Consider the following 81373-nt stretch of genomic DNA (forward strand, 5'->3'; position numbering starts at 1 on the left):
CTGCGCCGCTACCGTTGCAAACTGTGTCTGCGCACCAGCACCGTTCTGACCAAGACGCCCTTGGCCAGATTGCGTAAAGCACAGTGCTGGGAAGACTGCGCGCAAGCCCTCATCGAAGGACTGACTGTCCGCCAAGCCGCACGGCGCTGTGGGGTCAGCAAAAACACCGCGTTCCTCTGGCGTCACCGCTTCTTGCGCGCGATGGCAACCCATCAGGCCACCCGGGAAGAGGGCATCGTTGAGGTTGATGAGACCTTCTTCCTTGAATCGTTCAAGGGGCAGCGGGGACTGCCGCGTCCACCACGTCATCGCGGTGGTAAAGGTCGAACTCGTGGAACCGGGCCAGATTACATCCCGGTGATGGTAGTACAAGACCGTGCAGGCCACCATGCGGATTTCCAGTTGGAGAAAATAGATGCCGAGACGGTCATCGCGGTGTTGAAGCCGTTGGTGTCACCGGATGCGGTGCTGTGTAGCGATGGAGCGGGTGTGTATGCCTGTTTCAGCAAAGAGCAGGGTGTAACCCATCAGGTGGTGCGCAATCGTCAAGGCAAACGGGTGGTCGGTGCGTATCACATCCAGCATGTAAATGGATATCACCATCGGTTGAAAGAGTGGATGGAGCGGTTCCATGGCGTGGCGACGCACTACCTGAAGAACTACTTGGGTTGGCGCCGGATGCTGGAGCGTTACGGAAAAGGCGTAAATATCAAAACATGTTTGCATGAGGCGCTGGGGCGCCCCATGCAACACGTAATTGGGACATAGCCATAAAAAAACGCCTCCACAAGGGAGGCGTTGTCGATAGCAGGTTATCAGGCCGCGTGATGGTAAGCGGAGGCTTCAAACAGCTTCTTGTTGGCCACCAGATCGATGGGGTCAAAATCATCGACGTTGATAGTGCGCAGGCGACTTACCTCGGCGCGGCGCAGCAGCTCCGCTTCGCTCTGGGTCAGTACGCCAGCGGCCAGGCCAATGTCGGCCACCTTGTCCAGCGCCATGAAGGGGCGCTTGATGCCATCGCTCTTGCAGACTTTCTCGAACAGCGGCTCGGCGGCCAGCACGTCATCGAGCGCCTGCTCCAGCAGACCGAAGGGGTTGCCCTCTTCGCGAGTCAGGTATTGCCCCTTGGCCAGGCGGCTGCGAGTTTCGCTCGGGGTTTGCAGCAGACGGGCCACTTGCTGGTCCAGCTTGTCGCACGGACGGTTCAGGTCACGACCCAGCGGCAGCACCACGGCGCGCAGGGCAAGCCCAATCCAGCGGTTCGGGAAGTTGCGCAGCAGTTCGTCGATCGCCTCTTGCGCCTTGAACATGGCATCTTGCAGTGCCCAGTGCAGCAGCGGCAGGTCGGCCTGCTGGCGTCCCTCGTCCTGATAGCGCTTGAGGGCGCTGGAGGCCAGATAGAGCTGGCTCAGCACGTCGCCAAGACGGGCGGAGACCCGCTCCTTGCGCTTGAGCTCGCCACCCAGGGTGCCCATCGCCATGTCTGACAGGAACGCCAGGTTGGCCGAGAGGCGGGAGAGTTGCTGGTAGTAGCCCTTGGTCTGATCCTTGTAAGGGGCCGCGGCAAAGCGGGCGCCGGTGATACCGAGCCAGAAGCTGCGTACCAGGTTGTTGATGGCAAAGCCGACGTGGCTGAACACCGCCTTGTCGAAATCTTTCAGCGCCTGCTCCTTGTCGGGATGGCTGGCAGCCAGCATCTCCGGCAGTACATACGGGTGGCAGCGGATAGCGCCCTGACCGTAGATGATCATGCTGCGGGTCAGGATGTTGGCCCCTTCCACCGTAACGGCGATGGGGGCACCCTGATAGCCACGGGCCAGATAGTTGTTGGGGCCCATGCAGATGGCCTTGCCGCCGTGGATGTCCATGGCATCGATGATGCACTTCTGGGCACGGTCGGTGAGATGGTATTTGACGATGGCGGAGATGACCGAGGGCTTCTCGCCAAGGTCGATACCGGTCACGGTCAGGTTGGCTGCGGCGCCCATGATGTAGGCGTTGCCGCCGATGCGGGCCAGCGGCTCTTCAATCCCTTCCATCTTGCCGATGGGCAGCTTGAACTGGCGACGGATACGGCTGTAGGCGCCGCTCGCTAGGGCCAGCATCTTGACGCCGCCAGTGCTGTTGGAGGGCAAGGTGATGCCGCGACCGACCGACAGACACTCGACCAGCATGCGCCAGCCCTGACCGGCCATGGCCGGGCCACCGATGATGAAATCGAGCGGGACGAACACATCCTTGCCCTGGGTCGGGCCGTTCTGGAACGGCACGTTGAGCGGGAAGTGGCGACGGCCGATGCCGACACCCTTGATGTGAGTGGGAATGAGGGCGCAGGTGATACCGAGCTCTTCCTCTTCACCCAGCAGGTGCTCGGGGTCACGCAGTTTGAAGGCCAGACCCAGCACGGTAGCAATAGGGGCGAGCGTGATGTAGCGCTTGTTCCAGGTGAGGCGCATACCGAGCACCTCTTTGCCTTCCCACTCGCCCTTGCAGACGATACCGAAGTCGGGGATGGAACCTGCGTCAGAACCCGCTTCCGGGCTGGTCAGGGCGAAGCAGGGGATCTCTTTACCCACTGCCAGACGGGGCAGGTAGTAATCCTTCTGCTCGTCAGTGCCATAGTGCTGCAGCAGTTCGCCCGGGCCCAGCGAGTTGGGTACGCCGACGGTGGAGGCGAGCACGGCGCTGGCGCCGCACAGTTTTTGCAGGACGCAGGACTGGGCGTAGGCCGAGAACTCCAGACCGCCATATTTCTTCTTGATGATCATGGCGAAGAACTTGTTGTCCTTCAGGTATTGCCACACCTCGGGGGAGAGGTCCGCGCGCTCGTGGGTCACTTCCCAGTCGCTCACCATGCGGCACACCTCCTCGACCGGACCATCCATAAAGGCCTGCTCTTCGGCAGAGAGGGCGCTGACCGGGATGGCGTGCAGTTTTTTCCAGTCCGGGTTGCCCGCGAACAGATCGGCTTCCCACCAGGTGGTGCCCGCTTCAATCGCCTCTTTCTCGGTGCGGGACATCTCCGGCATGATCGATTTGTAGATCTTGAACAGCGGCTTGGTTATTTGATTGCGGCGAAATTCCACCAGATTGAGCGGGATGGCGATCACCGCGAACAGCGCCCATACCAGCAAGGGCACATGACCATAGATGGCGCCAAGCACCAGGGCTGCGCCGGTGACCAGGGTGGAGATGAACAGGGATGCCCGGCGATAGGCCAGGGCTCCGATAACCAGGATCACCCCGAGCAGAGTGAGGGTCGTCGTCATTGCTTGCTCCTTGCGTGGTTAGGTTGCCAACGTGGCGTAACTGATCCAGAGGTCTGACCTGTTGGATATGGCCCCTGTTGTAATTCATACGCACAAAGTTATCAAGCTGTTTACATCTCCTTTACCTTCTCTCTGTGATCCCCATAACGCTCACGCGCCGCCAGCGCTGTGGCTCGCAGGGGGGCGACTGTGCGATTCGCTTGTGCGAGAATAGCCGCGATCTACACGCACACTAAAAACAGTGGAAGAGACATCATGTACCAAGAATTGATCCGCAATGAACTGACCGAAGCTGCCAGCGTGCTGCAGGCCTTCCTGGCTGATGAGCAGAACCTGAAAAACATCGAAGCGGCCGCCAAAATGCTGGCCGACTCTTTCAAGGAAGAGGGCAAGGTGCTCTCCTGTGGCAACGGTGGTTCCCACTGTGACGCCATGCACTTCGCCGAAGAGCTGACCGGTCGTTACCGCGAGAACCGCCCGGGTTATGCCGGTATCGCCATCTCCGATCCGAGCCACCTCTCCTGCGTCTCCAACGACTTTGGCTATGACTATGTCTTCTCCCGCTACGTAGAAGCGGTCGGCCGCCGTGGCGACGTGCTGCTTGGTATCTCCACCAGCGGCAACTCCGGCAATATCTTGAAAGCCATCGAGGCAGCCCGCGCCAAAGGGATGAAAGTGATCGCCCTGACCGGCAAGGATGGCGGCAAGATGGCGGGTCTGGCGGATGTCGAGATCCGCGTGCCGCACTTTGGCTATGCCGACCGTATTCAGGAAGTGCACATCAAGGTGATCCACATCCTGATCCAGCTGGTCGAAAAAGAGATGGCCAAGTAATCAGGCCATAACTACCAGATAAGGGCTGCGCCGGTAGCATGGTTCGCCATCTGCCGGTTGTTGCCAGTCACAGGGGAAGGGATAGCGCCTTCCCCTGTTGTCTGTCGAACCAGCGTGCTGGTCGAACATGACACAAGCCAAATCATGAAAGGAGTCTGCCGGATATGTGCGAACTGCTCGGCATGAGTGCCAATGTGCCGACCGATATCTGCTTCAGCTTTACCGGGTTGATGCTGCGCGGCGGCAAGACCGGGCCCCACAAGGATGGCTGGGGGATCACCTTCTACGAGGGGAAGGGCTTTCGCACCTTCAAGGATCCCGAGCCCAGCGCCCAATCTCCCATCGCCAGACTGGTACAGGCGCTGCCCATCAAGAGCTGCGCCGTGGTCAGCCACATTCGGCAAGCCAACCGTGGCTGCGTGTCGCTGGAAAATACCCACCCCTTTACCCGTGAGCTGTGGGGCCGTTACTGGACCTTCGCTCACAACGGTCAGTTGACCGGCTACAAGAAGCTGCCAACCGGCCGCCACCGGCCGGTGGGGGATACCGACAGCGAGCACGCCTTCTGCTGGCTGCTCGATCGGCTGGAGCAAAAATATCCCAAGCGTCCGGCCAACTTTCCCGCCATGTTTCGCTATCTCGCTACCCTGTGTGACGAGCTCAGAGCATTCGGGGTGTTCAACATGCTGCTCTCGGACGGGGAGTATGTGATGAGCTACTGCAGCAACAACCTGCACTGGCTGACTCGCTGTGCGCCCTTTGGCGAGGCGAGCCTGCTGGATGAGGAGGTGGTGATCGACTTTCAAAGGGAGACCACCCCCAACGATGTGGTCACCCTGATCACCACCCGTCCGCTGACCGGCAATGAGAATTGGGTCAAAATGGCGCCCGGCGAATTCAATCTGTTTCGCATGGGGGAGCGGGTGGCGACCAATCAGGTCGCGCTTGAGCAAGATAAAAAAATACCAGGGTAGATACCTACCCTGGTTCTTCGCAGCAGCCATAAAAGGCAAAAGGGATGAGAGGTGTTGCTGAGCATCATCACTCTGACGGCATTGAGTGTTGATCAATTGTTAATCTGTGGCAATCAAGTTGTTGTATTGAGGGGCGTTTCAGCATCGCTATTTCGATACTGATCACATTTTTTGCCACTTTATTCCCTGAGCCATCCAATCGGGTGCTTCATCACAGCCTGGTCGTGAGCCACGACATCGAAAACTATCTATAGTATGGTCTGTTTGAATACCGTTCTGGAGGAGCCTCACATGGAGTGGGTGGATCGCAAGGTGTTGCAGCAGCTGGCAGAGGATATCGGTCCGGATATGCTGCCCGTGGTCATCGCAGTCTTTATTGAAGAGGTGGGCGAGCAGCTGAGTCAGCTCAGACCCCTCTATGAACAGGGAGAGTGGGAGGCGCTGGCTCGGGTGGCGCACAGCATGAAATCATCCTGTGGCAGCTACGGCGCCATGCCGAGCTATCAGCAGGTGATGGCGCTGGAGATGGCCAGCAAGCAGGCCAATGTGGCCGAGGCAGAGCGCCAATTGCAACTGCTGGAGGCCTCCTTGCCCCAGGTGCTCGCGTTTCTTGCCGATTATCAGTAACGGCGCCATGCAGGGATGCCGGGGCGCCGTGACCGTTGCCTAACGTTGGTTGAGCAGTTGCTGGATGATTCGGTCCAGCGCCAGTTTCAGCTTCAACCGATCGTGCCGATGGGGCAGCTCAAGCTCGCCCACCTCGGCTTCGATCACTCGCCCTTGCCAGTCCCCCGCATCACCCGCGCCTTGTGGGGCCAGGATGGCATCCAGCCGACCCTGACCGACCCGGGACTCCAGCCAGCGACACTGACTCATCAGATCCAGCTGGCTGGCAGGGCCGTTTTCCGCCACCAGATTGCAAACAAAAACCAGCATGGCGCTGCTCTCGTTGATGGCCTGGGCGATCTCGGCCAGCAGCAGTGGCGGCATGATGGAGGTGAGAAAACTGCCCGGCCCCAGAATGATCATGTCTGCCTGCTGCAGTGCCAGCACCGCTTCGCGGGTCGCTTGCACCTCCGGCATCAGGCCGAGGGAGAGGGGTGGTGTTGCCAGTTGATCGATGGATACCTCTCCCAGGATCTGGGTGCCACACTCCATATGGGCGCAGAGATCGGTGGGAAATTCAGACATGGGTAGCAATTGTGACTCGATTTTGAGCATGTCACTGATCAGCTTGATAGCATCAAGAGGACGGACACAGAGATTATCGAGCGCCAGCAGCATCAGGTTGCCAAGGTTGTGGCCCGCCAGCTCGCCTTTGCCGGCGAAGCGGTACTCGAACAACAGGCTGCCGATGCTGGGATCGGTCACCAGCTGGTTCAGGCAGTTGCGCAGATCGCCCCAGGCGATGCACTCCTGACTCTTGCGCAGGCGTCCGGTCGAGCCACCATCATCTGTGGTGGCGACGATGCCGGTGAGCCGTTGACCGAGAAACGAGAGGGACGAAAGCACTCGTCCCATGCCATGGCCACCACCGATGGCAACGACCCGATCGAAGTCATTGATGTTTTTTTGCCACATATGGGCGTCCTGTCATTGGTCTCAGTTGACCGCTATGTTAGCAAGCGAAGCGAGATAATTGTTTGATAAAGGTATGATTTTTGCTTGAGGCTGCCATTCGATAAAACAAGGAGATGGTGTTGAAATTTCTGACCGTTCACTCCCTCGCCCAGAATTCATCGCTGGCGGCCCAAGATATCTGCGCGCAGCTGCGTCACCATGCCGATCAGGCCCCCTCCCTGCTGTTACTCTATTTTACCCAAGCCCATGAGGGGGCGATACTGCGCGACGCGCTCAAACGCCAGTTCCCGACGACCCGTCTGTTGGGTTGCAGCTCTTGCGGAGGTGTCATGACCGAGATGGGACACCATGCCCGAGACGGATATGGGCTGGCCGTTGCTGCTCTGTACGATGAGAAAGGGGCATTCGGGGTAGCCGGTGCCAGCGGTGACGGGGTGGATGTGCGGCAGTTGCTGCGCCGAGCCATGAGCAACTGTGGTCGGCCGGGCGAGCTGCCCCAGTTGATCCTGTTTCATGCCAGTCCCGGCAAGGAAGAGGGGCTGCTGGCCGGTATCGAGGCCGAACTCGGTGCCTCGGTGCCGGTGGTCGGTGGATCCGCGGCTGATAGCAGCGTCAGCGGTGACTGGCAGCTCTGCTGGGATGAGGCGGTGAGTCAGGATGGCATCGGTCTGGCGGTGCTCTATCCCGATTGCCAGCTGGCTTTTCAGTTTCACTCCGGTTATGTGCCTGCCGAATTCAGCGGCGAGATCACAGCCTGCAACGGGCGGGAGGTACTCACCATCGATCACCAGCCTGCTGCCGAGGTCTATGCCCGCTGGTGCGGGCGCGAGCAGCCCTGGCCGGTGGGGGCGATTTTGCGCGAGACCACGCTCACCCCGCTGGCTCGTCAGGTGGGAGCACTGGATGGCATTCCTTACTACAAACTCTCCCATCCTGAAGCTGTGACCGAACAGGGCGGGCTGCGGCTCTTTACCGATGTGGTGCAAGGGGAGCGTCTGCTGTTGATGTACAGCAGTCAGGAAGGGTTGCTGCAGCGCAGCCTCAATGCCATGCGTATCGAGCCAGGATATGGGGTCGATGTGGAATTGCAGCCTATCGGCGCGCTCATCATCTTTTGTGCTGGTTGTCGTTTGGCGCTAGGTGATATGTTGTGCCAATTTGTCGAGCAGAGCCAGGCTCGCCTCGGTAAGATCCCTTTTATCACCCCCTTTACCTTCGGCGAGCAGGGGCGGCTGCCCAATGGCGAGCTGGCCCACGGCAACCTGATGGTATCGAGTGTGATTTTCCTGACCCGTTGAGTCGGCAGAACATAACAGAGCAGGCAACAAGATGATTGGCAACAGTGAACTGGAAGCCCTCGGCGACAAATTGCAGACCACGTTGGTCGATCTTATGCGTTGCCGCGAGCGCGAGGCCAAGTATCGTCACGAGTCCCAGACTCTGCTGGGGGGCGTTGCCACCCTCGCCAATGCCAAGACGCTGGAGCAGGTGCTGGAGAGCCTTATCCAGGTGCTTAAACCCTTTATCGGCTTTGAGCACGCGGATGTGGTGGCCTGGGAAGGGGAGCAGGGAAGTACCCACCTCAGTACCGAGCCGATGCTATCAGCCCGCAGCTGGCGCATGACACCGGCATTTGCCCGCGCCATCTCGGGTGAAACCCTGGTGATTTACGATCCCGCCCAGCTGCCTGAGCTGGCGCCGCTGGCAAGCGAGCCGGGCTGGGCCAGCGTGATGCTGACCGGGCTACAGGCCCCCGGTTTTACCGCCACCCTCATCTGCCGCCACGCCCGGGCGGGCACCTTCGATCTCACCAGCAAGGCCGCCATGGAGCGTTGCCGTCCGCTTATCGCCCAGGCGCTGGTCAACATCACCTATCGGGCCCGCTTGCAGGAACAGGTCGCGGTAAAAACCGAGGCGCTACAGGCCAGCGAACGCCGTTTTCGCAGCTTCGCCGCCATGGCCTCTGACTGGTTCTGGGAGACAGATGCCGAGCATCGCCTCAGTTATGCCTCAGAGCCGGGTTATCTGGATGAGATGACCCCGCAGGCGACCCGGCCGACCCTCTATGACTACGTCTGCAACAAGCAGAGCTGCGATGCCCAGAAATACCTGCAGCTTTTGGCGCTGCGCCGGCCGGTGCGAGGGGTGCGGATGCAGGTCGCGCTGCAACACGGCCCCTGCTGGATGGAGGTGAGCGCCGAGCCCTGCTTTGACCATGATGGTCTGTTTATCGGTTATCGCGGCACTGCCCGGGATATCAGCAACCAGATCCGTAGGGAAGAGGAGCTGGCGCGGGCACGGGATGAGGCCGAAGCGGCCAACCGTGCCAAGTCCCAGTTTCTGGCCATGATGACCCACGAGATCCGCTCGCCCATGAATGCGGTGTTGGGGATGCTCGATCTGGTGCAGCATGCCGAGCTGGCGCCGGAGCAACAGAGCCTGCTGCGCCATGCCACCCACTCGGCCAGATTGCTGCAAACCATCATCGACGACGTGCTCGATTTTTCGAAAATCGAGTCGCAAACCCTGGTGTTTCACTGCGAGACTCTGCAACCCGTCCAGCTTTGCCAATCCCTGGTCGAGCCGCTGCAAGCTCGCGCGACCGCCAAGGGGATTGCGCTGGTTTATCGGGTCGATGAGTCTGTGCCCCGGGAGTTACAGGGGGATCCGATGCGTCTGTCGCAGGTGATGGGCAATCTGCTGGACAACGCCCTCAAATTTACCGAGCAGGGGCAGGTGACACTGCACCTGGGTTGGCAGGATGAGAAGCTGCTGATCTCGGTCTCCGACACCGGGATCGGGATCGCTGATGCGGATCAGGCGCTGCTGTTTGAACCCTTCTCCCAGGTCGACAACTCGGCCACCCGGCGTTTTTCCGGTACCGGCCTCGGTCTTGCCATCAGCAAGCGTCTGGTGACGCTTATGGGGGGAGAGATCCACCTGAAGAGCGAGCCGGGCAAGGGAAGCTGTTTCTGGTTCGAACTGCCCGGCATGGCGCTACCCTGCCATAGCCAGCCGCAGCGGGAGGAGGGGGCTTCGGCACTGCTGCCACTGGATGTGCTGGTGGTGGAGGACAGCCCGGTGAACCAGTTGGTGGTGTCGCTGATGCTACAAAAACTGGTGGGCAAGGTTCGGCTGGCTGCCAATGGTCTGGAAGCGCTGGCTCAGGTGGATGAGCAGATCCCGGATCTGATCCTGATGGATATGCGGATGCCCCTGATGGACGGACTGGAAGCGACCCGACGCTTGCGTGAGTTGGGATGCAGTATGCCTATCGTCGCCCTGACAGCCAATGCGATGGCGGAGGACAAGGCATGCTGTCTGGCGCAGGGGATGGATGACTTTCTCGCCAAGCCAATCACCTTGTCACGGCTGAGAGAGTGTTTGCAGCGTCACTTTGGTCAGCGGTTGCCGACGCGCGGATAAAAAAAATGGTCAACTTTGTGGGTTGACCAGTTCTTCAGCAAATACTGAAGAGAGCACGGGATAAATCGGGTTGTATCAATCTATATGAAAAATCTGTGCCAACTTTTTTAGACTCTTTTGTGTTCAATTTTGGCCGTTTAGCGCAGCGGCTCTCTCTAGTTATGGCGTTCTGCGTTCCCACTTACTCGCAAAATGCGAATTTCACATTTTCATTGTTGGAATAATTGCATTTTGCAACGCTGTTTTTGTCATTGTGAAATCAGGCGATGCAGGAATTTACGGGCTGCTTCGCTGTTTTGTTTGGCAATCAGCATCTGCTTTTCATAAATCGGCATCGGCAATATCTCGAGCCAGCGTTGGCAGAGCCAGGCGGCATCTTCAAAGCGCTTGTCCGGATAGAGCTCATCAAGCTCCGGATACTGCTCGAACACTTCCCGCAGGCGATTGACCAGCAGCTTGTCGTTGAAATCTGAGTGGGTGCTCGGCCAGTTGGGCAGCATCTCCACCTTGGCCCGGCGCAGGCCCATCTCGTCTGTTTCCATCTCGTGGATACAGAAGCGTTCCAGTCCCAGCACCGTCACCCCCAGCAGGCCATCATTGAGGGTGTAGAAGTCGGTCACCTTGACCCGGGTGCCCACCGGCAGAATGCGGCCGGATTGTCCCGAGGTGGTCGACTCTTCCATCACGATGCCAAAGCCCTGATCGTTGATGAATGACTCCTTGAGCATCTGCAGGTGGCGTGGCTCGAACAGACGCAGAGGAAGCTTGCCGCCCGGCAGTATGTGGGAAGGCAAGGGGAACAGTGCCAAAGGTTGTAGTTTCATGTTCCATCCTCCATTGAGTAGTTGCTGAATATGACAATGCAGCGACTGTGCCAGAGAATGAAAAAAGCCACCGGAGGGTGGCTTTTCGGGCGGTTGAGGGCGCTTAGTTGCGCTGTTCCAGATACATGACAGCCGCTTCCACGCGGCTTTGCGCCTCGAGTTTCTTCAGCAGGCTCTTCACGTGAACCTTGACCGTTCCCTCGGAGATATGGAGCACCGAGGCGACCTGTTTGTTGGAGAGGCCTTTTGCAATTTCGCGCAGGATTTGCATTTCGCGACGCGTTAAGCTTTCCAGCTTCTGCTGCAGGTGATCCAGCTCGTAGATGTTTTCGAGATAGGGGCGCAGCGGTTCGCTCAGGATCTGCTTGCCGGTCATCACGTCGGCCAGCTGGGCCAGCAGCAGATCAGGCTCGGTATCCTTGAGCAGGTAGCCGTCGGCACCCGCCTTGAGCAAAGCCACCACATCCTGACGGGCATCGGAGACGGTGAGGATCACCACCCGGGAGGTGATCTCTTCGGCCCGCAGCGCCTTGAGGGTATCGAGGCCGGAGAGCCCCTTCATATTGAGGTCGAGCAGGATCAGGTCCGGCTCGGACTCTTTGGCCAGCGCCACGGCATCTGTGCCGTTGGAGGCTTCACCGGTCACCTCCATGTTCTCTTCCAGAGCCAGCAACTGCACAATCCCTTTGCGCATGAGGGGATGGTCATCTACGACCAGAACTGTGTATTTCATCTCGTCCATCAGGCGTCTCTCGCTAGACTGGTGGGAAAGGTCAGATGCACGCAGGTGCCTTGTGGTTGCTGCTCGTTGATGGTCAGCAGACCGTGCAGTTTGCTGGCGCGCTCGTTCATGATGCTCAACCCGTAATGGTTGATCGCCGAGCTGGCGAGTCCGATCCCGACACCGTCATCTGAAATCTGAACCTCAATGTTACCACTGGCGAGGGTCTCACAGCTAACATCAATCACTTGCGCGTTGGCATGTTTGATGGCATTGAGCACTGCCTCACGGATCAACTGCAAAATGTGGATATGCTGGCCCGCCTCCAGGTCGTTGTCGGCCAGTCCGTAATGGAACCGGATTTCGGCCTGGGTCTGAGGTTGCAGTTGATCGAGCATCACCCGGATCGCTTCCCCCAGATTGGCATCGCCAATGGTGAGACGGAAGGTACCGAGCAGTTCGCGCAACTGGGTATAGGCATTGCTAAGCCCCTCGTCGATCTGCTGCATTGCCTCCTGCGCCTTGTCATGTTGCCCCTTGGCGTAAGAGCGCTTGAGCAGGGTGGACTGGATCTTGAGATAGGAGAGCGCCTGCGCCAGCGAGTCGTGCAGCTCCCGGGCGATCACCGCCCGCTCCTCCATCAGCAGCAGTCGCTGCTGTTGCAGCAGGGTCTGGTCTTTGTGCAGCACCTGAGCCAGCAGCATGGTGAAGTTTTTAATCAACCGCTCATCGATGGGGTGTTGGCTGATGATGTCGAGGCGGCCGAACTCCTGCTCATCCATCTGCAGATAGAAGCTGGCGACCGCATCGAGATCGCCGGGCCAGCCGGTGCGCCCCGAGATGTAGACCGGCATGGCGTTGTGCTCGAAGCGGGTCAGCCGGATGTGGTCGATATGCTGGTGGGCGGCGGCGCGGTCCAGCAGTTTGATGAGGGTACGGGTACTGAGCGGGGCGGCGTGCAGCTTCTGGGCGGTCGAATAGAGAAACGAGAGGGTGTCGTTGGCCTGTTGCAGCTTGGCGGTTTTCTCTTCCACCTTGTTCTCCAGCTCCCGATAGAGCTTGCCCAGCTCGTCCGCCATGGTGACGAAGGCACGCGACAGCTCCCCCAGCTCGTTTTCGCCGTGGGCGGGCAGCTGAAGATCGAAATCCTGCCGCTGGATCTGGCGGGCGCAGTAGACCAGCTGGTTGAGGGGGGCGACCACTTGCTGGCGGGTGAAGCGCACCGTGAACCAGGCAATGGTTATGATGGCCAGCAGGCCGAGCCCCTCCGCCAGTGCCAGCATCCGCACCTTGAATTCCACGTGGTACTGCATCTGATTGACGAAATTGTCGATGGCCGCCACAAACTGCTCGGTGTTATCGGTGTACCGTCTGGGGGTACGATCCTCGATGTGCTGGCGCATTACCTGCCACTGGCCGAGCACCTCGCCATAGGTGCGACGCAGGGAGGCTGGAGTGATCCAGCGCTGGGTCTCCTGCAGCTCTTCGGCGTGCAGGGTCTCTTCAAACTGGGAGAGGCGCCCCAGCACGCTGTCGCCCCGCTCGATTTCGTAGGCCATCCGGTAGGCCTGCATCCGCAGCGAACCGGAGAGGTTGATCGCCTTGGCATCGGGTACCGAGTAGAAGAGGGTGACCATGGCGACCAGCGCGATCAGGCTGGCCATGAAGAGGATCAACACCATGGCACGCCCGATTGCACTGCTGACCGAATGGACCCTGAACCGTTTTCCCATACTGATGCGCACCTCTGAATAGTGATAAGGACCCCGCAAGATGCGTGGGAGTGTACTCCAACTTGTGTTAGCATCGAAAAACTAGATGAACTCCGAGCGGTTTTGCCTAAGTCCTAGCGATAGGGGGAAACCAGCCGTCAGCCGACGTTCGAGCTGTAAGGGTCAGGAAAGAAATGCCCTGGCCTCCCGTATTTGGAAAGGTGTTTATGTTGCCACTTGAAGATGGTTTTTCCCGTCGTTTTTACTATTTGCGTCTGTCGGTGACCGATGTGTGCAATTTCCGTTGCACCTATTGTTTGCCTGACGGTTATCGCCCCCCGGAAGGCCACAAAACGGGGCGTCAACCCTTTCTCTCGATTGACGAGATCCGCCGCGTGGTCAGCGGTTTTGCCGCCATGGGCACCCGCAAGGTGCGCATCACGGGGGGCGAGCCCTCCCTGCGCCGCGATTTCACCGAGATCGTCAAGGTGATTGCCACCACCCCGGGTATCGAGAAGGTCGCCATGACCACCAACGGCTATCGCCTCAAGGAGCGGGCCCAGGAGTGGTTTGATGCCGGACTCAACGCGCTGAATGTCAGTGTCGACAGTCTCGACCCGCGCCAGTTTCACCAGATCACCGGCGAGAACAAGCTGGCCGAGGTGATGGAGGGGATCGAAGCAGCACTGGCCGCCGGTTTCAAATCGGTGAAGATCAATGCGGTGCTGCTCAAGGGGCTCAACGACTACCAGCTCGATGCCTTTCTGGGCTGGATCAGGCACAAGCCTATCGAGCTGCGCTTTATCGAGCTGATGCAGACCGGCGAGATGGATACCCTGTTTCGTGACCACCATGTCAGCGGCGAGCAGATCAAACAGCGCTTGCTGGAGAGCGGCTGGGTGCAGCAGTTGCGGGGCACGGATGACGGTCCGGCGCAGGTCTTTATGCACCCCGATTCGCAGGGGGGGGTGGGACTCATCATGCCCTACAGCAAGGATTTCTGTGCCGGTTGCAACCGGCTGCGGGTCTCCTCGCTGGGGAAGCTGCATCTGTGCCTGTTTGGTGACAACGGCATCGACCTGCGGGATCTGCTCGGCGCAGATGCACAATCCGATGAGCTGCAACAGCGCATTCGCGCGGCACTGGCGGGCAAGAGTGCTACCCATCGTCTCCATGAGGGCAATGCCGGTATCACCCCTCATCTCGCCTCGATCGGCGGATAACCGCAAAAAATCGCCAACGATTAAATAGCAATCCTCACATGGAGGTATTTTAACCGATACTTCCATTTTTATTGCGCTGCAAGGCTTTGATCTGGCGCAAAAATCCCCCCTGTTTATCTCCCTGGTGGTATATCCCTTACCTTGTCAGGGCCGCAATATACACCCACTCTTATAATTGGTATCAAGAATGCCAATCATGGACTCGGACTGTCCCCTTTTTCACCAGAACAGGAGTCAACATGCCGGATGAGATCGATCTTGCCCGCCGCGGCCTGTTCCGGGGGCGGCTGAGAACTGCCGAACCGCCGGTGCAGTTGCCCTGGTCAGTCAACTGGTCGGCATTTGTCGCCGACTGCACCCGCTGCGGGGACTGTCTGGCTGCCTGTCCGGAGCAGATCCTGGTGAATGGCGAGGGTGGTTTTCCGGTGGTCGATTTCCAGCGTGGCGAATGCACCTTCTGCACCGAGTGCGTCACGATCTGCAAGGCGCCGCTGTTTCGCCCGACCAGCGAGTCCCCCTGGCACTATAAGGCCCATATCGAAGCCAACTGTCTGGCCAATGGTCAGGTGTTCTGCCAGCGCTGTCAGGACAGCTGTGAGCCCAATGCCATTCGTTTTATTCCGGTGCTGGGGCGTGTGCCCACCCCGACGGTCGAGCCGGACCGCTGTAATGGCTGCGGCGCCTGTGTGCAGGATTGTCCGGTTGGCAGCATCAAGGTCGACGGGCGAGCCGCCCCATCCGGTGGTGCGAGCCAGCCCACCCTCAAGCAGGAGTCAGAATGAGTCAGAAGCCGTGTGACACAGAAGCCACAATGGATCAGGAGTTCCATGTATCGAGTCTGGTGGTGCTGACCCAGCCCCCCTTGCGCTATCAGCTCGCCGAGCAGATTGGTGCCCTTGAAGGGGCCGAGATCCACGCCGTCAGTGACGAGGGGAAGCTGGTCGTGACCCTGGAAGGTCCGAGCCAGCGGCCGATCATGGCGGCCATTGATGCGATACAGGCGATGCCGGGTGTGCTCTCAGCCGCCCTGATTTACCACCAGTTCGATGAACTGGGCGGTCACTGAAAAGAGTGATGGGATGCCGGGCGTGCCCTCTGCCGCTGATGGCTGGCTCCCGTTCGACAGATTCGACAACTATTACGCGATAAGCAATGTGAGGATATGCCATGAAGCTGAGTCGACGCGACTTTATGAAGGCCAACGCGGTGGCAGCTGCCGCTGCCGTGGCCGGTGTCAGTGCCCCCACGCTGGCAGCCAATCTCATCACCAGTACCGACAAGACTGCCATCCATTGGGATAAGGCTCCCTGCCGCTTCTGCGGTACCGGCTGCTCCGTGCTGGTGGGCTCTCAGGATGGTCGGGTCGTGGCGACTCAGGGCGACCCCGATGCACCGGTCAACCGTGGCCTCAACTGCATCAAGGGCTACTTCCTCTCCAAGATCATGTACGGCCAGGATCGCCTGACCCAGCCGATGCTGCGGATGAAGAACGGCCAGTTCGACAAGGATGGCGACTTCGCCCCCATCAGCTGGGATCAGGCGTTCGACATCATGGCCGAGAAGTTCAAGGCGACCCTGAAAGAGAAGGGGCCGACCGCCGTCGGCATGTTCGGCTCCGGCCAGTGGACCGTCTGGGAAGGCTATGCTGCCGCCAAGCTGATGAAGGCCGGTTTCCGCTCCAACAACATCGACCCCAATGCCCGTCACTGCATGGCCTCTGCGGTCGTCGGCTTCATGCGTACCTTCGGCATGGACGAACCGATGGGCTGCTACGACGATATCGAACAGGCCGATGCGTTCGTGCTGTGGGGCTCCAACATGGCCGAGATGCACCCCATCCTCTGGTCGCGGATGTCTGATCGTCGCCTCTCCAACCCGGATGTGCAGGTGCACGTGCTCTCTACCTTCGAGCACCGCAGCTTCGAGCTGGCGGACAACGGCATGGTGTTCACCCCGCAGACCGATCTGGCGATCCTCAACTATGTCGCCAACTACATCATCCAGAACGACAAGGTGAACTGGGACTTCGTCAACAAGCACACAGTGTTCAAGAAGGGGGCCACCGACATCGGTTACGGCCTGCGCCCGACCGATCCGCTGCAGCAGAAAGCGAAGAACCCGGATAGCGGCGATGCCACTCCGATGACCTTCGAGGAGTTTGCCAAGTTCGTGGCGGATTACGATGTGGAGTCGGTCTCCAAGCTCTCCGGCGTCTCCAAAGAGAAGCTGGAAAAGCTGGCCAAGCTCTATGCCGACCCGAGCAAGAAGGTGGTCTCCTACTGGACCATGGGTTTCAACCAGCATACCCGTGGCGTCTGGGCCAACAACCTCTGCTACAACATCCACCTGCTGACCGGCAAGATCTCCGAGCCGGGTAATGGTCCTTTCTCACTGACCGGCCAGCCCTCTGCCTGTGGCACCGCGCGTGAAGTGGGTACCTTTGCCCACCGTCTGCCTGCCGACATGGTGGTGACCGAGCCCAAACACCGCGCCATTGCCGAGCAGATCTGGAAACTGCCGGAGGGGACCATTCCCGACAAGGTGGGTTTCCACGCCGTGCTGCAGGATCGCATGCTCAAAGATGGCAAGCTCAACGCCTACTGGGTGATGTGTAACAACAACATGCAGGCTGGCCCCAACATGAATACCGATCGCCTGCCTGGCTATCGCGATCCGCGCAACTTCATCGTGGTCTCTGACCCTTACCCGACCGTCACTGCCCAGGCCGCTGACCTCATTCTGCCCACCGCCATGTGGGTGGAGAAAGAGGGGGCCTACGGCAACGCCGAGCGCCGCACCCAGTTCTGGCACCAGCAGGTGAAAGCGCCGGAAGGGGCCAAGTCCGACTTGTGGCAGCTGATGGAGTTCTCCAAGCGCTTCAAAGTCGAGGAAGTGTGGCCGGCTGAGCTGGTTGCCAAGATGCCGGAAGTGAAGGGCAAAACCCTGTTCGATGTGCTCTATGCCAACGGTCAGGTCAACCAGTTCCCGAAAGAGCAGAGCAAAGGTCTGCTGAACGACGAGGCCGAGCACTTCGGGTTCTATGTCCAGAAGGGGTTGTTCGAGGAGTACGCCACCTTCGGTCGTGGCCACGGTCACGATCTGGCTCCGTTCGATCAGTACCACGAAGCCCGTGGTCTGCGTTGGCCTGTGGTAGATGGCAAAGAGACCCTGTGGCGCTATCGCGAAGGGTTCGACCCCTATGTGAAAGCGGGCGAGGGGGTGCGCTTCTATGGCAAGCCCGATGGCAAGGCGGTCATCTTCGCCCTGCCGTTCGAGCCCGCTGCCGAGTCGCCGGATAAAGAGTACGATCTGTGGCTCTCCACCGGCCGCGTGCTGGAGCACTGGCACACCGGCACCATGACCCGTCGGGTACCCGAGCTTTATCGCGCCTTCCCGGATGCGGTGCTCTTCATGCACCCGGACGATGCCAAGGCTCGCGGCGTGCGCCGTGGTGAAGAGGTGATCGTCTCCTCCCGCCGTGGCGAGGTGAAGACCCGTGTCGAGACCCGTGGTCGCAACCGTCCGCCGAAAGGACTGGTCTTCATGCCCTTCTTTGATGCCAGCCAGCTGGTCAACAAGCTGACCCTGGATGCCACCGATCCGCTCTCGAAAGAGACCGATTACAAGAAGTGCGCCGTCAAGGTGATGAAGGCTTAAGGCGGGGAGTACGAGATGAGTCGTAGTCGTCGCCAGTTTCTGGCCGACATGGCCAAGGGGGCCTGCGGTGTGGGCCTGCTTGGCGTGTGGCTCGGCGGCATGGCCCGCCAGCAGGCACAAGCTGTGCCTGCCCAGGCGCTGCGTCCGCCCGCCGCCCTCGACGAAGCTGAGTTTCTCGGTGCCTGCGTGCGTTGCGGGCTCTGCGTTGAGGCCTGCCCCTACGACACCCTCAAGCTCGCCCGGCTGTTTGACCCTGTGACCACTGGCACCCCCTATTTCAAGGCGCGTGCCGTGCCCTGCGAGATGTGTGATGACATCCCTTGTGTGGTGGCCTGTCCGAGCGGGGCGCTGGATCAGCAGATGACCGACATCGATCAGGCCCGGATGGGGGTGGCAGTGCTCATCGATCACGAGACCTGCCTCAACTATCTGGGGCTGCGCTGCGATGTCTGTTATCGGGTCTGCCCGCTGATTGACAAGGCGATCACTCTTGAGCTGCAGCATAACCAGCGTACCGGCAAACACGCCATGTTCCTGCCCACGGTACACAGCGATATCTGTACCGGCTGTGGCAAGTGCGAGCATGCCTGCGTGCTGGAGGAAGCGGCCATCAAGGTGGTGCCACGCCAGCTCGCCAAAGGTGAGCTGGGTCATCACTACCGGCTCGGCTGGGAAGAGAAGGCCAAGGCGGGGAACAAGTCGCTCATCGGCGACAGGCTCACCCTGCCCACCCGCAAACCGGAGGGGTTATGAGTCGTTATCCGGGGGAAGATGCTCGCATCAAGCTGGGGTGGTGGCGTTCCCACCGCTTCCTGTTGCTGCGTCGGCTGAGTCAGTTCAGCGTGCTCGGGCTGTTTTTGCTGGGGCCGTTGGCGGGTATCTGGATCCTCAAGGGCAACCTCTCCAGCTCGCTGTTGCTGGAGACGGTGCCGCTGACCGATCCCCTCACGCTGTTGCAGTCGCTGGCGGCGGGTCACTGGCCCATCACCACCCTCTGGCTAGGGGCTGCCATTGTACAGGCCGGCTACTGGCTGGTCGGGGGGCGGGTGTTCTGCTCCTGGGTCTGTCCGGTCAACCTTATCACGGATGCCGCAGCCTGGCTCCGGGGGCGACTTGGATTAAAGGGCAACGGCCAGTTCAGCCGTGCGACCCGCTACTGGTTGCTGGCCATGGTGCTGGTGGTGCCAGCGGTGGTCGGGGTGATGGCGTGGGAGCTGGTCAATCCTGTGTCGCTGGCCATGCGCGGTCTGCTGTTTGGCATGGGGACGGGCTGGGCTCTGCTGGCGGCGCTATTCCTGTTCGATCTCTTCGTGGTTGAGCGGGGCTGGTGCGGTCATCTCTGTCCGGTGGGGGCCTTCTATGCCCTGGTCAACCGGGTCGGATTTATCAAGATTTCTGCCAAGGGGCGCGAGCGGTGCAACAACTGCATGGATTGTTATACGGTCTGCCCGGAGCGTCCCATCCTGCGCGGGCCTGTTCACGGTGCCAAGCGCGGTCACGGGCCCTTGATTGCGGCTCAGGAGTGTACCAACTGTGGCCGCTGCATCGATGTCTGCGCGGAACAAGTTTTTGAAATCACTGTAGGTTTTGCCGTCAAGGCAGAAAAAACGTCGGAGAACAAATAATGAAAAAGCTGATTGGAGCAATGCTGGCCTGCCTGATGGCGGGATCCTTGATGGCAGCGGCCCCCGAGATCACCAACAGTACCGGTGGCCTCAAGTCCGAGCGTGGCGCCACCGATCTGGTGACCGATGCCACCGCCGCGCCCCTGAAAAACTTCCGCAAGGATGGCGCACCCTACGATCGCCAGTACATGCATCAGCCGCCGCTGATCCCCCATGACATTCGCAACTACGAGGTGGATACCAAGGTCAACAAGTGCCTGGCTTGCCACAGCTTCAAGAATGCCAGCGCCATGAAGGCCCCCAAGATCAGCCCGACTCACTTCGAGACCCGCGACGGCCTGACCCTGGGTGAAGTGTCGCCGCGTCGCTACTTCTGCCTGCAGTGCCATGTACCGCAAGCGGATGCCAAGCCGCTGGTGGAAAATACCTTTAAACCGGTTGAAGCGCTGAACTGAGGAATCCATAGATGAAATTACCCGGCTTTATCCAGCGTCTGTGGACCACCTTCAAGTCACCATCGAAGGCGGCTCTCTGGGTCATCCTGCTGATGGGCTTCTTCGGTGGCGTGATTTTCTGGGGTGGCTTCAACACCGCCATGGAAGCATCCAACACCGAGGCCTTCTGCACCAGCTGTCACGAGATGAAGGACAACGTGTTCGAGGAGTATCGCGATACCATCCACTACGCCAACCGCTCCGGCGTGCGGGCCAGCTGCCCGGATTGCCACGTACCCCATGAGTGGACCTACAAGATCATCCGCAAGGTGCAGGCTTCCAAGGAGCTGTGGGGCATGATCACCGGCAAGGTGGATACCCGCGAGAAGTTCGAGTCGCACCGACGCGAGATGGCAGAGCGGGAGTGGCAACGAATGAAAGAGACCGATTCGCGCGAGTGCCGCAACTGCCACAACTTCGAGTACATGGACTTCTCCCTGCAGGGGCAGCGTGCCGCCAAGATGCACTCTACCAATCTGGCCAGTGGTGAAAGTACCTGCATCGACTGTCACAAGGGGATCGCTCACCAGCTGCCCGACATGACCGGGGTGAAAGGGTTCTGATCCTGCGACGACAGGCCGGGTTTACCCGGCCTGCGTTTTGTTCATATATGGGACAAGCATCAGATTTGTGTGTCTTTTAAATCCCATATCTCGTGAAACCTTTGATAGAATCAGCCCGCCGTCACACGCTTGAGCAAGTTGGTCACCTCTGTCTGCGTCAGTTTTTGCGCCCTGACAGCTGGCCTCTCATACCCCTTCTCTTCCTGCCTCGTTGACGGCCCATAGCCACAAGGAGCTGCCCGATGGGACAGAAACACAACGCATTTATTCCCCTCAAGATCGCCGTGCTGACGGTTTCCGACAGCCGCACTGCCGCCGATGACAGCTCGGGCGACTATCTGGTCTCGGCCCTTACCGACGCAGGCCATCAGCTGGCCGATCGGGCGCTCTGCCCGGACAACCTGTTTCGCATTCGAGCCCAGGTGAGCGAGTGGATCGCCGATGAAGGGGTGCAGGTGGTGCTGATCAACGGCGGTACCGGCTTCAATGAACAGAACCGGGTACCGGAAGCGGTCGGTGTGCTGTTTGAGCGCACCGTACAGGGTTTTGGCGAGATGTTCCGTCAGCTCTCTTTTGCCGAGATTAAAGGCTCCGCCATGCAGAGCCGTGCACTGGCGGGACTCGCCAATCGCACCCTGATCTGCTGTCTGCCCGGCTCCACCGGCGCCTGTCAGCTGGGTTGGGAGCAACTGATCCGCGATCAGCTCGATGCCCGCACCAAGCCATGCAACTTTGTCTCCCACCTCTGAGAGCAAGCGATGAACCAGACCGATCCCAAGCAGACCCAGCCCAACCTGACGCATCTGAACCAGAGCGGCGAAGCCCATATGGTGGATGTCACTGACAAGCTGGTGACCGAGCGCGAAGCCCGTGCCGAGGCGTTTGTTGCCATGGCCCCCGAGACCCTGGCGCTGATCCTGAGCGGCCAGCACCACAAGGGGGACGTGTTCGCCACCGCCCGCATCGCCGGTATCATGGCCGCCAAGAAGACCTCTGATCTTATCCCCCTCTGCCATCCGCTGGCCTTGACCAAAGTCGAGGTGGAGATAGTGCCGCTGCCCGAGCAGCACAAGGTGCATATCCGCACCCTCTGCAAGCTCTCCGGCAAGACTGGTGTCGAGATGGAGGCGCTGACCGCCGCGTCGGTAGCGGCGTTGACCATCTACGACATGTGCAAGGCGGTGCAAAAGGACATGGTGATCGAACAGGTGCGGCTGGTAGAGAAAAAGGGCGGCAAGTCCGGCCATTTTCAGCTGGGGTCAAATAGCGGGGAGCAAGCATGATCAAGGTACTGTTTTTTGCGCAAGTAAGAGAGCTGGTTGCGTGTGACGAGCTGAGCCTGCCCTGCGACTACGCCACCGCCGAACAACTGCGCGCGGCGCTCTGTGAACGCGGCGACAAGTGGGCGCTGGCGCTGGAAGCAGGCAAGCTCTTGGTCGCGGTCAATCAGACCTTGGTGCCCCTCGATACCCCCATCAATGATGGCGATGAGGTGGCCTTCTTCCCGCCGGTGACCGGAGGTTAAGGATGAGCGAGGCAACTATGACGGATCGCATTCTGGTCCAGCGGGAGGATTTCTCGCTGGCGGACGAATATGCCCGCCTAGCCACCCGCCCAGACAGTGGCGCCATTGTCACTTTCGTTGGCAAGGTGCGCGACTTCAATCAGGGGGAGGAGGTGAAGGGGCTGGCCCTCGAGCACTACCCCGGTATGACCGAGAAGGCGCTGGCCGATATCGTGCAGGAGGCCCGCCGCCGCTGGCCGCTGCAGGAGTGTACCCTCATTCATCGTATCGGCGAGTTGTGGCTTGGCGATCAAATCGTGCTGGTGGCGGTGAGCAGTGCCCACCGCGACGCCGCTTTTGATGCCTGTCACTTCATCATGGATTTCTTGAAAACCCGGGCGCCGTTCTGGAAAAAAGAGCTGACCGCCGAGGGTGTGCAACGCTGGGTCGAGGCCAAGGAGAGCGACAACGCCGCCGCCGCCCGCTGGCAAGACTGACCTGTTCATCACGAGGGGCGCAGGTTCAACGGGAACCACGGCCCCGCCAAGGGGCGCGGATGTGCGGGCCCCATCAGGAGAAAGGGAATGAAACCGCTGTTATCTGTTGTCATCGTCGGTGTCTGCGCCGCCACCTTGCATACCGGTGTCGTGCAGGCCGATGAAGTGAAAGTGGCCGTGGCGGCCAACTTCAAGGGAACCATCGAGCGTATTGGCAAGGAGTTTACCGCCAAGACCGGCCACACCCTGGCCATCTCGTCTGCCGCCACCGGCGTGCTCTACACCCAGATCAGTCACGGCGCACCGTTCGATCTCTTCCTCTCCGCCGATGCGGCGACCCCCGAGAAGCTGGAAAAAGAGGGCAAGGGGAGCGATCGCTTCACCTACGCCATCGGCCAGCTGGGGCTGTGGAAGAAAGGGGGGCCGGCCCCTGACGAGGCGACCCTGCGCAGCTGGAAAGGCAACCTCGCCATCGCCAATGCCCGCACTGCTCCCTATGGTGCTGCCGCCATGGCGACCCTCACCCATCTCAAGATCGATCCCAAGCAGTACCGGCTGCTGACCGGTGCCAACATCGGCCAGACCTGGCAATTTGTCGACACCGGCAATGCCGAGCTGGGCTTTGTCGCCTGGGCCAATCTGGTGGAAGCGGGCAAGACTGGCGAAGCCTGGGCAGTGCCTGCGAGCTTCTATCCCCCTATCGAGCAGCAGGGGCTGGTATTGAAGAAAGGCGCCGCGGTCGAGGCGCTGGTGGCCTGGCTCAAGGGGCCGGGTCAGGCGCAGATCAAGGCGGCGGGTTATGCCTTGCCCCAATAAGGGGATGGGCCTGATGCGATACCCTGAGTGGTCTGCCTTCGAGTCGGCCACTCTTTGCAATAAGGATGGATACCATGCCGTTGGGGGCATTTATCAACCGGGAGGTCGGTAATGAGTGAAGGGGATCTGCTGGCGGTCTGGCTCACCCTGAAGCTTGCGGCCTGCACCACAGCGATTTTGCTGTTGCTGGCACCGCCGCTGGCCTGGTGGCTGTCGCGCAGTCAGAACCGGCTGCGGCCGCTGGTGGAGGCGCTGGTGGCGCTGCCGCTGGTGCTCCCTCCCACAGTGCTGGGTTTTTATCTGCTGCTCGCTTTCTCCCCCGAATATGGTTTCGGCGCCTGGTGGCGCGACACCTTTGGCGCCCCGCTCGCCTTCAGCTTTCTCGGCCTGCTGTTTGCCTCCATCCTCTATTCGCTGCCGTTCGTGGTGCAGCCGCTCACCTCCGCTTTCGTCAACATGGGCAACAAGGAGCTGGAAGCTGCTGCGACCCTGGGGCTTGGCCCACTGGAGCGCTTCTTCCACATCATCTTGCCGATGACCCTGCCCAGCTTCGTGATGGCGGCGGCCCTTGGCTTTGCCCATACATTGGGGGAGTTTGGCGTGGTGCTGATGATTGGCGGCAATATCCCCGGCGAGACCCAGGTGCTTTCGATTGCCCTGTTTGATCATGTGGAGGCGATGGATTACCGACAAGCCCACTATCTGGCGGGCGGCCTGATGGCCTTCTCGCTGGTGATGCTGGTGCTGGTCTACGGGGTGTTGCAGCGCCGACAGCGGAGAGTGTTTGGATGAACCAGCCCGCCACTATGCCGCCAGTGAACGAGCCGCACCGCCATGCCCTGAACCTCCATGCCCGGCGCGAGTTTGGCCCCTTTACCCTCGATTGTGCACTGACCCTCGAGCTGGGGGGGATCCTCGGCCTGTTCGGCCCCTCGGGCTGTGGCAAGAGCACACTGCTGCGCATCATCGCCGGACTCGATCGCCAAAGCGGGGATCGCTTGCGGTGGCGCGATCGGGAGTATGCTCAACTGCTGCCCGAAGCGTGCCGGATCGGACTGGTATTTCAGGACTCGCGCCTCTTCCCCCATCTGACGGTGCTCGGCAATCTGCAACTGGCGGCCCGCAAGGGGCGAGGGCGCTGGCAGCCCGAGGCGCTGGCGGCGCGGCTCGGTTTTGTTGATCTGCTGGGGCAGCCTGCCCATGCGCTTTCTGGCGGCCAACGCCAGCGGGTAGCATTGGGGCGGGCGCTGCTGGCCGAGCCCGATCTGCTGCTGCTCGATGAGCCTTTCTCGGCGCTCGATCGGCGCAGCCGCATCCATCAGGCCCATGTGCTCAAGGGGTTGCAGCAGGAGAGCGGCATTCCGATGATCTTCGTCAGCCACGCCATGGAGGAGGTGAGCCTGCTCTGCGATCAGCTGGTGCTGCTGGAAGGTGGCAGGGTGGAGGCGCAAGGTCGGCCGAGCGAAATCTTCGCCCGAACGGATCTCTCGCTCGCCAGCCGTGACGATGCCGGGGTGATGCTGGCGGCGACCCTCTCTCACTACGATGAAGAGGAGCAGATGGCGACCTTGCAGCTTGGTGAGCAGCAGCTGCGGGTTACCATGACCCATGTGCCGGATGAGAGCGGCCCCTTGCAGATCAAGGTGGCGGGGCGGGATGTGGTGATCGCCACGGCACCCATCGAGCACTCCAGTCTATCCAACTGTCTCGTCACCCGTCTGCTGGCGGTGCGCGAGGTGCGCCCCGGCCAGACCCTGTTGCAGTTGGCGCTGGGTGAGCAGATACTGCTGGCCCGGATCACCAGCCGCTCCGCCAGGCGGCTGGCGCTGGCGCCTAAGCAGCAGATCTACGCTTATATCAAGGCGGTGAGTCTGGTCAGCGAAGGCTGATTGGGCGCCGTGCTGATAACGTGGCAGGATGGCCACGGGCAACATAACAACGAGAGATGGTTCAGGTGATGAGTCGAGAGGCAATACACTGATGCGCCGCAATCAGGTGATGAAATTCAACGGTCTTGCCCTGCGCAGCGCGGGGGAGGGCCCCTTGCTGTTGCTGCTGCATGGGCTGGGCTCCTCCAGCCTCGACTGGCAGGCGCAGCTCGAACGGTTTTCCGAACACTACCGGGTGGTGGCGCTGGACTTGCGCGGCCACGGCCAGAGCATGCAGGAGGGGCCGTTCGATGTGGCGACCCTGGCAGCCGATGTGGTGAACTGGCTCGACGAGCAGCCAGAACCCGCCTGGGTGGTGGGATTGTCGCTCGGGGCCATGGTCGCGCTGGAGCTGGCGCTGCAACTGCCCCACAAGGTGCAGGGGCTGGTGCTGGTCAACGGTTTTAGCGAGTTTCTGCTGGAGAGCCCCAAAGAGCAGGAGCGTTACGCCCAGCGCCTCAAGTGGCTGCGCTGGTTTGGCATGCGCCCCCTCGCCTGGTGGTTGGGACGCGAGCTCTTCCCGGGCCCGGATCTGGCGCAGGTGCGCCACACCTTCCGGCTGCGTTTCATGCGCAATAAAAAGAAAACCTACAAGGCGCTGCTGGAGGCGTTACCCGGCTGGTCTGTACGCGCCCGGCTCGGCACCATCTGGCAGCCGGTGGCCATCATCTCCACCAGTCACGACTACCTGCCGCTGGCCAAACGGGTAGAGCAGTTTGCTGCCCTGCCCAACGCCACCATCCACACCCCCAACGGCCACCACGCCTGGCCCGCGGAAGATCCTTCCGGATTTAATCATTTGCTTCACCGGATTTTAGAAACCCATTAAACTTGTCGCCCTTTTACCCCGTGTATGTATTGGTTCGATCGCCTTGCCAAAGGCATAAGGCAAGGCAATCGGACCCATTTCTGATCTATTAACAGGTGTTTCCTCATGTCTGAAGTAATGAAAATGGCCATCGATGATGGCTCGACCAACGTCAAGGTGAGCTGGATTGAGAACAAGGTGCTCAAGACCATCATCTCTCCCAACTCCTTTCGCAAGGACTGGAAGAGCGCCGCATTGCGTAAAGACAAGAAGATCTACAACTACGAGATAGGCAACACCAAGTACACCTACGACGCGACTTCCGACAAGTCTCTGGCCACCACTCATGTGGAGTACCAGTATGACGATCTCAACTTGCTCTCCGTGCATCATGCCCTGTTGCAGACCGGTGTGACGCCGTGCGATGTCGCCATTACCGTGACCCTGCCCATCACCGAGTTTTACAACCCGGACGATTGCCAGCGCAACGAAGAGAAGATCGAGAAGAAACGTCGCAACCTGATGCGTCCAATCACCCTTAACAAGGGCGAGCTGTTCAATATCGTCAGTGTCGAAGTGATGCCGGAGAGTCTGCCTGCTGCGCTCTCCCGTCTGATTGGTTCAGGCTGTAACGAGTTCACCAAGACTCTGGTGATCGACTGTGGCGGCACCACTCTGGATATGGGGATCATCGTCGGTGAGTTTGATGATGTCTCCGATGTCTACGGTAACAACGAGATCGGTGTCTCCATGGTCACCGACGCTACCCGCAAGGCGCTGGCCGCAGCAGACAGCGACTCCAGCTATCTGGTGGCCAACGAATTTATCAAGCGTCGTCACGACATGAGCTTTGTACGCGATGTGGTCAACGATGAGAGCCAGATCCCCAAGATCCTCGAGAAAATGCAAAACAAGATCGACGAGCTGGGCACTCAGGTTGCACATGAAGCGAAGAAGTTTGCCAAGAACCCGAACCGTGTCTATCTGGTCGGTGGCGGTGCGTCACTGATTTATGACGCGATCAAGGCGGCCTATCCCACCCTGGGTGACCGTGTCGAGCTGCTGGACGATGCCCAGTCCGCGCTGGCTCGCGAAATCTGCCTCTATACCACGGAAGAGGATGAAGTCTATCGCGAAGCGCCTGTGATGGCCGAGGTTGACGATGAGTAGTCAACTCAAGCGCATGACCTTCTCCATCTATATGGATCCGGGTGCGCTGGAGTCTGATCGCTATGCGGTCGGGGTATTGCAGAACTGGTATCAACGGGCGCGAAAGATCCAGGAGGGCACCGAGGAGTTTGACTTCTCCAAGAGCCGTTTCCACAAGGATATCTACCTCTCCGGCATGTTCATGTACGTGCTGGCGCCCAACCTCTGCAAAGCGATTGCCAATGCGCTGGGGCCGGAGCAGGTGAGCATGACGACCCTGCGTCATGCCTTTGCCAGCTGTGGTTTCAATCTGGGGGAGGTCGCTGGCGAGGCGCAGCCTGCCGCAGATGTGATGATCGACGAGATTGTGGCCAGACTGGCTCCACAGCTGGGACAGAGTGATACCACTTCACTGGTGGACGAGATTGTCAGCCGGCTCGGCGAGCAGCAACCCAGCGAGATGTGGGATGAACTCAGGCAAGGACTGCCTGCCGCACTGGATCATGACCAGCTGGCCGAAGCCATCGCTGGCAAGCTGCCATCAGCAGGGGCCGAGCAGGATCTGGCTCCCCTTGCCAGCAGTATCCAGCTGCTCTCTCGCCAACTGGAAGAGCAATCCCGGCTGATCCGCGAGCAGCACAGATTGATCCAGCGACTGGCCAGTGCCCCCGCTCGACAGAGTGTTGTCGGCACAGAGGCAGAACCTTTGATCGAGGATCTCTCCAGTCAGGTGGCCAGTATGAAAAAGGTCAAAGCCAAAGGGATCTTCTGATCTCAGATGTCGTTGCTACATTGAAATAAAAAGCCGAACCACAGGGGTCGGCTTTTTTGATCCCGTTTGCGTCAAGGATGGGAGCAGACGGGGCAGTCGGGGCGCTTGGGCAGCTTCATCTCGCGGAAAGTGCCGCTTAGGCCGTCGATCATTAGCAGGCGGCCGCTGTAGCTTTTGCCCATGCCTGCCAAGAGTTTGATAGCTTCCAGCGCTTGCAGGCTGCCCACCAATCCCACTACGGGGGCGAGCACTCCCGCCTCGACGCAGGTGAGGGCCTGCTCGCCAAACAGGGCGCTGAGGCAGGCGTAGCAGGGCTCATCTTCCTGCCAGGTGAAGCTGCAGAGCTGACCCTCCAGCCGGATGGCGGCGCCACTGACCAGCGGTATTTTGTGCTGGCGTGCCTTTTGATTCAGCAGGTTGCGAATGGCCAGGTTGTCGGTGCAATCGAGCACCAGCTGATGCCGTGGCAGCAGGGTATCGAGCAGCGCCTCATCGGCCACGGTAGCGTGGGTCTCGACGTTGAGCCAGGGATTGAGGGCACGAAGCGACTGCGCTGCTGAGTCCACCTTGTAGTGACCGATGCGCTCATCGTTGTGTAGCACCTGACGCTGCAGGTTGGAGAGCTCCACCTTGTCGAAATCGACCAGGGTGAGCTGGCCAACCCCGGCCACTGCCAGATACTGGCCAGCAGCACAGCCAAGGCCACCGGCGCCGATCACCAGCACACGGGCCTGCTTGAGCGCCTCCTGTCCCTCGAAGTCGAAGGATTTGAGGATGATCTGGCGGTTGTAGCGCAGCAGTTCGGCGTCGCTCAGGATCTCGCTCACAGCAGCAATCCCCCGAATGGCTCCACGGTCACCGTCTCGCCCGCGGCGACGCGGCCCCGTTCCCGTTCAAGAACGATGTAGCAGTTGGCTCGCGACAGTGAGCTGAACACGGCGGAGTCCTGCGAGCCAGTGCTGCGCACCTCGAGGCCGTTTGGTCCCTGACTCAGAATGCCGCGCTGGAAGTCGAGTCGGCCCGGGCTCTTTTTGAGTGGTTCGGCCGCAATGGCTTGCAGCTGGAGCGTGCGCTCGAACTGCTGGCCCGCCAGCTTGGCCAGCGCCGGTTGCACCAGCTGATCGAAGGTGACCATGGCGGAGACGGGGTTGCCCGGCAGGCCGAAGAACCAGGCGCGGGGCAGACGGCCAAAGGCAAACGGCTTGCCCGGCTTGATGGCCAGCTTCCAGAAGCCAATCTCGCCGAGCTCGTCCAGCAGTTGTTTGGTGAAGTCCGCTTCCCCCACCGAGACGCCGCCGGTGGTGATGAGTACATCGGCCTCTTCGTCGGCGCGGATAAAGGCGGCGCGCAGCTGGGCGGGATCGTCGGGGATGATGCCAAGGTCGAGGCAGTCGCAGCCCATGCGCGCCAGCATGGCCCGCACGCCGTAGCGGTTGGAGTCATAGATATCGCCGTGGGCGAGCGGGGTACCAACCGGTTTGAGCTCGTCGCCGGTGCTGAAGATGGCCACTTTCAGCGGGCGACGCACCGCGACAGTAGCCACGCCGAGGGAGGCCAGCAGTGGCATTTCGCGCGGGGTGAGGCGAGTACCGGCAGGCAGCACGCAGGCGCCCTTGCCGATATCGCTGCCGGCGCGGCGGATATTCTGGCCCGGTTCGGGTTGTGCCAGAAAAGTGATCCGATCGCCGTCGGCCTGCGTTTCTTCCTGCATCACCACCGCATCGGTGCCTGCGGGAACCGGGGCGCCGGTCATGATCCGCACGCAGTGGCCGGCGGGCCACTCGCCCTGATAGGGCTGACCGGCAAACGCCTTGCCCGCCATGATGAGCGGGGTGCCGCTGGCGAGATCCGAAAGGCGCACGGCGTAACCGTCCATAGCGGAGTTGTCGAAGGGGGGCACGGCGAGGGGAGAGGCGATGTCGCTGGCAAGAACCCGGCCAAGGGCCTCTGGCAGGGGCTGCTGCTCGCTGTCGCAGCAGCAGGCGAGTTGTTCCAGCATCCCTTGCAGGGCATCGCTTAAGGGGAGTAGTCCGCTGGTATCAAATCCCATCGTCATGACCTCTTTCTATGATTGAAGGCGGGATTATCACAAAAATCCCCGGGGATGGGCAGGTTATCTCAAGGGAATCTCGGGGTAATCGGCGCTAAAACGGGGGGTGATGGCCATAAAGTATGAGGTGACGCACAAGTTGACTTGAATCTTGGCGGCAATGGCCGTTTACTATGCCGCCATAACAGATGGCTGTCACATCCTGTGTGGCGACCATTACAGCGATACCGTCGGCCCTGTACGCAGCCATAACATAAGGGGTTGCTCCTTGAGCAGCCCTCACAGTCCCTGAGCGTGGGAGAGAAGATAATGACAACCTTAAGTCCGGAAGCCTTGCTGGTCAGGGCTGCCCTCGAAGCCCAGGGACTGGAAACCCCCCTGGTCACCAACGAGCTGAACAGCCAGCAGAAGCGGGAGAAGATCGAAGGCCATATGCGCTCCATCATGGAGACGCTGGGGCTGGATCTGACCGATGACAGTCTGGCCGAGACGCCGCATCGCATCGCCAAGATGTACGTCAACGAGATCTTCTCAGGCCTCGACTATTCCACCTTCCCCAAGGTGACGGTGATCGAGAACAAGATGCAGGTGGACGAGATGATCATGGTGCGGGACATCAGCCTCACCAGCACCTGCGAACACCACTTCGTCACCATCGACGGCATGGCTCATGTGGCCTATATCCCTCGGGGCAAGGTGATTGGCCTGTCGAAGATCAACCGCATCGTGCAGTTCTTCGCTCGCCGTCCCCAGGTGCAGGAGCGGCTCACCCAGCAGATCTTGCTGGCGCTGCAGACCCTGCTCGGCACCAAGGATGTGGCCATCAGCATCAAGGCGACTCACTACTGCGTCAAGGCGCGCGGAGTGATGGACTCCACCTCCTATACCACCACCACCTCCCTCGGCGGGGTGTTCAAGACCCAGCCCGATACCCGGGCCGAGTTTCTCGGTGGCCTGCGCGGATAAGATGGCGGTTGTTTTGTAACCGCCACGCTGAATAAACGAGACGCCAGCAGCCATTGCTGGCGTTTTTATGGACGATAGCCAGAGATGGCGAGCCTGTATCGACCACTTTCTCTATTTTCGTAAGCGAATATTTCATGTTCGTGATCGAACGCTCAAAGTGTGAAAATCCTGACTGGTAGCTCTTCGGAACCAACCTGTCCCCTCTTAAGATGCTTGCCATTACCAGCAGGGCATCATTTACAGGTTGGAGTAGCCGTGTTTCGTTCAATTAAACATCAGGTCATGTTTTTTGGTGGCTGTATTTTACTGGCTACCGTGTTGAGTGTGGTCGGGTATAGCTATCTGTCTCTTGCGACTATGCAAGGTGGTATTCAGGGCGAAATGCGCGAGACAACTCGTCAGGATGCCGGACGATGGCTGGTGGCTCTGGCTGGTCAACAAGCCGGCGAGATCGCAGGCACCTTTGAACAAGCCCTTAATACAGCAGAGACACTTGCCGCCATGCTGGCTGGCAATGTTCATCAACCCAGGCCATTGGACCGGGCTACCGTGACTGCCTTGCTCAAGGATGTTGCTGAACGGAACAGCGACTTTCTCAGTATCTACAGTGGTTGGGAGCCAAATACCTTTGATGGTCAGGACAGTACGTATTTGACTGACGGGGTACATAGCCAGGCCACTGGCAACTTTGCCCCCTACTGGAGTCGTGGTCCAGCCGGGTTCACAATCAAACCGCTGGGCGACTACTACAGCAAGAGTTTGAGCAAGACCGGTATCCGAGCATCGGAATGGTATCTCTGTCCGATGGAGAGCAAGGCAGCCTGTGCTGTCGACCCTTCCGTTTATACCGTGAATGGCCAACCGACGCTCTTGACCTCTTTTGTTGTGCCCGTTCTGGATCAGGGCCGCTATCTGGGGATGGTCGGGGTCGACTATTCCCTCAACTACCTGCAACAGTTGGCCAAGCAGGTAAGTGGCCAGGTGTTCTCTGGCCAGAGCCGGGTCAGGATCATCAGTCCACACGGCATCATCGCCGCGGATTCGGCGCAACCTGATGTGATCGGGGGGCGGCTTGAAGAGTCTGGCTTGATGGATCTGCTCAACAAGGGAGAGGCCAGTAGTCAGCAAGTTTCGGGTCAGTTGCGCGTGCTGGTGCCAATCCATCTTAAAGGGGTCACTAAAGCCTGGGGGATCATCATTGAGGTGGCTGATACGGCGCTGTTTGCAGATGCTGATCAGGCTGAACAGGCGAGAGCCGCTGATTTCAGCGAGAGTTTGTGGATGCAACTGCTGGTTGGGATCGTGGTGGCATGCCTTGGTCTTGTCGGCTTGGCCTGGGCTGCCGGATCCATCTCGCGCCCGGTACAACAGACCGCCAGCATGGTCAGACGTCTTTCTGCCGCTGGAGGGGACTTGACCCAACGCCTCAATGTGATGCGTAAAGATGAGACTGGCGAGTTGGCTGAGGGGATCAACCGGTTTGTCAGCACTATTCATCATATTGTGAGTGATACGGCACGAAGTGGCCGCGACTTGCAGCTAGCTGCCCACCAATCTGCCGAGCTGGCTCAGCAAGGATTGTCCAATAGCCATCGGCAATTGGAAGAGATTGAACTGGTTGCAGCAGCCATCCACGAAATGGCCTCGACGGCGGACTCCGTCTCCAGCAGTGCACAGATTACCGCTGATGCTGTAGATGAGACCCGCAAAGCGGTGCATAGAGGTCAGCATGTGGTGAGTAATTCCGCTAGTGGTATCCGTGAGCTGAGTGTGCAAGTAGATGTGGTGGCACAGCGGATTGCCGAGTTGCAGCAACAGGGTCAACAGATCGGTTCGATTCTCGATGTGATTCGTACCATTTCGGAACAGACCAATTTGTTGGCTCTGAATGCAGCGATTGAGGCCGCTCGTGCCGGGGAACATGGTCGGGGGTTTGCGGTGGTGGCGGATGAGGTCAGGGGATTGGCGTCCAAAACCCAGGCTTCAACCAAAGAGATCCAGGGCATGATCGAGCGCCTTCGTCAGACCACGGCAGAAGCTGTGAGTACCATGGGAGAGGGGAAAAACTTGAGTGAGCTGGCATTGCAGGATGCAGAGCTTGCCGTGACCGAGCTTGCGACGATAGTTATGTCGGCAGACCGGATCCAGGATATGGCGACCCAGATTGCCAGTGCGGCAGAGGAGCAGTCCAAGGTCACCGATGATATCAGTCGAAATGTCAGCAACATTCATGACGCGGCAACCGCATCGACCCGTTTGGCTAACCAGCAGGATGAACAAAGTCAGCAGATGCATAAGTTAGCCAGCGATGTGATGGACAAGATTGGGCGCTTCCACTATTAAGCTTGCACTCCTTTATCGTTGAGCTTTCATCCAAAAGACCCCCGTGTTATGCGGGGGTATCTATATTGGGTGATTATTAATCAAAAGATGCTTCCCGTGCCCCCATAATCCCGCTATTCTAGCGCCCCCTTACGGCTCTCGCTGCCGCTCATGGAATTCAGAGATATTCATCAAGGTTGGATGGTGCGCTACTGAACAGGTGGCCAGATAGTTCATGCCAGGAGGGCGTGAACCGGACGAGTGCTACGAATTTAACGACCACCAGGATATCCCATGAATACCAGTTCCATGACCATAGGTAAAAAGCTTTCGGCCGGCTTCGCTGTGCTCGGTTTGATGGTCGCCTTTATCGGCGGTTTTTCTCTTGTTCAGTTTGGCAATATGAACGCTGATGCCATCCGTTTTACCGACAGCATCTTGCCAGCGGTCAATCGCACCAGCGCGATCGGGGATTCTCTCGGTGAGTTGCGTCGTTATGAGCTGGGTTATTTCGTGGTGGCTGCCGAGCCGCTGAAAAGGGCTGAATATCGGAATATTGCCAGTCAACAGCTTAACGCGATCGCGCAGCAGCTGATTGCCCATGACAAGACGATCTGGCCTGAGGATGTGGCGGAGCGCCGTACCTTCGATACGGTGAAATCGGACTGGGATCGTTACGTCGCCCTGCACCAGCGAGTCAAACAGCTGCAAGACAGCGATCAGCTTGCCGAAGCCCAACGCATCTTCCTTGAGGAGGGGGTTCCCCTTTATACCGCGCTGAGCAAGTCAGTGGCCTCCCTTATCCAGATTAACCATGGTTATGCGTCTGAATCCCGCAGCGACATTGTCGACTCTTATCAATCCGCCAATCTGAGTGTCACCATCGCGCTGGTGCTCGGTCTGATCCTTGTGGTGGTGCTCTCCGTGGTACTGACCCGCCAGATCCGCGACCCGCTGATCATGCTGGCCCGTCAGGCCCAGCGTATTGCCAATGGCGATCTGGGTCAGGGCGAACTGCAGCAGTGGATCCGTGACAGCCGCTTCAACCGCGATGAACTGGGTCAGCTGGGTTCTGCCATCAACCGGATGCAGGGCTCCCTCTCCGATCTGGTGAGCGAGATCGCCGGCTCCGTGAGCCAACTCAGCAGCGCAGTGGAGGAGGTGAGCGCTATCTCCAGCCAGTCAGCCAGCGGCATGGCCATCCAGCAGAACGAAGTCTCCCAGGTGGCGACCGCCATGAACGAGATGCAGTCCACCGTCAACGAAGTGGCCCGCAACACCACGGATGCCATGAGCGCCGCCAAGGATGCCTCCCGCACCTCTGCTGCTGGCAGCGAAGTGGTTCGCAGCTCCATTGCCAGCATCGAAGAGGTGTCGGTCAAGATTGAGCAGGCTGGCACAGTAGTGCAGCAGCTGGAGGCCGACAGCGCCAACATCAGCGTTGTGCTGGATGTGATCCGCGATATTGCCGGTCAGACCAACCTGCTGGCCCTTAACGCCGCCATCGAAGCAGCCCGTGCCGGTGAGCAGGGCCGTGGTTTTGCGGTCGTTGCGGATGAAGTGCGTTCATTGGCCCAGCGTACCCAGGACTCCACCGCCGAGATCAGCAAGATGATCGAGCTGCTGCAGAGCCGCGCCGCCGAGGCGGGCAACGCCATGCAACTGAGCCGTCACCAGATGCAGGAGAGTGTCGGTCTGGCGCGGGATGCCGGTACCAGTATCGAGACCATCAACGGTGCCGTGGTGCGCATCACCGACATGAACACCCTGATCGCCACCGCCACCGAAGAGCAGAATGCGGTGACCGAAGAGCTCAACCGCAGCATCGTCAACATTCACAATGCCGCTGACGAGAATGCCCAGGGCGCTCATCAGATCGCCCAGGCTTGTGGCGAGCTGAGCAAGCTGGCCAACACCCTGCACCATATGACCCAACGCTTCACCCTCTAAGGGTTGATGCATGGATAACAGAAGGCCCCGCCAATTGGCAGGGCCTTGTTGTTTCTGGCGTTGTGGAAGGGCTCAGCTCAGGCCGACTATCTCGCCGTTCTCATCGATATCGATATGGCGATAGGCAGGCAGACTACCCAGCCCCGGCATGGTCATGATGGGGCCCGCCAGCGCATAGACGAACCCGGCACCGGCGCAGAGCTTCACCTCGTCGATGGGCACCTCGAAATCGGTCGGCACCCCTTTGAGTGCTGGGTCGTGGCTGATGGAGAGCGGCGTCTTGGCCACGCAGATGGGCAAGTGATCCCACCCTTCTGCGGAGAGCTGTGCCAGCTGCTGGCGCGCTCTGTCGGAGAGCTGCACTCCGCGGCCACCGTAGCCGCACTCCACCAGGGTCGCCAGTTTGGCGTCGAGGCTCATCTCATCGGGGTAGAGAAGTTTCACCTTGCCGGGTTGCTCGCAGGCGGTGACCACGGCGCGGCCCAGCTCGCTGGCACCGGCACCACCCTGGGGGAAGGCGTTGGAGATGGCTGCGCCACAGGCACCAGCTTGCTGCGCTTCATGGGCCAGCAGCGCCAGTTCGGCCTCGCTGTCGGTGGGGAAGCGGTTGATGGCGACCACCACCGGCACCCCGTAGCGGCGGGCGTTCCGGATATGCCAGGCGAGGTTGGCGCAGCCCTGCTTGAGGGTTGGCAGATCTTCCCCCTGCAGGCTGGCTGGCAGCGGCTGGCCCGGACGGATATCGAGCAGGCCGCTGTTGGCCTTGAGGCCGCGCACCGTGGCCACCAGCACCACGCAGGCGGGGGTAATACCGGATTGGCGGCTCTTGATGTTGAAGAACTTCTCCAGCCCCATGTCGGAGCCAAAACCCGCCTCGGTCACCACATAGTCGGTCAGGCCAAGGGCGATGCGATCGGCGATCACCGAGGAGTTGCCGTGGGCGATGTTGGCAAAGGGGCCGGCGTGCACCAGCACCGGCGTCTGCTCGGTGGTCTGCATCAGGGTTGGTTGCAGCGCATCTTTGAGCAGTACCGTCATAGCGCCCGCTACTTCCAACTGTTCGGCGGTGATGGGCTTGCCGTGGATATCGCGGGCCAGCTGGATGCGGCCAATACGAGCGCGCAGATCCTTGAGATCGCTTGCCAGCGCCAGAATGGCCATCAGCTCGGAGGCGGCGGTGATGACGAAGCGATCGCTGCGCTCCACACCATCGGCAGCGCCCCCCTGTCCAATCGTGAGGTGGCGCAGGGCGCGGTCATTCATGTCGAGGGTGCGCGGCCAGAGGATGTTATCGGCATCGATATCGAGCCGCGGCAGGCCGGTTTTTGCGGTGAACTGGTCGCCGAGTTTGCGCTCATGGAACAGGCGGGCATCGAGGGCTGCCGCCGCCAGATTGTGGGCCGCCGTCAGGGCGTGAAAATCGCCGGTGAGGTGGAGGTTCATCTCCTCCATCGGCACTACCTGGGCGTGGCCGCCACCGGCTGCGCCCCCCTTGACCCCGAATACCGGGCCGAGGCTCGGCTGGCGGATAGTGGCGATGCTGGGCTGGCCGATATGGTTGAGCCCCATGGAGAGGCCAAGGGTGGTCACCGTCTTCCCTTCACCGAGCGGGGTCGGGGTGATGGCGCTCACCAGTACCAGCTTGCCGCTCTGCTTGGGTTGAGACGTGAGCAGGTCGAGGCTGAGTTTGCCTTTGTAGTGGCCATGGGGGCTGAGCAGGTGCTGGGGGATGGCGAGGCGTTCGGCCAGCGCGTGAATGGAGAGACGGGGGGACTGGCGGGAGATCTCGATATCGCTTAGCATCAGCACCTCGTTGGCATATCGGGGTAAAATATGCGGCGCAGTCTAGTGGAATATAACGGGTAATCCAATGACGAAAACGATTTTATTTGGTGAGGGTGAGGTTCGTCAGAATCCTGTTCTGCTGGATCTCAACGCACTTTATCATCCCCCCAAGCAGCCGATGACGGCGCTGGGGATTGTCAGCGCGCTGGTGCCGTTGTTTGGTTTCGGCTGGCAGGCGATGACCCAGGACCCAGAAACCCAGCTGCGCCACGAGATCCGCAAACGGGTCAACAAGCACAAGACCGACGAGGCAAACCTCATTTTGATCCTGCAGCTGGCCGCCATGTTTGACTGCCCCGAGATTGAAGTGGCGCTCCCCTATGCCCTGAGTGAGCAGCAGTTGTCGGTTGTCCGCACCCGTTTGCCACGCTGGCAGTTACACCCCGAGCAGGAGCGTCTGCTAGCCAAGCTCACTCCTGTTGCCGCATCCACCACCACACCCGACCAGCGTTAGGTTTCAAGCCGGGTCAGCAGGCCGGACAGTCAGGCCGTATCCTCTGCTCTGGCAATCAGGTCGGCGCATCCCACTGTTGCGGGGCGAGATAGCGCTCCTGCACGAACTCGATAAAGCAGCGCACCTTGGCCGAGACGAAGCGGCGGTGCGGATAGACCGCATAAAGTCCCACATCTCCCTTGTCCCACTCCGGCAGCAGGCTGACCAGCTGTCCTGACCGCAGCGCCTCCCCCACGATAAAGGTGGGCTGCAATATGATGCCCTGATCATCACAAGCGGCGCGGGTCAGCGCCACCCCGTTGTTGGCCCGCAGTGGCCCCTGTGGCCGGATGCTCTGCTGCTCGTTTCCCCGTTTGAAGTGCCACTCCGGCTGGGTCAGGGTGTAGATCAGACAGTCGTGCTGTTTGAGATCCTCGGGCTTCTCCGGCCACCCCTTGCGTGCCAGATAGCCGGGGCTGGCGCAAAGCTCGACCCGAATGGTGGCAAGCTGGCGCGCCACCAGCGAGGAGTCACTGAGGTGGCCGATGCGCAGCGCCAGATCGAATCCCTCTTCCACCAGCGCTACCCGCCGGTCGCTGTACTCGATATCGAGCTTGAGATCGGGGAAGCGCTCGCGAAACAGCGGCAGGGCGGGGGAGAGGTGAAGGTAGCCAAAATCCATCGGCACCGAGAGCTTGAGGGTGCCGTTGGGCTGCTGGTTGTGGTGGGTCAGCTGGCTGTGGGTCTCTTCCAGCTCCGCCAGCAGGGCGAGGGAGCGCTGGTAGTAGAACTGGCCCGCTTCGGTGGGATTGACCTGACGGGTGGTGCGCGACAGCAGCCGGGTGGCGAGGGACTCCTCCAGCTGCTGCATTAGCTTGGAGGCCATGGCGACCGAGATGCCGAGCTGGTTGGCGGCCTTGGTAAAGCTCTGGCACTCCACCACCTTGATAAAGGTGCGCATGGCGGCGATCTGGTCCATTTTCCATCCTCAGTAAATAATGAATTTAATAAATCACTGATTATTCATCTTCAGAACGAGGTTAGCATTTTAACCACTGATGTGAACCCCAAGATGAAGGAACGAACGGATGAAAATGACCAAGGCTCTGCTGGCCTCCTGCCTGTTTATGGCTACTCCTCTGATGGCGGCGGATTACGATGTGGATGCGGCGCACACCACAGTGCAGTTCAAGGTGGGTCACCTGGGCTTCTCCGAGCTGGTGGGTCGCTTCAACACCTTCAGCGGCACCTTCAGCATGGATGATGCCAACCCGGCGGCCGCCAAGGCGAGCTTTGAAGTGGATGCCGCCAGCGTCGACTCCAATCACGAAGCCCGCGACAAACACCTGCGCAGTCCGGACTTCCTCGACGTGAAGCAGTATCCCAAGATGACCTTCGTCAGCTCCGCTTACGAGGGCACCAAGGATAAAGGCGTGCTGAAAGGGACCCTGACTCTGCACGGTGTCTCCAAGGAAGTGGCCTTCGATCTGGTCAAGATCGGTGAGGGCAAGGATCCCTGGGGCGGCTACCGCAGCGGCTTCAACGCCTCCACCACCATCAAACGCAGTGACTTTGGCGTGAGCTACATGCTGCCCGGCATTCCGGACGAGATGAACATCAACCTGTTTGTTGAAGGCGTGCGCAAGTAATGGGCGCGGAACTTCTGCTGCAAACCCTGGCGGCTCCTCTGGGAGCCGCTTTGCTATCGTGGCGCTGGCCACGACTGGGGTATCTGTGGGGGGCGCTGGCGCTCTGGCTGGTGGGCTCCTTGCTCGGCGGTCTCTATGGTATTCCGGCCAAGGCGTGGCAGTGGCTGCCGCTGACTCTGCTGGTGCCCGCCATTGCGGCTCAGGTGAACGATCTGCGCGGTTCGCTGCTGCTCTTTGCCGTGTTCAGTACGCTGGTGTGGTGGCAGGGATTGGCCTCGGTACTGGCGAGCGAACCCAGGATCTGGCTGGCGCTACTGCCCGCCATCCTCTGGTTTGGCTGGAGCACCTTGCGCTGTGACAGCCGCGAGGGGCTCGGGTTTGCCCTCGGTTTTATCTGGCTGGCGCTGGTGATCGGCATCGATGGCAGTCTGCTGATTGCCCAGCTGGCCGGTGCGCTGGCCGCTTTCGCCGGTTTTCGCGCCCTGCTTGCCACCTTTGTTGGCACCAAGGTAGCACCCGCCGGTCTGGGGCTGGCCCTCGCCTTCGTCCAGATGCTCGCCTGGCAATATGTGGAGGTGCCGCTGGTGGTGTTGCTGCCGGTCTGGTTGCTGCCGCTGCTGGAGTGGGTGTTGCGTGACAAACCCTGGCTAGTGCGTTGGAGTGGGCTGATCTTGCTTGCTGCCGCGGGAACCGGGCTCAGCCTGTGGTGGGTGTGGCCTGCTGCTTCTTTGTACTGATTTTTGCATGAAAAACAGGCAATTACAGTCATTTTTGCATACCCGCTCATACTCTTGGCAGATAATGATTGAGCCACCTATGTGTTTCAGATAAAAAGGTTTTTCATTTTATTTGGACACACACAGAACCCGGCCGCGCCGGGTTCTGTTTGCCTGCTTTGCGGCACATAAGGAGGCCACAGTTGCGCAGTCAAGGATCTGAGCATCTGTTTTTTCGCCATTTCACCGGACAGGGACGTATCGATGGTCTCTGTATTCTGCTGGTCACTCACCTGCTTCCCGATCGCCCCCGCTTTATCGAAGCGCTTTCCCGGATTGGGCGGATTGGTGCCATTTTACCCAAACCGAAATCGGTACACGGCCCGACCCTGGAGTGGGTATCCCAGCACTATCCGGTGCTGCCCCTCAACCGGCGCTGGACCAATGATCCCGACAGTATCATCCAGCAGATTGCGCCGCTGGTGGCCCCTCACGAGCGGTTGCTGATCCTCGATATTGGCGGTTACTTTGCCAAAACCCAGGTGATTTTGAGTGAATACTTCGGCCCCCGTTTCCTCGGGGTGGTGGAGATGACCGAGAACGGCCATCAACGCTATGAGCAGGAGGTGCTGGCGACTCCGGTGGTGTCGGTGGCACGCAGTCCCCTCAAGCAGGCCGAGGATATCCAGATTGGTTTGAGCGTGGTCTACTCCGCGGAGTCGCTGGCCCGCAACCTAAACCGTACTTTCAACGTCTGCGAGGCGGCGCTGTTTGGCTATGGCAAGGTGGGGCGCAGCATCGCTCGCGACCTGCGCTGTCGCAACCTCCATCTCGGGCTGGTGGAAACAGATGTGCTGCGACAGGTCGAAGCGCTCTCTCACGGTTTTCGCTTGATCACCAAGGCCGAGGCGTTGAGCCGCGCCGAGCTGGTGATCTGCTCTACCGGCAACGGCTCGTTGGACTTGGCGGATCTGCAGGCGTTGCGCCCCGGCACCATGGTCGCCTCGGTCACCTCGGCTGACGACGAGTTCGCCTTCTCGCTGGCCCAGTTGCCGTGGCCGAGCGAAGAGGTGTGCCCCCATGTGCTGGCCCTCAACCGGCCGGATGGTACCCAGATCTACCTGCTCAACCGGGGCGAGGCGGTCAACTTCGTCCATGGCGCCGTGATTGGTGAATATGTCTATCTGGTGCTGGCGGAGATCATGGAAGGGATCCGGATGCTGGCGGCAGGCCCTCTTGCTCCCGGCCTGTTCGAGCTGCCAGAATCGGCGATGCGTACCATTGCCCGCCATTGGCTGGCCGATTTTCATGGGGTTGATCAGCACTGATTTGACCAAACCGGGATCGGCCATTGGGCGGCAGTACGCCACTTCCCGCCATTGTCGCTTTTTTATGGAGTCACTCATGACCGAGTCTGAAACCCTGATCAGCAAACCTCGCATCGAAATCCGCTACTGCACCCTCTGTCGCTGGATGCTGCGCGCCGCCTGGCTGGCGCAGGAGCTGCTCTCCACCTTCGACTGCGATCTGGGGGAGGTGGCGCTGGTGCCGGCCAGCAAGGGGGAGTTCCGCATTCTGGTGAGCGGGGTGCAGGTGTGGGATCGGGTGGTCGATGACGGCTTCCCCGAGGCCAAGGAGATCAAGCAGCGGGTGCGTGACGTCATCGCCCCTGAGCGGGATCTCGGCCACTCGGATCGCAAGGCGGCCGAGTAACGCCAGATGGGCCGAGCGCCTCGAAAAGGTGCTGAGCATGAGAGCGAAAGGAGAGGGAGGCGATGGCCTCTCTCTCCTTTTTTGCCTTTGGCTATTTGCCTGGCGCCTGCAGGGCTATGAGCGCGGCTCGGCCAGATGGCTGCCGATATAGCGGGCACGCTTGTGGGACTTGATGCGGCTCACATCGACCCACACCAGCCCGTCGATGCAGTGGTTGAAGTCGGGGTCGATGCCAAAATCCATAAACTGGACGCCGCCCGGCTCGCACAGCTCGGAATACTGCTTGTAGAGGGTAGGGATGGCGCAGCCCAAATTGTCGAGGCGGGCCTTGAGTGCTTGGAGATCGGCACCGTAATCCACCCCCTCGAACAGAGGTTGCGTCTCGGGGTAGGGACGGCGGGAGGGGGCCAGCGCCAGCTCGGGGGCAAAGTGTTGGCGGTAGAAGCTCACCAGCAGATCCTTGGCCGCCGGCGGCAGGCTGCCGGAGAGTGACACCGGGCCAAACAGGTAGCGGTAGCGGGGATAGCGGGCCAGATAGGCACCGATGCCGAACCAGAGATAATCGAGCCCCCGCTTGCCCCAGTAGGCGGGCTGGATAAAGCTGCGGCCAAGCTCGATGGCCTGCTCCAGCCGGGGCAGCAGCTTATCCTCAAAGCCGAACAGGGTGTGGCTGTAGAGGCCATCCTTCCCCTTGCTGGCCAGCAGCTCGGCCACAGGGGCGAACCGGTAGGCACCGATAATATCGAGTCGGGCCGGATCCCAGAGGATCAGGTGGTGATAGTCGTTGTCAAAGCCATCGAGATCCCGCCGCTTGCCGGATCCTTCCCCCACAGCGCGAAAGGCGATCTCCCGCAGTCGCCCCAGCTCGCGCAGGATCACCGAGTGACTCAGTTCATGGCGGCGGTAGAGGTAGATCCCCTGACCATCCGGGGTGGTGCCGAGCTGCTCGCAGCTTTCGATGGCCTGTTTGAGCTGGCGGCGATCCTCCGGCAGGGCGATGGGGGCCTCGGTCTGCAGACGCCCTGTCTTGCCACGGCCAATCCGGTAGAGGTGGTTGCGCACCAGCCGCGCCGCCGTCTTGGCGGGCAGCTCCTGAAAACTGCTGAGCGGAATGCGCGCTCCTATGGTCACCGGCAGGGTCTGCCCCTGCTGGCGAAACAGCTGACGCACCAGCAACAGGGCGGAGGCGGGCTTGTTGAGCCAGGAGGCGAGATAGAACCAGAGGCTGTTGCGCCCCCCCAGATGGATGGGCACCAGCGGGGTGCGGGTGCGCTGGGCCAGCTTGATAAAGCCTGCCTGCCAGGGGCCATCTTTCACCCCCTTGAGGCCAAGCCGGGATACTTCGCCTGCGGGGAAGATCACCAGCGCCCCTTCATGGGCGAGGTGTTCGTTCATGGCGAGGATGGCCTGTCGATCGGTCTTGCCCTCCATATTGTCCACCGGCAATAGCAGAGGGCGCAGCGGCGCGAGCTGGGCCAGCAGCTGGTTGGCGACGATCTTCACATCGGGGCGGATGCGACCGAGCAGTTGCAGCAGCGCCAGTCCATCCAGCGAGCCGATGGGGTGGTTGGCAACAAGAATGACCCGGCCGCTGGCTGGAATATGCTCCAGTTGCGCCTCGCTGACCCGATAGTCGAAATCGAGCTGGGTCAGCGCCTGCTCGACAAAGTCGAGGCCGCGAAGGTGCGGGTAGCGGGCGGCAAAGTCGGCAAAGGCACGTTCGTTGAGCAGCCAGCCCAGCAGCCGCTTGAACAGCGGGGTGAGCAGGGGGTAGCCAAGCAGGCGGGGGAAGTGCTGGGTCAGCAGGGTATCGATAGTGAACATCTGGGGGGCTCCGGCGATCCGTTGCTCCCAGCATGATGTGGCACTGTTCCCGCGACATGTCAGCGGGATGACAGTTTGATGGCAGCGGCAGCCAGTAGCTCCTGAGCGACCCTCCCCCGGTTTCCCTTTCCTGATGGGTGATGGCCAGATAGCAAGGGGGGTGCCGGTAAACCGGCTCCCCCCTTGGTTGTCATGGTAATCGATTAACCGCGCCAGGCTGCGGTGAGGCGCACCAGCTCCACCAGGGTGGCGACCGATTTCTCCATGGATTGCAGCGGGATGAACTCGTGCTTGCCGTGGAAGTTGTGGCCACCGGTGAAGAGGTTGGGGCAGGGCAGGCCCATAAAGGAGAGGCGGGCGCCATCGGTACCGCCGCGAATGGGCTTGATTTTCGGCACCACGTCGGCGGCTTCCATGGCGGCCTTGGCCAGCTCGACGATATGCATGTGCGGCTCAATCTGGCTGCGCATGTTGCGATAGCTGTCGGTCAGGGTCAGCTCGATGCGGGCCTTCGGATACTCGGCCTGCAGGGCGGCCACCCGGCTCTGCATCTCGGCCTTGCGTGCGGCGAAGTGCTCGTCGTCGAAGTCACGGATGATGTAGTGCAGGGTGCTCTCCTCCACGGTGCCGCTCATCTGGGCCAGATGGAAGAAGCCCTCATACCCTTCGGTGCACTCCGGGGTCTGCTCGGTAGGCATGGCGGCGTGGAAGCGGGCGGCCAGGGTCTGGCTGTTGATCATGCTCCCCTTGGCGGTGCCGGGGTGGACGTTATTGCCGATAAAACGCACCGTGGCGCTGGCGGCGTTGAAGTTTTCATACTCCAGCTCGCCCAGTTCGCCGCCATCCACGGTATAGGCCCACTTGGCCGGGAATCTCTCCAGCGGGAACAGGTTGGCGCCACGGCCAATCTCTTCATCCGGGGTAAAGCCGACCCAGATATCGCCGCGGGGGATCTCGGGGTGGGCCTGCAGGTGGTCGATGGCAGTGAGGATCTCGGCGATACCCGCCTTGTCGTCGGCGCCAAGCAAGGTGGTGCCGTCGGTGGTGATGAGATCCTGACCCAGATAGTTTTTCAGGAAGCGGTAGTCACGGATGGCAAGCACCTCGTCACCCTTGCCAAGGCAGATGTCGCCGCCCTGATAGTTTTCGATGATTTGCGGTACTACGTGCTCCGCCTCGTAGTCGGCGGTATCCATGTGGGCAATCAGGCCGATGGCGGGGGCGTCCGGCTGGTTGCCCGGCAGGCAGCCGGTGAGGTAGCCGTGCTCATCCAGGGTGACCTGGCTCAGCCCCAGCGCCTTCATCTCTTCTTGCAGGGCACGGGCAAAGATCAGCTGGCCTTCGCTGCTGGGGCAGGCTGGATTGGTCTCATCGGAGCGGGTATGAAAAGTTACGTAACGCAGAAAACGCTCAAGCAGGGTATCCATTAGTCAGCCTCTAACCGATTGTGAGCGGTCATTGTGGCCAATCCGTGCGGGGCACTCATTGCGTCAGCGCAGGTTTTTCCCATTTTTTGACGCAAGGGAAGAGAGGTGAATGTGCGGCACGCGGGGCAACGCCCAGGAGGGAGGTCGCATAAATGTGGCATTTATTGCGATATTTAGGCGCTGGCGGTGGCGGCCAAATTCCCCTCAGCGACCGCACAGCAAGGCGTCAGCCCAATCATGGCGTTTTCACACACTTTTCAAGGGGAAACCGGGCTGTCGCATAACCTGCGCCATCCCAGAGCCCGCCTGCCCGCCAGCAAGATTTGATCGACTTATTAAAAGGGGATTTTGAACACTATTTTTTATTGTCACTGCCCGCGGTAAGTGTGTACACTCCGCGCCGATCCAAGGGCAACCCTGAAGCAGGCAGAGCCGCCAGAAACCCGACCGATCATACGCCTATAGGGCGAGGCACGCAGAAACGACAGACACTGCTGGGGAATGGTTTCTTTAATACCGGTTAGGCTCCGGTATCAGGGAGAACAACAGACTCTCATCCTTCATTTGACCGAGTGGGCCACCGGCTCATCATCTTCCCTTGTCATGGGCGGTCACTGAGGGTGAGGTGGGCTGTGGTTGTTGTCGTCTATCAACACGCATGCGTGCTGGCGCCTTCGCTTCTCTTCCTTGGAACCCTCTCCTTCTGTCGGGATCGCTGCCGAATGATGAACTGACGGCGTGGCTGATGTCGTCTGTCATCAAAGTACCGCGGCGCTACGGCATAGTGGCACCGCATACCGTTGAGCTTGATGTAAAGCCACCAGCCCCACATCAAGACTCGTTACTTCCCCAAGATCCACCAGGCAGCCTCTGGCTTGCCGCGATGTGCAAAGGGTTGGTTTGGGTGGCTGCGTCTCGTGATGGCAGCGCTCGCCGTACTCTGCACTAGATGGTCTGGATGTGATTGAGGGTAACGAAGGCGACTTTGGGTCGCTCATTTGCGAGGCATAGCCCATGACTAACTGGTCCAGCAAGGACTCCTTGAAGGTCTACAACGTTCCCTACTGGGGTGCGGGTTTTTTCAATATCAATGACGCCGGTCATGTGACCGTCGCCCCCGACAAATCACGCCCTGACGCGCATATCGTGCTCTCTGACGCCATCGAACAGTTGCGTCAGTCCGGGCTGACCACCCCCGTGTTGCTGCGCTTTCCCGACATCCTCAAGAGTCGGGTCGATGCGCTGTTCAACGCCTTTGGTCAGGCCATCGAAAAGTCTGGCTATGAAGGGGACTACCTCTGCGTTTACCCGATCAAGGTAAACCAGCAGCGTCGTGTCATCGAGACCATCAGCCAGTCCTACAGCGACAAGCCCCGGCTTGGCCTGGAAGCTGGTTCCAAACCGGAACTGCTGGCCGTGCTGTCCCATCACCATGAGCAAGGCTCGGTGATCGTCTGCAACGGTTACAAAGACCGCGAATATATCCGCCACGCCCTTTTGGGCAACCTGATGGGCCACAAGGTCTACATCGTGGTGGAGAAGCCCTCCGAGCTGGAGATGGTGCTGGACGAGTCAGCTCGTCTCAACATCAAGCCCAACATCGGGGTGCGTGCCAAGCTCGCTTCCACCGGCTCCGGCATGTGGGAATCGAGCGGTGGCTCCATGTCCAAATTTGGTCTCTCCGCCTCCCAGATCCTGGCGCTGATCGAACGTCTGCGCGGGCTGGGCAAGCTGGATTGCCTGCAACTGCTGCACTTCCATCTGGGCTCCCAGATCGCCAATATCCGCGACATTCAGGGCGGCATCCGCGAGTGCGGCCGTTTCTATGCTGAACTGCGTCGCCTCGGTGCCAACATCGAGGTAGTGGACGTCGGTGGTGGCCTGGGCGTGGACTACGAGGGAACCCGTTCCCAGAGCCACTGCTCCGCCAACTACAGCCTCTCCGAGTACGCCAATAACGTGGTATGGGGCATCGGTGATGTCTGCCGCGAGTTCGATCTGCCGCACCCGACCATCATCAGCGAGTCCGGCCGTGCCCTGACTGCCCACCACGCCGTGCTGGTCACCAATATCATTGGTGCCGAAGGGGTGGAGATGAACGACATCAGCGCGCCGGACGAAGATGCACCGACCATTCTGCAGAACATGTGGAAAGGCTGGCTGGATCTGCGCAGCGAAGATCCCTCCCTGCTGGAGATCTTCCATGACTCGGTGGCAGATCTGGGTGACGTGAATACCCAGTACACCATGGGCCTCTTGAACCTTGAACAGCGTGCCTGGGCCGAGATGCTGCACCAGAACACCTGTCTGGCACTCAAAGAGATGCTCAACCCGGTCAACCGCAACCACCGTGCGCTGGCTGACGAGCTGAGTGAAAAGCTGGCGGACAAGTGCTTTGCCAACTTCTCCCTGTTCCAGTCCCTGCCGGATGCCTGGGGTATCGGTCAGGTATTCCCGGTGATGCCGCTGGCCGGTCTCGATCGTCCGCTTAGCCGTCGCGGTATCCTGATGGATATCACCTGTGACTCCGACGGTCAGGTCGAGCACTATGTCGACGGTCTGGGGGTCGAGAGCACCCTGCCGATGCCGGTCTACGGCGAGCACGAAGAGTGCCACGTCGGCTTCTTCCTGGTCGGTGCCTATCAGGAGATCCTCGGCGATCTGCACAACCTGTTCGGTGACACCCACTGCGCGGAAGTGTGGCTGGACGAAGAGGGCAAGATGGACATTCGCAACGTGGTGCGTGGCGACACCGTCGACCAACTGCTGCGTTACGTCAACATCGACCCGTCCGTGATCCGCGAAAACTACCAGCGGATCGCCGCTCATCCGGCGCTGGACGATGCCACTCGCAAAGCCCTGCTCGACGAGCTGGAGCTGGGCCTGCAAGGCTACGCCTATCTGGAAGACGAATAAGCGCCCGCGCTTGACGTTCGCCGTGAAGGCATAAAAAAGGGAGGCATTTGCCTCCTTTTTTCTATCTGTTCCTCCTGTGGCGGTCAGGTCTGCGAGCTCAGCGCCTTGTGCAGATCCCGCTGCAACTGCTGATTGTCGTCTCTTTGCAGCTCCACAATACCCAATTGAAGCCCCTGCTCGATGGTGAGTGACCCATTCAACATGGCGTTGATGGCGGCTTCACTCAGCAGCATCACCCTGTCTTTGGGGTTTGGGCCGCTGGTGTGCAACTGGAGCAGTAGGGACTCCTTGCCTCGTACTCTGGACCAGAGTCCTGAGTCGATAAGCAGGATGGAGATCCCGCCACCTACCCCTGCCTGCTGGAGTCGACTTTTGAGGGTTTGTAGCCATGCCTGGCTACGGGAGAAGCCGGCTTCGCCTGTCAGGGCTGCCAAGGGGGGCAACTGCTCACGGCTCACCGCAGTCGCCGTCGCCATGGCAATATTGACCGTGCCGGGCCAGCTCTGTTCGAACGGATTGGGATAAAGGGCATCATAACCACAGCTCTGCCCTATCCCAGGGATGAGGCAGAGCAGGACCATGCATGCGCGCAAGGTGCGTTGCATCATGGCGTCACTATGTTGAACCAGAAGTTGAACTTGTCGAGCAGGCTGATGAAGTCACTGAACGTCTGCTGATCACCCTCGATCTTGATCTCGCCGTTGGCGATCTTCTGCTCCATGGTGCCCTGACCGAGCTGGATATCATCCAGCGTCTTCTTGCTCAGGGTAATGGTCACATCAGGCTTGGCGGCATAGCGGGTTGTGTGGTTGAGCACCGAGTTCTCCAGACTCAGGGTATGTTTCTCCTCGATGTCGGTGAACGCCATGTTGATGACCATCTTCTTGCCCGCCGCTTTCTCGGGATTAATGCGCACCGAGAGATAGTCAAACAGCATGCTGGGGCTCATAGCCCGGATGGTATCCGGCGAGGCGGTGACTGTTCCGCCAACATTGGGAACGCCATTGCGCAGCTCATAGGCGCCTTGCAGATAGACGGAGCGCCACGGGCCGGATTCAGCCTGATAGCCCAGCTGCTCCAGTGCATCTGCCAGCAGCAGCTTGCCCTCTGTGTTGTTTGGGTTGGCAAACACCAGATGTTTGAGCACTTCTGCTACCCAGCGATATTCCCCCTTGTCGAACGAGGCCTTGGCCTTTTTCAGTACCTCCTGCTCGCCCCCCATGAACTCGATATATTTGGGGCCGACCATTTCTGGGGGCAGGTTGTCGAGATCGGAGGGGTTGCCGGAGTACCAGCCCATGTAGCGCTGATAGATGGCGCGGCTGTTGTGGCGCAGGGTGCCGTAGTAACCGCGGTTCGGCCAGAAGTCGTTGAGCTCGGGGGGGAGGGTGATCTGCTCGGAGATCTCCTCGCCGGTGTAGCCCATGTTCATCAGGCGCACCGACTGGTCGTGGATGTATTTGTAGAGGTCACGCTGCTTCTTGAAGTAGTCGACTATGTTGGCATTGCCCCAGCGTGGCCAGTGGTGACTCTGGAACTTGACCTCGGCCTGATCACCCCAGGTTTCGATGGTCTCGTTGAGAAAGCTGGCCCACTTCAGCGCATCACGCACCTGGGCGCCGCGCAGGGTGAGGATGTTGTGCATGGTGTTGGTGGTATTTTCGGCCATCCACAATGCTTTGCTGTCCGGGAACCAGGTGTTCATCTCGGCCGGGGCTTCGGTGCCCGGGGTCATCTGGAAGACCATCTTGACGCCATCGACCGTCAGCGTTTCACCGGTTTTGGTGATAAAGCGGGTCGGCAGCAGCAGCGAGGGCACGCCGGTGGAAGTGGTTTGCCCCAGACCGCCGTTGACGCCCCCCTGCTGGTTGCGCGGCAGCAGGGCGCCGTACATGTAGACGGCGCGGCGGGCCATGGCATTGCCGGCGATGACGTTCTCCGACACCGCGTGTTCGGTAAATTCTTCCGGCGCGATGATCTCGACGCCGTTCTTTTTCACCTCGTCCAGCGAGTTGAACAGACCGGCGGCACCGCCGTAGTGATCCACGTGGGAGTGGCTGTAGACCACCGCGGTGACCGGGCGCTCCCCTTGGGTCTTGTTGATGAAGGCCAGCGCCGCCTTGGCGGTTTGCGGGGAGATCAGCGGATCGAACACCACCCAGCCCTTGTTGCCTTCGATAAAGGTGATGTTGGAGAGATCAAAGCCGCGAATTTGGTAAATCTTGTCGGTGACCTTGAACAAGCCGTACTGCATGTTGAGCTGGGCATTGCGCCACAGGCTGGGGTTGACGCTGTCCGGCGCGGCCTTGTCGAGGCCGATGTAGGTCTTGTACTGCTCCAGATCCCACACCACGTTGCCCTTGTCATCCTTGATGGTCAGGGTATCGGGTTTGGCAATGAAACCGCGCTGGGCATCCTCGAAATCCTGCTTGTCATTGAAGGGCAGGGTATTGAGCACCTGCTGGTTTGCCTTGATGGTAAATTCGCTGGCAGGCTTGGGGTCGATGGCGGCCTTGGCCGACTGCACAAGAGCAGGCTGCACAAGCAGTGCGCCACAGAGCAAGAGCGAGAAAATCGTGGGGGTGGAAAGCCTCGGTTTCATCGGTATGACTCCAGATGGTGGTGTGGGTCGACAGGGCTAAGTGTAGTCAGGCTCAAGTCAGGGAAGAGAAGAAAGGGGGACTTGCGCTACACAACGCCATCCGGGTGGAAAACTGCGGGAATTGCGCCTGCAGGAGCACTGCCGTTGCACATCTTGATCTGTATCAAGATAGGTCGCAGCGGGTTGTCTTACGGTCAAGAGTGATGTTGATGGGATGTAACAAAAGGATGTACATATGGAACTGAAAAGGGACCCGAGATGCTATACCGACGTCTGTATCGACGGTAAGTGGTATCACTACGACCACTGCAGCACCAACGTCTACATGCTGATGGGAGGCGCCGCGCCGAGCCTTCAGCTGGCCTATGAGCCGAGCAGCGAAGAGGAGCTGATCGAGATGCTCCAGCAGCTGGGGCGCTTCTGACTTACCGAATTGATGTCTTGCCATATGGCCATCGGGCGCGTTGCCACGATGGCCACCACTCTTCACCGCTGTACCTTATCTCAGCGGTTTTTATTGCCCAATAACCCCTTGCCAATCTCCAGCATGGCGACGGCCGCGGCGTAGCTGCTATCGGACTTGCCTATCTCATCCGCTATATAGAGAAAATTGGATTGGTACTTCTCGACGGCCTCTCGCGGGCTGGTCGCGTCAATAAAGTCCTCCTCCACCTCGAATCCTTGGGTCAGCAGTGCCGCCTTTTCACTCAGAAAAGTCGGAGATGCCATGTCGATAAAGGTGTATTGCTGCCGATTGGATGCCGGAATGGTAAAAAACTGGTATCTGGCCATGGGTAAATCCTAGCTTGAAGCGGGCGATAGATGACGTGACGCTGGTTTTCATCTGTGGTTCGCAGGCGGCTTGGTTTCCCTCGACATCATCGAGAGTGCGTGTCGGGAATGCCGCATTTTGTTTTCGTTCGAGACTACTTTGTTGGCGTTTGCCCGGCAAGTGGGTCGCAGAGATTTTCTGGATGATCCGAGCAACCGAGATGTTGTTGGCAGGGGCGAGACCGGGATAATGCCGGGCTCACGTTGAGCCCGGCTTGTCAGCGCTCTGTTACAGCACGAAGCTCTGTACCATGGCGCGCAGCTGTTCGGTGAGCTGGTGGATCTGGCGGGCGGCATCGCGGGCGGCGTTGGCCACTTGCAGCGCCTCGTCGCTGCCATCGGAGATGCGCACCACGTTGCGTTCGATCTCGTTGACCACGGCGCCCTGCTGCTCGATGGCGCTGGCGATGATGGCGTTGGTATCGACCATTCGATCCACCTTCTCGGTGATGGCGCCGAAAGCCTGTTTCGCCTCCTGCGCCAGCCCGACCCCCTCCTGCGCTTCATGGCTGGCCGCCGACATGGCGGTGACCGAGGCGCGGGCGCCGGATTGCAGCTGTTCAATCATCTGCTGGATCTCGACGGTAGCCCCTTGGGTGCGGTTGGCAAGAGATCGCACCTCGTCGGCCACCACCGCAAAGCCGCGACCCTGCTCACCGGCCCGGGCCGCTTCGATGGCAGCGTTGAGGGCCAGCAGGTTGGTCTGCTCGGCGATGCCACGGATCACGCTGATGACGCCGCCAATCTGGCTGCACTGCTGCTCCAGCTGGCCTATGGTGTCGGCGGTGCGCAACACCTCGCGGTTGATATGGTCGATGGCCTTGATGGTGCGCTCCACCACATCCTCGCCCTGACCGACCACGTTCTGCGCCTCCTGGGTCATGCGGGCGGCTTGCAGGGCGTTGCCCGCCATGTCCTGTGAGGTGGCTGCCAGCTCCTTGATGGCGGTGGCGACCTGATGGGTCTCCCCTTGCTGATCGGCAATCACCTCCTGCGAGCGGCAGGTGCGCGCTTCGATCTCGGTGGCGCTCTCCACCACGGTGACGCCATTTTCACGCACTCGCAGCATCAGGGTACGCAGGGTCTCCAGGGTCACGTTGTAATCCCGGCTGATGGCGGCCAGCTCGTCCTGACCGACGATCTCGATATGCTGGCTGAGATCCTGGGCGTTGACCCGGGCGGCAATATCACGCACCCGCCCCACGGTTTCGCGCAGGGAGAGATAGGCACCGATCATCAGGTAGAGGTAGAGCAGCAAGCTGGCGGTCAGCGGCGCGGTGACCCACCAGAAGTGGCGCTGGTTGGCGGTCAGCCGCTGATGTAAGTCGGCCTCCAGCCGCTGGCGTACCTGGCCTGCCAGTGCGGTGATGGCCTCGTCCATCTTATCCCCCAGTGCCTGCACCTCTTTGGTGGAGAGCTGCACCAGCTGATCCTTCATCATCTTGTTTTCCATGGTCTCGACCCCCTGACGCACCAGCTGTATCAGAGCATCGGTCTGCTGACCCAGCTCGGCGCGGTAGGCCGGTTCGATCTGGTAGAGCAGGGTCAGATCGGCCTCCAGCTCCTGCAGGGTGGCGCTGATCAGGTCAAGACGAAAACGCAGGCCGCTGTAGCCCTCAGCCTGAAACAGGCCGAAGTCGGCGATGGTGGCGGCGCGATCCCGTACCTGGGCCAGCAGGTCGCGCAGTTGCGGCAACCGCTCGCTGGCGAGGATCACCATGTAGTAGGTACCGAGCGCCGGATCCTGGATCAGGCTGCTGCTGGCTGTGATGTGCTTGTAGAGGTGGCGCACCTCGGTCAGCAGCTTGTCGTGGCGCAGGTTGCTCTGCTCCACTTCCAGCTTGCCCGCTTCACTCTGCAGGGCGGCCCAGCCCTGCTGGATCACCTCAAAGGAGGGGTTGTTCTGGCGGGTGTCGGCAAAGGCTTGCAGGCTCTGATCAACGGCTTGTGCGGCTGCCTTGACCTGATCATCACCGACCGGATCCACTTCATAGGCGTGACGGGTTACCAGATTGCGATGGGTGAGCAGGGCTTGCTCGATAGCGGGCACGGGGGTGAGATTGACCACTCCCGCCAGCTCGCGGTTGGCCTGGACGTTGTCATCCTGCAGCCGCCCCAGCAGATTGGTCATGCTGTAGGCCAGTGGCAGCAGCATCAGGCAGGACCAGAGCAGGAATTTGTATTTGAAGGAGAGCTGATTGCCCAGCCGGATGGCGGGGTTGAAAATCCATTTCATGTTAAGCCTCGATACCTGAGTGCGGGCGTGATTCGTGTTGCCTGAATAGTACTCCGAGCGGCCTCCCTTGGGTGATGGCCGGTTGCAAGTTGTGATCCCCTTGGCTTTTTACTTCCGGGCGGGGGCGCCGTCAGCCGCACCAATAGAAAACGGGCCACCCGAAGGTGACCCGTGGTCGATAAGGGGAAACCGATCAGTTGAACGCCAGGAAGGGCGAGACACAGAGCAGTAGGCCAGTGACGATGATGATGTAGAGGGAGGTGCCCTTGTACTTGTGCAGCGCCGGTACCTGATAGACCAGATAAGCCGGGATGAGGCAACCCACCATGCCGAAGATGGGGCTGCAGATGGAGGTGAAGCTCAGTACCGGTGCGTTGAGCACGATGGCCCCCCAGGAGAGCATGACGGTGAACACCATGATCCCTTTGCCCACCAATCCTTTGTTGATGCGGTTTTCCGGCAGCACCCGGCGCAGCAGGTTCATTGCCAGCCCCTGACAGGCTTCACGGAAACCGAGGTAAACGCCGAAGTAGGCGGTCATTACCGCAAAGATGTTGAGGGTGAGGCTCAGGAGCTTGAGGGTCTGGCCGGGCATCCCCTGGGCTACCATCGCCAGCGCGGAGATGTTCTCCTCGGAGGCTTTAACCGCCTGATCGTGGCCCATGGCAAGAGTGAAGGAGACCGCGTAGAAGAACACCACCACGAACAGGATGCCGAAGGCGATATTCATGGCGCGCATCGCCTTGAAGCGGGCCACTTCCAGCGACTTTTCCCGCGAGCGGTAGGAGATCACCATGGGGCTCAGGCTCTGGATAAAGAGGATGGAGGTGAGGGTAAAGGGCAGCATGATGATGGCATCCTTCATCCAGTCACCGGCAGCGGGCATGGCGGTGATGTTGGCCGCATCCCACTTGTCCACCATCATCAGGCCGAGCACGGCCACCACGCTGATCTTGGTCAGCACCATAAAGGTGGAGATCTTGAACAGCAGGTTTTCGCCGCGCGAGGCCAGTGCCACCAGACCGCAAATCAGCACCAGACCGTAGAGCGGGTTTTCGGAGAGCAGGCCGTCGGTGACGCCGAAGCTCTGCAGGAAGGAGGCGCTGTCATTGGTGATGGCGGTGGAGTAGACGAAGACCCAGATCACCAGCATCACGAAGTAGAGTGCGCCGAGCAGCACACCCCAGTTCTTGCCAAGGTAGCCGGTGATGACGCTGGGGTAATCCTTGCACTCCGGCGAAGTGGCCAGGGTGTTGATAAAGAGGCGCTGGAACATGTACATGGCGGGGTAGCCGATCACCGCCGAGAGCAGAAAGACCCACAAGCCCATCAGACCCACCTGTACCGGCAGGAAGACGATCCCTGCGCCGATGGCCATGCCGATGCTCATGATGATCCAGCCCCAGTCGGTGCTGTCGAAGCGAACCGCTTCTTTCCATTCCAGCGTGCCCATCACGGGGCTGGCGAGTGTAGTGCTATGCGCGTCCATTAAAACCTTCTTTTTTGTAGGGATGTGGGAAAGCGGCGCAAATATAGTTGAATGAAACTGTCATAAACAATGCCCATAAGAGTACTTTTGTTCAAATCAGGATGGTGATCACGGTTTATATTGAGGCCGAAAGGTGCCTTCACACGCCATTTTTGTATCTTTTTGTTGAATGGATAAAATAAAAAGCAAATAATGTTGAACAGAATGAGATTCATGATTGCAAAAAAAATTGCACAAACCAGGAGTGGCTATATGAAACGCATCATCACAGCAGCAGCGGCACCTGACGCTATCGGTCCCTACAGCCACGGCACTGCCTATGGCGACCTTATCTTTACCTCCGGTCAGTTGCCGGTCTGCAAGCAGCAGGGTGGTGTGGTGGAAGGGGGGATTGCCGCCCAGACCCGCCAGTCACTGGAAAACCTGAAATCCGTGCTGGAAGCCGCTGGCGGCTCGCTGGATACCGTGCTCAAAACCACCTGCTACCTCGCCGAGATCAGCGATTTTGCCGCGTTCAACGAGGTCTATAAAGCCTATTTCCAGAAAGATTGTCCGGCGCGCAGCTGCTTCGCAGTGAAGGATCTGCCGATGGGCGTCAAGGTTGAAGTGGAAGCGATCGCCCATATCGCTCGTTAATGCTGATAAAAAGGTTCAAGTGATGAAACAAGCGTGGCAGCAGTATCTGCAGATTATTCAACAGGTTGTCAAACCAGCGCTGGGTTGTACCGAGCCAATCGCCGCCGCCTATGCCGCGGCTGTCGCCGCTCGGCAACTGGGGTGTGAGCCCGGTCGCCTCGAGGTTGCGGTGTCGGACAATCTCTATAAAAACTCGATGGGTGTCTATGTGCCGGGCACCGGCAAGATCGGTCTGGCCATTGCGGCCGCGGCCGGTGCCATCGGCGGCAACGCCGATGCCGGGCTGGAGGTGCTGGCCGCGATCCAGCCAGCACAGGTGGATCGTGCCCAGCAGCTGATCGATGCCGGCAAGGTGCAGGTGAGCCGCACCGCCGCCCCCGAGTTTATCTTCTGCCGCGTGACCGTTTATGGCACTGATGACAAGGGTGAAGAGCACAGCGCCGAAGTGACCCTCTGCGGCGGTCATACCCGCATCGTCGAGCAGCGCCGCGATGGCGAGGTGACCTTCACCGCCGATCAGAGCCAGGGCGGCGCCACCGGTTCCATCTGCGATGGCGTCGATATCAGCATCGCCGCCATTTACGAGTTCGCCACCCGGGTGGAGTTCGAGCAGATCAGGTTCATCCTCAAAGCTTCCGAGCTCAACGGCAAGCTCTCCGCCGAGGGGATGAACAACCCCTATGGCCTGGAGATTGGCCGCACCATGCAGCAGAACATCAATGCCGGTCTCATCGGCGAGGATGTGATGAACCGCATCGTGATGATGACGGCGGCTGCCTCCGATGCCCGCATGGGGGGCGCGACCCTGCCAGCCATGAGCAACTTCGGCAGCGGCAACCAGGGCATTGCCGCCACCATTCCGGTGATGGTGATTGCCGAGCGCTTTGCGGCCAGCGAAGAGCAGCTGGCTCGCGCCCTCATCATGAGCCATCTGGGCGCCATCTATATCAAGTCCCACTATCCGCCGCTGTCGGCCTTTTGTGGCAATACCGTGACCAGCGCGGCCGCCTCCATGGCCATGGTCTATCTGGCGGGCGGCAGCTTCGAGCAATCCTGCTTCGCCATCCAGAACGTACTGAGCGACAGTGCCGGTATGGTATGTGACGGGGCGAAAGCCTCCTGCGCCATGAAGGTGAGTACCTCCTCCGGCGCGGCGGTGCGCGGCTTCCTGATGGCCCTCAACAGTCACTCGGTATCGGGGCAGGGGATCGTCGCCGGCGACGTGGATCAGACCATCCGCAACGTCGGCCAGATGGTGAAGGAGGGCATGTCTGCCACAGACAGCACCATTATTGATATCATGTCCGCCTGATGTCCCTGTCGGTTGCTGCCCGGCGTCCATTGTCCGGCAGCAACCCTTGCAAGAAGGTCCCATTGTGAAGCTGCAAGAGTTGAGTCCGAGCGATTTTGAGATCCTCAAGTCGATGGAGAACATTGTGGACGGCATCGCCACCATGTATGGTCAGCACACCGAAGTGCTGCTCCACAGTCTGGATGCGCGCAATCCCTCGATCGTCAAGATTGCCAACGGCCATATCACCGGCCGCAGTGTCGGCGCTCCCATCACCAACCTGGCGATGATGAAGCTCAAGAGCGGGCAGGATATCTCCAGCCCCTACATGACCAAGTGCGCTACCGGCAAGACCCTGCGCTCCATCACGACAGTGATCCGCAACGGGGAGCACAGGGCCATCGGTTTGCTCTGTATCAACAGTGACATGGATGCCCCGCTGCAATCCGTGCTGCGCACCATGATGCCGGAGTGCATGCATCCCCACGAGAGCCATGCCACCCCGGAGGTGTTCGCCCGCAACATCGACGAAGCGCTCAACAGCACCATAGATACCGTCAGTGCCGAGGTACGTGGCAACGAGGCTGTGCCCCCGTCCCAGAAGACTCGGGTTATCGTCAACCAGCTGTACGACATGGGGATCTTCGAACTGAAAGACAGCGCCCAGATTGCGGCGCGCCAGCTCGGGATCTCGGTCCACTCCATCTACCGCTATCTGCGGGAGATCAAGAAGGGCTGAGCCGATACACTCTGGCCAAATTGGCAGCAAACGGGTCAGCCTTGACCCGTTTTTTACGCCTGCGTTTACACGTCTGTTTGGGCCATCCTTCGAGCTCATCTGCTATCATCTTCCCCCCTTTATTTTTCTATCTCTCTGAACGTGCTGGAGAAATCATGTCTCGACTCATCTATCTGCTGCGCCACGGCCAGACCCGCTTCAATGCCGAGCAGCGTCTGCAAGGGCGTTGCAACTCCGATCTGACCGACAAGGGTGAGGCGCAAGCCATCGCCATGGGGCGGCGCCTTGCCGCCGAACTGGCGGATCCCGCCCGCTGGATCGTCTATGCCAGCCCGCTTGGCCGTGCCCGTCAGACTGCACTGCTGGTGTGTGAGCAGTTGGGGCTGTCAGCGGATCGCATCGTCTGGGAAGATCGGTTGATGGAGCTGGGGATGGGGGAGTGGGAGAGCTGCCAGATCCCGGCGCTGCGTCTTGCCCACCCCGAGCTCGATACCGGCAAAGGGGACTGGTATCTGCAGGCACCGGGGGCCGAGAGCTTCGAGAGCATTCAGCTCCGGGCACACCAGTGGTTGCAGGATCCTGCCATCGCCGAGCGGGCCATTGTTATCTCCCACGGTCTGCTCGGTGCCATGTTGCGCGGCGTCTATGCCGATCTCGACTATGAGGCGACCTGGTCACAGGAGTTGCCCCAAGATGCCTTCTATAAGCTGCAGGATGGCCACATCACTCGCATTGCCTGCTAGTTTCGTGGACGTTGCCGCCATCAGTGCATGGACGATGCAGGCTGCAACGCACTACGGATTTTGCTTTGCGAAGATTAGACATCAACGAAATGATGAATAGACTCAAAAAGCGCATTATCAATAAGGGCATTAGCCCTTCTCCTGCGGTGATGTGTTTAAGGTCTGGTTTTGCGAACAGGTTGCAACTTGCATTGCACTATGGTGCACAGACCGCGCTTTTTAATGAGGTAAGCGGGTGATTGTATTGAAATGAGTGGTCGCGTGATGCTTGGTGTATCAATTGCATATTAAACGACCAGTGGCCTGAGTATGAGGACGACACCATGAAAGGGATCTCGGTTCGTAGCAAATTATTGATGCTGGTTGTGGTACCGCTGTTTTGTATGATTTTGCTGTGCACTCTCTCCCTTTGGGGGATGCGCCTGATGAATCAGGCTGCCCATCAGGTGAATGAAGAGGAGGTGCAGCAGTTATCCGAACTGAAGCTGATTTCAGACTTGTATGCGGTCAGTGTCGTTGATGCGATCAATAAAGCGCATGTTGGATTAATCACCCGTGAAGAGGCAAAACGTTCCGTTACTGAAGCGCAGTTAAAAGCAGCAACGGAATGGAAGCGTTACATGGCCCAGAAGATGTCTGCGGAAGAGCGGGCGATTGCGGAGTCTGCCCAAGTATTGATGAACAAAGCCGACATTACACTGGATCGTATTAAGAGTGATCTTTCATTAAAAGCTCCTCTTGATAAGGCAATTCATCAGTTATATAGCACGGTTGATCCTTTTAATGAGGAGCTGGGCAAGCTGGTTGAACTCCAGCTGAGATTTGCAGATGAGCATGTTGGTACCCTGGAAAGTCTGGCCGTTGATTTTTCATTTGCCTTCCTCTCCATCACCGGGATTGCCCTGTTCGCTTTATCCGTGCTGGGGATCTGGATTTTTCGCGGGATCAGTCAACCGCTCACCGCTTTGCGCAGAGCACTTTACAAATTGCAGCATGAGCAGGATTTGACCGTCACCGTCCCCGTCATTCGGGAAGATGAATTGGGGCAAGTCGCACGGGCGCTGAATGATATGGTTAGCCATTTCCGCAGATTGATTGGCGAAATGGATGACGTGGCCGAACAGTTATCGACAGGCGCCGATGCACTGAACGAGCTGGGGCTAACCAGTGCAGAGCAAATGGCCCAGCAGCGTCTGGAGACAGATCAGAGCGCTGCTGCGATGAATGAGATGAGCGCAACGGTTAACGAAATCGCTCAAAATACAAATAGTGCTGCAATTGCCGCCCGTCAGGCTGAAAACAAGGCAGAAGAGGGGCAAGCGGTTGTCAAGGAGACCATTGGGAATATGGCTCTGCTCTCTGGTCAATTGCAAAATACATCCACTGTGCTGCAAAACCTGGCTATCGAAAGCAATAACATTACCCAGGTGATGGGGGTTATTCGCTCGATTGCCGAACAAACCAATTTACTGGCACTGAATGCGGCAATTGAAGCCGCCAGAGCGGGTGAGCAGGGGCGCGGTTTCGCGGTGGTGGCTGATGAAGTCCGGGTACTTGCTCAGCGCACCCAAAACTCTACCGGAGAAATCCAGAACACCGTCAATCGCCTGCAACAGAATGCAACTATGGCTGTTGATAGTATGAATATCGGATTATCTGAAGTGGAGAAGACGAATACCCTGATGCTGACCTGCGGCGTCTCTTTGGAAGAAATTGTGAGTGCGGTGGATGATCTGAATAATCTCAATGTGCAGGTCGCCGCTGCAGCCGAAGAGCAAAGCAAAGTCACCGAAGAGATGACGCGCAGCATGGTCAATATTGCCGATATCGCAGTACATACCTCGGACTCGGCAGCCCATGTATCGGCCAAGTGTCAGCGTCTTGATGAGATGGCCAAGTCAATGAGAACACAGATTAATCATTTTAAATGGCGCTCACATGCCGCTTGATATAGTTCGATGACATTACCCCCAGGCCCCGAGAGTTCGGGGCCTTTTTGTATCATGTTGGTCGTACTGCACCTGTGTTGAAACATGTCATCGGTTTCCATAGATATGGGAAGATTTATTACCGGACTGATGAAGTGAGGCTTTCCGAAAAATTGTGCATTTTTGACGGCAGCCGTCACCCTGAATGGCCATTTTTGCCGCAGTTCAACACATCAGAGCACCTTATCGCGGCAAGATGAGGTATCTTATGCCCCGATTTCATCCATTAAACGGATCCGAGACCCCATATGATCATCAAACCCAAGGTTCGCGGCTTTATCTGCACCACCACTCATCCGGTCGGTTGTGAAGCCAATGTTCGTCGCCAGATCGCTTATACCAAGGCCAAGGGCACCATCGAGAATGGTCCCAAGAAGGTGCTGGTGATCGGCGCTTCTACCGGTTATGGCCTGGCCTCCCGGATTGCGGCTGCCTTCGGTAGCGGCGCCGCCACCCTCGGCGTCTTCTTTGAAAAAGCGGGCACCGAGTCCAAGACCGGTACCGCTGGCTGGTACAACTCTGCCGCCTTCGACAAGGCAGCCAAAGAGGCGGGCCTCTACGCCAAGAGCGTCAACGGCGATGCCTTCTCCAACGAGTGCCGCGCCAAGGTGATCGAGCTTATCAAGCAGGATCTGGGTCAGATCGATCTGGTTGTCTACTCCCTGGCCTCTCCGGTGCGCAAGATGCCGGAAACCGGCGAAGTGGTGCGCTCTGCCCTCAAACCGATCGGTGAGGTCTACACCACCACCGCCATCGATACCAACAAGGATCAGATCATCACCGCCACCGTCGAGCCGGCGAACGAAGAAGAGATCCAGAACACTATCACCGTCATGGGCGGTCAGGATTGGGAGCTGTGGATGGCTGCCCTGCGTGATGCCGGCGTGCTGGCTGACGGCGCCAAGTCCGTGGCCTACTCCTACATCGGTACCGATCTGACCTGGCCAATCTACTGGCATGGCACTCTGGGCCGCGCCAAGGAAGATCTGGACCGCGCCGCTGCCGCCATCCGTGGCGATCTGGCAGCCAAGGGCGGCACCGCTCACGTGGCCGTGCTCAAATCCGTGGTGACTCAAGCTTCTTCCGCCATTCCGGTGATGCCGCTCTATATCTCCATGGCTTTCAAGATCATGAAGGAGAAGGGCATTCACGAGGGTTGCATGGAGCAGGTAGATCGCATGATGCGCACCCGTCTCTACGCGTCCGACATGGCGCTGGACGAGCAGGCTCGCATCCGCATGGATGACTGGGAACTGCGCGAAGATGTGCAGCAGACCTGCCGCGACCTGTGGCCATCTATCACCAGCGAGAATCTTTCCGAGCTGACTGACTACACCGGCTACAAGCAGGAGTTCCTGCGCCTGTTTGGTTTCGGTCTGGATGAGGTCGATTACGATGCGGATGTAAATCCGGACGTGAAATTCGACGTGGTCGAGCTCTGAGTCTGACTCAAGTGAAAACAGGGCCCCGCGGGGCCCTGTTTTTTTGGCAAAAACCCCGCTAATTTGCGGAATTTTATTATCAGCGATCACCTTTTTCCCATATCAAACCCGCTAGTCTTGCGCTGATCGGATTACAGACGGCATTGCCGAGGTACGGAAGCTATGACCACTCCAAACGAGGCGCCCAAGAAGCGCCAACTCCCCACAGTCTATACCCTGCTTTTCATCATCATCGCCCTGATGGCCGCCCTGACCTGGGTGCTGCCAGCGGGCAAATATGACTATGTCACCGCCAAGACCCAGCAGCCGGTGGCGGCTGCGGCCGTGGCCGATTACAGCGGCGATGAGCGGCTGTTGCCGGTGCCCGGCAGCTACACCGAACTCCCCTCCCACCCGCAAGGGGTATTCGAGGTGCTCAAGGCGCCCATCCAGGGCTTTCACAAGGCGGCCGACGTGGCGCTGTTCGTGCTCATCATCGGTGGTTTTCTCGCGGTGACCATGCAGAGCGGTGCGCTCGATGCCGGGGTGGGGGCCATTGTGCGCGGCTTTGCCGGGCGCGAACGGCTGCTTATTCCCGTACTGATCGCCCTGTTTGCCCTCGGCGGCTCCACGTTCGGCATGGCGGAGGAGACGGTAGCCTTCTGGGCACTGATCGTGCCGGTGATGATGGCGGCGGGCTTCGATCGCATGGTGGCGGCGGGGATCATCCTGCTCGGCTCCGGGGTCGGGGTGCTCGCCTCTACCGTCAACCCGTTTGCCACCGGCATCGCCTCCGGTTTTGCCGGTATCCCCATCGGTGAGGGGATTGGCCTGCGGGTCATCCAGTGGCTGCTGCTGGTGATCTTCGCCTCCTGGTTCGTGATGCGCTACGCCAAGCAGGTGCAACAGGACAAATCCCGCTCCGTGCTGGCCGACATCACCTATGACGACGAGTTCTCCCAGATGAAGAGCGGCAACCTCGCCTTCACCGGCAAGCAGAAGCTCACCATGCTGGTATTCTTCGGCACCTTCCTGCTGATGATCTATGCGGTGGTGCCCTGGTCGGATTTGGGGATTGATGTGCTGCCCACCTTTGGCTGGTGGTTTGACGAGCTCTCCACCCTGTTCTTCAGCGCCTCCATCCTGATCGCGCTGATCAACCGGATGCCGGAGTCCAACTATGTGGCGACTTTCCTGAGCGGCGCTCGGGATCTCATCGGGGTGGCGCTGGTGGTAGCGGTGGCGCGCGGCATCTATGTGGTGATGGAGCAGGGCGTCATCATCGACACCATTCTGCATTGGGCTGAAGGGCTGGTGAGCGGACTCTCCTCGTCGGTCTTCATCCTGATGGCCTATCTGGTGCACATCATCCTGAGCTTCTTTATCCCCTCCACCTCGGGGCTGGCGACTGTCTCCATGCCGCTGATGGGGCCGCTGGCGGACTTCTCCGGTATTTCGCGGGATCTGGTGATCACCGCCTATCAGTCCGCCTCCGGCTGGATCAACCTGTTCGCCCCCACCGCCGCCCATCTGGTGGCCGGTCTGGCGCTCGCCAAGATCCCCTACGATCGCTTTGTGCGCTGGGTGCTGCCCTTTATCATCGGCGTAGCCCTCATCACCATGGCGGTGCTGGTAGCCGGTGCCCTGCTGCACGGCTGATGGCACGAATAAAACCACAGATAACAAAAAGGCTCCGTAAGGAGCCTTTTTCATTGGCTTTGTTTACTGCTTGTAGCCTTTGAGGAAGCGGGCGAGGCGGCCGATGGCATCCTCCAGCTCCTCTTCGCGGGGCAGAAACACCAGCCGGAAGTGATCCGGCGCCGGCCAGTTGAAGCCGGTGCCCTGTACCAGCAGCAGCTTCTCCTGTTGCAGCAGGTCGAACACCATCTTCTGATCGTCGCGGATGTCATACACCTTGGGATCCAGGCGCGGGAACATGTAGAGCGCCCCCTTGGGCTTGACGCAGGAGACCCCGGGGATCTCGTTCAAGAGCTCCCATGCCTTGTCCCGCTGCTTGCGCAGGCGGCCGCCCGGCAGGATCAGCTCGTTGATGCTCTGGTAGCCGCCAAGCGCAGTCTGGATGGCGTGCTGCATCGGCACGTTGGCGCACAGTCGCATGGAGGCCAGCATCTCCAGCCCTTCAATGTAACCGCGGGCACGGCCTTTTGGACCGGTGATGACCATCCAGCCCTGACGGAAGCCGCAGGCACGGTAGGCCTTGGAGAGGCCGTTGAAGGTCACCACCATCACATCGTCACACAGGGTGCAGACGCTGGTGTGGGAGATGTCGTCATAGAGGATCTTGTCGTAGATCTCGTCGGCGAAAATGATGAGGTTGTGCTGGCGGGCGATCTCGATCACCTCCAGCAGGAACTCGCTGCCGTAGACGGCGCCGGTCGGGTTGTTGGGGTTGATCAGCACCAGGCCGCGGGTGCGCGGGGTGATGCGGGCACGGATGTCATCGAGATCCGGATACCAGTCAGCCCCTTCGTCGCAACGGTAGTGCACCGCATGGCCACCGGAGAGGGTGACGGCGGCGGTCCAGAGCGGGTAGTCGGGGGAGGGGACCAGCATCTCGTCGCCGTTGTTGAGCAGCGCCTGCATCGCCATCACGATCAGCTCGCTGGCGCCATTGCCGATGTAGATGTCGTCGATATCGACCTTGCGCATCCCTTTTTGCTGGTAGTACTGCATCACCGCCTTGCGGGCAGAAAACAGCCCCTTGGAGTCGCAGTAGCCCTGGCTCAGGGGCATGTTGAGGATCACATCCTTGATGATCTCTTCCGGCGCATCAAAGCCGAACGGGGCCGGGTTGCCGATGTTGAGCTTGAGAATGCGGTGGCCTTCGTCTTCGAGACGGCGAGCCTCTTTATGCACCGGGCCGCGGATGTCATAGCAGACATCGTCGAGCTTGTGCGACTTGTCGATTGTGAACATGGTGACAGTGATTCCTTCCCCACAGGGACGCGTTGGCGAAAAAGGCGATTTTTAGTATCAAATTTCTTTTCCCCTATTCTTCACAGAATTGAATGCTAGAACAATCCTCTTTTTAGAAGAATTCCCTGATTTTTAGCCCTAAAACAGGGTTGCCAGAACGTTAAATTCAGCACGATCTTTGGTGCTAACCAAGGTTAACTAGTGAAACATGGGGAACGAATTAACAAAGCTGCCTGACTGTGTTGCAATATCCGGATCCTGTGGCACGATTGGCTTGTGTAAAAAATCGTCTTCGTCCCCCTTTTCGATGAGTTGACTGGCACTCATGGTGTCATCTTTATGTGGTTCGCTCATCGGTATTACTTCTGCGAGGTTTTCCCATGCAAGCACCCGTTCCAGGCCGCTATCGCCACTTCAAGGGGGGTTACTATCAAGTGCTTGCCCTGGCTTTGCATACCGAAACCCAGGAGCAGCTGGTAATTTATCAATCCGAGCAGGATGGTCAGGTCTATGCCCGTCCCGTCGCCATGTTCATGGAGTGGATTGAGCATCAGGGGCAGGTTGTCAGCCGTTTTGCCCCGGCAGGAGACTGACCACGCCTCCGTTTTTATCGCTCAAGGGATGAGCACTCGAGCTAAATGGTGTCACAAGTTGTCGCATGACGCCCTTGGGCATGAGACGTGCAGCCAGCTGTCTTAATGATAAATCCCTTATCTAATCAACCAATTGTGACGAATATCACATTCAGTGAGCCCCGCCTGCCGGGTTCGCAATCTGGACTCACACTCCCATAATGCTGCGCTTGTTCAAGCATGGGCCCTTCTCGGGTCTTGTTCGGTGTTATCTCAAATGGGAGAAATAATGTGAAACCTGTTGCTGCTGAGTTTATGGGCACTTTCTGGCTGGTATTGGGCGGATGCGGCAGTGCCGTGCTGGCTGCAGCCTTCCCTCACGTCGGGATTGGTCTGCTGGGGGTCTCGCTGGCTTTCGGTCTGACCGTGCTGACCATGGCGTTTGCCATCGGCCATATCTCCGGTTGCCACCTCAATCCGGCCGTGACCGTCGGTTTGTGGGCGGGTGGTCGTTTTCCGGCATCCGGTGTACTGCCTTATATCGTGGCGCAAGTGTTGGGTGGCATTGCCGCCGCTGCCGTGCTTTACGTAATTGCCAGCGGTCAGGCCGGGTTTGATCTCTCTGCCGGTTTTGCTTCCAACGGCTACGGTGAGCACTCTCCGGGTGGTTATAGCCTGACTGCCGCCCTGGTGTGTGAAGTGGTGATGACCGGTTTCTTCCTGTTCGTCATCATGGGCGCCACCGATAGCCGTGCGCCTGCCGGTTTCGCGCCGATCGCCATCGGTCTGTGCCTGACCCTGATCCACCTCGTCAGCATTCCGGTGACCAATACCTCGGTCAACCCGGCCCGCAGTACCGGTGTTGCGCTGTTTGTCGGTGACTGGGCTATCAGCCAGCTGTGGCTGTTCTGGGTTGCCCCGATTGTCGGTGCCATTCTGGGTGCGCTGGCTTATCGCCTGGTGGCGACTGAGCAGAAGTAATCATTTGCGAAACAAAGTGTGGTATCGACACGCCTGCGGGCGTGTTTTTTGTTTCTGGAGGGGCGATAAAAGAGCATTAACCGAGGCTAACCTCAGAGCCCTTTGGCCTGCAGCATCTCTTTGTAGCGCAGGTGGAGGAGCTGGACGCGCTCCACATAGGCACGGGTTTCCGCATAGGGCGGGATACCGCCATGTTTTTGTACGGCGCCCGCGCCGGCGTTGTAGGCCGCGGTCGCCAGCGCCACGTTGCCGTCATACTGCTTGAGCAGTCCCGCCAGGTATTTCACCCCGCCGAAGATATTCTGCTCCGCCAGCAAGGCATTGCCGACCCCCAACTCCCGCGCCGTGGCGGGCATCAGCTGGGTCAGCCCCATCGCTCCCTTGCGGGAGACCGCAAGAGGATTGAAAGCCGATTCCGCATGGATCAGCGCCCGGATCAGCGCAGGCTCAACCTGATAGGTTTTGGCGGCCGCCTTGATGGTGCTGGCATAGTCATAGAGAAACAGCCCTGTGGTTTGCCAGTTGACGCTGGATTTGGGATCGCAGGCGAAGCAGTCATTGAACAGCAGCAGCTCGTAATGGCCTTGTTCGGGCGCCATGTCGGAGTAGCGAACCACCCCGTTCTGCTGCACCGATTTATAGACCTGGATCTGCTTCTTGCCGTTGGTGGCGACTGCCGCTGTTTGAGCGGTGTCGGGTTGTGAGGCGGGAGTGGCATCTTTGCTCGGACGCAAGGGGGAGGGCGCTGCGGTCAGGAAGATCACCTCCGCGGGGGGGGGAGTCTGGCTCCATCCGCTCAGGGGGATCAACAACATATGGCCTGCCAGCATCCATGCTTTCAACCCTGATACTCCTTCTTGTGATGACCATGTTGAGTAAAGCATCATGACGAAGGCAGAACAAGCGGCCAACAGGGGGCAAATGATCCGATTCGGTGACCGGGATCAAAGTATCCGCCGCAATAAAGGATTGTCATCATAAAGCACGGTTTTGACAGTCGGGCGGTGGGTCATGGCCTCTTCCACCGGGTAAGCAAGCTGCCCACGACGTCCGCTTTTTTGTTGACGAAAGGCATGCTATCGTGCTGGCGTCATGTGGTCGGATTAGCGCACCGTATCTGGCACTAATAACTGATTATCAAAGGATTTGTCTGTGACAAGCAAGCTGGCGATGGAACTCACTTTCGAAGAGTACTGCGACGCCGACCTCTCCCTTATCAGGGACTATTACGAGACGACGTTTTCCCATTATGTGCCGGATCTGGCCGAGCGGATCTTTGTCGTGCGTGATGCTCACTGGCTGGTGGGGGCGGTACGGCTGCGGGACGAGGAGGAGTTTTACCATCTGTGCGGCTTTCGCCTGTTGCCCCACTACCAGTCGCTGGGATTGGGGTCACGGCTGCTGCAGCACGCCTGTCACGGCCTGTTGGACAAACCTGTGGTCTGTCAGGCGCTGCCCTTCGAGAAGCCTTTCTATCTCAAGGCCGGGTTTGCCGATATGCCCCTCAATCAATTGAGCGGGTCGCTTTTCTCCCTCTACGAGCGGCAGCAGCAGGGTTATCAGGTGGAGCTGCTGGTAAGGGATACCACCCAGCCCCTCCTGAATTGAGCGGTTTAGCGCGGTTTGGTCAGCAGGTGGATCTTGCCCGGTGACAGCTCCAGCCCCAGCAGATTCTCCTTCAGCCAGGCCTGATCCGGATCCTTGTCATTGAGTTTGTAGACCGGTTTGGTCTCGAGCCGCTTCTCCATACTCTGCAGCAGCATGTTGAGCATCAGTCCGAACTTCTTCTCGGCCGCCTCCGGCTCCAGCTTGTACTCCACCAGCTTCATGTTATCGAGAAACAGCGCGCTCTGGCTCTTGTCATAGCGGGGTCTCGCCTCATAGGTCATCTGCAGGCGGGCGTCATATTCGGTATTGTCTGGCAGGGCGATTTTGAGCTTGCCCTTGCCATAGACCCGGGCGGTATCGGGGCGTTGGCGACCGATCTGGACATCGCTCTGCTCAAGCGTCACATGGGCCTTGATGATGCCCGGCAGCTCCAGCTGTTTGTCGACTTGCACCTGAGATTGCAGGTACTGGTTTATCTGTTGCTCATTGATGTCATATGAGCCTTGGCCTAGCATGGCCAGGCTGAGCAGCATAGATTGCAGGATCATGCGTGCGACCTGATAGAATGGATTTGCCTTACAGCATACCATCCCGGCCGGTTGGGGTCTGCCCACTGCGCTGTTTGTCGATTAGAAGGAGTCCCCGTTGTTTAACGGTCTGGAACACGATCTTCAACTGCTGTTTTCCCGTTTTCTGGGTTGGCTGCTACTGCTTTTTCATACCGTGATTGTCACCGGTGTGTCGTTTCGGGTGGTGATGAAACGCCGTCCCATCGGGGTGTCGCTGGCCTGGCTGGCGCTGATCTATGCCATTCCGTTTGCCGGGGTTGGCTTCTATGTGCTGTTTGGTGAAATAAAGCTGGGGCGCCGCCGTGCCGAGCGCGCCCAGGCCATGTATCGCCCTTATGCCATCTGGATCCGCCAGCTGGCCCGTCTGTTCCCGCAGCACTGCTGCGAAGTGGGCGCCAAGGCACAGCCGCTGCACGATCTCATCCAGGGACGGCTCGCCATGCCGATGCTCTCCGGCAACCGCATGACCTTGCTCAACAAGCCGGACTGGATCTTGCGCGAGATTGCCCAGGATATCCGTCGCTCGACGCTCTCCTGCTATCTGGAGTTCTATATCTGGCATCCGGGCGGCGATGCCGACGAGGTGTGCGAGGCGCTGATTGAAGTGGCGCAACGCGGCGTGGATTGTCGCTTGCTGCTCGATTCGGTGGGCAGCAAGCAGTTCTTCCGCTCCCATTGGCCCAAAAAGCTGCGCAAGGCGGGGGTCAAGCTGGTGGAGGTGCTGCCGGTCGGCGCCTGGCGCATTCTGTTCCAGCGTCAGGATCTGCGGATGCACCGCAAGCTGGTGGTGATCGATGACAGGGTGGGTTACACCGGCTCCATGAACATGGTGGATCCCCGCTTCTTCAAACAGGATGCCGGGGTCGGCCAGTGGGTCGACATCATGATCCGGGTGCAGGGGCCCATGGTGCCGCTGATGTGGTCGATCTTCGTCTGGGATTGGGAGATGGAGACCGGCGAGCGGCTGCTCGACAGTCTGCAGCATGAGCCGGAAGCCTGGCCCCAGACCAACTACCGCGCTCAGCTGATCCCGTCCGGCCCCTTCGTCGGCGGCGACTGCATCCAGCAGAGCCTGCTGCTGGCCATCTATCAGGCACGCAGCCATCTGGTGCTGACGACCCCTTACTTTGTACCCGACGATCCGTTGGCGGCCGCACTCAGTTCGGCGGCGGCGCGCGGGGTGCAGGTGCAGCTGGTGTTGCCGGCACGCAACGACTCCATCATGGCCAATTACGCCTGCAACGCCTTTATGGAGGAGTTGCTGGCGGCCGGGGTGGAGATCTACCGCTACGATGCCGGTCTGCTCCATACCAAGAGCGTGCTGGTGGATGATGACTTCGCGCTGGTGGGGACGGTCAATCTGGATCGGCGCAGCCTCTGGCTCAACTTCGAGGTGACCCTGCTGGTGGACAACCCCTCGTTCGTGGCCCAGATGACCCGGCTGGTACAGGGCTATATGGCGGAAGCCACCCCGATGACCCTGGCCCAATGGCAGGCCCGCCCCTGGTACAAGAAGGCGATGGAGAACATCTTCTATCTCTTCAGCCCCTTGCTGTGATGTTGTGGCGAGCCGCAAGAAAGTGGACTCGCCATCTGATTGGACTTGCCTAGCCCCGAGTCCGCCCCGTAGAGTGCAGTGACAACTCCCTGGAGACACATGGATATATGAAAAAGATAGTGGCCCTCGCCGTGGGTGCGGCACTGGTAGGTGGTGGTCTGGCTGCGTGCTGGTACACGGGCAACAGCTTCGACAACATCATGGCGGAGCAGATCGCCAAGGTAGAGCAAGAGACTGGCATCGACATGCAGTGGCAGCCGGGTAGCAGCAACCTCTTCACCCGTGACGGGATCCTGAAGGTCGTGGTGACGCCGGAGGAGCTGGCTGCCATCGACAGCGAGCTGGAGGGCAGTCAGCCCATCGAGTTGCAACTGGTGGTCAAGAGCCAGATCCTGCCGCTCTACATCAAGAGCCACTTCCTGCTCGATACCCATAATGGCACGCTAGCGCCGGTCTTTACCGCACTGGGCATGGAGCAGTGGGAACTCGGTCTGGAGTCGGTCACCAGTCTCTGGACCCAGGGTAACAGCAGCCGTTTCTGGGCCAATGAATTCAAGATCAAACAGGGGCTGGACGAGTTCAGCTTCCTGCCCCTGAGCGGCGAGTTCCACGGCAATCTGGAGGGGAATGGTCACCTCACCATGACCTGGCAGGGGATGACGGTCCATGAAGAGCAGAGCAAGATGGACTTGGTGCTGGCCGATCTGAAAGGGAGTGCCGACATTGCCGAGATCAGCGGTGTGCTCCTCTCGCCCCAGAGCGAGATGACCCTCTCGGCCCTCACGGTACAACTGCCTGACAGCGTCAAGGTCGCCCTGCAGGGGATGACTACCGAGACTCAGCTGACCGGTGATGATGCCCAGACCCTCTCCAGCAGCTATCAGATGAAAATTGCCAAGCTGGATCTGGAAAACGAGACCGACACCCTGGCGGTGACCGACAGCAAGTTGGCGCTCAACCTCAACGGTCTGGATCTGGAAGGGTATCAGGGGCTGCAGGCCGCCGGTGGCAAGGGAGTTGAAGATGCCGCCATCCAGCAGGCGCTGGACAAGATGCTCAAACGTGGCGCGACCCTTGAACTGGCCGATCTCAGTGCCAAACTCAACGGTGAGGCGGTGACCATGAAGGGGGACGTGAAGCTGGCCTCCACCTCGCTGGAGCAGCTGTTCAACAGCGACGCGGGAATGCAGGCCCTCTCCGGCGTGCTGCATGCCAGCCTCAGCGACAAGCTGGGCAAGGCGGTGCCGCAACTGGCCCCCATGCTCGATCAGCTGACCCTGATGGGTTATCTGAAGGCCGACAAGCAAGCGCTGACCTCCGAGCTGAAGCTGGAGAAGGGCGCGGTGACGGTAAACGATCTGCCGCTCTGACACTCGGCGCAGAAACAACAACGGCTCCCACGGGAGCCGTTGTTGTTTCTGGCGTTTGCATACGAGCCATGTGGGCGGATTACTTGAAGACCACCGTCTTGTTGCCGTAGACGAACACCCGCTCGTTCAGTACCAGCTCCAGCGCGCGGCTCAGCACCGATTTCTCCACATCCCGACCCGCCTTGGCCATGTCGTCCGCACTGAAGGCGTGACCGACGTGGATCACGTCCTGTTCGACAATGGGGCCTTCATCCAGGTCGTCGGTCACGAAGTGGGCGGTGGCACCGATCAGCTTGACGCCGCGATCAAACGCCTGTCGGTAGGGGCGGGCACCGATGAAGGCGGGCAGGAAGGAGTGGTGGATGTTGAGGATCTTGCGCGGATAGGCCTCGACGAAGCTCGGGGTAAGCACCCGCATGTACTTGGCCAGGATCACATAGTCAGGCTCATAGCTGTCGATGATGGCGCGTACCTGCTCTTCATGTTCGGTCCGGCTCAGATCCTCGTGACTGACGGTGTGGAACGGGATATCGAACTTGCCGGTGAGCTCGGCCAGGGTATCGTAGTTGCCGATCACCGCAACGATATCCATATCCAGCGCGCCCGCGTAGTTCTTCATCAGAATATCGCCGAGGCAATGGGTCTCCTTGGTCACCAGGATGACGATGCGCTTCTTGCCCGCCTTGACCAGACGGCGCTGGGCGCCGGTGGGCAGGGCATCATCGAGGTCGGCCAGCAGAGTCTCGTCGTTGAAGCGCCCCTCCAGCTCGGTACGCATAAAGAAGCGGCCATTCTCGTGATCCACAAACTCATCGTTCTTGATGATGTTGAGCTGGTGCTTGTAGCAGATGTTGGTGATCTTGGCGATGAGCCCTTTGGCATCAGGGCAATCCGTGAGCAGTATTTTCTTTTCCATCTCTGTCATTTTCCGTTTGTGGTGTTGGCGCTGCTGTCTGCGCCGGCAGCGTTGTTCAGGCTCTCTTTTCGGGCCCTGTTTTTTGGTTTCGGGAACTATGCCATAAACCGATCCGCGCCATAAAGAAATTCGCCAGTCATAGCCTCTCGCGCTGGCGAGCAGGCCGCAGAGCGGGATTCCGGGCGCAATGTTGAAACGCTTTTCAGCCTGCGGGGGATTTTGGCTGGTATCTGCAACCGTTTTTCTTTAGGCTGTCTGCGCTTATTCTCAGGGCGGGGTGCAACTCCCCACCGGCGGTATCCCGATTGACTCGGGGAGCCCGCGAGCGCCCGACTTGGCTGATTGCCAGGTCGGGGTCAGCAGATCCGGTGAGATGCCGGAGCCGACGGTCATAGTCCGGATGAAAGAGGATAAGACAGACCTTGCCGCGTTGGCCCTTGTGGGCTGGCCGCTGCATGCCCATCTCTGTCTGCCTTTCCATGCCCTGATTCTGGTCCTTGTCTTGTTTAGGAGTTTTACCATGAATCAGTCTCTACTCAGTGAATTCGGTGATCCCGTTGCCCGTGTCGAAGCGGCTCTGTTTGCCTTGCGTGCCGGAGGCGGCGTGCTGGTGGCCGACGATGAAGATCGGGAGAACGAGGGCGACCTCATTTTCGCCGCCGAATCCATGACCAATGAACAGATGGCGATGATGATCCGCGAGTGCTCCGGTATCGTCTGCCTCTGCCTGCCCGACGAGCGGGTTCGCCAGCTCGAACTGCCGATGATGGTGGAGGCCAACTCCAGCCACTACCAGACCGCCTTTACCGTGACCATCGAAGCGGCGCAGGGGGTCACGACCGGTGTCTCGGCTGCTGATCGCATCACCACCATCCGTGCAGCCATCGCAGACGGCGCCAAACCGGGCGATCTGCACCGCCCGGGTCATGTTTTCCCGCTGCGGGCGCGAACCGGTGGGGTGCTTACCCGTCGTGGTCATACCGAAGCGACGGTCGATCTGATGCAGCTGGCTGGCCTCAAACCGTTTGGTGTGTTGTGTGAATTGACCAAAGAAGATGGCTCGATGGCGCGTCTGCCAGACCTGGTTGCGTTCGGTCGCAAGCACCGGATGCCGGTGCTGACCATCGAGGATCTGGTGCAATATCGTCAATTGTTGTCAGAACGTACAGCCTGAGCCTCATACGAAATTGTAATAAGGCAAAAATTTGGTTAACCTTTGTCCGTGCCCCCACCACACGGCACTCATTTTTTAGACGAATCTGGACAAAAACTGTTCATTCAAAAAAAAATGAGGGTTTTAATGCATTTATCTGTGGTGGGGACTATGCAAAGTAGGATTTTTTTGTGCCATAATCACGCCGCTTGCTAAACGTCTGGCGAGTTCAAGGGAGCTTTAAAAATGAAAAAATTGTTGTTGGTAGGTGTTGTTGGTCTGTCCGCTCTGCTGGGCGGTTGTGCAAACACCAGCGAACTGGAAACTTCCGTTCAGAATCTGTCTAACAAAGTTGACCAACTGGCTCAAGATGTTAGCGCAGTTCGTGCTGATCAGTCCAAAATCGCTGCTGATGTTGCCGAAGCCAAGCAAGAAGCTATGCGTGCTAACCAGCGCATCGACAACATGGCTACTTCCTACAAGAAGTAATCCATGCGAAAAAAATGGCGCAGTTTTGCGCCATTTTTTTTTGCCTGAAATTCACCGTATCTTCACTATTCCCACAGCACCTTATTCCCACAGTACCTTCTTCGTACTTGACCCATGAGGTCATGCCGGTCTCCCGACACTCCCCCATCATTACCAGCCAGTTCGATTCCGATCAGTAGAGCAGACTATAGAGTTTGCGACGGTAGCTCTGCGCCGCAGGTGTGCTGCCCATGGTCGCCAGAATATCGAGATAGGTCTTTCTGGCATCGCCGAATGCCAAATCCCGCTTGAGGATCTCCAGCAGCAGTCCCAACGCCTCTTCCTGACGACCAGCCTGGTTGTATTGCACCGCCAGCTCCTGAGCCAGGGCAAAATCATCAGGCTGTTCTGCATGGCGGGCTTCCAGCGCGCGCAGTTCCGGGCTGTCTGCCGCTTGCAGGGCGAGCGCCAGTCGTGAGCTCAGGGTATGGAAGTGACCATCCTGCGCCGCCATCGGGATGGTGCCGAGGCGCTCCTGCGCTTCCTCCAGCAGGTTGAGGTCGAGGGCAGCTTGAATGAGCCACAGGCTGATGTCGTGACGTTCAGGAGCCAGCTGGTGTGCCTTGGTCAGATGGGCATAGGCGATGCTGGGCTGCTCGTCAGCCAGCGCCTGTTGTCCCTTGGCCAGCAACTCTTCCTCTTCTTTGGGGGCGAAGGCGGCGAAATACTGGCGCAGGGTGGCTTCATCCTGCGGCCCTTCGATGATCCCCTGTTCGTCAGGGCGACCCTGATGGAACAGCACCAGCGCCGGTAGGGCGCGCAGGCCGAGCTGACTGGCCAGCGGCTGCAGTTGGGGATCGTTCATATCCACCTTGGCCAGGGTGACCTGCTCATTGGCGGGCCCAACCAGTGATTCGATCAGCGGTGTCATCCCCTGACACTCCGGCATCTGCGGAGCATGGAAATAGATGACGACCGGCTTCTTCATGGACGCATCGATAAGTTCAGCGTGAAAATTCTGGGGAGTAATGTCGACGATCATGAGTTGGACTCTTCAGAAAGGGTGTTGAGTAACATGGGGTTAAGCGAGTGGCAATTCAAGCGCTCATCCAGCCGGTAAAAGGTCACAGGGGCTGCCGCCGCTGCGAGGCTGAGCCAGCCGCTGGCAAAGGGCCAATCCTGTACCTGATAAGAGGTGTCATCGAGCCGGTTGTCGAGTCGCCATCCTTCCTCCGGGAGAAACCGCACCTTCTCCAGCCCCGCCGCTATGCCGCCACCGTGGGCTTTCAGTACCGCCTCCTTGCGTGACCAGAGCCGGTAGAAGGCGCTCTCCTGCTCTTGAGCAGGCTGTGCGCAGAGCCACTCATATTCACTCTGTGCATAAAACCGGCGGGCCAGGGGGAGGGGATGATGCCGCCGTTTGCCCAGTTCGATATCCACCCCCAGCGGCCCCTGCGGGCAGAGCGCCAACACCAGCCAGCGGCCACTGTGGCTCAGATTGAAATGCCAGGCATCATCATGCAGCCGGGGCTTGCCGTGGGGGCCGTTGCAAAATTGCAGGCTGGCGGCGGGTTGCTGCAGCCGCTCGGCCAACAGCTGGCGCAGCAGGGCGCGGCTCACCAGATATTCCTGACGCCGTTCAGGATGGGTCATGGTTTGCCAGATATGCTGCTCATCGGTTGACAGCCCTTCAGGCAATTGAGCAAGCAGTTCCTGGCATACTCTGGCCGGTTTTAACAAAAAAAGATCGGTTTCGATCATGATTTTTCACTTTAAAAAGGTGCTGAAGCAGGGATAAAAGCCAGTTATCTATGAGACCCAAGGCCCTTTTTGCGATTGTATATTGTTTGGGCATGATCACATTAATTATGAAAAATCGTGCATTTACTTGCAAAAATGTGAGCTCGATAGGGATTTTCACTTGCCTCGATAGAATTCTTGGATATAGTCGGGTGCTGTTGCCTTATAAATTGCCCTTTGGGGCCGTATTTTAACAAGATTTACTATTTAGCGGGGATAAAGGATTGCGCCACCTGATGCTACTGCTGGTCGCGCTCGGAATGGTGGGTTGTGCCTCGGCACCCCAACCCGAGGTCGCGAGCAAGATCGAAGTTTCCATGGTTGAACCTGTCATCGAACCGGAAGCTTCCCAGACACCCGATGTGAATGAAATCCTGACAGTATATAAAGAGTGGCGTGGTGTTCCGTACCGGATGGGTGGCAGTAGCCAGCGCGGTATCGACTGTTCCGCCTTTGCCCGTGAAGTGTTCCGCAATGCCGTCGGTGTCGAATTACCCCGTGATACCCGCTCCCAAGTCCACGAAGGGACGCGCGTTTCCAAGCAGGATCTGGTCGAAGGCGATCTGGTCTTCTTCAAAATCAATCGTCGTCTCAACCACGTTGGCATCTATGTCGGCAATGGCGAATTCATCCATGCCTCGACCCGAGCCGGTGTGACACGTTCCAAGCTGGATAGCCAATATTGGCGCAACAAGTTCTGGCAAGCTCGCCGGATCGATATCTGAGTCAGGCTGGACAAACGGCTCGCAGTACGGACTGTTTTTCCAACCTCACTTGAACCGGGCTCGATAGCCCGGTTTTTTATTGCCGTCGTTTAGACTTTCCCGAGTCAAATCACTATAGTGTGGGCCCGTTTTCTTCGGCAGGCTCAGCATGAAACCCCGCATCTCATCAGCCGGTGGCCCCAAGTCGGGCGACCGTAAATCCGGACTTCACTCCCGTAATCGCCATCAGGCGGGTTACGACTTTGAGGCGCTTTGCCTGCGAACTCCCGAATTGGCCGCTCATGTCTTTATCAATGACTACGGCACCCGCACCATCGATTTTGCCAATCCCGATGCAGTGAAGACCCTCAACCGTGCCCTGCTGGCCCATCACTACGGGATTGCCCACTGGGACTTGCCTGCCGGTTACCTCTGTCCGCCCATCCCGGGACGGGTGGACTACCTGCACTGGGCGGCCGACCTGTTGGCCGAGAGCGCAGGCCAGCTCCCTACCGGCAAGGGGGTGAGGGTGCTGGATATCGGGGTGGGGGCAAACTGCATCTATCCGTTGCTGGGGGCCCGCGAATATGGCTGGCGTTTTGTGGGATCGGATATCGATCCGGTCTCGGTCAAGGCGGCCACCCTGCTGGCCAAGAGCAACGGGCTCGGCAACCAGATTGAGTGTCGTCTGCAGGGTAACCCCAACCATGTGTTTCGCGGCATCATAGGGCCGAAGGAGCGCTTCGCCCTGACGCTGTGCAATCCACCGTTCCATGCGTCGCTGGAAGAGGCGAGCAAGGGGACGGAGCGCAAGCTGCGCAATCTGGGCAAGGAGGTGACAGGCGCTCCTGTGCTTAATTTTGGCGGCCAGAAGGCTGAGCTCTGGTGCGAAGGGGGCGAGGCGGCGTTTCTGGCCAACATGATTACCCAGAGCAAGGAGTTTGCCACTCAGTGCCTCTGGTTCAGCTCGCTGGTGTCGAAAAAAGAGAACCTGCCGGGGGCGAAAAAGGCGTTGAGCCGGGTGGGGGTGCGTCAGGTACGGGTGATCGACATGGCACAGGGCAACAAGGTGAGCCGGATCCTTGCCTGGTCCTTTCTGGATGAGGAGGGATTGCGTAGCGGCTGGTCGAGCGCGTGCTGAGTCCCCACCACAAGGCCCGATGAGGGCCTTTTTTCATGATGAGCCCCGCGAATTTCCCCTGCTGGCGGCATCTTTGGCAATCGATTTCCTCATTGGCAGATCGTGCTGGTTTACATGGTGTAAGTAGTTACTTCTGCCTTGGTACAGGTGTACGCCGAGATTTTTTTGCACTTACAGCTGAAACTTTAATAAAATAGGACTGGTTAGACCTCTTTACAGGCATTGAATCAAATAGGGATCGGTAGATGAAAGTTGTCGATTTTCTGAAGCGCAAGCGCGAAATTCTGGCGCAGCACCCCTTTGAGCTCAAGGATTGGCTCTCTCCGGCGATCCGCGACTACTGGCGTGAGTTTCAGCAAAAGGCACATCTTCACCCTTTGCTGGGGCGTGTGCTGGACTTGCAAGCCGAGTCCCAGAGCGAGCAGCAACAGGATGCAGCAACCGTGGCACAAGTAGCCAACGGTCAGCCTGCTGTGGCTCAGGAACCCGCTGTTGAGCTGGGGGCCGAGGCGGCCGAGCTCTATGCCGCCCTGCAGGCCCGCATCGGTGAAGAGACCCACGTCGGCGAGTGGCTGCACGTCAGCCAGCAGATGATCGATCAGTTTGCTGCCGTGACCGGGGATCACCAGTGGATCCACACCGATCCGGAGCGTGCGGCCGCCGAGTCGCCTTTCAAGACCACCATCGCCCACGGATTCCTGACCCTGGCGCTGCTGCCGCAGTTGACCGGCTCGGTCGATGAGGCCACCCCCGAGTTCCCGACCGCCCGCATGGTGGTGAACTTCGGGCTGGATCAGGTACGTTTCCCGTACCCCATCAAGGTGGACAGCAATATCCGCGCCCGCACCAAGCTGGCCCGGGTCACCCCCATCAAGGGGGGGCTGGAGCTGCTCAAAGAGATCAAGGTGGAGATCGAAGGGATCCGCCGCCCGGGTTGCGTCATCGAGTCGGTGACCCGCATCTACTTCTGAGCCCCCTCATCGGCATGAATGGTGAAACGGGCCCGCTGTCCTGTGCAACGAACAGCGGGCCCGTTTTTTTGCCTGTTTGTTGCAAGGGGTGAGGCGTCAGCCATAGCGCGCCGACCCCAGCTTGATATGACTCACAAAACGGTGCGCCGTGCAGTTAGCCAGCTCTCATTTTGGCGAGTTGGCTGCGTGAGGCGATAGCATGTTATGCCACTATTGGCTTCTTACTCCCGATCCTGGAGACAATAGTGCCCATCAATAACAAGATTATTCTGCCACTGCTGCTGAGCCTCACCATCCTGCTGATCCCGACCCACTGGATCCCGCTGGAGGGGATCACCGTCATCGAGCAGCGGGTCGTGGCCATTTTCGTGCTGGCCGCTCTCTGCTGGATCCTGGAGCCCATCCCTATCTTCGCTACCTCGGTGCTGATCATCGTGCTGGAGCTGCTGCTGCTCTCCGACAAGGGGCTCTGGTTCATGACTGCCGACAAGGCTGAACCGGGGTTTGGTGAGCTGCTCAAGTCCACCGAGGTGATGGCGACCTTTGCCTCGCCGGTCATCATGCTGTTTCTCGGTGGTTTTTTCCTCGCCATTGCGGCGACCAAGTACCATCTGGACGTCAATCTGGCGCGGGTGCTGCTGCGCCCGTTCGGTCAGGATCCCCGGATCGTCATGCTGGGGCTGATGTTGATCACCGCCACCTTCTCCATGTTTATGAGCAATACCGCCACCACCGCCATGATGCTGGCCATCCTTACCCCGGTGCTGGCGGCGTTTCCCGACAAGGACCCGGCCAAAATCGGCTTTGTGCTGGCCATTCCGCTGGCGGCCAACCTCGGCGGGATCGGCACTCCCATCGGCACTCCGCCCAACGCAGTGGCCCTCAAATACCTGACCGGCGAGCATGCCATCTCGTTCGGTCAGTGGATGGGATTTGCGGTGCCCTTTGTGGTATTGCTGTTGCTGCTTGGCTGGTTCCTGCTGGGGCGCTTCTTCCCGAGCACCCTCAAGCGGATGGATCTCAAGATTGAGGGGCACTTTATGCAGACCCCTCGCGCCTGGGTGGTCTACCTCACCTTTATCACCACCATAGTGCTCTGGCTACTGGGGGATCTGCACGGCATGAGCTCCTACGTGGTCGCCATGATCCCGGTAGCTGTGTTCCTGACCACCGGCATCATCACCAAGGACGATCTGCACAAGATCTCCCTCGACGTGCTCTGGCTGGTCTCGGGCGGTATCGCGCTGGGGCTGGCGCTGGAGGACTCCGGGTTGGCCGAGCGGCTCATCACCCATATTCCGTTCCACGAATACTCCACGCTGGCGGTGCTGGTCGGCGCCTGTCTGCTGGCAGTGGTGATGGCCAACTTTATGTCCAATACCGCAACCGCCAATCTGCTGCTGCCACTGGTGGCGGCACTGGCGGTCAGCATGCCGGAGCTGGCCGAGTGGGGTGGCAGTCATACCCTGATCCTGGCGGTCACCATTTCGGTTTCGCTCGGGATGTCGCTGCCTATCAGTACCCCGCCCAATGCGCTGGCCCACGCCACCGGTCTGGTGGAGAGTCACCAGATGGTGCGCATCGGCGTCATCATGGGGTTGGTCGGTACCCTGTTGGCGATGGTATGGATCTACCAGATTGCCGCCTGGGGGCTGATCTAGTTGCTAGTCCGTTTGTCCGATAAGAAAGGCTATGTCCCAATTACGTGTTGCATGGGGCGCCCCAGCGCCTCATGCAAACATGTTTTGATATTTACGCCTTTTCCGTAACGCTCCAGCATCCGGCGCCAACCCAAGTAGTTCTTCAGGTAGTGCGTCGCCACGCCATGGAACCGCTCCATCCACTCTTTCAACCGATGGTGATATCCATTTACATGCTGGATGTGATACGCACCGACCACCCGTTTGCCTTGACGATTGCGCACCACCTGATGGGTTACACCCTGCTCTTTGCTGAAACAGGCATACACACCCGCTCCATCGCTACACAGCACCGCATCCGGTGACACCAACGGCTTCAACACCGCGATGACCGTCTCGGCATCTATTTTCTCCAACTGGAAATCCGCATGGTGGCCTGCACGGTCTTGTACTACCATCACCGGGATGTAATCTGGCCCGGTTCCACGAGTTCGACCTTTACCACCGCGATGACGTGGTGGACGCGGCAGTCCCCGCTGCCCCTTGAACGATTCAAGGAAGAAGGTCTCATCAACCTCAACGATGCCCTCTTCCCGGGTGGCCTGATGGGTTGCCATCGCGCGCAAGAAGCGGTGACGCCAGAGGAACGCGGTGTTTTTGCTGACCCCACAGCGCCGTGCGGCTTGGCGGACAGTCAGTCCTTCGATGAGGGCTTGCGCGCAGTCTTCCCAGCACTGTGCTTTACGCAATCTGGCCAAGGGCGTCTTGGTCAGAACGGTGCTGGTGCGCAGACACAGTTTGCAACGGTAGCGGCGCAG

75 protein-coding genes and 2 riboswitches are annotated in these 81373 nt (G+C 59.3%); of the genes, 52 read left to right on the forward strand and 23 right to left on the reverse strand.

What is annotated here, in order from left to right:
* The coding region (locus tag AB5Y76_RS19985) for an IS1595 family transposase (RefSeq protein WP_368177811.1) at positions 1–768 on the forward strand (768 nt) is incomplete at its 5' end.
* 47 nt (positions 769–815) lie between these two features.
* Here AB5Y76_RS19985 and fadE read toward each other — a convergent pair.
* Positions 816–3272, reverse strand: a complete 2457-nt coding sequence (gene fadE, locus AB5Y76_RS19990) for an acyl-CoA dehydrogenase FadE (protein ID WP_236357022.1) — start codon at positions 3270–3272, stop codon at positions 816–818.
* Between the two features lie 255 nt (positions 3273–3527).
* Here fadE and lpcA point away from each other — a divergent pair, with 255 nt between their 5' ends.
* From lpcA to AB5Y76_RS20005, 3 genes are all read left to right on the forward strand, one after another.
* Positions 3528–4106 (forward strand): D-sedoheptulose 7-phosphate isomerase, encoded by a 579-nt coding sequence (gene lpcA / locus AB5Y76_RS19995; RefSeq protein WP_021230835.1) that lies wholly within the window; start codon positions 3528–3530, stop codon positions 4104–4106.
* A 164-nt stretch (positions 4107–4270) separates the two neighbouring features.
* Entirely contained in the window at positions 4271–5080 is an 810-nt protein-coding gene (locus AB5Y76_RS20000) for a class II glutamine amidotransferase (RefSeq protein WP_005353514.1), read from the forward strand.
* Positions 5081–5371: 291 nt separating this feature from the next.
* The gene (locus AB5Y76_RS20005; RefSeq protein WP_236271307.1) at positions 5372–5707 is read left to right on the forward strand and encodes an Hpt domain-containing protein; all 336 of its coding nucleotides are present in this window, start codon (positions 5372–5374) and stop codon (positions 5705–5707) included.
* A 39-nt stretch (positions 5708–5746) separates the two neighbouring features.
* Here the strand turns inward: AB5Y76_RS20005 and yvcK are convergent, their stop codons facing one another.
* Complete coding sequence (gene yvcK, locus AB5Y76_RS20010; RefSeq protein ID WP_263716793.1) at positions 5747–6661, reverse strand: uridine diphosphate-N-acetylglucosamine-binding protein YvcK; 915 nt, start codon at positions 6659–6661, stop codon at positions 5747–5749.
* Positions 6662–6774: 113 nt separating this feature from the next.
* Between yvcK and AB5Y76_RS20015 the strand changes: the two genes are divergently transcribed.
* Positions 6775–7959: an FIST signal transduction protein gene (locus AB5Y76_RS20015; RefSeq protein WP_263716792.1), complete on the forward strand. Its 1185-nt coding sequence runs from the start codon at positions 6775–6777 to the stop codon at positions 7957–7959.
* A gap of 31 nt (positions 7960–7990) precedes the next feature.
* Positions 7991–10087 (forward strand): ATP-binding protein, encoded by a 2097-nt coding sequence (locus tag AB5Y76_RS20020; protein WP_263716791.1) that lies wholly within the window; start codon positions 7991–7993, stop codon positions 10085–10087.
* 248 nt (positions 10088–10335) lie between these two features.
* Here AB5Y76_RS20020 and AB5Y76_RS20025 read toward each other — a convergent pair whose 3' ends face one another.
* From AB5Y76_RS20025 to narQ, 3 genes are all read right to left on the reverse strand, one after another.
* On the reverse strand, positions 10336–10911 hold the full coding sequence (locus tag AB5Y76_RS20025) for an LON peptidase substrate-binding domain-containing protein (RefSeq protein WP_005334473.1): 576 nt from the start codon (positions 10909–10911) through the stop codon (positions 10336–10338).
* A 103-nt stretch (positions 10912–11014) separates the two neighbouring features.
* Entirely contained in the window at positions 11015–11653 is a 639-nt protein-coding gene (gene narL, locus AB5Y76_RS20030; RefSeq protein WP_005334471.1) for a two-component system response regulator NarL, read from the reverse strand.
* Positions 11653–13365 carry a nitrate/nitrite two-component system sensor histidine kinase NarQ gene (narQ, locus tag AB5Y76_RS20035; protein ID WP_100653336.1) on the reverse strand — a complete coding sequence of 571 codons (1713 nt, stop codon included), beginning with the start codon at positions 13363–13365 and terminating at the stop codon, positions 11653–11655. The genes narL and narQ overlap by 1 nt, the downstream gene beginning before the upstream one ends.
* 78 nt (positions 13366–13443) lie before the next feature.
* Positions 13444–13584: riboswitch (molybdenum cofactor riboswitch) on the forward strand.
* Between narQ and moaA the strand changes: the two genes are divergently transcribed.
* The 18 genes from moaA to AB5Y76_RS20125 all read left to right on the forward strand — a co-directional run bounded on the left by moaA (position 13572) and on the right by AB5Y76_RS20125 (position 28380).
* On the forward strand, positions 13572–14567 hold the full coding sequence (gene moaA, locus AB5Y76_RS20040) for a GTP 3',8-cyclase MoaA (protein ID WP_263716790.1): 996 nt from the start codon (positions 13572–13574) through the stop codon (positions 14565–14567). Its footprint overlaps the riboswitch before it by 13 nt.
* A 239-nt stretch (positions 14568–14806) precedes the next feature.
* Positions 14807–15349, forward strand: a complete 543-nt coding sequence (gene napF, locus AB5Y76_RS20045; RefSeq protein ID WP_213386471.1) for a ferredoxin-type protein NapF — start codon at positions 14807–14809, stop codon at positions 15347–15349.
* Positions 15350–15378: 29 nt separating this feature from the next.
* Entirely contained in the window at positions 15379–15633 is a 255-nt protein-coding gene (locus AB5Y76_RS20050) for a chaperone NapD (protein WP_236340688.1), read from the forward strand.
* A gap of 101 nt (positions 15634–15734) precedes the next feature.
* Positions 15735–18224: a nitrate reductase catalytic subunit NapA gene (napA, locus tag AB5Y76_RS20055; protein WP_263716789.1), complete on the forward strand. Its 2490-nt coding sequence runs from the start codon at positions 15735–15737 to the stop codon at positions 18222–18224.
* Between the two features lie 15 nt (positions 18225–18239).
* A complete protein-coding gene (gene napG, locus AB5Y76_RS20060; protein ID WP_263716788.1) occupies positions 18240–18977 on the forward strand; it encodes a ferredoxin-type protein NapG in 738 nt (245 codons plus the stop codon).
* Positions 18974–19849: a quinol dehydrogenase ferredoxin subunit NapH gene (gene napH, locus AB5Y76_RS20065; protein ID WP_179902152.1), complete on the forward strand. Its 876-nt coding sequence runs from the start codon at positions 18974–18976 to the stop codon at positions 19847–19849. Before napG ends, napH begins: the two co-directional genes overlap by 4 nt.
* A complete protein-coding gene (locus AB5Y76_RS20070; RefSeq protein WP_005334452.1) occupies positions 19849–20304 on the forward strand; it encodes a nitrate reductase cytochrome c-type subunit in 456 nt (151 codons plus the stop codon). Before napH ends, AB5Y76_RS20070 begins: the two co-directional genes overlap by 1 nt.
* Positions 20305–20315: 11 nt before the next feature.
* A complete protein-coding gene (locus AB5Y76_RS20075; protein WP_005353459.1) occupies positions 20316–20906 on the forward strand; it encodes a cytochrome c3 family protein in 591 nt (196 codons plus the stop codon).
* A 242-nt stretch (positions 20907–21148) separates the two neighbouring features.
* Entirely contained in the window at positions 21149–21655 is a 507-nt protein-coding gene (gene moaB, locus AB5Y76_RS20080; protein ID WP_064340970.1) for a molybdenum cofactor biosynthesis protein B, read from the forward strand.
* Positions 21656–21664: 9 nt separating this feature from the next.
* Positions 21665–22189: a cyclic pyranopterin monophosphate synthase MoaC gene (gene moaC / locus AB5Y76_RS20085; RefSeq protein WP_064340971.1), complete on the forward strand. Its 525-nt coding sequence runs from the start codon at positions 21665–21667 to the stop codon at positions 22187–22189.
* Positions 22186–22431 carry a molybdopterin synthase sulfur carrier subunit gene (gene moaD, locus AB5Y76_RS20090; protein WP_005353453.1) on the forward strand — a complete coding sequence of 82 codons (246 nt, stop codon included), beginning with the start codon at positions 22186–22188 and terminating at the stop codon, positions 22429–22431. The genes moaC and moaD overlap by 4 nt, the downstream gene beginning before the upstream one ends.
* Positions 22432–22433: 2 nt before the next feature.
* Positions 22434–22907, forward strand: a complete 474-nt coding sequence (moaE, locus tag AB5Y76_RS20095) for a molybdopterin synthase catalytic subunit MoaE (protein WP_236271315.1) — start codon at positions 22434–22436, stop codon at positions 22905–22907.
* A gap of 87 nt (positions 22908–22994) precedes the next feature.
* Positions 22995–23723: a molybdate ABC transporter substrate-binding protein gene (gene modA, locus AB5Y76_RS20100; protein ID WP_236302323.1), complete on the forward strand. Its 729-nt coding sequence runs from the start codon at positions 22995–22997 to the stop codon at positions 23721–23723.
* Between the two features lie 111 nt (positions 23724–23834).
* A complete protein-coding gene (modB, locus tag AB5Y76_RS20105; RefSeq protein WP_005334429.1) occupies positions 23835–24515 on the forward strand; it encodes a molybdate ABC transporter permease subunit in 681 nt (226 codons plus the stop codon).
* Positions 24512–25612 (forward strand): molybdenum ABC transporter ATP-binding protein, encoded by a 1101-nt coding sequence (gene modC, locus AB5Y76_RS20110; RefSeq protein WP_263716787.1) that lies wholly within the window; start codon positions 24512–24514, stop codon positions 25610–25612. The genes modB and modC overlap by 4 nt, the downstream gene beginning before the upstream one ends.
* A gap of 91 nt (positions 25613–25703) precedes the next feature.
* On the forward strand, positions 25704–26480 hold the full coding sequence (locus AB5Y76_RS20115) for an alpha/beta fold hydrolase (RefSeq protein ID WP_263716786.1): 777 nt from the start codon (positions 25704–25706) through the stop codon (positions 26478–26480).
* A 105-nt stretch (positions 26481–26585) separates the two neighbouring features.
* Positions 26586–27629, forward strand: coding sequence for a plasmid segregation protein ParM domain-containing protein (parM, locus tag AB5Y76_RS20120; protein WP_103252105.1), 1044 nt, complete (start codon positions 26586–26588; stop codon positions 27627–27629).
* Positions 27622–28380 (forward strand): hypothetical protein, encoded by a 759-nt coding sequence (locus tag AB5Y76_RS20125; RefSeq protein ID WP_235671844.1) that lies wholly within the window; start codon positions 27622–27624, stop codon positions 28378–28380. Before parM ends, AB5Y76_RS20125 begins: the two co-directional genes overlap by 8 nt.
* A 71-nt stretch (positions 28381–28451) precedes the next feature.
* On the opposite strand, the gene moeB is transcribed toward AB5Y76_RS20125, so the two are convergent.
* Together moeB and moeA are read right to left on the reverse strand one after the other, a co-directional pair.
* Entirely contained in the window at positions 28452–29207 is a 756-nt protein-coding gene (gene moeB / locus AB5Y76_RS20130; RefSeq protein WP_181497171.1) for a molybdopterin-synthase adenylyltransferase MoeB, read from the reverse strand.
* Positions 29204–30430 (reverse strand): molybdopterin molybdotransferase MoeA, encoded by a 1227-nt coding sequence (moeA, locus tag AB5Y76_RS20135; protein WP_318528140.1) that lies wholly within the window; start codon positions 30428–30430, stop codon positions 29204–29206. Before moeA ends, moeB begins: the two co-directional genes overlap by 4 nt.
* 309 nt (positions 30431–30739) lie before the next feature.
* Here moeA and folE point away from each other — a divergent pair, with 309 nt between their 5' ends.
* The 3 genes from folE to AB5Y76_RS20150 all read left to right on the forward strand — a co-directional run bounded on the left by folE (position 30740) and on the right by AB5Y76_RS20150 (position 35668).
* A complete protein-coding gene (gene folE / locus AB5Y76_RS20140; protein ID WP_005334419.1) occupies positions 30740–31396 on the forward strand; it encodes a GTP cyclohydrolase I FolE in 657 nt (218 codons plus the stop codon).
* Positions 31397–31651: 255 nt separating this feature from the next.
* Positions 31652–33739: a methyl-accepting chemotaxis protein gene (locus tag AB5Y76_RS20145; RefSeq protein WP_263716784.1), complete on the forward strand. Its 2088-nt coding sequence runs from the start codon at positions 31652–31654 to the stop codon at positions 33737–33739.
* A gap of 273 nt (positions 33740–34012) precedes the next feature.
* Positions 34013–35668, forward strand: a complete 1656-nt coding sequence (locus AB5Y76_RS20150) for a methyl-accepting chemotaxis protein (protein ID WP_263716783.1) — start codon at positions 34013–34015, stop codon at positions 35666–35668.
* 72 nt (positions 35669–35740) lie between these two features.
* On the opposite strand, the gene AB5Y76_RS20155 is transcribed toward AB5Y76_RS20150, so the two are convergent.
* Positions 35741–37471, reverse strand: a complete 1731-nt coding sequence (locus tag AB5Y76_RS20155; RefSeq protein ID WP_263716782.1) for a formate--tetrahydrofolate ligase — start codon at positions 37469–37471, stop codon at positions 35741–35743.
* Positions 37472–37538: 67 nt separating this feature from the next.
* Between AB5Y76_RS20155 and AB5Y76_RS20160 the strand changes: the two genes are divergently transcribed.
* Positions 37539–37967, forward strand: a complete 429-nt coding sequence (locus tag AB5Y76_RS20160; RefSeq protein ID WP_263716781.1) for a hypothetical protein — start codon at positions 37539–37541, stop codon at positions 37965–37967.
* A 55-nt stretch (positions 37968–38022) separates the two neighbouring features.
* Here AB5Y76_RS20160 and AB5Y76_RS20165 read toward each other — a convergent pair whose 3' ends face one another.
* The gene (locus AB5Y76_RS20165; protein WP_263716779.1) at positions 38023–38925 is read right to left on the reverse strand and encodes a LysR family transcriptional regulator; all 903 of its coding nucleotides are present in this window, start codon (positions 38923–38925) and stop codon (positions 38023–38025) included.
* A gap of 109 nt (positions 38926–39034) precedes the next feature.
* On the opposite strand from AB5Y76_RS20165, the gene AB5Y76_RS20170 reads away from it, so the two are divergent.
* The 4 genes from AB5Y76_RS20170 (at position 39035) to AB5Y76_RS20185 (ending at position 42024) form a co-directional block, all read left to right on the forward strand.
* Positions 39035–39595: a YceI family protein gene (locus AB5Y76_RS20170; RefSeq protein ID WP_005334411.1), complete on the forward strand. Its 561-nt coding sequence runs from the start codon at positions 39035–39037 to the stop codon at positions 39593–39595.
* Complete coding sequence (locus AB5Y76_RS20175; RefSeq protein ID WP_263716778.1) at positions 39595–40332, forward strand: hypothetical protein; 738 nt, start codon at positions 39595–39597, stop codon at positions 40330–40332. Before AB5Y76_RS20170 ends, AB5Y76_RS20175 begins: the two co-directional genes overlap by 1 nt.
* Before the next feature lie 182 nt (positions 40333–40514).
* On the forward strand, positions 40515–41639 hold the full coding sequence (locus tag AB5Y76_RS20180) for an adenosylhomocysteinase (protein ID WP_203117468.1): 1125 nt from the start codon (positions 40515–40517) through the stop codon (positions 41637–41639).
* A gap of 76 nt (positions 41640–41715) precedes the next feature.
* Entirely contained in the window at positions 41716–42024 is a 309-nt protein-coding gene (locus tag AB5Y76_RS20185) for a SelT/SelW/SelH family protein (RefSeq protein ID WP_204420494.1), read from the forward strand.
* A gap of 114 nt (positions 42025–42138) precedes the next feature.
* On the opposite strand, the gene AB5Y76_RS20190 is transcribed toward AB5Y76_RS20185, so the two are convergent.
* Both AB5Y76_RS20190 and pepT read right to left on the reverse strand, forming a co-directional pair.
* Positions 42139–43848 (reverse strand): lysophospholipid acyltransferase family protein, encoded by a 1710-nt coding sequence (locus AB5Y76_RS20190; protein WP_263716777.1) that lies wholly within the window; start codon positions 43846–43848, stop codon positions 42139–42141.
* Positions 43849–44051: 203 nt separating this feature from the next.
* The gene (gene pepT, locus AB5Y76_RS20195; protein ID WP_263716776.1) at positions 44052–45275 is read right to left on the reverse strand and encodes a peptidase T; all 1224 of its coding nucleotides are present in this window, start codon (positions 45273–45275) and stop codon (positions 44052–44054) included.
* Positions 45276–46289: 1014 nt separating this feature from the next.
* Here pepT and speA point away from each other — a divergent pair.
* Positions 46290–48191, forward strand: coding sequence for a biosynthetic arginine decarboxylase (gene speA, locus AB5Y76_RS20200; RefSeq protein WP_110302466.1), 1902 nt, complete (start codon positions 46290–46292; stop codon positions 48189–48191).
* 83 nt (positions 48192–48274) lie between these two features.
* Here the strand turns inward: speA and AB5Y76_RS20205 are convergent, their stop codons facing one another.
* The gene (locus tag AB5Y76_RS20205) at positions 48275–48799 is read right to left on the reverse strand and encodes a hypothetical protein (protein WP_005361774.1); all 525 of its coding nucleotides are present in this window, start codon (positions 48797–48799) and stop codon (positions 48275–48277) included.
* Positions 48796–50793 carry an alkyl/aryl-sulfatase gene (locus tag AB5Y76_RS20210; RefSeq protein WP_263716775.1) on the reverse strand — a complete coding sequence of 666 codons (1998 nt, stop codon included), beginning with the start codon at positions 50791–50793 and terminating at the stop codon, positions 48796–48798. The genes AB5Y76_RS20205 and AB5Y76_RS20210 overlap by 4 nt, the downstream gene beginning before the upstream one ends.
* 235 nt (positions 50794–51028) lie before the next feature.
* Between AB5Y76_RS20210 and AB5Y76_RS20215 the strand changes: the two genes are divergently transcribed.
* On the forward strand, positions 51029–51217 hold the full coding sequence (locus tag AB5Y76_RS20215; protein WP_005334402.1) for a hypothetical protein: 189 nt from the start codon (positions 51029–51031) through the stop codon (positions 51215–51217).
* Positions 51218–51297: 80 nt separating this feature from the next.
* On the opposite strand, the gene AB5Y76_RS20220 is transcribed toward AB5Y76_RS20215, so the two are convergent.
* The 3 genes from AB5Y76_RS20220 to AB5Y76_RS20230 all read right to left on the reverse strand — a co-directional run bounded on the left by AB5Y76_RS20220 (position 51298) and on the right by AB5Y76_RS20230 (position 55349).
* Positions 51298–51585 (reverse strand): hypothetical protein, encoded by a 288-nt coding sequence (locus AB5Y76_RS20220; RefSeq protein ID WP_107685105.1) that lies wholly within the window; start codon positions 51583–51585, stop codon positions 51298–51300.
* Between the two features lie 268 nt (positions 51586–51853).
* Positions 51854–53860, reverse strand: a complete 2007-nt coding sequence (locus AB5Y76_RS20225) for a methyl-accepting chemotaxis protein (protein WP_263716773.1) — start codon at positions 53858–53860, stop codon at positions 51854–51856.
* Positions 53861–54053: 193 nt separating this feature from the next.
* On the reverse strand, positions 54054–55349 hold the full coding sequence (locus tag AB5Y76_RS20230) for an amino acid permease (protein ID WP_021229327.1): 1296 nt from the start codon (positions 55347–55349) through the stop codon (positions 54054–54056).
* 252 nt (positions 55350–55601) lie between these two features.
* Here AB5Y76_RS20230 and AB5Y76_RS20235 point away from each other — a divergent pair, with 252 nt between their 5' ends.
* The 7 genes from AB5Y76_RS20235 (at position 55602) to AB5Y76_RS20265 (ending at position 63826) form a co-directional block, all read left to right on the forward strand.
* The gene (locus AB5Y76_RS20235; RefSeq protein WP_005344164.1) at positions 55602–55985 is read left to right on the forward strand and encodes a Rid family detoxifying hydrolase; all 384 of its coding nucleotides are present in this window, start codon (positions 55602–55604) and stop codon (positions 55983–55985) included.
* Positions 55986–56007: 22 nt separating this feature from the next.
* Positions 56008–57297, forward strand: a complete 1290-nt coding sequence (locus tag AB5Y76_RS20240; protein ID WP_263716772.1) for a serine dehydratase subunit alpha family protein — start codon at positions 56008–56010, stop codon at positions 57295–57297.
* A 64-nt stretch (positions 57298–57361) separates the two neighbouring features.
* Positions 57362–58015: a transcriptional regulator gene (locus AB5Y76_RS20245; protein WP_236340598.1), complete on the forward strand. Its 654-nt coding sequence runs from the start codon at positions 57362–57364 to the stop codon at positions 58013–58015.
* Positions 58016–58170: 155 nt separating this feature from the next.
* Positions 58171–58758 carry a histidine phosphatase family protein gene (locus AB5Y76_RS20250; RefSeq protein WP_263716771.1) on the forward strand — a complete coding sequence of 196 codons (588 nt, stop codon included), beginning with the start codon at positions 58171–58173 and terminating at the stop codon, positions 58756–58758.
* A gap of 323 nt (positions 58759–59081) precedes the next feature.
* Positions 59082–60707, forward strand: coding sequence for a methyl-accepting chemotaxis protein (locus tag AB5Y76_RS20255; RefSeq protein ID WP_263716770.1), 1626 nt, complete (start codon positions 59082–59084; stop codon positions 60705–60707).
* 287 nt (positions 60708–60994) lie between these two features.
* A complete protein-coding gene (fabV, locus tag AB5Y76_RS20260; RefSeq protein ID WP_005353312.1) occupies positions 60995–62188 on the forward strand; it encodes an enoyl-ACP reductase FabV in 1194 nt (397 codons plus the stop codon).
* 162 nt (positions 62189–62350) lie between these two features.
* Complete coding sequence (locus AB5Y76_RS20265; protein ID WP_263716769.1) at positions 62351–63826, forward strand: YfcC family protein; 1476 nt, start codon at positions 62351–62353, stop codon at positions 63824–63826.
* A gap of 63 nt (positions 63827–63889) precedes the next feature.
* Here the strand turns inward: AB5Y76_RS20265 and AB5Y76_RS20270 are convergent, their stop codons facing one another.
* On the reverse strand, positions 63890–65104 hold the full coding sequence (locus AB5Y76_RS20270; protein WP_005334367.1) for a pyridoxal phosphate-dependent aminotransferase: 1215 nt from the start codon (positions 65102–65104) through the stop codon (positions 63890–63892).
* Positions 65105–65484: 380 nt separating this feature from the next.
* On the opposite strand from AB5Y76_RS20270, the gene AB5Y76_RS20275 reads away from it, so the two are divergent.
* Positions 65485–65697 carry a DUF1653 domain-containing protein gene (locus AB5Y76_RS20275; RefSeq protein WP_005334366.1) on the forward strand — a complete coding sequence of 71 codons (213 nt, stop codon included), beginning with the start codon at positions 65485–65487 and terminating at the stop codon, positions 65695–65697.
* A gap of 270 nt (positions 65698–65967) precedes the next feature.
* Positions 65968–66657, forward strand: coding sequence for an aquaporin Z (gene aqpZ / locus AB5Y76_RS20280; RefSeq protein WP_005361747.1), 690 nt, complete (start codon positions 65968–65970; stop codon positions 66655–66657).
* Between the two features lie 92 nt (positions 66658–66749).
* On the opposite strand, the gene AB5Y76_RS20285 is transcribed toward aqpZ, so the two are convergent.
* Complete coding sequence (locus tag AB5Y76_RS20285) at positions 66750–67487, reverse strand: lytic transglycosylase domain-containing protein (protein WP_058055841.1); 738 nt, start codon at positions 67485–67487, stop codon at positions 66750–66752.
* A 340-nt stretch (positions 67488–67827) separates the two neighbouring features.
* Here AB5Y76_RS20285 and AB5Y76_RS20290 point away from each other — a divergent pair, with 340 nt between their 5' ends.
* A complete protein-coding gene (locus AB5Y76_RS20290) occupies positions 67828–68265 on the forward strand; it encodes a GNAT family N-acetyltransferase (protein WP_263086345.1) in 438 nt (145 codons plus the stop codon).
* 5 nt (positions 68266–68270) lie between these two features.
* Here the strand turns inward: AB5Y76_RS20290 and AB5Y76_RS20295 are convergent, their stop codons facing one another.
* Entirely contained in the window at positions 68271–68813 is a 543-nt protein-coding gene (locus tag AB5Y76_RS20295; RefSeq protein WP_005353308.1) for a DUF1439 domain-containing protein, read from the reverse strand.
* A 97-nt stretch (positions 68814–68910) separates the two neighbouring features.
* Between AB5Y76_RS20295 and cls the strand changes: the two genes are divergently transcribed.
* Positions 68911–70392, forward strand: a complete 1482-nt coding sequence (cls, locus tag AB5Y76_RS20300) for a cardiolipin synthase (RefSeq protein ID WP_005361740.1) — start codon at positions 68911–68913, stop codon at positions 70390–70392.
* A gap of 107 nt (positions 70393–70499) precedes the next feature.
* Positions 70500–71762, forward strand: a complete 1263-nt coding sequence (locus tag AB5Y76_RS20305; protein ID WP_021229238.1) for a DUF945 family protein — start codon at positions 70500–70502, stop codon at positions 71760–71762.
* Between the two features lie 79 nt (positions 71763–71841).
* Here the strand turns inward: AB5Y76_RS20305 and purU are convergent, their stop codons facing one another.
* Positions 71842–72678 (reverse strand): formyltetrahydrofolate deformylase, encoded by an 837-nt coding sequence (gene purU, locus AB5Y76_RS20310; protein WP_005361738.1) that lies wholly within the window; start codon positions 72676–72678, stop codon positions 71842–71844.
* A gap of 259 nt (positions 72679–72937) precedes the next feature.
* Positions 72938–73094, forward strand: a riboswitch (FMN riboswitch).
* Positions 73095–73198: 104 nt separating this feature from the next.
* On the opposite strand from purU, the gene ribB reads away from it, so the two are divergent.
* Positions 73199–73852 (forward strand): 3,4-dihydroxy-2-butanone-4-phosphate synthase, encoded by a 654-nt coding sequence (gene ribB, locus AB5Y76_RS20315; RefSeq protein WP_107685114.1) that lies wholly within the window; start codon positions 73199–73201, stop codon positions 73850–73852.
* A gap of 225 nt (positions 73853–74077) precedes the next feature.
* Entirely contained in the window at positions 74078–74320 is a 243-nt protein-coding gene (locus AB5Y76_RS20320; protein WP_005334342.1) for an Lpp/OprI family alanine-zipper lipoprotein, read from the forward strand.
* Positions 74321–74492: 172 nt separating this feature from the next.
* Here AB5Y76_RS20320 and AB5Y76_RS20325 read toward each other — a convergent pair whose 3' ends face one another.
* Both AB5Y76_RS20325 and AB5Y76_RS20330 read right to left on the reverse strand, forming a co-directional pair.
* Complete coding sequence (locus AB5Y76_RS20325) at positions 74493–75341, reverse strand: tetratricopeptide repeat protein (protein WP_021229235.1); 849 nt, start codon at positions 75339–75341, stop codon at positions 74493–74495.
* Positions 75338–76060: a 4'-phosphopantetheinyl transferase superfamily protein gene (locus tag AB5Y76_RS20330; RefSeq protein ID WP_263716768.1), complete on the reverse strand. Its 723-nt coding sequence runs from the start codon at positions 76058–76060 to the stop codon at positions 75338–75340. The genes AB5Y76_RS20325 and AB5Y76_RS20330 overlap by 4 nt, the downstream gene beginning before the upstream one ends.
* Before the next feature lie 275 nt (positions 76061–76335).
* Here AB5Y76_RS20330 and AB5Y76_RS20335 point away from each other — a divergent pair, with 275 nt between their 5' ends.
* The 4 genes from AB5Y76_RS20335 (at position 76336) to AB5Y76_RS20350 (ending at position 80576) form a co-directional block, all read left to right on the forward strand.
* On the forward strand, positions 76336–76824 hold the full coding sequence (locus AB5Y76_RS20335) for a C40 family peptidase (protein ID WP_227273982.1): 489 nt from the start codon (positions 76336–76338) through the stop codon (positions 76822–76824).
* A 148-nt stretch (positions 76825–76972) separates the two neighbouring features.
* Entirely contained in the window at positions 76973–77944 is a 972-nt protein-coding gene (rlmF, locus tag AB5Y76_RS20340) for a 23S rRNA (adenine(1618)-N(6))-methyltransferase RlmF (protein WP_263716767.1), read from the forward strand.
* Between the two features lie 245 nt (positions 77945–78189).
* The gene (locus AB5Y76_RS20345) at positions 78190–78915 is read left to right on the forward strand and encodes a MaoC family dehydratase (protein WP_019445964.1); all 726 of its coding nucleotides are present in this window, start codon (positions 78190–78192) and stop codon (positions 78913–78915) included.
* Between the two features lie 245 nt (positions 78916–79160).
* Positions 79161–80576, forward strand: coding sequence for a DASS family sodium-coupled anion symporter (locus AB5Y76_RS20350; protein WP_123172733.1), 1416 nt, complete (start codon positions 79161–79163; stop codon positions 80574–80576).
* Positions 80577–80605: 29 nt separating this feature from the next.
* Here AB5Y76_RS20350 and AB5Y76_RS20355 read toward each other — a convergent pair.
* A partial coding sequence (locus AB5Y76_RS20355) for an IS1595 family transposase (protein WP_368177811.1) occupies positions 80606–81373 on the reverse strand: 768 nt, incomplete at its 5' end.

The sequence above is a fragment of the Aeromonas sp. R1-2 genome, from assembly GCF_040908505.1.
Taxonomy (GTDB): domain Bacteria; phylum Pseudomonadota; class Gammaproteobacteria; order Enterobacterales; family Aeromonadaceae; genus Aeromonas; species Aeromonas veronii.

Excerpts from the sequence above, each read along its gene's own strand:
- napG (WP_263716788.1), top strand. The coding sequence starts at position 18,240 with ATGAGTCGTAGTCGTCGCCAGTTTCTGGCCGACATGGCCAAGGGGGCC.
- lpcA (WP_021230835.1), top strand. The coding sequence starts at position 3,528 with ATGTACCAAGAATTGATCCGCAATGAACTGACCGAAGCTGCCAGCGTG.
- modB (WP_005334429.1), top strand. The coding sequence starts at position 23,835 with ATGAGTGAAGGGGATCTGCTGGCGGTCTGGCTCACCCTGAAGCTTGCG.
- narL (WP_005334471.1), bottom strand. The coding sequence starts at position 11,653 with ATGGACGAGATGAAATACACAGTTCTGGTCGTAGATGACCATCCCCTC.
- moaE (WP_236271315.1), top strand. The coding sequence starts at position 22,434 with ATGAGCGAGGCAACTATGACGGATCGCATTCTGGTCCAGCGGGAGGAT.
- modC (WP_263716787.1), top strand. The coding sequence starts at position 24,512 with ATGAACCAGCCCGCCACTATGCCGCCAGTGAACGAGCCGCACCGCCAT.
- moaC (WP_064340971.1), top strand. The coding sequence starts at position 21,665 with ATGAACCAGACCGATCCCAAGCAGACCCAGCCCAACCTGACGCATCTG.
- AB5Y76_RS20270 (WP_005334367.1), bottom strand. The coding sequence starts at position 65,104 with ATGTTCACAATCGACAAGTCGCACAAGCTCGACGATGTCTGCTATGAC.
- AB5Y76_RS20335 (WP_227273982.1), top strand. The coding sequence starts at position 76,336 with ATGCTACTGCTGGTCGCGCTCGGAATGGTGGGTTGTGCCTCGGCACCC.
- speA (WP_110302466.1), top strand. The coding sequence starts at position 46,290 with ATGACTAACTGGTCCAGCAAGGACTCCTTGAAGGTCTACAACGTTCCC.
- AB5Y76_RS20005 (WP_236271307.1), top strand. The coding sequence starts at position 5,372 with ATGGAGTGGGTGGATCGCAAGGTGTTGCAGCAGCTGGCAGAGGATATC.
- AB5Y76_RS20265 (WP_263716769.1), top strand. The coding sequence starts at position 62,351 with ATGACCACTCCAAACGAGGCGCCCAAGAAGCGCCAACTCCCCACAGTC.
- modA (WP_236302323.1), top strand. The coding sequence starts at position 22,995 with ATGAAACCGCTGTTATCTGTTGTCATCGTCGGTGTCTGCGCCGCCACC.
- AB5Y76_RS20000 (WP_005353514.1), top strand. The coding sequence starts at position 4,271 with ATGTGCGAACTGCTCGGCATGAGTGCCAATGTGCCGACCGATATCTGC.
- AB5Y76_RS20295 (WP_005353308.1), bottom strand. The coding sequence starts at position 68,813 with ATGATCCTGCAATCTATGCTGCTCAGCCTGGCCATGCTAGGCCAAGGC.
- AB5Y76_RS20020 (WP_263716791.1), top strand. The coding sequence starts at position 7,991 with ATGATTGGCAACAGTGAACTGGAAGCCCTCGGCGACAAATTGCAGACC.
- AB5Y76_RS20175 (WP_263716778.1), top strand. The coding sequence starts at position 39,595 with ATGGGCGCGGAACTTCTGCTGCAAACCCTGGCGGCTCCTCTGGGAGCC.
- AB5Y76_RS20215 (WP_005334402.1), top strand. The coding sequence starts at position 51,029 with ATGGAACTGAAAAGGGACCCGAGATGCTATACCGACGTCTGTATCGAC.
- AB5Y76_RS20275 (WP_005334366.1), top strand. The coding sequence starts at position 65,485 with ATGCAAGCACCCGTTCCAGGCCGCTATCGCCACTTCAAGGGGGGTTAC.
- AB5Y76_RS20235 (WP_005344164.1), top strand. The coding sequence starts at position 55,602 with ATGAAACGCATCATCACAGCAGCAGCGGCACCTGACGCTATCGGTCCC.
- AB5Y76_RS20150 (WP_263716783.1), top strand. The coding sequence starts at position 34,013 with ATGAATACCAGTTCCATGACCATAGGTAAAAAGCTTTCGGCCGGCTTC.
- AB5Y76_RS20210 (WP_263716775.1), bottom strand. The coding sequence starts at position 50,793 with ATGAAACCGAGGCTTTCCACCCCCACGATTTTCTCGCTCTTGCTCTGT.
- narQ (WP_100653336.1), bottom strand. The coding sequence starts at position 13,365 with ATGGGAAAACGGTTCAGGGTCCATTCGGTCAGCAGTGCAATCGGGCGT.
- AB5Y76_RS20155 (WP_263716782.1), bottom strand. The coding sequence starts at position 37,471 with ATGCTAAGCGATATCGAGATCTCCCGCCAGTCCCCCCGTCTCTCCATT.
- AB5Y76_RS20165 (WP_263716779.1), bottom strand. The coding sequence starts at position 38,925 with ATGGACCAGATCGCCGCCATGCGCACCTTTATCAAGGTGGTGGAGTGC.
- AB5Y76_RS20255 (WP_263716770.1), top strand. The coding sequence starts at position 59,082 with ATGAAAGGGATCTCGGTTCGTAGCAAATTATTGATGCTGGTTGTGGTA.
- parM (WP_103252105.1), top strand. The coding sequence starts at position 26,586 with ATGTCTGAAGTAATGAAAATGGCCATCGATGATGGCTCGACCAACGTC.
- AB5Y76_RS20250 (WP_263716771.1), top strand. The coding sequence starts at position 58,171 with ATGTCTCGACTCATCTATCTGCTGCGCCACGGCCAGACCCGCTTCAAT.
- AB5Y76_RS20305 (WP_021229238.1), top strand. The coding sequence starts at position 70,500 with ATGAAAAAGATAGTGGCCCTCGCCGTGGGTGCGGCACTGGTAGGTGGT.
- purU (WP_005361738.1), bottom strand. The coding sequence starts at position 72,678 with ATGGAAAAGAAAATACTGCTCACGGATTGCCCTGATGCCAAAGGGCTC.
- pepT (WP_263716776.1), bottom strand. The coding sequence starts at position 45,275 with ATGGATACCCTGCTTGAGCGTTTTCTGCGTTACGTAACTTTTCATACC.
- moaB (WP_064340970.1), top strand. The coding sequence starts at position 21,149 with ATGGGACAGAAACACAACGCATTTATTCCCCTCAAGATCGCCGTGCTG.
- AB5Y76_RS20015 (WP_263716792.1), top strand. The coding sequence starts at position 6,775 with ATGGTGTTGAAATTTCTGACCGTTCACTCCCTCGCCCAGAATTCATCG.
- folE (WP_005334419.1), top strand. The coding sequence starts at position 30,740 with ATGACAACCTTAAGTCCGGAAGCCTTGCTGGTCAGGGCTGCCCTCGAA.
- moaA (WP_263716790.1), top strand. The coding sequence starts at position 13,572 with ATGTTGCCACTTGAAGATGGTTTTTCCCGTCGTTTTTACTATTTGCGT.
- AB5Y76_RS20240 (WP_263716772.1), top strand. The coding sequence starts at position 56,008 with ATGAAACAAGCGTGGCAGCAGTATCTGCAGATTATTCAACAGGTTGTC.
- AB5Y76_RS20225 (WP_263716773.1), bottom strand. The coding sequence starts at position 53,860 with ATGAAATGGATTTTCAACCCCGCCATCCGGCTGGGCAATCAGCTCTCC.
- AB5Y76_RS20160 (WP_263716781.1), top strand. The coding sequence starts at position 37,539 with ATGACGAAAACGATTTTATTTGGTGAGGGTGAGGTTCGTCAGAATCCT.
- AB5Y76_RS20325 (WP_021229235.1), bottom strand. The coding sequence starts at position 75,341 with ATGATCGTCGACATTACTCCCCAGAATTTTCACGCTGAACTTATCGAT.
- napF (WP_213386471.1), top strand. The coding sequence starts at position 14,807 with ATGCCGGATGAGATCGATCTTGCCCGCCGCGGCCTGTTCCGGGGGCGG.
- AB5Y76_RS20070 (WP_005334452.1), top strand. The coding sequence starts at position 19,849 with ATGAAAAAGCTGATTGGAGCAATGCTGGCCTGCCTGATGGCGGGATCC.
- ribB (WP_107685114.1), top strand. The coding sequence starts at position 73,199 with ATGAATCAGTCTCTACTCAGTGAATTCGGTGATCCCGTTGCCCGTGTC.
- napA (WP_263716789.1), top strand. The coding sequence starts at position 15,735 with ATGAAGCTGAGTCGACGCGACTTTATGAAGGCCAACGCGGTGGCAGCT.
- AB5Y76_RS20075 (WP_005353459.1), top strand. The coding sequence starts at position 20,316 with ATGAAATTACCCGGCTTTATCCAGCGTCTGTGGACCACCTTCAAGTCA.
- AB5Y76_RS20115 (WP_263716786.1), top strand. The coding sequence starts at position 25,704 with ATGCGCCGCAATCAGGTGATGAAATTCAACGGTCTTGCCCTGCGCAGC.
- rlmF (WP_263716767.1), top strand. The coding sequence starts at position 76,973 with ATGAAACCCCGCATCTCATCAGCCGGTGGCCCCAAGTCGGGCGACCGT.
- moaD (WP_005353453.1), top strand. The coding sequence starts at position 22,186 with ATGATCAAGGTACTGTTTTTTGCGCAAGTAAGAGAGCTGGTTGCGTGT.
- AB5Y76_RS20185 (WP_204420494.1), top strand. The coding sequence starts at position 41,716 with ATGACCGAGTCTGAAACCCTGATCAGCAAACCTCGCATCGAAATCCGC.
- AB5Y76_RS20230 (WP_021229327.1), bottom strand. The coding sequence starts at position 55,349 with ATGGACGCGCATAGCACTACACTCGCCAGCCCCGTGATGGGCACGCTG.
- AB5Y76_RS20345 (WP_019445964.1), top strand. The coding sequence starts at position 78,190 with ATGAAAGTTGTCGATTTTCTGAAGCGCAAGCGCGAAATTCTGGCGCAG.
- AB5Y76_RS20290 (WP_263086345.1), top strand. The coding sequence starts at position 67,828 with ATGGAACTCACTTTCGAAGAGTACTGCGACGCCGACCTCTCCCTTATC.
- fabV (WP_005353312.1), top strand. The coding sequence starts at position 60,995 with ATGATCATCAAACCCAAGGTTCGCGGCTTTATCTGCACCACCACTCAT.
- AB5Y76_RS20205 (WP_005361774.1), bottom strand. The coding sequence starts at position 48,799 with ATGATGCAACGCACCTTGCGCGCATGCATGGTCCTGCTCTGCCTCATC.
- AB5Y76_RS20025 (WP_005334473.1), bottom strand. The coding sequence starts at position 10,911 with ATGAAACTACAACCTTTGGCACTGTTCCCCTTGCCTTCCCACATACTG.
- fadE (WP_236357022.1), bottom strand. The coding sequence starts at position 3,272 with ATGACGACGACCCTCACTCTGCTCGGGGTGATCCTGGTTATCGGAGCC.
- AB5Y76_RS20050 (WP_236340688.1), top strand. The coding sequence starts at position 15,379 with ATGGATCAGGAGTTCCATGTATCGAGTCTGGTGGTGCTGACCCAGCCC.
- AB5Y76_RS20190 (WP_263716777.1), bottom strand. The coding sequence starts at position 43,848 with ATGTTCACTATCGATACCCTGCTGACCCAGCACTTCCCCCGCCTGCTT.
- AB5Y76_RS20320 (WP_005334342.1), top strand. The coding sequence starts at position 74,078 with ATGAAAAAATTGTTGTTGGTAGGTGTTGTTGGTCTGTCCGCTCTGCTG.
- AB5Y76_RS20330 (WP_263716768.1), bottom strand. The coding sequence starts at position 76,060 with ATGATCGAAACCGATCTTTTTTTGTTAAAACCGGCCAGAGTATGCCAG.
- moeA (WP_318528140.1), bottom strand. The coding sequence starts at position 30,430 with ATGGGATTTGATACCAGCGGACTACTCCCCTTAAGCGATGCCCTGCAA.
- AB5Y76_RS20285 (WP_058055841.1), bottom strand. The coding sequence starts at position 67,487 with ATGCTGGCAGGCCATATGTTGTTGATCCCCCTGAGCGGATGGAGCCAG.
- AB5Y76_RS20170 (WP_005334411.1), top strand. The coding sequence starts at position 39,035 with ATGAAAATGACCAAGGCTCTGCTGGCCTCCTGCCTGTTTATGGCTACT.
- AB5Y76_RS20125 (WP_235671844.1), top strand. The coding sequence starts at position 27,622 with ATGAGTAGTCAACTCAAGCGCATGACCTTCTCCATCTATATGGATCCG.
- napH (WP_179902152.1), top strand. The coding sequence starts at position 18,974 with ATGAGTCGTTATCCGGGGGAAGATGCTCGCATCAAGCTGGGGTGGTGG.
- yvcK (WP_263716793.1), bottom strand. The coding sequence starts at position 6,661 with ATGTGGCAAAAAAACATCAATGACTTCGATCGGGTCGTTGCCATCGGT.
- AB5Y76_RS20220 (WP_107685105.1), bottom strand. The coding sequence starts at position 51,585 with ATGGCCAGATACCAGTTTTTTACCATTCCGGCATCCAATCGGCAGCAA.